This window comes from Cryobacterium sp. HLT2-28 (assembly GCF_004402495.1).
GTDB classification, from domain to species: Bacteria; Actinomycetota; Actinomycetes; order Actinomycetales; family Microbacteriaceae; genus Cryobacterium; species Cryobacterium mannosilyticum.
In genome coordinates this window covers 56510-171852 of sequence record NZ_SOFH01000020.1, presented here as the reverse complement: position 1 = coordinate 171852, position 115343 = coordinate 56510, and the positions used below count along the sequence as shown (strand labels likewise).

The window sequence follows — 115343 nt, the reverse complement described above, 5'->3', positions numbered from 1 at the left end:
CGGCCCCGTGCGCCGGCACCACCCTGGTGGTCACCCTGGCGTCCTGCGGCACGGGAACAGCCGAGACGGGCATCCCCTCGGGAAGAACGAAACTGACGGTGTGGGCGTCGTCGGCCGTGGTCTCCTGGAGCACCGGGGCGGTCATCGCGATGCGGGTGGCGGACTGGTTGTTGCCGCTGATGTAACGGAAGAGGGGACCGAAAGCGGCGTTGCCCGCACCGGAGAAACCGCCGGTGACCTCCACTTGCACAAGCACGTAGTCGGGATAGTGGCGGAGTTCGAAGTCGTCGTATTCCCGCAGGACTTGATAGGGCTGTTGGTCGGTCATGGCCGCCAGTGTAGGCCGCGCGACCGACAACGGGGTGGGTGTGGCATCCGCCGGTGTCCGCGGCCGGACTAGGCGCGCAGCGGCCACAGATGGTGCACGTTGTCGACCGGGATCGCGGCCAGTTCGGCCGCGAGTTCTATGGTCCGGTCCGTGTGCCGCGCAGCGGCCTCCGCCTTCCGCCGCTGGTCGACCTTGCGGGCGACCTCGGTGAGGTCCCACAGGTTCTCCCCGGTGACGGACACCCCTTTCGCCCCCGACCGGCGGGTGCGGCCCCGCACGAGGATATGGCGGGTCTGGAAGACCGGGCCGCCGATCCGTTCCTGCGCGTCGTGGAAGAACACGACGTTGGACACCGGCCCGGTGCCGTCGTCGAGGCTGACGAACACCACCCGCCGGCCGCCCCGCATCGGCGGGGTGTTCGTGGCGCGCCGCACCCCGGCGATGAGCACCTCGGTGCCGCCGGGCAGGTCGGCGAGCTCGGAAGCCGGGGTGACTCCCAGCTCGGCGAAGAGCGGGTAGAACCGCGTCATCTGGTGGCCGGACACTGCGAGATGGAGGTCCCGCAACTCCAGGTCGGTCTGGCTGCGCCCGCGCAGCTCCAGGGAGGTCACCGCATCGAAGCGGGCGCCCTCGAAACCCTGCACCGGCAACTCGACCTCGAACGCCAGCTGGTCGTCGTTGATGGTGACCGCGGTGCCGCGGAGGGACTGCACATGGGCGAGGAGTTCGTGCCGGCGGGCGCGGTCGTAGCCGATGAAGCTGTCCAGCGCCCCGACCCGGGCGAGCGCCTCGAAGGTCTTTCGTCGCGGCCGCACCCGATCGCGGAAATCCTGCAGGGAGGAGAACGGCTGGTGGCGCACGATTCGGGCCCGTTCGGCCGCAGTGCCGCCGGCGAGCTCGGGCAGCGCCAGACGGATGCCGCGGCGCTCGTCGCCGAGCTCCTCGACCCGGTAGTCGAGCGTGCTCCGCTGCACATCGAGGCCGAGCACCGGCACGCCGAGCAGCCGGGCCTCGGCCACGATGAGGTCCTTGGGCCACATGCCGGGAGCGTGGGTGAGCAGTCCGGCCAGGAACACGGCGGGATGGTGGGTCTTCAGCCAGGCCGACTGGTAGGTCGGAAGCGCGAACGCGGCGCCGTGCGCCTTGGCGAACCCGAAGCTGCCGAATCCGGCCAGCACCGTCCAGACCTGGTCGATGACTGCGGGCGGGAACCCGCGTTCCAGGGCCATCTCCCGCACGTACTCCTCGATCCGGGGGAGCTGCTCGGGTTTGCCCAGGTGGCGGCGGAAGACATCCGCCCGGCCGAGGCCGCAGCCGGTGAGCTCGTCGAAGAGTCGCATCACCTGCTCGTGGAAGATGACGACCCCCTTCGTCTCCCGAAGGATCGGTTCCAGTCGCGGGTGGAGGTAATCGGGCATGACCTCGCCGTGCCTGGCCTGGAGGTATTTCAGCGGCATGTTGTTCTGCATCGGGCCGGGCCGGAACAGGGAGATCTCGACCGTCAGGTCGTTGAAGACCTCGGGCTGCAGTTTGCCGACCAGTTCCATCTGGCCGGGCGATTCGATCTGGAAGATGCCGAGCGTCCGGGTCGAACGGATCAATTCGAAGGTGGCCGGATCGTCGAGCGGGATCCGATCCAGGTCGATGCTCTCGCCGGAGAGCCGGTGGTGTTCCTCCACGGCGTGTGCCATGGCCGACTGCATCCGCACGCCGAGGATATCCAGCTTGATCAGGCCCATCGGGTCCATGTCGTGTTTGTCGAACTGGGACATCGGCAACCCCATTCCGGACGCCTGCACCGGGGTGCGGTCGAGCAGGGTCGCGTCGGAGAGGATCACCCCGCAGGGGTGCACGGAAATGTGCCGGGGGAGACGGTCCAGCTTGGCGGTCAGGTCGACCAGCTGGTCGAGTTGCTGGGACTCGCGCACCTCAGCGGCGAGCGGCTCGAGCTCGGGTTTCTCTTCCAATGCGCGCCGGAAGTCCCTGGCGTTGAAGCGCCACATCTGTTTCGCGATGGACGCGACCTGCTCGTGGTTCATCCCGAGGGCAAGGCCCGCGTCGCGCACGGCGCCGCGGCCGCGATAGGCGTTCGTCATCGACATCAGCGAGACCCGGTCGCCGCCGAAGGTGTCGAACAGCTTGCGGTAGATGTCGTGTCGGCGCGCCGATTCGACGTCGATGTCGATGTCGGGCAGGGTCTGTCGTTCGGGGGAGAGAAAGCGTTCCCAGAGCAGGCCGTTGGAGAGCGGCTCCACCGACGACGTTCGGAGCGCATAGTTGAGCACCGAGCCGACCCCTGACCCGCGCGCCTGGATGCGGATGCCCATCTCCCTGATGATGTCCGCCACCCGGGCCACCGTGAGGAAGTAGCCGGCGAAGCCGAGGTGCTCGACCGTCTTCATCTCGTGCGCGAGCCGGGCGTGCGCGTCCTCCGCCGAGGCGGCTCCCCGGCGCGCCCCGGCCTCCGGCCTCGGGTAGAGATCGTCGATGCCGGCCCGTGCCCGTTTCCAGAGTTCAGCGACCGGGTCGCCGCTGACCCCGATGATCCTCGCCTCCGGCATCCGCGGCCGGCCGAGACCGATGTCGGCCTCCGGGTCGAGGGCGCACCGGTCGGCAAGCCGCTCGGTGTCGCGGAAGAGAAGCTCGAGGGCGCCGTCGTCGTGCAGCCCCGCGTCGACCACCATCCGTGCGACCTGCCGCATCGCCCGCGCCGGTTTCAGCCACGCCTGTCCGTTCGTCTGAGGCTGCTCCAATTCGGCAAGCGGGGTGAGGGTTCGCGCGGCGTCGGCGAGATCGGCGGTGACAGCCTCCTCGGGGGTGCCGTAGCGCACAGCGTTGGTGAGCACGGCCGGCACCCCCGCATGCTCGGCGAGGGCGAGCATCCGGGTGGCCGGCGTCACGCTGCCCGGGGTGCCCGGCTCCGACAGGTGGCAGACGACCTCGAGTGAGACGGAGCCGGCCGGCATGGCGCGCAACCACGCGGTGAGGCGGGCGCGGGCATCCTCGTTGTCACGGTGGCCGGTGGCGGTGCCCACGTCGGAGGCCGGGCCGAGCAGTACAGTGAGCGAGCGGAGGCCGGCCAGCCCGGCGAGTTCGGACCGGGCGATGCTGGGCAGCGATCCGAACCCCTGCGAGACCGTGCGGTGCGCGGCGGACACGGCGCGGCAGAGCGCCGCGTACCCGCGGCCGTTCGTGTTGCCGTGCGCGAGCACGACCACCCGCCCGAGGGAGAGATGGTCGTCGTCGTGCACCGCGAGGTCGGCGCCGAGTCCGGGCCGCACGCCGGCGTCCACGCAGGCACGCACGTGTTTGACCGCGCCGTACAGGCCGTCACGGTCGGTCACCGCGAGGAAGGTGCCGTCTTGTGCCTTCGTCTGCTCGGCCAGCGCCTCCGGCATCGTGACCCCGTAGTGGGTGGAGTACGCGCTGGCGACGTGCAGGTGCGGGAAGCTCATCCCCAGTCGAGGGCGAGCACCCACGATCCGTCGACATCGCGTCGCAGATCGTAGCGGTGCTGTTCCTCGTCCCCGCGTGACGCGTCCACCCGCCACAGCTCGGTATCGATGCGCAGGGGCACGCCGTCGTTCTCCCACCAGCGGGTTCGGGTGAAAACCGCTTGCGGCTGGCCGATGATGGTGTGCTCGAACCGGTTCCAGATGAACGCTTGCGGGTCGCCGTCGGCCGACAACTCGACGTCGACCTGGGTGTCGATGATCTGCGGCATGCGGGCCCTCCCTCGGTTCGAACACGTGTTCGATTCTTGGAGTGTACGTCACACCACGGACAGACGCCAACGGGAACCGTCAACCGCGCGTTGAGGGTTCCCGTCTGGGCCGGTTTCCCCTCGGGTCAGATCCGGGCGAGGAGCTCCGTCTTCTTCAGCTCGAACTCTGCCGCGGAGACGACCCCGGCATCGCGGAGCCGGCCCAGCTGGAGGAGATGCCCCACGGCGCCGGCCTCGATCGCGGCGGTGCCGGTCGGGCGCGGAACGGGTAGGACGCTCACGAGTGGCTGTGGTTCGAGCGGCGCGACGGATGCCGCGGGGGTCACGGCGTGACCGGCCGCCTGGGAGATTCGGTCGATCCAGGCCAGGGCGATCGCCGAGACGATGAAGACCATGTGGATGACGACCTGCCAGAGCACGCCGTCCCAGGTGTAGACGTCGCCGGTGATGCTCTCCTGGCCCTCGGTGGACGTGGAGCCGCGGGCGGCGAGGTCGCCGACCTCGATGAAGGTCTTCAGCAGGTGGATGGAGGAGATCCCGACGATGGCCATGGCGAGCTTGACCTTGAGCACGTTGGCGTTGACGTGGGAGAGCCACTCGGGCTGGTCGGGGTGACCGTCGATGCGGATCTTGGAGACGAAGGTCTCGTAGCCGCCGATGATGACCATGATCAGGAGGTTCGCGATCATGACCACGTCGATGAGCCCGAGCACGCCGAGCATGATCTTGGCTTCCTCGATGACGATGCCGTCGGGCCCCGGGTGGGTGAACCCGTGCAGGACCTCCTCGCCGAGGTGGCCGAGTTCGACCATGAAGACGACGACGTAGATCACCTGCGCGACGATGAGGCCGATGTAAAGGGGGGCCTGGAGCCAGCGGCTGAAGAAGATCATCAGCCCGACGCTCCTGACCCACTGGGATTGTTCGCGGAAAGGAGGCTGGCCGGAGGTTTCAGTCACCGGTCGATTTTACGGAAGCGGGGATGGGAACCTCCTGAACGGGGCCGAAATGCCGCGGCGGGACATGGCCGCGGGAGGGTAGCGTGGTGCTGATGTCAGGGAAGCCGGCGCGGGCGAAGGCGACCGAGGGCGCGTCAGTGTCCCCGGTCGATGACCGGTCGGTTGCCGCCCGGCTGTTCGCGATCCTGGATGCCTTCACCTCCCCGCCCGCGACGGCGCTCAGCCTCACCGCGATCGCCCGGCGTTCGGGCATCCCTCTCTCGACCGCGCACCGGCTCGTCGCAGAATGGGTGACCTGGGGTGGGCTCGCCCGCCAGGAAGACGGCCGTTATTCGCTCGGTATGCGGCTCTGGGAGGTGGGCGTGCAGACGCCGACGGCGCGAAACCTCCGCACGATCGCCCTGCCCTACCTCGAAGACCTGTACGAGACAACCCGCGAGCATGTGCACCTGGCGATCCTCGACGGCCGCGACGCGCTCTACCTGGAAAAACTGTCCGGGCACCGGGCGGTGCGGGTGATCTCCCGCGTGGGCGGACGGCTCCCGCTGCACGCCACGGGGGTCGGTCTCGTTCTCCTCGCCCACGCGCCGACCATGGTCATCCAGGACTACCTCGCCGAACCGCTGCAGCGGTTCCTGCCGCAGACGATGACGGCGCCGGAGGAGCTGCGGCGCAGGTTGGCGGGCATCCGCAGCCAGGGGATCGTGCGGATGTCGGAGGAGATGACGGCGGGATCGAGCTCGCTGGCGGCGCCGATCCGGGACCGCACCGGCCAGGTCGTCGCGGCCGTGTCGATTGTGACGCACACCTCGCCGGGGCAGGGCCCCGAACACGAGCAGGCGGTGCGGGTGGCCGCGCAGGGTGTGAGCCGCGCGCTCGGCTACCGCCGCGCATCCTGATCGGTCTTGTCGAAATCGCCGCACCTGGTCTCCCCAGGCTCGACCACCACCGGTGATTGAGCCTGTCGAAATCACCCCACCTGGTCTCGACGAGCTCGACAACCGTCGGTGATTGAGCTTGTCGAAATCACCGTCAGCCTATCCTCCACAATGCGGGGTTGATCAGGTTATCCACACCCTGGTGTGGGGCCGCTTGGGGGTCGGTGAATGTCGGTGGCTGGTCGTAGTGTGCTCATATGGCCACCCCGGTGAGCACCTCCCAACAGCAGCTCGGACTGCTCTTTGACGCGGTCGCGGCAGCCGACAAGGCGATCGCCCGGTGCTTTGCCGTGCGGGCCGAGGCGGTCGACCGGGCCCGCCGGTTCAGCGCCGCGCAGGCCGGGTCGATTCCGCTCAGCCTGCAGTCCCGGTGGAGTCGCGAGGAGATCGCGCAGCGGGAGCTCTCCAGCGAACTCGCCGCCACGCTGCGGATCCCGGAACGCACGGCGGAGACCCTCCTTGCCGAGAGCCAGGCGTTGGCCGAGCACCTCCCCGCCACCCGGGCCGCGTTGGCGGAGGGGCGGATCAGTTACCGGCATGCGCAGACGATCGTCCAGCAGTCCTGGTCGATCCCGGTCGAGGGTGTGGCCGCGTTCGAACAAGCCCTGCTGCCCTCGGCGGAGCATCTGACGGTGGCCAAGCTCAAGCACAAGGCCCGGCTGCTGCGGGAACGGTTGCATCCGGAGACGATCACGGCGCGGCGGGCGAGGTCGTTCACGGACCGCACCAGCGGGGTTGACCCCCGAGTACGACGGGATGGCCACCCTGTATCTGACGACAGGGGCCGAGCTGGTGCAGGCGATCTTCCACCGGGCCACCGACCTCGCCGCCAGCCTCCAAGGGCCGGACGAGACGCGCACGCTCACCCAGGTGCGCACGGGATGTGCTCAGTGACCTGTTGATCCACGGGGTCACCCCGACCGGCGTCGGCACCGGCGTCAAGGCGACCGTGCAGGTGACCGTGCCGGTGCTGACACTCCTCGGCCACAGTGAGGAACCCGGGTATTTGGAAGGGTATGGGCCGATCGATCCCGCGACGGCGCGGGATCTAGCGTCGCGGGCGCCGAGCTTCACCCGGTTGCTCACCCACCCCGAGACCGGGGTGATCCTCTCCGTCGGGAGGGACCGGTACAAAACGCCCAAGGCGATGCGCCGCTTCCTGCGCCTCCGCGATGAGACCTGCCGTTTTCCGGGCTGCAACAGACCCGCGAGAGGTGCGGAGCTTGATCACTCGCATGATTGGGGGTTGCTCGGCGAGACCGCGCACGACAACCTCGCCCACCTCTGCAGACCCAACCACGCGCTGAAAACTCAGACCCGGTGGACCGTCGCCCAGCACCCGGGCGGCATCCTCACCTGGACCTCCCCGACCGGGCGGGAGTTCATCACCGAACCCGCCACGATACTGCCGACCGTCCTCCCCACCGGGCCACCGAAAGCCGGCCCGCCGCCAGTCGGACCACCGACAGCCGCAGCCCCAGACCTCCCCGACGACCCGCCATTCTGACTCATCGTCTTCTGCTCGATGCGGAATGCGTCCGCCGAAGCGCGCCGGGTACCCGGGACCAGCGGGCCGCGCCCATAATGAGGCATGCCCGCCGAACGGTCCCCGCGCCGCACCCCGTGGTTCCCGGCGGTCTCGGTGCGAGTGCGCATCCTCGCCTCGATCCTGCTGGTCGCAGCGGCCGGCATGGTCGCCGCCGGCACGACCGCCTATTTCGTGCAGCGCGACAGCACTCTCGACAGCATTGACGCCGCTTTGGTCGGAGCGGTCAACGACGCTCGCTTCATCGCCACGGACTCGAAGGGCACGACCCTGAACGCCGTGCTCGAGGCCGTGGTCCAGCAGATCCGGCCGGGCACGAATGAAGCCACCCTGGCCATCGTCAACGGCGCCGCAGCCCTCGCACCCGGCGGGGACGTCGACTTCCGCCTGGAGGAGAACCGGGGGTTCGTCGCCCGCGTCGTCGGTGAGACCGCCACCGGGAAGGTCGTGCTCGGCAACGTCCGCACGGACGGTCGCGCGGTGCGCTACGTCGCCGCACCCGTCAGCGTCGCCGGCGACCCTGCCGCCGGCGTCTTCGTCGCAGCGTTCGACCTCGACGCCGCGCTGAGGCCGGTGACGGACGCTCTCCTCACCTCGCTCAGGGTCACCCTCGCCGCCCTCGTCGTGCTGGGCCTGGTCGGCTGGCTGGTCTCCGGCCGGCTGCTGAGGCCCATCCGGGCGCTGCGGGAGGCGGCAGCCCGGATCACCGCCTCGGATGTGAGCGAGCGCATCCCCGTGGTCGGCCGGGACGACGTCTCCGAGCTCACCCGCACCGTCAACGACATGCTCGATCGTCTCGACGGCGCCCTGACCGGCCAGCGACGGCTGCTCGATGACGTCGGCCACGAGCTCAAGACCCCGATCACGATCGTTCGCGGACACCTCGAACTGATGGACGAGGACGACCCGGCCGATGTGGCGGCGACCCGCGCCCTCGCCATCGACGAGCTCGACCGGATGAACGGGCTCGTGCGCGACATCTCGGCCCTCGCGGAGGTTCAGCGCCCGCTCGGCGTCACCCGCGCGCCGGTCGACATCGCGGTGCTCACCGAGCTCGTGCGCACGAAGGCGGCCGCGCTGTCCGGCCACCGCTGGGTGACGACCGAGACCGCGGACCTCGTGGTGCCGGTCGACGCCGGCAAACTCACCCAGGCTCTCCTGCAACTCGCCGCGAACGCCGTCAGCCACGGCAGCGCGGACGGGACGATCGAGATCGGGAGCGCCACCGGTCTGGACTCGACCGGCAACCCGAGACTGCGATTCTGGGTGCGAGACGAGGGGCCCGGGATCAGCGCCGACGCGCAGGAGCACATCTTCGAGCGGTTCCGGCGAGGGGCGACCGGGCGAGGCTCGACCGGATCGGGCCTCGGACTCGCGATCGTGCGGGCCATCGCCGAAGCCCACGGCGGAACGGTCTCGGTCGCCTCCGCACCGGGACGCGGGGCCACCTTCACGATCGACCTGCCGCTCCCTCCGGGCGACGGGGCACCAGAATCAAGCCGGGCCGAACCAGGCCGGGCCGAACCAGGCCGGGCCGAACCGATGGAGACAACGCTGTGAGCCGAATCCTGATCGCTGAAGACGAACTGCGCATCGCGTCCTTCGTGGAGAAGGGGCTGGCCGCGGCCGGCTTCACCACCGTGACGGTGGGAACAGGCACCGACGCCCTCGACTTCGCGCTGACCGGCGGTTTCGACCTGCTCGTGCTCGACATCGGGCTGCCGGGCCTCGACGGCTACGAGGTGCTCCGCCGGTTGCGGGAACAGAAGTCGGTGCTGCCCGTGATCGTGCTCACGGCGAGGGACTCGGCCGAAGACACCCTGGCGAGCCTGCAGGGCGGGGCGAATGACTACATGGCGAAACCGTTCCGGTTCGACGAGCTGCTCGCGCGCATCCGGCTTCGCATGACGGATGCCGCGCCCGCGACGCAGCCTGACCTCGCGGTCGGGGGCCTTCGGCTCGATCTGCGCACGCGGCGGGCGCAGGTCGGGGGCCGCCAGGTCGACCTCTCGGCCCGGGAGTTCGCGCTGGCGGAGGAGTTCCTGCGCAACCCCGACCAGGTGCTCAGCCGGGAGCAGCTCCTCAGCCGGGTCTGGGGCTACGATTTCGACCCCGGCTCGAACATCGTCGACGTCTATGTCGGGTACCTGCGGGCGAAGTTCGGCGCCGAGCGGATCGAAACGGTCAGAGGAATGGGCTACCGGCTGCGCTGAGCCGGTAGCCCTTTCCCTGCTGCGGGGGAGTGCTCGCTAGTCGTCGCTGCCGTGGCCTGAAGAGCCGTGGTCGTCGCTGCCGGAGTCGTCGCTGCCATGTCCGGAGTCGCCCTGGTCGTCGTTCACGTCGTGGGTCGCCGGCACGGCAGGGGTGGCCGGAGTGGCCGCGTGGTCTTCGCCGTCTTCGTGGTGTGCGGGGGTTGCCGGGACGGCGGGGGTGGCGGCGTGTTCGGCGCCCTCGTGCTCGGCGTCTTCGCCGGCCTCGTGCGTCGCCGCGTCATCGTCGCCGACCTCGGGCGTGGCTGTGCTGTCATCGCTCGGGGCGTCGGTGTCTGTGCCGTCGGTGTCTGTGCCGTCGGTGTCGTTGTCGTCCGCGTCATCGTGGGTGGCCGGATCGTCGACCGAGTTGTCGTCGACCGTCACGCTCGACGTGGGCGTCGTGGTGGGGTCGACGCCGTGACCGGGGTCGGCCTGGGCGGCGACGATGCCGATCGACATCAGGCCGGCGAGACCGAGGGAGGCAAGGGCGATGGAGCGCTTCTTGGTCATCTTCAACATGAACGGGCCTTTCGTTGGCGCCGGGTGGGCCGGCGGCTGGAACTGGAGGAATCTTGATACGCCTTGTACTCTCGGGTGCCGGGATAAGGCGTGCACGAGAGATCGGTGAGAGGTCTCTTAGGTTTGCGAGGGAGTCAGTCCTTGCCGCCGGACGTGCCGTCGCCGGAGCTGCCATTGCCGGAGCTGCCGCTGGAACCGCTCGTGCCGTCGCTGCCGCCGTCGTGACCCGCGTCGTCCTTCGAGGCGTCGCTGCCGCCGTGGTCGTCCACAACGACCGGGGCCGGGGCGGGAATGAGCTCAGGCTCCGGTTCTGCCCCGGGCGAGGACGAACCCGAGCCGGAGGAACCCGAGCCGGACGACGAACCCGAGTCCTCACCCGGCGTGCCCGGCAGCTCGGCCGGACCGGACGTTGCTGCGGGTGACGGCGACCCCACTGGTGTGCCGGCGGCCGGCCCCGTGCCGAGTTCCACGGTCACCGCCGGCACCTCGAGGACCCGGCCGGGCTGGTCCGCCAGGGCGAGGGCGCTGACCATCGAGGCCGCGGCAGCCGCCGCGACCAGGATTCCCAGCCCGCCGCCGACCGCGAACAGCGCGCGGCGGCGCCGGGCGGGACGGATGCCGGGTGTCGGTGTCTTCTCGCTCATTGTGTCCTCCACGGGTCGTGTCCTCCACGGGTCGGCACGCACCTCGGCCAGTCGTGGCCGGGGTCGGTGTCTGAGCGCGAGCCTGGGCTGATCCTATGAGAAGCCGGCAAGGAGCGCATGAGAAAGTTCTTATCCGGCGCCGCTGGAGCCGGCGGGGAATGCGGCCGGAGCAGGCCGGCCCGGGCATTGCCTTCCACTGAGTGAAAACATCTGCTACCGAAGGTCGGTCGACGCCGCATGATGAGGCCATCACCTGTCATCGTCGCTAGGAGAAACCCGTGTCCCCAGAAAACACCCGTGTCGCCATTATCGGTGCCGGCCCTGCAGGGCTTCTCCTCAGCTGGGCGCTGCGCGATGCCGGAATCGACTCGATCGTGGTCGAGAACCGCTCGCAGGAGTACGTGCTGGCCCGCATCCGTGCCGGTGTGCTGGAGCAGAGCGCGGTGGAGACCCTCACCCGGCTCGGCCTCGGCGATCGCCTCGCCGCCGAAGGGCTCGAGCACGACGGCATCTACCTGCAATTCGCGGGGGAGCGCCACAACATCGACTTCAACACGCTGATCGGCCGCACCGTCACGGTCTACGGGCAGCAGGAGGTCGTGAAAGACCTGATCAAAGCCCACACCGACGCCGGCTCGACGATCTACTACGAGGCGGCGGATGTCGCGGTGCACGACGTCGAGTCGACATCGCCCCGGGTGACGTTCCGCCACGACGGCGAGGCCCACGAGATCACGGCCGACTTCATCGTCGGCGCCGACGGGTTCCACGGCGTGTGCCGCGCTTCCATCCCCCCGAAGGCGATCACCCTGTACGACCGCAGCTACCCGTTCGCCTGGCTGGGCATCCTCGCCGACGTGCCACCCTCGACCGATGAGCTGATCTACGCGCTGCACGAGGACGGCTTCGCCATGCACTCGATGCGTTCACCGCAGGTCTCCCGCCTCTACCTGCAGGTGGACACTGCGGACTCGATCGACCAGTGGCCGGACGAGCGCATCTGGGAGGAGCTGCAGACCCGGCTCGGCGTTCCCGGCTGGACCCTGCACGAGGGCGCCGTCACCGACAAGTCGATCACCCCGATGCGCAGCTTCGTCGCGTCCCGGCTCTCCTACGGCAACCTGTTCCTGACCGGGGACGCCGGCCACATCGTGCCGCCGACCGGCGCGAAGGGACTGAACTCGGCCATCGCCGACGTCGTGCTGCTCGGCGCCGCACTGGTCGGCCACTACGCCGGCGACGACGCACCGCTGGCCGGCTACGGGGAGGCGGCCCTCCGCCGCCAGTGGAAGGTGCAGCAGTTCTCGCAGTCGATGACCGAGATGCTGCACCGCAACCCGGGTGACCTGCAGTCGGCCGCGTTCGACTACCGCAGCCAACTCGGCCGACTGGACTACCTCACCGGGTCGCTGCTCGCCCAGCGCGAACTCGCCGAGCAGTACACCGGCCTTCCGTTCTGACCGCCCGCCCAGCCGACTCCCGAGAGGATTCACCGTCATGACAGATGAGACAGCCCCGGCCCCGGCCGTGCACCCCCTGGCCGATCGGGCGCCGACGCAGGCCTCCCAGGCCGAGATCTCCGACGAGATCCGGGCGATCGAGGCGGAGGCGCGCGCCCGGGTGACAGACGGCGGTCAGCCGGAACTCCACCCGCGCCGCAACTACCCGCCCTACCGCAGTTCCATCCTGCGCCACCCCACCCACGCCCTCGTGCGGGTCGACCCGGAGGAGGTCGAACGCGTCTCGCCGGCCTTCGGGCACACCGACGTCAACCCCCTCGAGAGCGACCTCACCATCCAGCACAACGCGGAACCGCTCGGCGAGCGGATCACCGTCTCCGGCCGGGTGCTCGACGGCGAGGGCCGCCCGGTGCGCCACCAGCTGGTCGAGATCTGGCAGGCCAATGCCGGCGGGCGTTACGTGCACAAGCGCGACCAGCACCCGGCCCCGCTCGACCCGAACTTCACCGGCGTCGGCCGCGTGATCACGGGGGACAACGGCGAATACTCGTTCACCACGATCAAGCCCGGCCCCTACCCGTGGCGCAACCACCTCAACGCCTGGCGGCCGGCGCACATCCACTTCTCCCTCTTCGGCACTGCGTTCACCCAGCGGCTGGTCACCCAGATGTATTTCCCGGGCGACCCGCTCTTCGCACTCGACCCGATCTACCAGTCGATCACCGACCCTGCCGCCCGCGCGCGCCTGGTCGGCAGCTACGAGCACGAGCTGAGCGTGCCGGAATGGTCGCTCGGCTACCGCTGGGATATCGTTTTGACCGGCCCCAAATCCACCTGGATGGAGAGCGAAGAAGCCCATGACTGATAAGTCCGTGACTGAGCAGCCGGCACCGGGATACGTCCAGACGCCGGCCCAGACGGTCGGACCGTTCTACGGTTTCGCGCTGCCCTACGAGCGTGGTCCCGAACTCGTGCCCGGCCACCACCCGCATGCGATCCGGCTGCACGGCACCGTGACGGACGGCGCGGGCGAGCCGGTCCCCGACGCGATCCTCGAGATCTGGCAGGCCGACGAGAACGGCGTGCTCAGCCGCGAGCGGGGTGCGCTCGACCACGACGGCTTCACCTTCACCGGATTCGGCCGGGCGGCCGTCAACCTCGCCGGGCACTACACCTTCACCACGGTGAAACCGGGCCCGGTCGGTGACGCCGCCCCGTACATCGTCGTGACGGTGTTCGCCCGCGGCCTGATCCACCACCTCTTCACCCGTGCCTACTTCCCCGAGGATGCCGCGGCGCACGCCGGCGACACCGTGCTCGGCGCTGTGCCGGCCGAGCGCAGGCAGACCCTGGTCGCCGTCGCCGACGGCACACCGGGCGGCGCCGCCTCCTACCGGTTCGACGTGCACCTGCAGGGCGACGCGGAGACCGTCTTCCTGGACTTCGATGCCTGATCCGTCCGGGCCGGACCGGTTCGTCGATGTGGGACTGCTCGACCCGCTCGGCCACGGCAGCCGTGCGGCCGAGCTGACCGGCGATTCCGCCTGGCTGCAGGCGATGGTCGACACCGAACTCGCGCTCACCCGGGCCCTGGTGGCCGCCGGTCTGGCCCCTGAGTGGATGGGCGCCGTCTGCGACGACCTCGCCGACGCCGGCCGGCTCGACCTCGCCGCGATCGCCGCCGAGGGCCAGGGCGGCGGCAACCCCGTCATCCCGCTCGTGAAGCACCTCGCCGCCGCCGCCGAGACCCTGCGCACCGGCGCCTCCGACCACCTCCACGTCGGTGCGACCAGCCAGGACATCCTCGACACCGCCGCGATGCTGGTGGCCCACCGGGTGACCGGAGAGATCAGCGCCCGGCTCGGCGACTACGCGGCCACCCTCGCCGGCCTGGCCGGCGCCCACCGCGGCACGGCCATGGCCGGCCGCACCCTCGGCCAGCAGGCCTCGCCGACCAGCTTCGGCTTCGTCGTCGCCGGCTGGCTCGACATGGCCCTGACTGCGATCGAGACCATCGACCGGCTGCGCGCCCGGCTGCCCGTGCAGCTCGGCGGCGCCGTCGGCAACCTCGCCGTGCTGCACCAGATCGCGACCCTTCGCGGCACCGGGGGGGATCCGGCGCACACCGTGGACCTGGTCCTGCGGCGGTTCGCGTCGGGGCTCGGCCTGGCGGCGCCGTCCATCGCCTGGCACACCAACCGGCTCCCGGTCGTCGACCTTGCCGCCGGGCTCGCCGCCGCGACCGGGGCCGTGGGCGCCTTCGCGCTCGACGTGACGGTGCTCGCCCGCACCGAGATCGCCGAGGTCGGCGAGCACCTCGGCCAGGGCCAGGGTGGATCCTCCGCCATGCCGCACAAGCGCAACCCGGTCACCGCCGTGCTGATCACGGCCGCGGCCCGGCAGGCTCCCGGCCTCGTGGCGACGCTGTTCGGCAGCCTGCTCGCCGAGGACCAGCGCCCCAGTGGCGCCTGGCACGCCGAATGGCCGGCGCTGCGCGGGCTCGAACGGCTCACCCTTTCCGCGGTGGCCGGCGCCGCCGCACTCGCGGGCCGCCTCGACGTCGACCCCGAACGGATGCTCGCCAACCTCGAGATCACCGACGGGCTCGTGTGCAGCGAACGGGTCACCACGCTCCTGGCCGAGGCGCTCGGGAAGACGGCGGCCTTCGCCCTCGTGCAGCGGGCCTCGGCGGAGGCCTTCCGTACGAACCGTCCGCTGCGGGTGGTGCTGTCCGGCCTGCTCTCCACCGACGGCCACGACGAGCAGCTCCGGGCCGGCGTCTGGGCGGCCTTCGACCTCGACCCGGGCCAGGACGGCCCCGGCATCGACCGGGTGCTCGACCGATTCCGGCTGGCCGCCGACGCAGTGAATTCCGACGGGCTCGGCACGGCCGCTGCGCCCAGCTCCATCGATGCCGTGAGGACACCCGCACCATGACCCAGCCCCGCATCCGTTGCACGCTCGAACCGGTCAGCGGCGATCCCGGTGCCGCCCTGGTCGTGCTCGGCCCCTCGCTGGGCACCACGACCGCGCTCTGGGACGAGGTGGCCGCGCGGCTCGCCCAGGGTTTCCGGGTGCTCCGCTTCGACCTGCCCGGCCACGGCTTCAGTCCGGCCGCCCGCGACCCGTTCACCATCACCGAACTGGCGGATGCCGTGGTCGCCCTGGTCGACTCGGTCGGCGGGGGAGCATTCCACTACGCCGGCATCTCCCTCGGCGGCACGGTCGGGCTCGAACTCGCGCTGCGCCACCCCGACCGGCTGCTCAGCCTCGCCGTGATCTGCTCCGGCGCCCGGATCGGCACCGCCGACGGCTGGCGGGAACGCGCCGCGCAGATCCGGGCGAGCGGCACCCCCTCCGTCATCGCGGGCAGCGCCGACCGTTGGTTCGCCCCCGGCTTCCTCGACCGCGACCCCGCCGCCGGCTCCGCGGCCCTCGAGAGGCTGCTCGACGTCGACGACGAGTCCTACGCGCTCGCCTGCGAAGCGCTCGCCGGGTTCGACGTCACCGACCGGGTGGCCGGCATCCACGTGCCCACCTTGTGCGTCGCCGGCGAACTCGACCAGGTCACCCCGCTCGCACTGCTCGCCGACCTGGCCGCGCGCATCCCCGGCGCCCGCCTCGCCACGGTCGACGGCGCCGCCCACCTTCCCTCGCTCGAGCGGCCGGTCGAGGTGGCAGCCCTCCTCGCGGCCCACCTCGCCGATCGCGAACCGGCCGAGGCGCCCGCCCGCACCACCGCCGACGTCCACCGGGCCGGGATGACCGTGCGCACGGCGGTGCTCGGCGAGGCCTACGTCGACGCCGCGACGGCGAAGATCACCCCGGAAACCGCTGATTTCCAGGATTTCATCACCCGCTACGCCTGGGGCGAGGTCTGGACCAGACCGGGGCTCGACCGGCGCACCCGCAGCTTCCTCACCATCGCCTGCCTGGTCACCGGCGGCCACGAGCAGGAACTCGCCCTGCACGTGCGGGCCGCCCTGACCAACGGGCTCAGCCGGGCCGAGATCGGCGAGGCGATCCTGCACACCGCGATCTACGCCGGGGTGCCGGCCGCGAACTCCGCGCTGGCCGTGGCCAGGGACGTCTTCGAGTTGCTGGACGCCGAGCCTGCCGCCGACCCGGATGCCGCCTCCCGGGCACCGACCGACCAACCCTGAACGACCGAACCGACAGTCGAAGGACGATTCCATGGACAAGAGCTATTCCTCCGCCGCGGCCGCCGTCGCGGACATCCCCGACGGGGCGTCCCTCGCCGTCGGCGGCTTCGGGCTGGTCGGCGTGCCGATCGTGCTGATCCGGGCGCTGCTCGCCCAGGGCACCGCCGACCTCCGGGTCGTCTCGAACAACTGCGGGGTCGACGGCTGGGGTCTCGGCGAGTTACTGCGGGAGGGACGGATCAGCCGGGTCATCGCCTCCTACATCGGCGAGAACAAGGACTTCGCCCGCCGCTACCTCGGAGGCGAGCTGGAGGTCGAACTGACCCCGCAGGGCACCCTGGCCGAACGCCTCCGGGCCGGCGGCAGCGGCATCCCCGCCTTCTACACAGCCAGCGGCGTCGGCACCATGGTCGCCGAGGGCGGGCTGCCCTGGCGCTACGGTCCCGGCGGCGAGGTCACCGTGAAGTCCCCGCCCAAGGAAACCCGGGTCTTCTCCTCGCTCGGCAGTCCGAAGGAATATGTGCTCGAGGAGGCCATCGTCACCGACTACGCGCTCGTGCGCGCCGCCCGCGGCGACCGGCACGGAAACCTCGTCTTCGAGAAGTCGGCCCGCAACTTCAACCCGGTCGCCGGGATGGCCGGCCGGATCACCATCGCCGAGGTCGACGAGCTGGTCGAACCCGGGGAGCTGGACCCCGACGCGATCCACCTCGCCGGGATCTACGTCGACCGCATCATCGAACTGAGCCCGGACGAGGCCAGGGACCTGCCGATCGAGAAGACGACCACCCGGCCGCGGCCGGCTGCCGCGGCATCCGCTGCCCCGGCACCCGCCGGCACCGACCGGAACGAGAACTGAGATGCCGTTGACCCGGAACGAGATGGCCGCCCGCGCCGCGCAGGAACTCACCCCCGACAGCTACGTGAACCTCGGGATCGGGCTGCCGACGCTGATCCCCAACTTCCTGCCCGACGGGGTGCACGTCATCCTGCACTCGGAGAACGGGGTGCTCGGCGTCGGCCCGTACCCGTGGGAGGGCGAGGAAGACCCCAAGCTGATCAACGCCGGCAAGGAGACCATCACGGTCAACCCCGGCGCGAGCTACTTCGACTCCGCCCAGAGTTTCGGCATGATCCGCGGCGGCCTGATCGACGTGGCCGTGCTCGGCGCGATGCAGGTCTCCGCGGCCGGCGACATCGCCAACTGGGCTGTGCCGGGCAAGATGATCAAGGGGATGGGCGGCGCGATGGACCTCGTGCACGGCGCCGACACCGTGATCGTGGTGATGGAGCACACCGCGAAGAACGGCGACTTCAAGATCGTCACCGAATGCTCCCTGCCGCTGACCGGCCGGGAGGTCGTCACCCGCATCATCACCGACCTCGCCGTGATCGACGTGACCCCGGAGGGTCTCGTGCTGAGCGAGATCGCCCCCGGCCTCACCGTCGCCGAGGTGCAGGCCGCCACCGAGGTGCCGCTTCTCGTGCCGGCCGAACCGAAGGTCATCCGCACGATCCTCTCCGAAGGGACAGCCTCATGAGGGACGTCGTGATCTGCGAGCCGCTGCGCACGCCGATCGGCCGGTTCGGCGGGGTGTTCGCGGCCGTCGCCCCGGCCGACCTCGCCGCGACCGTCATCGCGGCGCTGCTCGCCCGCACCGGCATCGACGGTTCAGTCGTCGACGACGTCATCCTCGGCCAGGGCTACCCGACCGCCGAGGCTGCCTCGGTCGCCCGGGTCGCCGCCCTCAACGCCGGACTACCCGTCACCGTCGGCGGGGTGCAGGTCGACCGCCGCTGCGGTTCCGGCCTGCAGGCCATCCTCGACGCGGCCATGCAGGTGCAGACCGGGATCAGCGACCTCGTCATCGCCGGCGGGGTCGAATCGATGAGCCAGGCCCCGTTCTATACCGTCGACTCCCGCTTCGGAGTCGGCGGCGGCCCGGGGATCCTGCTGCGGGACGCGCTCAGCCGCGGCCGCGAGACGGCCGGCGGCCGCAACCACCCGGTGCCCGGCGGCATGATCGAAACCGCCGAGAACCTGCGCCGCGAGTATTCCATCGGTCGCGCCGAACAGGACGAGCTCGCCCTCAGGTCGCAGCAGCGGGCATCCGCCGCCGTGGCCGACGGCCGCTTCACCGACGAGATCGTGCCGGTCACCGTCCCAGGCCGCAAGGGCCCGACCGTCGTCACCGCCGACGAGACGCCCCGCGCCGACGCCAGCCTCGCCGCCCTGACCGCACTGCGCCCGATCCTGCAGAAAACGGATGCCGACGCCACCGTGACCGCGGGCAATGCCAGCGGCCAGAACGACGCGGCTGCCGCCTGCATCGTGACCACCCCCGAGCGGGCGGCCCAGCTCGGCCTCGTGCCGCTGGTGCGCCTCGTGACCTGGGCCCGGGCCGGCGTCGAACCGTCCCGGATGGGCATCGGCCCCGTGCCGGCGACCCGGAAGGCGCTCCAGCGCGCCGGCCTGACCCTCGCCGAGATGGACCTGATCGAACTCAACGAGGCCTTCGCCGCGCAGGTGCTCGCCGTCAGCCGGGAGTGGGCCTTCACCGACGCCGACTGGGACCGCACCAACGTGAACGGCTCCGGCATCTCGCTCGGCCACCCCGTCGGCGCGACCGGTGCCCGCATCCTCGCCACCGCCGCCCGGCACCTGCACCGCACCGGCGGCCGCTACCTGCTCGAGACCATGTGCATCGGCGGCGGCCAGGGCCTCGCCGCGATCTTCGAACGGGTGTAGCGGCGCGACCGTCCTCCGCCCGCCCGGGCGTACTCTGGTCCTGTGGATTCAGGACAATCGATCGAACCGGCCCCCGCGGCAGTGCGGATCAACGAGGTCACGGGTGAGCCGCTCGACCTCCCGGCGCATGTGGCCGCCGTGTCGACCGGCTCGTGCGGAGCCGTGGTCACCTTCATCGGCCAGGTGCGCGACCATGACCCCGACGCGGCCGGCCAGGTCACCGGGCTCGACTACAGCGCGCACCCGGATGCCGGGCGCATCCTGGCCGGGATCGCCGACCGGTTCCGCACCGAATTCCCCCAGGTGAACCTCGCGGTCAGTCACCGGATCGGCCACCTCGACGTCGGCGACCTCGCCCTGGTCGCCGCCGCAGCGAGCGCCCACCGCGGCGTGGCCTTCGAGGCCTGCGAACGCCTGGTCGAGGCCGTCAAGGCCGAGGTTCCGATCTGGAAGAAGCAGTACGAGGTCGACGGTTCGCACGCCTGGGTCGGACTGGCCTGAGCGGGCTGCCGGCGCATCCACTTATTAAAAGTACGTGTATCCTCTAAAATAGAGTCGTGGCAATGCCACGCCGATAAGGAGGACCATCATGACCGCCGAACCGATCACCCTGAGCGACCTGCGCCCTGGACACCCGGAAGCCGCCGCCGCACCGGGGCATGACTGCCAGTGCGGCCACGATGACGCCGAGACGATCGTGCTCGACGGCCGCACGATTCCGCACGCGGTGCGCCACGCGGCCATCTTCGGTGCGCTCGAGGCGATCCAGGTCGGTTTCGCGCTCGACCTGATTGCCCCGCACGACCCGCTGCCGCTGATCGCGCAGCTGGAGACGGCCCGCCCGGGTGCTTTCGCCGTGTCCTATGTCGAACGCGGGCCGGAGGCCTGGCAGGTGCGTTTCACCCGCGTCGCCTAGCCGACATCTCTCGACCCGACACCACAGTGACACGCTCCACCCTCGCATCGACGGATGCCGCACGCCCCGCACGCCGGGCAGGCGCGGTCGCTCCGCGGCGCACCATCGGCCGGCTGGCCCTGCTGCTGGCCGGCGGGATCGCCCTGCTGGCCGGGCTCGACGGCGCCCTGCTGCTGCTCGGCCTGTCCGCGCCGATCATGAGCGCGCGCCTGGCCGATGTGCACGGCCCGCTGATGGTCTTCGGCTTCGTCGGAACGGTCGTGGTGCTCGAGCGGGCCGTCGCCGTGCGGAAGAGATGGGCCTTCCTGGCCCCGGTCCTGCTCGGCGTCGGCGGGCTGGCCCTGCTCTCGCCGCTGCCGCTTCCGGTCGGCCAACTCTGCTTCGTCGCCGGCTCGGTCGCGCTGCTGCCGATCTACGGGGTGATCTGGCGCCGGGCGCCGTCCACCTCCACCGCGGTTCAGGCCCTCGGCGCGATGCTCGGCCTGATGGCCGCCGTGCTCTGGCTGGCCGGGGTGGCCGTTCCGCACCTGGTCCCGGCGATGACGCTCTACCTCGTGCTCACCATCGCGGGGGAGCGGCTCGAACTGGCCCGGATCTCGCCCTCGGTCGATGAACGCGCCGAGACCCGGCTGCTCGGGCTGTCCCTCGCGCTGGTGGCCGGCGCCGTGATCGCCCTGTTCTGGCACCCGATCGGTTACCCGCTGCTCGGGATCGGAACGCTGGGCCTCGTCGCCTGGCTGCTCCGGCACGACGTGGCGACCCGGCTCATCCGTTCGCGCGGACTGCCCCGGTACATGGCCGCCTGTCTGCTGGCCGGTTATGGCTGGCTGGTCGTCGCCGGTGGCTGCTGGCTCATTCTTGGCCCGACCTTCTCGGGACCGGCCTACGACGCCGTGCTGCATGCGGTGTTCCTCGGTTTCGTGATGTCGATGATCATGGCGCACGCCCCGACGATCCTGCCCGCGGTGCTGCGCCGGCCGCTTCCCTATCGCGCGGTGATGTACGCCCCGGCGGCGTTGCTGCACGCGTCACTCCTGGTCCGCATCATCGGCGATGCCCGCGGCCTGCCCGGGCTGGTGGAGTGGGGCGGCGTGTTCAACATCGTTGCCGTGCTCTCCTTCGTGCTCGTCGCCGTGGTGTCGGTGCTGCGGGGAGCATCCCGATGAGCCGCAGGCTGTGGCACATTCTCACCGGCGTCCTCGTTCCGGCCTGGCTTTTCCTCACCCTCGTCGCCGTGCTCATCCACCGTTTCCTTCCCGTGGCTCCCTGGCTGATGGTGCATCTGCTGCTGCTCGGTGCCGTCAGCAGCGCCATCCTGATCTGGAGCCAGCACTTCGCCGACACCCTGCTCCGGCGCCAGGCCATCGGCGGGCGCACCTCACTCGGCGCCAGGCTCGCGGCGCACACCATCGGGGCGATCCTGGTGATCACGGGCATCGTCGGCGAATGGTGGCCGGTGGTGCTGGCCGGCGGCATCCTGGTCGGCGGCAACGCACTCGCCCACGCGGCGATCCTGCTGGCCCAGTCGCGGGGGGCACTGCCGGCCCGGTTCGCACCGCTCGTGCACTACTACATGGCCGCCGGCGTCGCGCTGGCGCTCGGGGTGACGGCGGGAGTGCTGATGGCCCGTACCGACATCGACGGCGAACCCTTCGAACGGCTCTTCATCGCGCACATCGGCCTGAACCTGCTCGGCTGGGTCGGACTGACCGTGGTCGGCACGGTCGCCCTGCTCTGGCCGACCGTGCTGCACGCCCGGGTGCAGACCACTCGCGCGGCGGCTCGCGGAACCCTGACCCTGTTCATCGCCGGGCTCACCCTGCTCGTGGCCGGTTGCCTGGCCGACCTGCGCCTGGTCACCGCGCTCGGCGTCGCCGTCTACCTCGTCGGCCTCGGCCTGGTCCTGATCGAGGTCGTGCGCCTCGGGCGCGCTTCCCCGGCGGTGACCTTCGCCGGTTGGAGCCTCGGCGCAGCCCTGGCCTGGTTCGCCCTGTGCGTGCTCGGTTTCGGCCTCTTCGTCGCGATCGCACCCGACTGGGTCGGCGCGGCGGACCGGCTCGAGCAACTCGTCCCCGTCTTCGCGGTCGGCTTCGCCGCCCAGATCCTGCTCGGTGCCCTCAGTTATCTGCTGCCCGTCGTGCTCGGCGGTGGGCCGCGAGTCGCGAAGGCCACCGCCCGCGAACTCGACCGAGGCGGGCTGTTCCGAGTCATCGTGGTCAACCTTGGCCTCGTCGTCTATCTGCTCCCGGTTGCCAGCCTGGTCAAGGTCGCCCTCTCCCTCCTCGTGGTCGGCACCCTCGCCTCCTTCCTCGTGCTGATGACCCGTGCCATGAAAGTGAACCGGCGACTGCGGGCGGATGCCGTCCCTCCTGTCCCCGGCCGGCCTGCCCCGGCCGCGACACCACCCCCGCGACGCACCGGGGCTGTCCTCGCCGCGACCGCTGCCCTGCTCCTCGCGGTCACGGGCGGGGTGGCCCTCGACCCGGCGGCTGTCGGCCTCGCCGGTGCAGCGGCATCCGTGCCGGCGACCGGGCACACGACAACCGTCGACGTGGTGATGAAGAACACCCGGTTCACCCCGGACTCCGTCACGGTCCCCGTCGGTGACACCCTGGTGGTCAACCTGAGCAACGAGGACGACATGGTGCACAACCTCGTCCTCGAAAATGGGGTCGTGTCTGGCTCGGTAGCCCCTGGAGCCGCCACGACCGTCGATGTCGGCGTCGTCGGCGCGGACATCGCCGGCTGGTGTTCGATCGCCGGGCACAAGCTCCTCGGGATGGTGCTGGACATCGTGGCGGTCGGCGCCCCCGCAGCGGACTCGGCAGACGCGGCGGCATCGACGGGCCAGGGGGCGTTGGGCCACTCCGCGCCCAGCGCACCGTCGGCGGCCGGGGACCTTGACCTGATGAAGGCGCCTGCTGCCTCGTTCGCCGCCCGGGACGCAGCCCTGTCGCCGGCGCCCGCCGGCACGGTGCACACCCTCACTCTGACGGTGAAGAACGTGGAGACCGAGGTCTCGCCGGGGGTTCGCCAGACGCTGTGGACCTACAACGGCACAGCTCCGGGGCCGACCCTGCACGGCCGGGTCGGGGACGTGTTCGACATCACGTTCGTCAACGACGGCACGATGGGCCACTCGATCGATTTCCACGCCGGCGCGCTCGCTCCTGATCGGCCGATGCGCAGCATCCAGCCGGGGGAGAGCCTGGCCTACCGGTTCACCGCCACCCGCTCGGGCATCTGGCTCTACCACTGCTCCACCATGCCCATGTCGGTGCACATCGCCAACGGCATGTTCGGTGCCGTGATCATCGACCCGCCCGGCCTTTCCGCGGTCGACGCGGAATACGTGCTGGTGCAGTCGGAGTTCTACCTCGGCGCGCAGGGCAGGGAGGCCGACGCTGACCGGGTGGTGACCCAGAACCCCGACCTCGTGGTCTTCAACGGCTACGCCAACCAGTACGCGTCCCGGCCCCTCACGGCCAGGGTCGGCGAGAAAGTGCGCGTCTGGGTGCTCGACGCCGGTCCCAATGTTGGAAGCTCGTTCCACGTCGTGGGCGGACAGTTCGACACCGTTTTCGCCGAGGGCGACTATCTCCTGCGCGACGGCGGCAGCACCGGCACGGGCGGTTCCCAAGTGCTCGACCTCGGCGTCGCGCAGGGCGGATTCGTCGAGCTCACCTTCCCGGAGGCCGGCCACTACCCCTTCGTCAGCCACATCATGTCCGACGCCGAGAGAGGCGCGCGCGGCGTCTTCTCCGTGCTGCCGTGACCTTGCCCTGAATTTACTGAGAGAACCACAGATACGGCGTGTCGCACCCGCGCATAAAACTTTCGGACCGCAGACACTGGCGAGTGATTTTCAATTCGGAAAATTGCGCGGACCGGGAGTTTAGATTCCGGTATAAATGTTCCGGGCGGCCGCGTTCGGTATTAGAAATTACAATCATACTTTCTAAATCGTGGTAGCTTTCAACCACCCCGTGTGACCCATCCGGGGGAGGAAACCCGGCCGCGCCGTATAGGCAGCCATGGTGCCCTTGAACCACGCAACAGGGAAAGGGGCCCACCGTGGTCCGATTGAAATCCAGTGCACAGAACCTGCGTTCGGAGTTGATGGTTTCCAAGGGGTGGTTGCAGGGCGTCGCCCTGGTGATGATCTTCGGCTTCGCCGTGATGGGGTTCCTGGCGGCGATGACCTATACCGATTCGATGCCCCAGCCGAAGCAGGTCGTCGACGAGCAGGGCGCGGTCGTCTTCAGCGGCGCCGAGATCACTGCGGGCCAGCAGACCTTCGTGGCACGCGGCCTGCAGGAATACGGTTCCATCGTCGGGCACGGTGGCTATCTCGGGCCCGATTACACGGCCGATTACCTTCGCCGCTCCGCAACCTTCGTGCTGGACGCCCTTACCGAATCCGGCATCCAGGACCCTCATGGCGCGCTCGTCGAGATGATGCGCACCAACCGCTACGACCCGGCGACGGGAAACCTGGTCTTCACCGACCTGCAGGTCAAGGCATTCGACGCGGTGCAGCAGCACTACGCGGACTTCTTCGGCACGCCGACCACGAAGAACGGCCTGCTGCCGAGTGTGATCACCGACCCTGCGGACATCCACAACCTGACCGCGTTCATCGCGTGGACCTCCTGGGGTGCCTCCGCCGACCGACCGGGGCACGACTACTCCTACACCAACAACTGGCCGGCCGAGCCCCTCGTCGACAACGGCCCGACGGCCGACATCATCGTCTGGAGCGGGCTGTCCCTGATTTCCCTGATGGTCGCCCTCGGCGCCCTCTTCGCCCTCTACGGGCGCTGGAGCAAGAGAATGGGCTGGCAGCACGGCGAGGAAACCCCGCCGCTCTCATTCCGCCAGCCGGGGACGGTCAAGGTGACGCCGGCCCAGTCTGCGACCGCCTGGTTCTTCCTCGTGGTCGCGCTGATGTTCCTCGCGCAGGCGTTCCTCGGCGCCGCCGTTGAGCACTACCGGGTCGACCTGGAGGGCTTCTTCGGGCTGGACCTGGCCCAGCTGCTGCCGATCAACCTCGCCCGCACCTGGCACGTCCAGCTCTCGCTGCTCTGGACCGCCGCCTCGTTCCTCGCCGCCGGTATCTTCCTGGCCCCGTACATCTCGGGCCACGAACCGAAGCGGCAGCACTGGCTCGCCTACGCGCTGCTCGGCGCCCTGGCTCTCGTCGTTGCCGGGTCGCTGACCGGCGAGGCCCTGAGCATCTTCGGATTCCAGGCCGGAAAGGACTCGCCGTTCTGGGGCATGCAGTGGGAGTACATCGACCTGCCGAAGTTCTGGCAGGGTCTGCTCACCGTGGGACTCTTTCTCTGGATCGCGATCATCTACCGGGGCATCCGCGCCCGGCTGAAGAGCGAACACCGCTTCAACTTGCCGTGGTTGTTCTTCTACTCCGGTCTCGCCATCCCGGCCTTCTACGCCGTCGGCATGCTCGCCGGCACCGAGGTCACCCTGAGCGTCGCCGAGTTCTGGCGCTTCTGGGTCGTGCACCTCTGGGTGGAGGACTTCCTCGAACTGTTCACCACCGTGATGGTGGCCTACATCTTCGTCATGCTCGGGGTGGTGCACCGCAAGATCGCGATGCAGATCATCCTGCTCGACGTGATCTTGTATTCCGCCGGCGGAATCCTCGGCACCATGCACCACCTGTACTTCTCCGGCACGCCCGTCGAGCACATGGCGCTCGGCGCGTTCTTCTCCGCCCTGGAGGTCATCCCGCTGACCTTCCTGACGGTCGAGGCCTGGAGCTTCCTCCAGTTGGGGGCCAGGCAGCAATCGCGCAGCTCCGCCCCGTTCCCGCACCGGTGGTCGGTCATGTTCCTGGTGGCCGTCGGCTTCTGGAACTTCCTCGGCGCCGGCGTGTTCGGCTTCCTGATCAACCTGCCGATCGTCTCCTACTACGAGATCGGCACGGCGCTCACGGCGAACCACGCCCACGCCTCCATGATGGGCGTCTACGGAATGATGGGGGTCGGCCTGTCGCTGTTCGCCTTGCGCTATCTGATTCCCGCCGACCGGTGGCCGGACAGGCTGGCGAAGATCTCGTTCTGGTCGCTCAACATCGGGCTCGCCTGGATGACCTTCGCCACCCTGCTGCCGCTCGGCGTGCTGCAACTGTGGCACTCCGTCAGCGACGGCTATTTCGAGGCCCGCAGCATGAACTTCATCACGGGCACGGGCAACACCGTACTCGAATGGCTGCGGATGCCCGGAGACCTGGTCTTCATCTTCGGCGGCGTGGTCCCGTTCGTCTGGATCGCGTGGCTCGGTGTGCGCTACCGGATCAAGGGAACGACCCAGGACGTGCCGATGGAGGCATTGTTCGTCGAGGCGCAGCCGGTACCCGCATTCGGCGCCGACGACCCGGCGCCGGATACCGGCTACGGGACGGGCTACCGGCCGCGCGCCACGGACGAGGGCGACGGGACCGGCAGGATCGGAGGCGCATGATGGGCCCGATCGATCCTGAAGTCTGGTTCGCGCTGGCCTACGGCGGGTTCCTGCTGCTCATCGCCCACGTGCTGGACATCCTCGCCCGGCGCACGGCGACCAGCACGAGCAACGCGCGCTCCGGCGGGTTCAGCTACCACGAAGACCACGACGCGTGGACGTGTTCGGAGGACCAGTGGCTGTGGCCGATCTCCTTCGACCCCGACAACCGGGTGACCCGCTACCGCGCGTCGCCCACGGTCTGCAACCCGTGCCCGGTGAAGCACAACTGCACCACCGGCCACTCCGGCCGGGAGGTCGTGCGCAACATCGACTCCTGGCCCAGTTCGGAAGCGGAGCGTTTCCACCGCGGCATCGCCTGCGCCGTGGTGGTGCTCGGGTTCGTGTGGCCGCTAGCCGTCATGCTCCAGGGCCGAAGCATCCTGGAGCTCGCGGTGCTCGGATCGGCATCGGCGGCAATCGCCGCGGGAAGCTGGCCGCTCTGGTCTCACCTGCGCCGCGCCCCCGCGCGCTTCCCCGACCATCTCAAGTCCGAGGGCCTCGACGAGAGCGTCGCGGCCCGCGCGGTCACGGCGGCGGCCGAGCTCGCCCGGCAGGGCGGCTACGGCAGCATCCGAAAGACCGGACCCCGGCCGGTGCAGATCGAACCCTATGCGAGCTCCCGGCCGGCGCCGGAAGTCGATTCCGCCCCAGGCCCGACGAAAGGAAACACCGTGCGCGCCTCATTCTCGGCCCGATGGGCCGAACTCGAGAAGGAAGCCGACCCGGGCGGCACGTCACCCGGCGACGGCTGGACCCGACGGGTCAACCCATGACGGCCTGGCTGATCGTGCTGATCCTCCTCGTGGTTCTCGTGGCCGTCTGGCTGCTCGCATCCGTCAAGATCCTGCAGGAGTATGAACGCGGAGTCAGCTTCCGCCTGGGCCGCCTGCGGCCCGTGCTGGAACCCGGCCTGCAGATGATCTTCCCCGGAATCGACAAGATCGTGCGGGTCGACCTCCGGATCGTCACGCTGACGATCCCGCCACAGGATGTCATAACCAAGGACAACGTGCCGGCCAGGGTCAATGCGGTGGTGCTGTTCCAGGTCACCGATCCGGTCCGGTCGGTGATGGCGGTCGAGAACCACGCCGTCGCCACCTCGCAGATGTCGCAGACCACTCTGCGCTCCGTGGTCGGCCGTGCAGACCTGGACACGCTCCTGGCGCACCGGGCCGACCTGAACGAGGACCTCGCCCGCAGCATCAACGCCCAGACCGAACCCTGGGGGGTTCAGGTCAAGGTCGTCGAGATCAAGGACGTCGAGATCCCCCAGGCCATGCAGCGGGCCATGGCGCGTGAGGCCGAGGCCGAGCGCGAACGCCGGGCCAAGATCATCAACGCGCACGGGGAGCTCCAGGCGTCGGAGGAGCTCGGCCAGGCCGCGGAGATCCTCAGCCGCAACCCGGCCTCGCTCCAGCTCCGCTACCTGCAGACCCTGCTCGAACTCGGCGCCGACCACAACTCCACCGTGGTCTTCCCGCTGCCGATGGACATCATCGGCCCGTTCTTGAACAAGGTCCCGCAATGGCTCGACCAACAGGGTGCCTCCAGGCAAGGGCCCGGCGCCGACCAGAACGCCACCGACCAGAACGCCACCGGCCAGAAAACGGATGTGAAGACCCATGACTGACACCTCGGCCCGGAACGGCCCGCGCAGGGAAAGCGCGCCCGCTGCGTCTGCAGACCGCACCCGGTGCATCCGCTGGATGCTCATCGGAGCCTTCGTGGGCATCTTCGGCCCCATCGCCGGCTTCCTGGGTGGCACCATCGTCGACGCCGACCAACTCATCGGCGGCCTCGAACCGCTGTTCGTCTGGCTCTTCCTCGGCATGATGGTCGGGGGAGTGGGCGTCTGCGTCGGCATCATCGGCGCCCTGCGCTGGGTGAAGGGCAACTACCACCTCGAGTGAGTCGTCCTGCCCGTCGAATTCGACGGAGATTTTCGCATTCTGTTGCTGCATGGCCCGGTTTCGGGCTGGAAACGGGAAAATGTCCGTCGAATTTGACTAAGGGGAGGGGGAAACCGCCCGGTCCTGGACCGTCGCGGGGACGAGGCCGGCAACGGGCTGGTAGCCGCAGCTGGGGTCCTCGGCGAGGGGATCCCCGGTGACCGCGTAGGCGTGCGACCGGGAGCCGCCGCAGACGGTGCGGAATTCGCAGTGACCGCACCGGCCGCCGAATAGATCGGGAGAACGCAGCTCCTGGAGTAGCTGCGCCTCCCGATAGATCTCCGGGAAGGGTCGCTCGTGCACGGAGCCCACCGAGACGGGCAGGAACCCGCTCGGATAGACGAGCCCGACATGGTCCACGAAGGCGAACCCACGACCGGAGTTCACGTCGATCGGGGGCCGGGGCATCCGTCGCCGGGGCTCATCGCCGGTGAGCAGACACGCCGTGGCCTCCCGCAGGTCGGCGCGCAGCGGACCGACCGGGAACGCCGAGTCGAGGTCGACGACGCCGGCACGCTGCAGGGCGATGCGCCGGTAGTGCGGCGCCTCAGTCGTCTTGATCGCGACCAGCTCGGAGACGTCGTGCAACCAGTGCAGCACTTCCTCCTCCTCGCCCGCGGTCAGGGCGTTGAGAAGCTTGCCGCGGCCCGTGGGCACCAGGAAGAACACGCTCCACAGGGTGGTGCCCAGCTCGAGCACTGTCTTCAGGATGCCCGGCAACTCATGCACGGTGTCGCGGGTCACGGTCGTGTTGATCTGCAGTCGGTAGCCCACCTCTCGCACCATCCTGGCCGCGACCATGGTGTCGTCGAAAACGCCGGTGACGCCCCGGAACGCATCGTGGGTGGCAGCGGATGCGCCGTCGAGCGAGAGCGAGACCGCCTTGGCGCCGGCGTCGTGGAGTTCGACCAGCACCTCCCGGGTGAGGCGCGGAGTGACGGAGGGGGAGAGGGCCATGCTCAGGCCGAGGGACGCGCCGTGGGCGACCAGTTCGGGCAGGTCGGGCCGTTCGAACGGGTCGCCGCCGGTCAGCACGACCAGCGGCCGCGGCGTGCCGAACGAGGCTAGGTCCTCGAGCAGTCTGTAGCCCTGTTCGGTGCTCAGCTCGAACGGGTTACGGCTGCGGATGGCGTCTGCCCGGCAATGCGTGCAGACGAGCTGGCAGGCACGGGTGACCTCCCAGATGACGATGAAGGGTCGTTCGCCGGCGTCGTGGTGCATGAGTCGGATCGGGCGTTTTGCTGGTGACACGGTCACGGATGTCCTCTGCTCTGGGCCGGCCACAACGGCCGACGGTGCTGCGTGCGGAGGAGAATGGGTGGTTTCGAGCAACGTCGGGGTCTCCTGACAGGTCTGTGCCCGGGGCGGTTTACGGCCCTTATTTGTTTTTACCATAGTTATAGGGAAAACTAATTCCATGCCCACCGACGTCATCGATCCCCGCAGTCATGCCGTGCTGTCCGGGATCAGCCGGGTCGCCGTGCTCGAGGTGCTGAGGGCGAGCAGCGAGCCGCTCACCGCTGATGCCATCGCCGCCCGGGTGGGGCTGCATCCGAACACGGTGCGTTCCCACCTCGACCGGCTGACCGAGGCCGGGTTCGCCACGGGAGCCGCGGAGGCGCTGGGCAAGCCTGGCCGGCCGCGACTTCTTTTCCGCGCCGCACCATCGCCGGAAGACGCCCCCGAGGACTCCTATCGTGTGCTGGCGGGCATCCTCGCCGAGGGCATGGCCGCCGGTGCGACGGGTGCTCAGGTGACGGGTGATCGGTCGGCCGCACTGAGCGGTGCCGACGCGGCCGCGCTCGCCGGCAGTCGCTGGGGACGTCGGCTCGCCACCGCCCGCAACGAGGCCGACACGACGGCCCCCGCCGACGCGGCCGCCCCGTCCGGCGGTCGGGCCGACGCGCTCGCACGCGTGGTCGCGATCCTGGACGAGGTCGGCTTCTCGCCTGTGCTCGGCGGGCCGGACCACGGCGCGCCCACCGGGACGGCATCACTCGCAGACGACGCCCCCGTCGTCATCGAATTGCACCGCTGTCCGTTCATCGACGTGGCGCGCAGCCAGGCCGACATCGTCTGTTCGGTGCACCGCGGCCTGATCCAGGGCGCACTCGAGCGCCTCGACGCGCCGTTCGGCCGGGTCACCCTCGAACCGTTCGCCCGCCCCGGCATTTGCCTGGCCCGCCTCGAGCCCGAACCGCCGGACGCTTCCCTTTCGGCCGGCCACGTTGAATGATTGACCAATGACGTTTCGCCCGCCGTCGAGCTACCGCACGCTCGCCTCGTTCAGCAGGATCCAGCTGCTGCACTTCCTCCAGCAGCGCGGCACGATGACCGTCGGTGACCTCGCCGAGGCAACCGGGCTGCACCACAACACCACCCGGGAACACCTGCAACGCCTGATCGGCGATGGTTTCGTCACCAGCGAGCCGGAAATCACCGAGACGAAGGGCCGCCCGCGGATGCTCTACAGCGCCGCCGGCGGCGCCGACCACCAGGCGGGCTGCATCCGTGAGGCGAAGGCCGACGCCGCCGAACGCCGCGGCGACCTGGTGCGGCGGATGCTGCCCCTCCAGGCCATCCTGCACTCGCCGTTGCAGCGGCAGCTCGACGCCCTCGACGACCACCTCGACCAGACCGGGTTCGACGCGACCCTCGACCCCGACGGCGATCACGTGCACCTGCACGACTGCCCGTACAGCGAGATGGTCAAGGCGCACCCGGAGGTGTGCCGGGTGCACTTCGGCCTGATCAAGGGCCTGCTCGAACAGGCGGAGGGTCCGCTCGCTGCCGAGGCGCTGCATCCGCTGGTCGAAGCGAACCTGTGCACACTCGACCTGCATCGCGCCGAGCCGGGTCCGGGCACCGAACCCGAACGTGAACCCGAGCGTGCACCCGAACGGGAAGCCGCGAACATTTATCACGGTGTTTTCGGCTTGTAGCCCCCGATCGCGTCCGTGAGACTCGGATGCGAGGTTGTCGCTGACTGCGGCGACGCCCGGCACAGCAAGGGGTACGTCGTGAAACCAGCTCAGACCTCCGCCTTCTCGAAGCCCGCCCGCGGCAAGCCGGCCGGCAAACCCGGCACCGACGGGCCCCTCACCGACACGATCCTGAACCTCGGCCGGTTCCTCCGCCGGGGTGAGACCTCGCCCGACCTGCGCTCCCTGTTCCTGGAGGGCGGCCGCGACGCCGACAGCTTCTACCGAGACCGCTGGACCCACGACAAGGAGGTACGGTCCACCCACGGGGTGAACTGCACCGGCTCCTGCTCCTGGAAGGTGTACGTCAAAGACGGCATCATCACCTGGGAGACCCAGCAGACCGACTACCCGAGTGTCGGCCCTGACTCTCCGGAGTACGAGCCGAGGGGATGCCCGCGCGGCGCGGCCTTCAGCTGGTACACGTATTCCCCGACCCGGGTGAAGTACCCCTATGTGCGCGGTGTGCTGCTCGACCTCTACCGGGCCGCCAAGGCGAAGACCGGCGACCCCGTGCTCGCCTGGGCCGAGGTAACCGGCAATCCGGAGAGCGCCCGCGCCTACAAGAGCGCCCGTGGCAAGGGCGGCCTGGTCCGGGCGAGCTGGGACGAGGCGGCCGAGATCGTCGCCGCAGCCCACGTGCACACCATCAAGGCCTACGGCCCCGACCGGATCGCCGGCTTCTCGCCCATCCCGGCCATGTCGATCGTGTCGCAGGGGGTGGGCAACCGGTTCATCTCGATGCTCGGCGGCACCATGCTCTCCTTCTACGACTGGTACGCCGACCTGCCTGTCGCCAGTCCGCAGGTGTTCGGCGACCAGACCGACGTTCCGGAGTCCGCCGACTGGTGGAACTCGTCCTACCTGATCATGTGGGGCTCCAATGTGCCGGTCACCCGAACCCCCGACGCGCACTTCATGGTCGAGGCCCGCTATCGCGGCCAGAAGGTCATCACCGTCTCGCCCGACTACGCCGACAATTCCAAGTTCGCCGACGAGTGGCTCGCGGTGCACCCCGGAACCGACGGCGCACTCGCCCTGGCAATGGGCCACGTCGTGCTCACCGAGTTTCTCGTCGACCGGCGCACCCCCCGCTTCGTGGACTACATGAAGCGCTACAGCGACTCCGCCTACCTGATCAGTCTCACCCGGCGTGGCGACGCGTACGTGCCCGGCAAGTTCATGACCGCGGATGCCCTGCCCGCCACCGCATCGACCGTAGCCAGCGCCGCGTTCAAACCCGTGTTGCTCGACCAGGATGGCCGGGTGGTCGTGCCGAACGGGTCGATCGGACACCGCTTCTCCGAAACCGACGTCGGCAAGTGGAACCTCGACCTGGAGGGCGTGGACCCGCTCCTGTCCATCGCCGACGCGCCGGACTATGACCAGGCCTCCGTCGCCATCGACCTGCCCCGGTTCGATCTGGCGCCGGGCACCGACGAGGTCGGTGAGCAGCACGCAGGAGGAGCGGGCGTCATCCGTCGCGGCGTCCCCGTGCGGATGGTGGCCGGCCAGCTGGTCACCACCGTGTTCGACCTGCTCCTGGCCCAGTACGGCGTCGGCCGGCCCGGCCTGCCCGGGGAATGGCCGACCGGTTACGACGACGCCTCCTCGCCGGGCACCCCGGCCTGGCAGGAGGGCATCACCTCGGTGCCGATGCAGGCCGCCGAACGGATCGGCCGGGAATTCGCCCAGAACGCCGAAGACTCCGGCGGGCGTTCGATGATCCTGATGGGCGCGGGCACCAACCACTGGTTCCACTCCGACACCATCTACCGGGCCTTCCTCGCCCTCACCACGATGACCGGCTGCCAGGGTGTGAACGGCGGCGGCTGGGCCCATTACGTCGGCCAGGAGAAAGTGCGCCCGCTCACCGGCTACGGGCAGTACGCGTTCGGCCTGGACTGGGTGCGGCCGCCCCGCCAGATGATCGGCACCGGCTTCTTCTACCTGGCCACCGACCAGTGGCGCTACGACGGTCTCTCCGCCGACACCCTCGCCAGCCCGCTCGGCGCGGGAACCTTCGCCGGTCGTACGACGGCGGACTGCCTGGTCGAATCGACCAAGCGCGGCTGGATGCCCGGCTACCCCACCTTCAACCGCAACTCGCTCGACCTCGTCGACGAGGCGGAGACGGCCGGGGTCGACCCCGCCCAATACGTGGTCGAGTCGCTCGGCGACGGCAGCCTGGCGTACTCGGTCGAAGACCCGGACGCCCCGGAGAACTTCCCGCGGGTGCTCGTCGTGTGGCGGGCCAACGTGATCGGCTCCTCCGGTAAGGGCAACGAATACTTCCTCAAGCACCTGCTCGGCACGGACAGTGCGGTGCGGGCGCCGGAGTCCCCGCCCGAGAAGCGGCCGAAGACGATGAAATGGCACGAGACCGCGCCCGAGGGCAAACTCGACCTGATGGTCACCAGCGACTTCCGGATGACGTCGACCACCATCTTCAGCGATGTCGTGCTGCCGCCGGCCACCTGGTACGAGAAGAACGACCTCTCGACGACGGACATGCATCCGTTCATCCACTCCTTCAACCCGGCAATCACGCCGCCGTGGCAGGCGAAGACCGACTTCGACATCTTCCACATCCTCGCGCAGAAGATCTCCGAGTACTCGGTCGAGCACCTCGGTGTGCGGAAGGACATCGTGGCGGTGCCACTGCTGCACGACACCCCCGACGCGATGGCCACCCCGCACGGCGCCGTCGAATACGACCAGCCGCTCATCCCCGGCATCACGATGCCGAAGCTCGTCGTGGTGGAACGGGACTACCCGGCCTTCTTCGACCGGCTCGGCGCGCTCGGCCCGCTGACCGAGAAGCTCGGCATGGTCACCAAGGGCGTCAAGTTCAACCCCGACGTGGAGGTGGAGTACCTGGGCCGGAAGAACGGCCTCGTCGAGGGCGGCCCGACCGCGGGGCGGCCCCAGCTGAAGACCGCGATCCAGGCCTGCGAGATGGTGCTCGCCCTCTCCGGCACGACCAACGGCCGGCTCGGCACCCAGGGCTTCCGCCGGCTGGAGGAGCGCACCGGGATGAAGCTGGCGCACCTGGCCAGTGACAACGAGGGCCGCCGCTTCTCCTACCCGGATGTTCAGGGCGCGCCGGTCCCGGTGCTCACCTCCCCGGAGTGGTCGGGCAGCGAGCACGGCGGGCGCCGCTACAGCGCGTTCACGATCAACGTGGAACACCTCAAGCCCTGGCACACCCTCACCGGGCGGCAACACTTCTACCTCGACCACGACTGGATGATCGAATTGGGCGAGCAGCTGCCGATCTTCCGGCCGCCGCTGGACATGCACCGCCTGTTCGACGACTCGATCGTCGGCTCGACCGCCGCCACCGGCGCCGCCGGCTCGAAGGGCCGCGCCGAGGTCGCCGTGCGCTACCTCACCCCGCACTCGAAGTGGTCGATCCATTCCGAGTACCAGGACAACCTGATGATGCTCTCGCTCTCCCGCGGCGGCCCCACCATCTGGATGTCCCCGCTCGACGCCGACAAGATCGGCGTGCGCGACAACGAGTGGATCGAGTCCTACAACCGCAACGGCGTCGTCGTCGCCCGGGCGATCGTCTCGCACCGGATGCCGGAGGGCACCGTGTACATGTACCACGCCAAGGACCGCACGATCAACGTGCCGATCGCCGAGACGAGCGGGATGCGCGGCGGCACGAACAACTCGCTCACCCGGATCCTGCTCAAGCCGAGCCACCTGATCGGCGGCTACGCCCAGCTGTCCTTCGCCTTCAACTACCTCGGCCCGACCGGGAACCAACGCGACGAGGTCACCGTGATCCGTCGACGCAGCCAGGAGGTTGAGTACTAAATGCGCGTAATGGCTCAAATGTCGATGATCATGAATCTCGACAAGTGCATCGGCTGCCACACCTGCTCGGTGACCTGCAAGCAGGTCTGGACCAACCGCACCGGCGTCGAATACGTCTGGTTCAACAACGTGGAGACCAAGCCGGGCGTCGGCTACCCGCGTCGCTACGAGGACCAGGAGAAGTGGAAGGGCGGCTGGATTCGCAACAAGCGCGGCCGGCTGAAGCTGCGCTCCGGCGGCCGGTTGAAGCGCCTGGCCACCATCTTCAACAACCCGGACCTGCCCGTGATCGACGACTACTACGAGCCGTGGACCTACGACTACGACATGCTCACCAAGGCGCCGCTCAGCACCCAGAGCCCCGTGGCGCGCCCCAAGTCGCTGCTCACCGGCAAGAACATGGACATCAAGTGGTCGGGCAACTGGGACGACAACCTGGGTGGCTCGCAGGAGACCGCGGCCGATGACCCCATCCTCGCCACCATGAGCGAGCACGTGAAGATGGAGTTCGAGAACACCTTCATGTTCTACCTGCCGCGCATCTGCGAGCACTGCCTGAACCCCGCCTGCGTCGCGGCATGCCCCTCCGGCGCCATGTACAAGCGCGAGGAAGACGGCATCGTGCTCGTCGACGAGGACGGCTGCCGCGGCTGGCGGATGTGCGTCTCCGCCTGCCCGTACAAGAAGGTCTACTTCAACCACAAGACCGGCAAGGCCGAGAAGTGCACGCTCTGCTACCCGCTGATCGAGCAGGGCAAACCCACCATCTGCTCTGAGACCTGCGTCGGCCGACTGCGCTACCTCGGCCTGATGCTCTACGACGCCGACGCGGTCCTCGCGGCGGCCAGCATCGAGAACGATCAGGATCTGCTCGAGGCTCAGCGCGGAGTGTTCCTCGATCCGTTCGACCCGGAGGTCATCGCCGCGGCGAAGGCTGAGGGGATGGAGGACGACTGGATCCTCGCAGCCCAGAACAGCCCCATCTACAAGCTCATCTCCGAGTACAAGGTGGCCCTGCCGCTGCATCCGGAATACCGCACGATGCCGATGGTCTGGTACATCCCGCCGCTGTCGCCGGTCGTCGACGTGATCTCCACCACGAACAACGACGGCGAGGACGCCCGCACCCTCTTCGCCGCGATCGACAAGCTCCGCATCCCGGTCGAATACCTCGCGGGGCTGTTCTCGGCCGGCGATGTGGTGCCAGTGGAGTCGTCGCTTCGAAAGCTCGCCGCGATGCGCTCCTACATGCGCGACATCAACCTCGGCCGCGACCGCGACGAGTCGATTCCGGCGGCCGTCGGCATGACCGGCACCGAAATCGAGGCGATGTACCGGCTGCTCGCCATCGCGAAGTACGAGGACCGCTACGTCATCCCGAAGGCGCACGTCGAAACGGCCAGGGATCTCGAGGAACTCGCCTGCTCGCTCGACACCGAAGGCGGCCCCGGCATGGGTGGCCCCACCGCCGCCACGGCAGCGGGACCGTACGGGAAGACCCCGGGGATGCCCCTGAACGGAACAGTCGACAACTACAACGAGATGGTCGGCAAGGGCGGCGAACGCACGAAGCCGACCACTCCCGGCCGGGTGAACCTGCTCAACTGGACCGGTGGCGGCGTGCCGGAGGGCATGTTCCCGCCGATCGTTCCGCCCGCCGGGGCCACCGGGAGCCCCGCATGAGGCTCCCGAAGCTCCCGAAGCGCACGGTGGCTGCGATCGGACTGTCCGCGGAGGACGGCCGGATGGCGCACATGGCGGCATCCATTCTGCTCGACTACCCGACCGTGTCGCGCCGCGCGCGGTTCGCGACCGTCGCCGACTCGGTGAGGCTGCTGCCCGACCCGATCCGGCACGCCTTCGAGGCGTTCCTGGTTGCGACGGATGCGATGGGCCAGCAGGAACTGGAAATCCACTACACGGCCACCTTCGACCTCAAGCGCAAGTGCTGCCCGTACCTCAGCTACTACGCCGCCGGTGACACCCGGCGCCGGGGGATGGCCCTCGTTCGGTTCATCGAGGCCTACCGCGCGGCCGGCTGGGAGGTCGCGGCGGACGAACTGCCCGACTACCTGCCGATGGTGCTGGAGTTCTCCGCGCGCAGCGAGTCGCCGATCGCCCAGGAGCTGCTCGCCGCGCACCGGGACGGCATCGAGGTGCTCCGCTCGGCGCTCGAGGCGGTCGGGAGCCCGTACGCCCACGTGGTGGAGGCGGTGTCCCTGTCGCTCCCGACGATCGACGAGGAAACGCGCCAGCGCTACCTCACCCTCGTCAACGAGGGGCCGCCGACCGAGACGGTCGGCATGACCTTCCTCGGCAATCTCAAACCGTTCTCGCCGTCCGGCGCCTCCAGTGAGGAACTCAGGGTATGAATCCGATCGACTTCCTGCTCTGGGTGGCGTTCCCGTATGCGGCCATGGCGGTCTTCGTCGTCGGCCACATCTTCCGCTACCGGCACGACCAGTTCGGCTGGACCTCCCGGTCGAGCCAGACCTACGAGAACCGGCTGCTCCGCTGGGGATCGCCGATGTTCCACTACGGCATCCTGATGGTGCTCGGCGGACACGTCGTCGGCCTGCTCGTGCCGAAGGAGTGGCTGGAGTTCTTCGGCGTCACCGAGCAGATCTACCACCTCGGCGCCACCTGGCTCGGCAGTGTGGCGGCGGCGCTGACCCTGGCCGGCCTGGCCATCCTGATCTACCGCCGCCGGCTGAACTCGCGAGTGCTGCTGGCCACCACGGTGATGGACAAGATCATGTACCTGCTGCTCGGGGCCACGCTGCTGTTCGGCACGACCGCGACCGTGCTCTACCAGGTGCTGGGCGCCGGCTACGACTACCGGGGCACGATCTCGCCGTGGGTGCGCGGGCTGCTCTCGGCGCAGCCGGATCCCTCGCTGATGAGCGACGTGCCGTTCTTCTTCCAGTTGCACGTGCTGAGCGCGACCCTGCTGTTCATGCTGTGGCCGTTCACCCGGCTGGTGCACGTGTTCTCCGCGCCGCTGGCGTACTTCGTGCGGCCGTACATCGTCTACCGCTCCCGCGACCAGCACCGGGGATCGGGCTCCCGCAGGCCGCGCCGCGGCTGGGAGAAGAGCGAGCTGCCGGGGACCGGGCGGGAGCGCCAGGGCACCCGCCGGTGACGGTCCGCTCGCCGGTGCGGGGCGGGCCAGCAGCCTCCCGTTTCCCGGTCGTTCGCGGTTAGCAGAGCCTGTCCTTCGTGGACCATGGGGGCGAGGCTGCCTAGCATGAGTGTCGTGGGCGGCGCCGGACGGTGTCAGCCCGGACCTTCCAAGGAGTCTCAATGCTGGACACATTTTTCGGCCTGCCGACGCATCCGCTGATCGTGCACGCGACCGAGGTCGTCGTCCCCACCGCCGCCGTCGTGATCGTTCTCGCAGCGCTGTGGCCGCGATTCCGCCGGTGGGCCCGCTTTCTGCCGCTCGGCCTGGCGCTGGCGGCCGTTGTGCTCGTTCCGCTGTCCACCGAGTCGGGCCAGAGCCTCGAGGAGCGGGTCGCGGAAACACGGCTGGTGGAGACCCACGCCGATCTCGCCGAGGGTCTGCTGCCCTGGGTGATCGGCCTCGTCGTGGTCGCCGCGGTGCTGCTCTGGTGGACCTACCAGGAACGCAAGGAGAGCCGTTCGCCGCGCTGGATCGCCGTCGCCCTGATAGCGGCCGCGCTGGTCGCCTCCACGGGAACCACGATCCAGGCAATCCGAATCGGTCACAGCGGCGCCGCCGCCGTCTGGTCGGACAGCGTCGCACCCGGCTCCGGCGAGGGCTGACCTGCAGCCGGCTCCGTGCATAACTCCTGCAATTTGATCGGGCGGCGGACCACCGCACCCCTGAATTGCCGGGATGTCGGTGGACCTCGACCCGAATTGCAGGAGTTATGCGCGGGAGCGGCCTGGTTCTCGGCGGGCGGACGTCCTGAGTGAGAGGGATCTGTGGAGCTCGGGCCGAGGCGAAGGTCAGCCGGGGAACGGCGCCCCCGGGCGAGCGTAGTAGTGCCAGGCGAGCCAGGTGCAGAACACGCTGAACACGGTGACGGCGATGAAGAAGGCGGTGGGGCTGATCATGGTGAGCGAGATGCCCACGATGAAGGGACCGAAGGCCGCGATCGCGGAGGTCCAGGCGATGGCGCCGCCGGCCTGACGCTTGGGGAAGATCATCGGCATCTGCTTGAAGGTGCCGGCGTTCGCCAGGCCCGCGAAGAAGAAGATGGTGATCATTCCGGCGAGGAAGCCCCAGAACTGGTCGACGCTCGTCGGGTTCAGGAAGAAGGCCGTGACCGCCGTTCCGACGACCATGCCCGCCCCGCCGACGAAGGTGAAGATGGCGCCGCCCCATTTGTCGCAGAGCGGGCCGCTGGCGGCACGGACGAGGGCGCCGACGATCGGGCCGATGAACGCGAACGCGAGGGGGTTCGGGGCGTTCGGGAAGTCACCGTAGACGTTGAGGATGATCAGGCCCATCTGGGCGGCGAGCCCACTGTAGGCGCCGAAGCTCATCAGGTAGATGGCCGTCATGATCCAGGTGTGCTTGATCGTGAAGATGTCCATCTGTTCACGGAAATTGGCCGTGACGGGAACCCGACGCAGGAAGACCGCAGCCAGGACGACCGCGAGCAGCGCCCAGGGGATGAGCACCAGGCCGCCGTTGTGCAGCCAGACCAGGTCGCCGTCCGCGCTGCTCTGCGGAGTGAGTGCGGCGGTGCCGAGCAGTCCGAAGCCGACCACCCACGGCAGAATCAGCTGCATGAGTCCGATCCCGAAGTTTCCGAGACCGGCCTGCAGGCCGAGCGCGGTGCCGGTGAGGCGCTTGGGGAAGAAGTAGCTTGTGGACGCCATGAATCCAGAGAAGGTGCCACCGCCGATCCCGGCGGCGAACGCCAGGGCGAGCAGCACCCAGTAGGGCGTCGTGGTGTCGCGGGCGGCGAGGGTCCAGCCGAGCATGGGCAGCACGAGCAGCGCCGACGACATGGCCACGAGCGCGCGCGTGCCCATGATCGGCGGGAGGAACATGAACACCAGGCGCAGGAGCCCGCCAGCCAGTCCGGGGATGGCGACAAGCCAGTACAGCTGTCCCGGGGCGAGCGTGTAGCCGATGTCATTGAGGCGAGGTGCGATCGCGCTGACCAGGTACCAGGTGGCGAAGCTCAGGGTGAGGCTGAAGGTGGTGATCCAGAGGGTGCGCCAGGCGAGCCGGGAATCCCAGGTTTCTTCATGCTCCGGATCCCAGTTGGACAGGTCCGGGTTGAGCTTCGAGGCGACGAGTGCGGAAGAGGCGGCTGACATGTGCTTCCTTGGCCTGGGTGTGCGGTCGGGCGCCTGTGCGGCCCGCGTCCTACCACCCTGACCGTGCACGCGGCTCGTGACAACGAGGGAACACCGTGAAAAATCGGCACTTCGCGCTCGGCCCGATTGGCGGCCGCCGCCCGAGCGTCAGCCGCCGGCGAAGGGCGGAAGCACGTCGACGGTGTCGGTCGCAGAGAGGGTGACCGCGTCATCCGTCGCCCGGGTCCCGTTGACCAGGAGTGAGCAGAGTCCGAGGATGCGGGTGAACTCGGCCCCGAACTGCGTGCCGAGCAGGTTGCGCAGTTCGCCGATCGTGCCGGCGTCGATCGCGGCGCCGTCGCAGGCGGCGGCCTCGGCGGCGCCGGCGAAGAACCGCACGGTGGCCATCAGCGACCGTCCTGAGGGTGGTCTTCGCCCCAGGCCAGGGCCAGCCCGCTCGCCAGGGCGGCGGCGCGTTCGATGTCCGCGGCGGTGCCGCCGTTCCGGGCGGCGGCGAGCCCGACCAGGAAGGTGCTCAACGGTGCCGCCGGCCGGGCCACACCGTGGGCCACATCACGGGCCAGGTCGAGCAGCAGGCCGACGGGAATGTCGGCCGGGTCGAGGTCGAGGGCGGCGGCGAGAGCGGCCAGCCAGTCGTCGAGGGCTTCCGGCGGAAGCGGTGGCTGCGTGCTCATGGGATGAAACTCCTCGGTGGGTTGCTCCGCGACGGGTTCAGGAGCGCGGTGCTCTCCCGAACATCCTGCCACGTGTCCACGTCACGCCCGGCCTGACCTGGGTCACGGATGCCGCGCAGCGAGAACCCGGAGAGCAACTGTCGCACGCTCGCGCCCCGCGCTTCGCCGCCGAGCCGCCGCACGCTCTGCCGGAGCGCCTCGGCACGGTAGATCCCGGCGAGCCACTGTTCCCGGCCGTCCGCGTCGACGAGGTGGAACCCGTCGGGTTGCGGCGAACCGGGCGCCTTGTCGGCGACCGCCGCGACCAGCAGCCGAGCGGCATCCGTCGCCCAGGGCAGGTCGCAGGCGAGCACGAGCAGCCAGGGGCTGCCGGCCGGGCCCGGATTCCCCTCGGCGGCCCGGTCGGGCGTTGTCTGGTCGGGCGCGGCCTGGTCGGGCGTGGCCTGGTCGGGCGTGGCCTGGTTCAGCGCGGCCAGGTCGAGCGCGGCGAGCCCGGCGACGATGCCGGCGACCGGCCCGCCGAACGGCGGATCCTCAAGCGCCCAGATCAGTGGCACCGGCTGCGGGCCCGCAGCGTCGCGCGCGGCATCCGGCCCGACGACGACGACGCGGCGGGCGAGCGCGCGGGCGTCCAGCACCCGGGCGAGCAGGCTGCGGCCGGCCACCTCGACGGCCGGCTTGAACGTGCCGCCGAGCCGGCTGCCGCGGCCGCCGGCGAGCACGATCAAGTCGACGGCCGGCGCGGCGTTCTCTGACTGCGGGGCGGGGTTCGGCACGGTCAGCCGTCGCTGCGATGCCAGTCGCCCGACTTGCCGCCGGTCTTGGTGATCAGGCGCACGTTCTCGATCAGCACCGACTTGTCCAGGCCCTTGACCATGTCGACGACGGCCAGCGCGGCGATGGAGACCGCGGTCAGCGCTTCCATCTCCACGCCGGTGCGGTCGGCGGTGCGCACGGTGGCGATCACCCGCACTCCCTCGTCCTCGATCGCGAGGTCGACGGCGGCGCCGTGCACGCCGATGACGTGGGCGAGAGGGAGCAGGTCGGCGCATTTCTTGGCGCCCTGGATGCCGGCGATCCGGGCCACCGCGAGCACGTCACCCTTTGGGGTGCTGCCGTCGCGGAGCGCGGCGACGACCTTCGGGCCGCAGCGCACGAACCCGGCCGCGGTGGCGCTGCGCACGGTGGGCTGCTTGTCGGTGACGTCCACCATCCGGGCCTGGCCGGCCGAGTCGAGGTGGGTGAAGGGCTGCGGGGTCACGGGAGTTGTGGGCACAGCAACAGCATGACAGTCAGGAGGTCACCCTCGTCAATCCGGGTCACGTCCTCCGGAACGAGGGCGAGCCCGGTGGCCTGGCCGAGACCGGCCACCAGGTGGGAGCCGGAGCCCCCGGCCGCCGCGGGGCGCACCCGGGAGTCCGGGCCCGTGCGCTCGACGGTCACCGGCATGTACTGCGCGCGCCCCGGCGGCGAGTTCCAGCCGGTGGCGGCGGAGGCGGTGATCGTGGGCCGGTGCAATTCGGTGTGGCCGGCCAGCCGGCGCAGGGCCGGCCGCACGAACACCTCGAACGACACGTAGGCGCTGACCGGGTTGCCGGGGAGCGCGAAGATGACCGGTCCGGGGGCTCCGTCGTCGCCGGCCGGCCAGCGGCCGAATCCCTGCGGCTTGCCCGGCTGCATCCTGACCGGGCCGAACGTCATGCTGGGCAGCGGAGCGAGCACGGCCTTGACCACGTCGTAGGCTCCCACGCTGACCCCGCCGGAGAGCACGATGGCATCGACGGTGTCGGCGAGGGTGGCCAGCAGGTCGCGGAGGGTGTTCTCGTCGTCGGGCACCGCCCCGATCCGGATCGGCACAGCCCCGGCCTCGGCCACAGCGGCGGCGAGGAGGTAGGAGTTCGAGTCGGGGATCTGGCCGCGCCGGGGCAGATCGCCCGGGGTGACCAGCTCGCTGCCGGTCGAGATCACGGCGACCCGCGGGGCCGGATGCGCGAGCAGCGATGATCGCCCGGCGCTGGCGGCGGCGGCGATCCGGGTCGGCCAGAGCACCGAACCGGCGGTGAGCACGGTGTCGCCTGCCTGGGCGTCCTCACCGGTGCGACGGATGTGCGCAGCCGGCTCGGGCGCGCGCAGCACGGTGGCGAAGTAGAGACCGCCCCGGTCGGTGTCTTCGATCGGCACCACGGCGTCAGCGCCGTCGGGCAGCGGCGCGCCGGTCATGATCCGGGCGGCCTGGCCCGGTTCCAGGACCGGGTTCTCGCTCGTGCCGGCGGCGAGGTCGGCGATCACCTGCAGGGTGACCGGGTTGTCCTCTGAGGCGTCCAGCAGGTCGTCCCGGCGCACGGCGTACCCGTCCATGGCCGAATTGTCGAACGGGGGCGTTGCTGTCGCACTCCGGATGTCCTCGGCCAGCACCAGCCCGCGCGCCGCGTCGAGCGAGGCCAACTCCGGTGCCAGCGGGGTGGCCACCGCGAGAACGGCGGCCAGGTGCTCGGCCACGGTCTCGGCGTCGACCGGGGCGGCGCAGGCATCCGCCGCGTGGCGGTCATCGTGCCCGTGCGCCTTCCGGTGACCGTGCGCTTTACCGTTGCCGTGTATCGTCCCGTTGTCGGGCACCGGTCAGCTCCCGGCCGGGCGGTCGTCGGCCGCGGCCCACTTGCTGCCCTCGCCGGGCGCGTCGCCGGCGGCCACCGCGGCGTCCCAGGCGACGATCCCGCCGGCGAGCAGGGACAGCCCGGTGAAACCGGCCCGGTGCAGGGCGAGCGCCGCGGCCTCGGCGCGCGAGCCCTGGTGGCAGTGCAGCACGAGCGGCACGTCCGTCGGCAGGGTCGTGCGGCCTTCCGCGGTGAGGAGACGCCCCAGGGGCAGCAGCACGGCGCCGGGCACCGCGCTCTCGGCGTGCTCGTCGGGTTCCCGCACGTCGACGACGAGGAACGGGGCGCCGCCCGCGTCCCGCCCGGCCAGGCGGGCGGCGAGCTCGGTCGCGGTGAGCAGCAGCCAGTCCGGGACCGGCTCCGGGGTGGCCGGGGCCGGCCGGGGGTCGGCTGCTGCGACGCCGGTGCCGATCAGTGGAACCTCGCTGAAACGCCCTGAGAGGGCGTCGATCACCAGGATGCGCCCGATCAGAGGGGTGCCGATCCCGGCGATGAGTTTGATCGCCTCGGTGGCCATCAGCGAGCCGACCTGGCCGCAGAGGGCGCCGAGCACTCCGGCCTCGGCGCAGTTGGGCACCTCGCCGTCGGCGGGAGGGTTGGGGAACAGGTCGCGCAGGTGCACCCCGACCAGGCCGCTGCCCTTCGGGGGTGTGGCCCAGAACACCGACAACTGGGCGTCGAAGCGCAGCACGGACGCCCAGACCAGCGGCAGTCCGAGCGCGGCGCAGACGTCGTTGACCAGGAACCGGGTCGGGAAGTTGTCGGTGCCGTCGATGACCACGTCGTAGCCGCCGATGATCGCCTCCGCGTTGTCCGCGGTGAGCCGTTCGGCGTGCTGCACCACGGTCGCCTCCGGCGCGATCGCCGCGATCGACTCCGCCGCGCTGACCACCTTCGGCCGGCCGATGTCCTGCGTCCCGTGCACGATCTGCCGCTGCAGGTTGCTGGGCTCCACGTCGTCGCTGTCGACGATGCCGATGGTGCCGACCCCCGCGGCGGCCAGGTAGACCAGGGCGGGGGAGCCGAGACCCCCGGCGCCGAGCACGAGCACCCTCGCGTTGGCGAGGCGGCGCTGGCCGAGCTCGTTCAACTGGGGGAGACGGCGTTGCCGGGCGGTGCGAGCGGATTCGGCGGCGCTGAGCTGCGCGACGGGCTCGACGAGAGGGGAAAGGGCCATGCCCCAACGCTAGGCGCAGATACGGGGGATGAGATCCGGATTCGGGAATCACCTTGAATTCTCAGGCTCTTTGTAGTCGAGTGGAAGGGCACCAACTAGAGAGTCCATGCAGTCTCGCGTGGCCGAAGAGGCCGCGTTTCGAGGTAAATCGACAAGGAACTAGGAAGGTACTTTCATGACGGGGAACAGAGCAGTTGCCTACAAGAGCCCGGGTCACGTCGAGGTCATCGACATCGACTATCCGGGCTTCGAACTGAAGGACGGGCCGGGCGTGAACCCGGCGAACGTCGGCAGGAAGGTTCCGCACGGCGTCATCCTCCGCACGGTCACCACCAACATCTGCGGCTCGGACCAGCACATGGTGCGCGGCCGCACGACCGCACCGATGGACCTCGTCCTCGGGCACGAGATCACCGGTGAGGTGGTCGAGGCCGGGCCCGACGTCGAGTTCATCAAGGTCGGGGACATCGTCTCGGTGCCGTTCAACATCTCCTGCGGGCGATGTCGGAACTGCAAGGAGCGCAAGACCGGGATCTGCCTCAACGTCAACCCCGACCGCCCGGGCAGCGCCTACGGCTACGTCGACATGGGCGGCTGGGTCGGCGGACAGGCCGAGTACGTGCTCGTGCCGTACGCGGACTGGAACCTGCTGAAGTTCCCGGACCGCGACCAGGCGCTGGAGAAGATCATGGACCTGACCATGCTCTCCGACATCTTCCCCACCGGCTACCACGGAGCGGTGAGTGCGGGCGTCGGAACGGGGTCGACGGTCTATGTCGCCGGGGCAGGGCCGGTCGGCCTCGCTGCCGCGGCATCCGCCCACCTGCTGGGTGCCGCCGTCGTCATCGTCGGTGACCTCAACGAGGAGCGGCTGGCCCAGGCCCGCAGCTTCGGCTGCGAGACGATTGACCTTCGCAAGGGTGAGCCGCAGGATCAGATCGAGCAGATTCTCGGGGTTCCCGAGGTTGACGCCGGCGTGGATGCGGTCGGTTTCGAGGCGCGCGGCCACGGCCAGAGCGCGGGCGAGGAACGGCCGGCGACGGTGCTGAACTCGCTGATGACGGTCACGGCCGCCGGTGGTGCCATGGGCATCCCCGGGCTGTACGTCACCGGTGACCCGGGCGGGGTCGACGACGCGGCGAAGATCGGCGCCCTGTCGCTCCGGCTGGGACTCGGCTGGGCCAAGTCGCTGTCGTTCACCACGGGGCAGTGCCCGGTGATGAAGTACAACCGGCAGCTGATGATGGCGATCCTGCACGACAAGGTGCAGATCGCGAAGGCGGTCAACGCCCGGGCGATCACGCTCGAGGATGCCCCGCGCGGGTATGCCGAATTCGACGCCGGCGCGGCCACGAAGTATGTCCTCAACCCGAACGGCTACGTGAAGTAGGCGGCGCCGTCTGGCGTGGGTCGAGCCTGCCAGGACAGGCAGGTTCGACCCACGCCCTTTCCTGGCTGCCGCGGCCTATCCTTCCCAGCCGCCGCGATTAGTGTGGAGACATGACCGGCGCCGAACTCCAGGACCCCGTCCCCAGGTTCTATCGCTCCCTGGCGGACCTCCCCGAGGTGACCACCCCGCCCACCGGCCTGGTCACCGACACGATGAACCGGCCGCTGCACGACCTGCGCATCTCCGTCACCGACCGCTGCAACTTCCGTTGCGTCTACTGCATGCCGAAGGAGGTCTTCGGCAAGGACTTCGCCTTCATGGAACGCGACGAGCTGCTCTCCTTCGAGGAGATGACCCGGCTGGCCAGGATCAGTGTCGCCCACGGAGTGGAGAAGATCCGCCTCACCGGCGGTGAGCCGCTGCTCCGCAAGGGCCTCGAGGAACTCGTCGCCATGCTCGCCGCCCTCCGCACCCCCGACGGCCGGCCCATCGACATCGCGCTGACCACGAACGGATCGGCGCTCGCCGTGAAGGCGCAGGCGCTGAAGGATGCCGGGCTCACCCGGGTCACCGTGTCGCTCGATTCGCTCGACGACGCCACCTTCCGAGCGATGAACGACGTGAACTTCCCGGTCGCGAAGATCCTGCACGGGATCGACGTCGCCCACGAGGCCGGGCTCGGCCCGATCAAGATCAACATGGTGGTCAAGCGCGGCCAGAACGAGCACGACATCGTGGCCATGGCCCGGCACTTCCAGGGCACGCCGTACATCCTCCGGTTCATCGAGTTCATGGACGTGGGCTCGAGCAACGGCTGGGAGATGGGCGCCGTGGTGCCCTCCCGCGAGGTGATCGACCTGATCAACGCCGAGCTGCCCCTGGACGAGGTGGCCCCGAACTACGACGGCGAGACCTCGAGGCGCTGGCGGTACCGCGACGGGAGCGGCGAGATCGGCGTCATCTCCAGCGTCACCCAGTCGTTCTGCCAGTCCTGTTCCCGGGCGAGGGTCTCCACCGACGGCAAGCTGTTCACCTGCCTGTTCGCGACCGAGGGGCACGACCTGCGCGCCCTGATGCGCGGCGGCTGCACCGACGAACAGCTCGCCACCGTGATGGCGCAGATCTGGCGGGAACGCACCGACCGGTACTCGCAGCTGCGCAGCGCGAAGACGATTCAGCTTCGGGCCGCCGGCAAGAAGAAGATCGAGATGTCCTACATCGGTGGCTAGGAATCGACCGGCGGCACGACGAAGAAGGGGCAACGACTGATGAGCAGGATCACCGCAAGACGCAAGGTCGTCCGCCTGACCGTCGGGCACCCGCCCACCACCCGCGAAGACGTGCTCGCCGTCGAGGAGCCGCTGGAGATCCGGGTGAACGGCCGTTCCCTGGCCGTGACCATGCGCACCCCGGGCAACGACTACGACCTGGCGGCCGGCTTCCTCGTCTCGGAGGGTGTCATCACCCGGGGCGAGCACTTCGTCACCGCCCGGTACTGCGCCGGCGCCACCGACGAGGGCCTCAACACCTACAACGTGCTCGACGTCTCCCTCGCGCCCGGGGTCAGGCCCCCCGACCCGAGCCTGGAACGGACGTTCCTCACCACCAGCTCCTGCGGCCTCTGCGGCAAGGCGAGCATCGATGCCGTGCGCACCAAATCCTCCTTCCCGGTAATGGATGACCCGGTGCGGGTCGACGCGGAACTGCTCGCCTCGTTCCCCGACCGGTTGCGCACCCGGCAGGCCGTGTTCGAGAAGACCGGCGGACTCCACGCCGCCGCGCTGTTCGACGGCGTCACCGGAGAGATGCTCGTGCTGCGCGAAGACGTCGGCCGGCACAACGCGGTGGACAAGGTGATCGGCTGGGCGTTGAAGGAGAACCTGCTCCCGTTGACCGGCACGGTGCTGATGGTGTCGAGCCGGGCCAGCTTCGAACTGGCCCAGAAGGCGATGATGGCCGGCATCCCGGTGCTTGCCGCAGTCTCGGCGCCGTCGTCGCTGGCGGCCGAGTTCGCGGCCGAGGTGGGCATGACGCTCATCGGATTCCTCCGCGGCAACTCGATGGTGATCTACGCCGGGGCCGAGCGGATCGTCGAGGGCGCCCGGGCCGAGGCTCAGCGCACGACGGTGTAACGTTCCTGGACCATGCCGCCGCCGATCGGCGCGACTCCCAGGGTCTCGAGCTGGACATCCGCCGGAAGCGCTCCGAACAACGAAATGCCCTCGCCCAGCAGCACGGGCACCCGAGTGATCACGAGGTCGTCGATGAGGCCCGCCGCGAGGCAGGACTGGATGACCCGGCCGCCGTCGATGTATACGCGGTCGGCACCCGCGGCGGTGAGGGCGGCGATCGCCTCGGGGAGGTTGCGCACCACCGTGACCCGGTCGTCGAGCGCGTCGAGGGTGCTGCTGAGCACGATCACCTTCATCCGGGTGTACGGCCATGGATCGAATGCCGCCACTGTTTCATAGGTTCCGCGGCCCATCAGCAGGTGGTCGATCGTGGCCGTGAACTCGGTGTAGCCGCCGTCGCCGGTGGGTCCCGGCCGGTCGGTGAGCCAGTCGAGGCTTCCGTCCGGCCGGGCGATGTAGCCGTCGACGCTCGTCGCGATGAAGACGTGGCCGGTCCAGGGGCGTTGCTCGGTCATCGGCGACACCTCAGCTCAGCTGCGGCACGCCGGCCGGCTCGTGCGCGATGAACCGCACGGCCATCGCCTTGTAGCCGGGGGTGTTCGACTCCCGGGCCACGAGCTCCCGGTGCATCAGGGCGTTCGCCTCGGGGAAGTAGGCCGCCGCGCAGCCTCGCGGGGTCGGGTAGACCACCAGGCGGAACTCGTTCGCCCGGCGTTCCTCGCCCCGGAATGTGCTGATCACGTCGACCAGGTCGCGGTCCGTGAACCCCAGCTCGGTGAGGTCGTCCTCGTGGATCAGGATGACCCGGCGGCCGCCCGAGATGCCGCGGTAGCGGTCGTCCAGGCCGTAGAAGGTGGTGTTGTACTGGTCGTGGCTGCGGATGGTCTGCAGGATCAGGTGCCCGGGCGGCGGGGTCAGGTACTCGAGCGGGCTGACCGTGAACCGGGCCCGGCCGATGTCGGTGGCGAAGCTGCGGGTGTCGCGCGGAGGATTGGGCAGCACGAAACCGTTCTTCGTCTTGAGCCGCCTGTTGAAATCGGAGAAGCCCGGGATCACCCGGGAGATGCGGTCACGGATGACGTCGTAGTCCTCGGCCATGGCCTTCCAATCGATCACGTGGTCATCGCCGAGGGTGGCGCTGGCCATCCGGGCCACGATGACCGGCTCGGCGAGCAGGTGCTCGGAGACCGGGTCGAGGCGCCCCTGCGTGGTGCGCACCACCGACATCGAGTCTTCGACCGAGAGCACCTGGCGGCCGCCGGGATGCTTGTCATCGGTGTCCGTGCGGCCGAGCGTCGGCAGGATCAGCGAGGTCTTGCCGTGCATGATGTGCGACCGGTTGGGCTTGGTCGACACGTGCACGGTCAGGCCGACCCGCTGCATCGCGGCCTCGAGGGCCTCGGTGTCGGAGCAGGCAAGGGCGAAATTGCCGCCCATGGAGACGAACACGTCGATGTCGTCGTTCTCGAAGGCCTCGACCGTGTCGACGGAGTCAAGACCGTGCGCCCGCGGGGACTGGATGCCGAACTCAGCATCCAGCGCGGCCAGCATCGACTCCTTCGGCTTCTCCCAGATGCCCATCGTGCGGTCGCCCTGCACATTGGAGTGTCCGCGCACCGGGCAGGCGCCCGCGCCGGGCTTGCCGAAGTTGCCCTGCAGCAGGAGCAGGTTGATGATCTCCTTGAGCGTGTTCACCGAGTGGGGCTGCTGGGTGAGGCCGAGCGCCCAGCAGATGATGGTGGCCTTCGAGTCGACCAGGAGGCGGGCGACCGTGGCGATCTGCAGCCGGGACAGCCCCGTCGCCTTCTCGGTCTCGTCCCAGTCGATCACCTTGCGGGCTGCCCGGTACTCGTCCAGGCCCGCGGTGTTGGCTTCGACGAACGCGTGATCGACGACGGAGCCGGGCACGCGCTCCTCCTCCTCGAGCAGCAGGTGGCCGAGCGCCTGGAACAGGGCCAGGTCGCCGCCGACCTTGATCTGCAGGTATTCGTCGGCGAGGGCGGTGCCGTCGCCGATCAGGCCCGACACCGACTGGGGGTCCTTGAAGTTGAACAGCCCCGCCTCCGGCAGCGGGTTGACGGCGACGATCCTGCCGCCGTTGTCCTTGCATTCCTTGAGGGCGGACAGCATCCGTGGGTGGTTGGTGCCGGGGTTCTGGCCGACGACGAGGATCAGCTGGGCGTTATGGATGTCGTCCAGGGAGACGGTGCCCTTTCCGATGCCGATCGTGGGGTTCAATGCCGAACCCGACGATTCGTGGCACATATTGGAGCAGTCCGGCAGGTTGTTCGTGCCGATCGAGCGGGCGAACAACTGGTAGAGGAACGCCGATTCGTTGGCGGTGCGACCGGAGGTGTAGAACACGGTGCGGTCCGGCGTCGTCGCCCGGATCTCTTCGCCGATCAGCTCGAACGCGTCGTTCCAGGTGATCTGCGAGTAGTGCGTGTCACCGGGACGGATGACCACCGGATGCGTGATCCGGCCCTGATTGCCGAGCCAGTACTCGGTCTTCGTGGCCAGTTCCGCGATCGAATGCTCGGCCCAGAAAGCGGGCGTCACGGTGCGCACGGTGCTCTCCTCGGCGACGGCCTTGGCGCCGTTCTCGCAGAACTCCGCCGTCTTGCGGTGGCCCTGCGACTCCGGCCACGCACAGCCGGGGCAGTCCGTGCCGTCGCGCTGGTTCAACCGCAGCAGCGCGCGGGCGGTGCGGGTGACGCCGGCCTGGGCAATCCCGCGCTCGAGCGCGACCGCCACAGCCTCGAGCCCGGCCGCGGACTTCTTCGGCTTCTTGACGCGCAGGTTGCTCTCGTTGATGTCTTCGATCGGTGCACGACGTGTCATGCATCCATCCTGCCCCCTGTGACCGCCAAGTAAACCCGTCGGCGGAGTCTCGGCTGATTCCCAGCCGATATCTGATTGCTGGTCAGGCCAATAGCGTTGAATCGACCGGGAGCGGATTCCCCACCGGCAATCCGAGGAGTTTCCCGTTCCGAAGTATCATCGGCAGCACCAGACCGCATCCGACGCCAGCCCGCCCCGACGACAGACCGCCCCGACGACAGGGAGAACACCCCGTGGGAACCCATACGACCCTGGACACCATGCGCCAGACGCGTTCGATCCTGGACGGCATCCGGGCCGCCGACGACCTGACCGTCGCCGCGAGCAGGGACGGCGGCGTGCGGGCCGTTCGCCTGCTCGCCCAGGCCGCGGTCGACCCGGGCGACCAGCTCACCGCGATCGCGGCGATGCACTCGCTCGCCCAGGTCTTCGACGAGTCGGCGGACGATGTGCTGGTCACCCTGCTGGGCCATGACACCCTGTTCATCCGCGAGCACACGGCCTGGGCCTTCGGTGCCCGCCTGCCCCGCCTCGACGCCATCTCCGGGCTCGTGGCCATGGTCGTCGCCGGCGGATTCCCCGGGATGATCGCCCAGCGCACCCTGGAACAGTGGGCGTCGTCGGTGCCGGAGCACGTCGGGCTCGCCCTCGAGGGTGCCCTGGTCGGCGTCGTCGAACCCGGGGCACGGTCCCGTCTGGTCGAGACGATCGGCCTCGTCACCGGCCGCATCCCGGAGCGCCTGCTGCGCCGCGTCGCCGTCGACCCGGCCGAGCCGACCGAGGTGCGTGTCGCCGCGATCGCCGCCCTCGGCGACCTCGGCCCGAACGACGCCAACACCGCGATCGTCACCGAGCTTGCCCGGGGCGACGACGTGCTGGCCGAGGTGGCCAGGCTCGCCCTGGTCGACCTGACCGTGCCGAACTATCCGCGCGCGCCGTGGAGCCAGGGGGCCACCATCGCCCAGCTTTTCCTGCACGCCGACATCGACCGTGACCTCAGCCAGGTCGGCGCCGGCGACAACGGCGGCATCGCGACCCTGCTCGTGCGCCTCGGCGACGCCCTCGTCGCCGGCCCGACGCCGGGGGAGCACGCCTTCCTGTCCGGCGGCGAGGATGCTCCGAGGGAGCAGCGGGTCGAACGGGTGCTCACACTCTCCCGGGGCGGTTTCGCCGACGCCCTGGACTGCCTCTCCGAGGTCAGCTCGACCCTGGCCGGGCACGCCTTCGCGACCGTCCCGTTCCTTGGCGAACCGGTCGCCTCGGTCGATGCCTGGCCGCGCCGGATCGCCACCCAGCGCGGCATCCGGCGCATCCTCCGCGCAGCGGGAACGGTCGATGCGATCCACCTGAGGATGGCCGATGTCGGCACTCTCGCCGCTTCCACGGTCGCCCGCGAACTGGACATCCCCATCGTGTTCACGGTGGCACCCGACCCGCACAGCGTCATCCACTCGCTGGATGCGACCGGCACCCTGACCCGCGCGAACTTCGGCACCGTGGACGAGGCCGAGCACTTCTGGTTCCGGGTGCGGCTGGTGCAGCGGCTGGCAGCGGATGCCGCGCACACCGTGCTCTTCCCCCGGCCCGACCTGCGGCGCGACATGCGCGAGCTCGTCGGAATCGACATCCGGCAGCACCCGGAACGCCACTCGGTGATCGCGGAGGGAATCGACCTGGCCGTGATCGAGCGTTCCCTCGCGGACGCGACGGCGTCCCTCGACGGGTCCGCCGCCGTTGACCCGGATCGGCTGAACGCGGCCGGCGCGGTGGCGTTCGTCGAGCTCGACGACCTGCTGGCGGCCCTCCCGCCCGAGCGACGCGGGCTGCCGCTCGCCGTCACGGTGGGCCGGCTGCACCGGGTCAAGGGCATGGCCGCGCTCGTCGAGGCCTGGTCGGCGGACCCGGCACTGTCCGCGGCCTGCAACCTGCTCATCGTCGGCGGGGACCTTCGCACGCCGTCGGCCGACGAGCGCGCACAACTGGACCGGATGGCCGCGGCCGTTCCGCTCGACGGGGCCATCGAACGTGGACTGCTGCTCGCCGGGCACCGCAATAACGACACCGTGGCCCGCTGGCTCGCGGCCGCGCGCACCGGCCGGCCCGGCCTGGCCGGCCCGAACGGCGTCTATGTCTGCGCCAGCGTGAAGGAGGAGTTCGGGATCGCCCTGCTCGAAGCACTGGCCACCGGCCTCCCCGTGGTCGCGCCGCACTCGGGGGGGCCGGCCACCTACGTGGAGGAGGGAGTGACAGGCTTCCTCGTGGACACCGGCAACCCGACCGCGCTGGCCGGCGGGATCGCCGCTGCCCTCACGGTCGCCGCCGGCCCGTCCGGACCGGAGTTCGCCGACCGTGCCCGCGAGATGGTGGCACGAGGTTTCACGATCCAGGCCATGGCGTCCACCCTGGCCGCCGTCTACCGGGAGGTCGCCGTCACCGACGGGCCGAACGCCTGGGCGATGAGCCTCTCCTGATGAGGAACCACACGTGATGAGGAACCAGACCTGATGAGGAACCTGACATGACCCTGCTGATCATCAGCCCCGACTACGCCTCCCACCTCTTCCCCCTGGCCACTCTCGGCACCGCCTGGCAGCAGGCCGGTGAACGCGTCGTCGTGGCCAGCGGACCGGCCACGGCCGACATCGTGCGGGCGTTCGGTTTCGAACGGGTCAACCTGCAACTGGGCCGGGGCTCCAACCCGGGCACGATCCGGGCCGAGCAGCAGCCGAGCGGCGAAGACGACGCCCTCCGCGGGTTCTTCGCCGCGACCCGCCGCGGCATGGTGGAGACGCTCCTGTTCCAGGCCGAGGCGCGCAGCAACGACCTGCTCTGGAACCCGGTCGAGGTTGCCCGGGAGGTGCAGCGGATCGTCGCCGAGGTGCAGCCCGACCAGGTGATCGTCGACCACCTCGCGTTCAGTGCGAGGCTCGCGCTGCAGAGTGCGGGCATCCGTCACGCCGACGTCGTGCTCGGGCACCCGTCCGCGCTGCCGGTCGGCGACGAGGTCTACGGCTACCCGCCGGAATGGCCGGTGGCGTTCCGGCCCGGCCCGGCCGCGCTGGAGGCCCTGCACCTGGCCTGCGACGAGGTGAGTGCCGCGTTCACGGCCCAGTGGAACGCGGCCCTGTTCAGCCTGGACCCGGCGGCGATGCCCAGCCGCGACGCCTTCATGGAGGCGGGCGATGTGCTCCTGCTCAACTACCCGGCCGAACTGCACGACCCGGCGCGAACCGCCCTGCTGCCCCCGCACGCCTTCCTCGGCTCCGCGGTGCGCGAGGAGGCCGCCGACGACGAGGCCGACCGGTGGCTGGCCGCCGCCGACCGGCCGGTCGTCTACGTGAGCTTCGGCAGCTTCCTCTCGGTGCGCGGCGACGTGCTCGCCCGGGTGGCGGAGGCGCTGCGCGGGCTCGACGTGCGGGTTGCCATCGCCACCGGCGCGACAGACCCGGCCGAACTCGGGCCGATCCCCGGTTCCTGGCTGGTGCGCGGGTTCCTGCCCCAGGTCACCCTGCTCCGCCACGCGGCACTCACCGTCACCCACGGAGGCAACAACAGCGTCACCGAGGCGATGACCGCCGGGGTTCCGCTGCTGGTGCTTCCGTTCTCGACCGACCAGTTCACCGGTGCAGCCGCCCTGGAGAGGGCCGGTTTCGGGCTGTCCCTCGACCCGAACGCTGTGACGGCCGACGAGTTGCGAGTGGCGGCCGAGGCCCTGCTCGCGCTCGACGGCGCGGCCAGGCTGCGCCTGGACCGGCTGCGGGCCTCCCTCGCCGACGGCGAGGGCCCGCGCCGCGCCCGTGCGGCGCTGCTGGCCGTTCCCGTGGTCGGTTAGGCGCTTCGGTGCCGCGCCCCGGTCCGACGTCGCTCGGCTCAGACGTCGCTCGGCTCAGACGTCGATGGCGTAGACCAGGGACTCCTGCACCATGCCGAACCATTCGTAGACGTCCCGCAGGAACGGGGCGTCCTCGTCCTCTCGCTGCGGCCGGCCGTCCGGCCCGATGTCGAGACGCTCGGCCAGCGTCAACCGCAGGTCGGTGAGGGTGCGCAGCCAGGACTGCACGTCGGGCGGGTCAAGCACGATCGTCAGCGGGGCGTCGTCCGGCAAGTCGTGGAGCAGCGCCTCGTCCGGTTCGTCGGAGATCGGGTCGAGCGGCTCCTCGCCCAGGGTCGCCAGGACCACCTTCGCATTGAGCACCTTGCGGTCGAGGAGATCGCCGGCGGTGAACCGGCGGAACTCCGCCGCGGCCTCAGGGTCGTCCAGGTAGGCATCCGGCAGCAGCCGTTTCAGGGCCGGGTCGGCGGCCGTGCCTGGCGCGTGGGCATCGGCGGCCTCCAAAAGTTCCACCAGCTGGCTGGTGGCGAGTCGGAGCAGCCCCACCTCGACCAATTCGAAGTGCGCGGACACGCGACCTTCCGCGGACGGCTCGAATTGCATCACGAGTCGGCCCTGGCCAGCGTCGCCCACAGGCCGTAGCCGTGCATGGCCTCGACGTGGCGTTCCATGGCCTCACGGTTGCCGGTGGCGACCACGGCCCGGCCGGTGTTGTGCACCTGCAGCATGAGGCGCTCCGCCTCCTCGGCGGTGACGCCGAAGTAGCTGCGGAAGACGTAGGCGACGTAGGACATCAGGTTCACCGGGTCGTCCCAGACGATCGTGATCCACGGACGATCCAGTGACACCGTCTCCTGCAGATCGGGGCGTTCGACAGTCTTCGGCACCCCTCAAGGCTCCCACGACGGGCACCGGAATTCCACCGGGTCCGACGCGGTCGTCCTCCGCAGGGTCCTTGCCCGGTCAGGGCGCGTGGTGCGGGCGGCCGGCCGCGTGCCCGAGCGCGGTGACGACGAGGGTGATCGCCGCCGACAGGGCGACCCCCCAGCCGATGTGCGTCATCAGCAGCAGCGCGCCGACCGCGGCGCCGGCGCCGATCAGCACGATCGCGGCGAGCCGGCGGAACCAGGGCTGGCCCTTGCCGCCGCCGAGCCGGGAGTCGGCGGCGAAGCCCGTGATGGTCGACGTGACGACCACCGTGGTCACGTCCTTCACCCCGATGTGGCGGGCGATCGACGCCTGCAGGCCCATCACCGCGGCGAGGAAGCCGGTTATCACGAGGTCGAAGGGTGCCGGCGGGCGGCCACCGCCGAGGAACAGGGCGATCGAGAGGGCGGCCATCACCAGTCCCTGCAGGCCGAAGAGCACACTGGCGTGCGTCGTCCAGCCGATCGCGACCGGGCGCAGCACCCGCCCGCCGACGGCGGCGCCGAGCATGAACGTGAACAGCGCCAGCAGCGGGCCGGCGACCGGCAGGTTGTTCGCCCCGGCCAGAGCCATGCCGAGGATCACGACGTTGCCGGTCATGTTGCCGGTGAACACCCGGTCCAGGCCGAGGTAGCCCACGGCATCCGCCACGCCGGTGGAGAAGGTGAGTGCGAGCATGAGCCCCAGGTGCAGGTTCGCGGGGTGGCGGCGGAGTGTCTCGAGCACGGGATCCTTCGGGTACGGTGACGGCCGGGTGGGCGGTGGCGGGCGCGGAAACCCCATGATTCCATGGATGCCGCGCGGGAGTCACCGATCGGGCGGATGCCCGGGCGTCCCGCCGGTCTCCCGTTCGACGCCGGCGTTGATGTCCACGTCGATGTTCACGTCGATGTCGGCGCCGGTCTCCAGGTCGCCGCATTCCACCGGCACGGCCTGGTGCGCGAGCAGGTAGGGCCTGGCTCCGGTGTCCCCGCTGACCGAGGCGATCAGGCCGGCCCAATGCGCGCGCCCGATCACGACCGGATGCCCCGGTCTCCCCTCGAAACAGGCCCGCCTCAGGGTGTCGGGACCGAGCGCTGCCGGACCGAGCGCTGCCGGGCCGATCAGCCGCCGGACGGTGGCCTCGCCCAGCCCGGGCACGTCGACCGGGACGACCGCCACGGCGAGCGGACCGGGGCCGAGCGCCGCCGCCGCCCGCAGCCCCGCCCTGAGTGACGCGGAGAGCCCGTCGGCCCAGTCCTCGGCCCGGGTGACCACCAGCTCGCCCGGATGGTGGTCGCCGAGCAGCGCCTCCGCTGCGTCGGCGCCGGCCCCGAGCACGACGATCACCGGGTGGCAGCCGGCGGCGGCCAGGGTATGCACGGCCCTGACCAGCCAGGACGTGCCCTCAGGGGTCGTGGCGAGCGCCTTTGGGCGACCGTAGCGGGAGCCGGCGCCGGCCGCGAGCACGAGACCGGCAACCGGGGGAGCGAGGGGCATCATGCCTGCCATCGTAGGGCGGCCTGCCCGTCGCCTGCCCGGACCGCGTCCGGACCGCGTCCGGACGACCGTGGCAGACTGGGGTCATGCCTGAGCGCACGCTGATCCTGTTGCGGCACGCCAAGTCCGACTGGTCGGGTGACGAGGCCGACGTCGACCGCCCCCTGAACGGTCGGGGCCGCCACCAGGCGCCGCGCGCCGGGAAGTGGCTGGCCCGCAGCATCCCGGGCATCGACCTCGCCGTCGTCTCGTCGGCGAACCGGGCGCGCAGCACCTGGGAACTGGCCTCGGCGGAACTCGACGCCGTGCCGCCGACCCTGGTGGACGACCGCGCGTATGCCGCCTCGGCCGGGCAACTGCTCGGCGTGCTGCGCGAGCTCCCCGACGACGCCGGCACCGTCGTGCTGGTCGGCCACAACCCGGGGATCGAGAACCTCGCCGCGCTGCTGACCGGGGAATCCGTTCCGATGCCGACCTCGGCCATCGCGGTGATCGGCCTGGCCGGGCCGTGGTCGGACGCCGGTCGTACCCCGGCGGTGCTGCGCGCCTCGGGCAGACCCCCGGCGGACTAGAGTCGGCACCAGCGTGGGCGGTGGCCGGCGCAGTCGAAGGGGGAACACATGCTGAACAACCTCACCGGTTGGCACGTCCTGATCATCCTCGCGGTCCTGGTCGCCCTGGCGGTCGTCGTCCTGCTGATCGTTCTCGTGGCCCTGCGTCTTGGCCGAGGATCGTCGCGGGCGGGGCAGCCCGCCCCCGGCACTGATCCGGTCGCCGCACTGCAGGCGCTGGCCGGGCTCCGGGACGAGGGCCTGCTCTCCGAGACCGAGTACGAGGCGAAACGGCAGGAACTGCTCGGCAGGATCTGAGTTTCAGGATCTGAGTTCCAGGAGCGGGGCCTCAGGTGCTGAGCCTCACACCCTGAGCCTCAGGCCCGTTCGGGCCGCCCGGTCACGCGCGCGGACACCGGCGACCGGTGCTCGGGTTCCGGTGCCTGGACCCGGCGGCCGCGCACGAAGACGCCCGTGATCGCCGGCTGGCGCAACGCCAGCAGCAGGGCGAACAGGGTCTGGTCGGTGGCCATCTCCGCATCGTCGGCGCGGATGCCCCGCTCGAGCACGCTCGCGAGCGGCTCCCAGCGGTCCGGTTCGATCAGCAAGAAGTCCGCGTCCTTGCCGACGTCGAAGTTTCCGAATCGCGCCTCCATGTCGAGGGCGCGGGCTCCGGCCAGGGTGCCGGTGAAGAGCAGGGCGGCCGGGTCGATCGACAGCCCGGCGTCGCCCGGCTCGGACAGGTGCACCTTGAAGCAGTCGTTGAGCACCCGGGAGACCAGCCACTCGTCGCCCGCGCCGATGTCCGATCCGATCGCCACGTTCACCCCGAACCCGGTGGTGCGCAGCCAGGGCATGGTGCCCGAGCCGAGGAACTGTTGCGAGGTCGGGCAGTGCGCGACGGAGGTGCCGGTTTCGGCCAGCCGGGCGAGTTCGGCATCCTCGCAGTGCACGGCGTGGGCCAGGATGCTCCGGCGACCGAGCAGGCTCGACCCGCCGCGCACCGAACCGGGCAGGAACTGGCCGTCGTAGGTGTCGAGGTAGGTGTCGACGCGGTAGATCGCCTTCACCGCGTCGATCTCACCGGTGCCCGGCCGGTTATTCTCGTTCAGGTGGCTGTGGAAGTACACGCCCCGGCCGCGCACGTCATCGTAGAGCTCGCCGAGCCCGGCGAGCGTGGTCGGCGTGACGGACAGGCTGAACCGGGGAACGACCGCCACCTGCAGCAGCGCCGTTGCCGGGTCGCCGGTGTCGACCGCGTGCCAGCGGTCGATCTCGGCCGTGACCAGGTCGAGGGCCTCGGTCTCTCCGGTGAGCAGCGCCCGCGACGACTCGGAGCCGATGGTCTGGATGCCGCGCCCGCTGACCAGGCGCAGGCCGGCCCGCTCCGACTCGGCGAACAGGGCGTCCTGCGCGGGCGGGAACGCCGACCCGAAGACCAGGGCGCTCGTGGTGCCCGCCGCGATCCGCCGGCGGGTGAAGTCCCGCGCGATCCGGGCGCCGAACTCGGGGTCTTTCAGTTTGGATTCGGCCGGGAAGACGCAATTGTCGAGCCACTCCAGCAACTGCCCGCCGCCGTAGGCATCCGTGGAATAGGTCTGCGGGAAGTGCAGGTGGGTGTCGACGAAGCCGGGCAGGATGAAGCCGCCCCGGTTGTCGGTCACCGGCAGGTCGGCGAACTCCGCGGGGAGAGCGGCGAAGTCGCCGACCCAGTCGATCTGGCCCTCCCCGCCGGTGACGAGGGCGCCGTCGGGCAGGGAGACGAGATGGCGCCTCGCCTCCGACACGGTGGGCGAGCCGGCAATGTGGAAGACGTGACCGCGATAGACCTGCGCGGCTCCACGAATCGAAGTCATGCCTCCTGTCTAGCATTCCCGGCTTGGAGTGAGCCGGTCCCGGCGACCGCTGATCACGCTGTGCGGCGGGCTGTCGCAATTGGCGTCGAGCGCGCCACTTCCGCCGCTGCGCTCCAGGCGCGCCTGCAGCGCAGCGGCGCATTTGGCGCGGTCGGTCTCCGTCGGATGGCCGCTGCTCACGGCGAGGGTGCAAACGTTTGCAGACTCCCGTCGAGCCGGAAAGCGTCGTTTTGGCTCTCCGATGAGGGACAAAACGGGGTGATCCGGCCCAAGCAGACCAAATCCCGAGGAAATGCCTGTAAACGCTTGCATGATCGGCGCGGCGCGGAGTAGCGTCTGATCCGTTGTCCATTGCGCTGCAACGGGCCGAACGGGGAGAGTCAATGCTGACCGAACGCACCGCCGCACGCCGCATCCTGGCCACGATCGGATCAGGGGCGATCATCGTCTCCGGCCTCGTCTTCGCCCCGATCGCCGCCGCGGCAGCCACACCGACCGTCGCCCTCGTCGGCAGCCTCCAGAACGAGCTCGGCTGCACCGCCGACTGGGCGCCGGACTGCAATGCCACCGACCTCGCCCCGACCGGGGTCGACGGGGTGTGGGCGGCCGAGTTCACCCTCCCCGCCGGCAGTTATGACTACAAGGTGGCGCTGAACGACAGCTGGGATGTCGCGTACGGGCTCGATGGCGGGGCCGACAACATCCCGTTGACCATCGCCGGCGACAGCACCCTGCGGTTCACCTTCGATCTCGCCAAGAAGCGGGTCGGGCTTGAGGCGCTCAGCCTCGCCGGACCGTACTCCGCGGCGGATGCCCCGCTCGCGACCGCCCCCATCCGCGAACCCGGCAGCAACGAACAGTTCTACTTCGTGATGACCGACCGGTTCAGAGACGGCGACCCGACCAACAACACGGCCGGCCTCGGCGCCGACCCGCAGGTCTCCGGCTTCGACCCGACCAACAAGGGCTTCTACAACGGCGGCGACCTCGCCGGCCTCCGCTCCTCCCTCGACTACATTCAGGGGCTCGGCACGAGCGCCCTCTGGCTCACGCCCTCGTTCATGAACAACCCGGTTCAGGGCGTCGGAGTGAACGCCTCGGCCGGCTACCACGGCTACTGGATCACCGACTTCACGAAGATCGACCCGCACCTCGGCACGAACGCCGAACTCGAGGCGCTGATCGCCGACTCGCACGCCCGCGGCATCAAGGTCTACTTCGACATCATCACCAACCACACCGCCGACCTGATCGACAACGCGGAGAAGAGGTACAGCTACATCGACAAGGCCACCTCGCCGTATACGACCGCGGCCGGCGTCGCCTTCGACCCCGCCGACTATGCCGGAAAGCCCGACTTCCCGGTGCTCGACACGACCTCGTTCCCGTACACGCCGACGCTCAGCGCCGAGAACGCGAACCGCAAGGTGCCGGCCTGGCTGAACGACCCCACGCTCTACCACAACCGCGGCGACTCGACCTTTGAGGGGGAGAGCGCCCTCGACGGCGACTTCTCCGGCCTCGACGACCTGATGACCGAGAACCCGACCGTCGTGAACGGCTTCATCGACGTCTACAAGACCTGGGTCGACCTCGGCATCGACGGTTTCCGCATCGACACCGTCAAGCATGTGAACCTCGAGTTCTGGCAGACCTGGTCCACCGCGGTGCGCGACTATGCCCGGGCCAACGGCAAGCCCGACTTCTTCATGTTCGGCGAGGTCTATGACGCGGATGCCGCCAAGACCTCTCCCTATGTGCGGAAGACCGACCTCAGCTCTGTGCTCGACTTCGGCTTCCAGGCTCAGGCCACGAGCTTCGCGGCCGGCAACTCGGCCAAGGGTCTCAGCCAACTGTTCGCCAGCGACGACCGGTACACCACCCCCGACTCCAACGCCTACGCCCTGCCGACCTTCCTCGGCAACCACGACATGGGCCGGATCGGCTCCTTCCTGAAGAACACAGACTCACCGGTGCAGCGGGACAAGCTCGCCCACGACCTGATGTACCTCACCCGCGGCCAGCCCGTCGTCTACTACGGCGACGAGCAGGGCTTCGCCGGCACCGGCGGCGACAAGGACGCCCGCCAGTCCCTGTTCGCCAGCCAGGTCGCCGACTACCAGAACCAGCCGCTGATCACGGGGGAGACGGCCGGGTCGGTCGACCGGTTCGGCACGGACGTCCCGCTCTGCACCCATATCAGCGCCCTCTCCGCGCTGCGCAAGAACAACCCGGCCCTGGCCACCGGCGCCCAGATCGAGCGCTACACCGACAGCGGAGCCGGCGTCTACGCCTTCAGCCGGGTCGACCGCACCGCGAAGATCGAGCACCTCGTCGCCGTCAACAACTCGGCTGCCGCCAAGACCGTCACCGTGCCGACCCTCACGGGCAACGCGGCCTTCTCCGTGCTCTACGGAGCCGGAACGCCGGGCACCGCCTCGGCAACGGGTGACCTCTCGGTCACCGTTCCCGCGCTCGGCTCGGTCGTGCTCGTCGCCGACCGCCCGGTCACCGCGCCTTCCGCGGCCACCGCGATCACGGTCGCCGCCCCGAAGGCCGGCGCCGGCGTATCCGGAGTCTCACCCGTGGCCGCCGCGGTCGACGAGGGCACCTGGGCCGAGACCGGCTTCGCCTGGCGCGTCGTCGGCTCCCCGGACTGGAGCGCCCTCGGCACCGCGGAGGACACCACCCCCCGGGTCTTCCACGACACCGCAGGGCTGGCCAAGGGCACCCTGGTCGAATACCGCGCGGTGACCACGGATGCCGCCGGCCAGCGCGCCGCCGCCTCCACCTACGCCTCGGTGGGCAACACCGTCTCCCTTGCCGACACCGCGCCGCCGACGCCCGCCATCGACCTGGTCACGGTCGCTGGCAGCCTCGACTCGGAGATCGGCTGTGCGGGCGACTGGCAGCCCGGCTGCGAGGCCGCGAAGCTCACCAAGCGCGCCGACGGCGTCTACGCCGGCACCTTCGACCTGCCGGCCGGCGCCTACGAGTACAAGATCGCGATCAACGGCTCCTGGGACATCAACTACGGGGCAGGCGGGGTGCCGAACGGCGCGAACGTCGCCTTCACCGCACCCGGCGGACCGGTGACGTTCTACTTCGACCCGCGCAACAACTTCTTCCAGAACACCGCGCAGGGCCCGATCGTCGTCGCCGCCGGCTCCTTCCAGGAGGAGGCCGGGTGCCCCGGAGACTGGAAACCCGACTGCCTCGCCACCTGGCTGCAGGACGTGGACGGTGACGGCATCCTCAGCTGGAGCACCAGCACCCTGCCCACCGGCAGCTACGAGGGCAAGGTGGCGCACAATCTCGGCTGGGACGAGAACTACGGCGCGAACGGCGTGCCGAACGGCGCCAACATCGGCTTCAGCGTGACCGAAGGCAAGCAGACCACCTTCAACTACAACCTGGCCAGCCACGTGCTCACCATCGAAGCCACCGACCCGCCGCTCGCCGGCACCGGCCAGCAGCGCGCCCACTGGCTGAGCGAGAAGACGCTGGCCTGGCCGCGCGACCTGCTGCCGGTGAACACTGATCCGGCCGACCTCGTCTACGCCCTGCACTCCTCGCCGGACGCGACCCTTGCCCTCGTCGACGGCGCCGTGACCGGCGGCGACGCCGTGAAACTCGCCTACGACAAGGACGGGCTGACCGACGCCCAGAAGAAGGCGTTCCCCGCACTGGCGAACTCCGTCGTGCTGCGCCCGGTCGGCACCGACCGTGCCGCAATCGAGTCGCTGCTCACCACCCAGCTGCAGGTCAGCCAGGCCGGCGCCGGCGACGTGCTGAGCGCGCTCACCGGGGTTCAACTGCCCGGCGTGCTCGATGACCTCTACGCGGATGTCGCCACCGCCCGGCCGCTCGGCGTCACCTGGTCGAAGAAACGGCCGACCGTCTCGGTCTGGGCGCCGACCGCGCAGAAGGTGGACCTGCTCGCCTGGACCGCCGGGGACGCCGCCGAACCCGAACGGGTCGCGCTGAAACGCCAGACCGACGGAACCTGGACGGCGACGGGCCAGAAGAGCTGGGCCGACGCATCCTTCGCGTTCGAAGTCACCGTGTTCGCACCGACCACCGGCAAGATCGAGGTGAACCAGGTCACCGACCCCTACTCGGTGGCCCTGACCACCAACTCGACCCGGTCGGTGTTCGTCGACCTGTCGAACCGGGACTTCCGGCCGAAGAAGTGGGAGCGGGCCGAGTCGCCCGAGATCGAGAACGTCGTGGACCGTTCGATCTACGAACTGCACGTGCGTGACTTCTCGATCTCCGACCAGAGCGTGCCAGCGGCGCTCCGCGGAACCTACGGCGCGTTCGGCGTGGACAGCGCCGGCACAAAGCACCTGAAGGAGCTGGCGGATGCCGGACTCAACACCGTGCACCTCCTGCCCACCTTCGACATCGCCACAATCGAGGAGGACCGCAGCACGCAGGCCGTTCCGGCCTGTGACCTCGCCTCCTTCGGGCCGGCTTCGCCCGAGCAGCAGGCGTGCGTGCAGGCGGTGGCCGACACCGACGGCTTCAACTGGGGCTACGACCCGCTGCACTTCCAGGCGCCGGAGGGCTCCTATGCGGTCAACCCGCGCGGCGGAGCCCGGGTGGCGGAGTTCCGCAGCATGGTCGGCGCCCTGCACGACGACGGCCTCCAGGTCGTGCTCGACGAGGTCTACAACCACACCGCGGCGAGCGGCCAGACGGCCAAGTCCGTGCTCGACAAGGTCGTGCCCGGCTACTACCACCGGTTGAACCCGCTGGGCGCGGTCGAGACCTCGACCTGCTGCCAGAACGTGGCCACCGAGCACCGGCTGGCCGAACGGCTGATGGTCGACTCGGTCGTGCTCTGGGCCAGGGAGTACCGGGTCGACGGCTTCCGATTCGACCTGATGGGTCACCACTCGAAGGAGAACCTGCTGAACGTGCGGAAGGCGCTGAACACGCTGACCGAGAAGAAGGACGGAGTGGACGGCAAGGCCATCTACCTCTACGGCGAGGGCTGGGACTTCGGTGAGGTGGCGAAGAACGCGCTGTTCGAGCAGGCGAAACAGGGCCAGCTCGGCGGCACCGGCATCGGCACCTTCAACGACCGGCTGCGCGACGCCGTGCACGGCGGCAGTCCCGTCGACGGCGGCACGGTGCAGCAGCAGGGCTTCGGCACCGGGCTCGGCACCGATCCGAACGGCGCGGCGATCAACGGCACCCCGGAGCAGGCCCTGGCCAAGCTGGCCACGGCCAGCGACCTGGTGCGGCTGGGGCTCGCGGGGAACCTCCGTGACTTCAGTTTCGTCACCGGCGACGGCACGGTGAAGCGCGGCGACCAGCTCGACTACAACGGGTCCCCGGCCGGCTACGCCGACCAGCCGGCCGAGGTGATCAACTATGTCGACGCTCACGACAACGAGACGCTCTTCGACCTGCTCGCCCTCAAGATGCCGGCCGACTCCGCGATGACCGACCGGGTGCGGATGAACACCCTCTCCCTGGCCACCGCGACCCTCTCCCAGGCACCGTCGCTCTGGCACGCGGGCACCGATCTGCTGCGCTCCAAGTCCCTCGACCGGGACAGCTACAACTCGGGTGACTGGTTCAACCGGATCGACTGGACCGGCCAGACGAACAACTTCGGGGTGGGCCTGCCGTCGGCGGCCGCGAACAAGGACAAATGGGACATCCAGCGGCCGCTGCTCGAGGACCCGGCGCTCGTGCCGACCCCGGCCGACATCGCGGCCGCGTCGAGCCAGGCGCAGGATCTGCTTCGGCTCAAGCAGTCGACCGAGCTGTTCCGGCTCGGCGAGGCGAAGCTGATCAAGCAGAAACTGACCTTCCCGGCGGGAGGTCCGACCGAGATCCCCGGTGTCATCGTGATGCGCCTCGACGACACCGTCGGCGCCGACGTCGACCGCAAGATCGACGGTGTGCTCACGGTGTTCAACGCGAGCCCCGAACCGCAGACGATCGTGCTGACGGAGCTGGCCGGCAAGAGCTACCAGCTCAGCCGCACCCAGGCGACGGGCACGGATGCCGTAGTCAAGACCACGACCTGGGACACGGCCACCGGCACGGTCACCGCTCCCGCCCGCACCGTGGCCGTGCTCGTCGACGACCAGAAGCGGGGCCGGTAACCCCCGGGGTCAGGCGCCGGGGTGCATCAGGCGCCAGATCCGGTCGCGCGACATCGGCAGCTCGTAGGGGCGGATGCCGATGGCGTCGCGCACCGCATTGGCCAGGGCCGGGGCGACCGGGTTGTAGGGCGACTCGCTCATCGACTTCGCGCCGAGCGGGCCGAGCGCATCCGTCGTCTCGGCGAAGTACACCTCGGTCACCGGCAGGTCGGCCAGCAGCGGGATGTGGTAGTTGCGCAGCACGCTCGTGGTGACCCGGCCGGCCCCGTCGAGGATGACCTCCTCGAACAGCGACGAGCCGATCGCCTGGGCGACGCCGCCCTCGATCTGGCCGCGGCACTGGTCGGGGTTCATCACGACCCCGGCGTCCGCGGCCTGGATCGACTGGAGGATGAGCACCTCCCCGGTGAGGGTTGACACCGCCACCCGGAACGCCTGCACGTTGAACGCGACCGAGCGCCTCGCGCCATCCTCGTCGGCCTCGGCGCTCACGGGGGCCGGCCCGTATGTCCCGGCGCTGAGCTTCTCCGCCAGACGCGTCGCCGCACGCAGCACGGCCTTGCCGGCGACGACGACCCCGGCCGAGCCGTACGCGCCCGTGTCGTAACCGGATGCGTCGGTGTCGGAGTGCAGGATGTCGATCAGGCCGGGGTCGATGTTCAGCGCCGTCGCCGCGAGCTGGGCGTGCACGGTGGTCGTGCCGTTGCCGAACTCGGCCGTGCCGACCCGCACCGTGTACCGGCCGGTCGGCTCCAGGGTCACCGAGGCGTGCGCGAAGTGCCCGCGCGGCGGCATGGTGGCGATCATCGCGGTCGCCATTCCCTCGCCCACCTGCCACTGCGGGCCGTCGGGCGCCGCCACACCGTTGCCTCGCTCGAGCGCGGCCTGGGCCAGGTCGAGGCACTGGTCGAGGCCGTAGCTGCCGAAGATCAGGTCGTCGCCCTCCACCTGGGTGACCACCAGCGGGTCGGCTGGGCCGACGCAGTTGAGCCGCCGCAGGTCGAACGGGTTCATCCCCAGGTCGCGGGCGAGGTCGTCGACGGCGGACTCGATCCCGAAGATCACCTGGCCGAGACCGTAGCCGCGGAACGCGCCGGAGGGGAGGTTGTTCGTGTACACGCTCTGGGCATCCACCCGCTTGTTCGGCACCGCGTAGAGGCTCACCGACTCCGAGGTGCCGTGGAACATCACCCCGGGGCCGTGGTTGCCATAGGCGCCGGTGTCGGAGAGCACGCCGACCTTGAGCGCGGTGAGCCGGCCCTCGTCGGTCGCGCCGAGGGTGACCTTCACCCGCATCGGGTGGCGCAGCGGCGCCGCGGTCAGCTCGTCGGTGCGGCTGAACTCGTACTGCACCGGCCGCCCGGTCTTCAGCACGGCGAGGGTGACGACGTCCTCGGTGAGGATCTCCTGCTTGCCGCCGAAGCCACCGCCGACCCGGGCGGTGAACACGCGCACGCCGGCCGGGTCCAGGTCGAACAGCCGGCAGATCTCCCGGTGCACCAGGAAGGGCACCTGGGAGCTCGTGCGGAGCACCAGCCGGTCGTCCTCGAGCCAGCCGATCGTGGCATGGGTCTCCAGCTGGGTGTGCGCCACCCGCTGCGTCTGCCAGTCTCCGGTGACGAGCCGGGTGGCCTCGACCAGGCCGGCCTCGAGATCGCCGTACTCGCCGTGCAGCTCGGCGACGAGGTTGCGCCCCGGGTCGGCCAGGCGGCTTTCGACGGCGTCCTTGTCGCCGTGCACGAGGGCGGCCCCCGGGAGGAGGGCCTCGGCCGGGTCGAAGACCGCGGGCAGCAGCTCGTAGTCGACGGAGATCAGCCGGCAGGCGGCCTCGGCGATCGCCACGGTGTCGGCGACGACGGCCGCGACCCGCTGGCCGCGGAACCGCAGCACCCGGTCGAAGACGAGGGTGTCGTCCGGGTCGTCGAGCCGGTCCTCGTGCCGGCCGGTGGAGTAGAGGGTGGCGGGGGAGTCGGCGTGGCTGAGCACGGCGTGCACGCCCGGCAGGGCGGCGGCCGCCCGGGTGTCGATCGAGCGGATGCGCGCGTGGGCATGCGGGCTCCGCAGCACACTCAGGTGAGTCAGGCCGGGCACGGCGACGTCGAGCGTGTACGGTTCCTGCCCGCTCACGATCCGTTCACTCGCCGGGGCGCGCAGCGAGGTGCCGACCTTGCCGGTGCGGATCACCCGGCCCAGAGTCGAGGCGGGGGCGTCGGCGGGAGTCTCGGCGGGAGTTTCGGCGGGAGTTTCGACGGGGGCGCACGCCGACCCGTCCGAGGGTGTGTGCGTGCCGCGGATGGCGTCCGCGATCGAGCGATATCCGGTGCAGCGGCACAGGTTGCCCTTGAGCAGGCGCGGCAGGTCGTCGTGGTCGTGCTCGGTCAGGGTGGAGGCGGTCACGACCATGCCGGGGGTGCAGAAGCCGCACTGGAAGCCGCCGGCGTCGACGAATCGCTGCTGCACCGGTGCGAGGTTGCCGGGCAGGCCCAGTCCGGCCGCCGTCGTGACCTGCGTGTCCTCGGCGCGGAAGGCCGGGAAGACACAGGAGTGCACGGGGGTGCCGTCGACCAGCACCGAGCAGGCGCCGCAGTCGCCCGTGTCGCAGCCCTTCTTCACCTCGAAGTGCTCCTGCTCGCGCAGGAAGGAGCGCAGGCACTGCCCGGGGGCGGCCTGGGCGTCGACCGGCGACCCGTTCACGGCGAGCCTCATGCCCGCACCCCCTCGCGCGCGTCCTCCCAGGAGTAGCCCGGGTTGCCCTGCCCGTGAGTGAGTTCGGCCCGGATCTCCTCGCCCAGCACGCCGCTCACGGCGCGGCGCCAGTCGGCGGCGCCGTGGGCATCCGTGAACCAGGCGTCGATCGCGGCGATGTCGCGCGCGAGCGCGCTCGCCGAGGGGGCGGAGTCGTAGCGGAGCTGCACCGGGTGCACGGTGCCGGCGGTGACGGTGAGCGCGAAGCCGCCGTCGGCGTCGGAGCGGCCGATCAGCAGGGTGCCGGAGCGGCCGAGCGGGGAGAGGGCGATCCGGCGGAAGGCCGTGCGGGAGCGCAGCGTCGACGCCGGGAGGAAGACCGAGCGCAGCACATCGCCGGGGTCCAGCCGGTTGGCCTGGTTGCCCGTCACGAAGTCCACGGCGGGCAGGCGCTCGTCGCTGCCGTCCGCGCGCCAGAGGAGGACCTCGCCGTCGAGGGCCGCGGCCAGCGCCGTCATCGGCCCGGCCGGCAGCGACGCGCACAGGTTGCCGCCGACCGTGGCGACGTTCCAGATCTTGAACGAGCCGTAGAGTGCGGCGGCGCACTGGAAGAAGAGCGGATGCGCGGCCAGCCCGATCGCTTCCGGCAGCCGGGACAGCTGGGCGATGGTGCAGGTGGCGGCGATGTCGAGGCCCCCATCGGTGACCGTGAGCGGCTCCCAGCCGAGGCTCTGCAGGTCGACCAGCCCGGTCAGGTGGGTCTGCGGCTCGCCGAACAGGTCGGTGCCGCCGGCCAGCGGCGCCACCGTCGGCCCGAGGGCGGCCAGGTCGTCGCGGCTGCGGGCAGAGGTGAGAGTCAGAACGGTGTTCAGATCCATCGCTTATCCCCAATGAACTAAGTTGCTAGGTTTCCAAGATAAAACTTAGCTGAGTAGCACGGGGTCGACGACCCGGCGCGCATCCTCACGGCCTCTTCACACCAATGCCCTCGGAGCAGGCGGTGTGCAGGCACGATAGCGCGAAAGTCAGGCGAAGGGGTCCGCGCCAGGGTGGTCGACGTCTGGCTGGTCGATGGCGGAGTGGTCGACGCCGTGCAGCTGGTCCAGGATGTGATCGAGCACGTCGTCGAGGAGGGTGAGACCATCGCGCACCCCACCGCTCGAGCCGGGCAGGTTGACGATCAGGGTGCGGCCGCGGGCGATGCCGGCCCGGCCGCGGGAGAGCACGGCCAGGGGCGTCGAGACGGCGCCCCGGCGGCGCAGCTCCTCCATCAGGCCGGGCAGCTCCCGGTCGAGCAGCGGCCCGGTCTGTTCGGGGGTGTGGTCGTGCGGGCTGACGCCGGTGCCGCCCGTGGTGATCACCAGGTCGTAGCCGGCGTCGACCGCGGCCCGCAGTGCCACCCCGACCGGGTCGCCGTCGGGCACCACGTGGCGGCCGAGCACGGTCCAGCCGCGGTCGATCAGCCAGGCGTCGATGACGGGGCCGGTCCGGTCCGGGTAGATGCCCGCCGCCGCGCGCGTGGACGCCACGATGACCTGGGCGGTGCGCTCCGGGTGCGGGACGCGGATCGGGGCTGTCGCGGGTGCTTTCACGCCTCCATCCTGCCCCACCGACCGGCGCGACCGGCCCGAACGCCCCGAACGGGCCTCGGCCGGGCAAGCAAAACCGCAAATACGGTAATAGGATGCGTTCCATGTCGCAGATACGGATCAAAGACGCCGCGGGGTACCTCGGGGTAAGCGATGACACCGTGCGCCGGTGGATCGACAACGGCACCCTGGCCGCGTCCACGGACGATTCGGGGCGGATGGTCGTCGACGGTCTCGACCTGGCCACCCTGGCCAGGGAGAACGCACTGGCGCCGGCCGACCCGGCCGACACCGCCAGTTCGGCCCGCAACCGTTTCATCGGCCTGGTGACCAGCGTGCTCAGCGATCCGGTCATGTCCCAGGTCGAACTGCAGTGCGGCCCGCACCGGGTCGTCTCGCTGATGAGCACGGAGGCCGTGCGAGAGTTGGGCCTCGTTCCCGGTTCCGTCGCCGTCGCCGTGGTCAAGGCGACCACTGTCATCGTCGAGACGCCGAGGGGTCACCAGTGAAGCCGGGTCGCCGGCCGGCTGCCGCGGTCGTGCTGGTCCTGGCCACCGGTCTCACCGCGGGCTGTGCGGGTCAGGCCGGCTCGGGTCCGCCGTCCGCTGCAGGCGCGCCATCCGCTTTCTCCGGAACGCTCACTGTGTTCGCCGCGGCGTCCCTGACCGGCACGTTCACCGCGCTGGCCGACCGGTTCGAGGTCGCCCACCCCGGGGTCACGGTGACCCTCAACTTCGCCGGCTCGGCCGATCTCGTCACCCAGATCACCGAGGGTGCCCCGGCCGACGTCTTCGCGGCCGCAGACACGAAGAACATGGCCCGGCTGGCGGACGCCGGCCTCGTGACCGGGAAGCCGGCCGTCTTCGCGACCAACACGCTCGAGATCGCGGTCCCGCCCGGCAACCCCGCGCAGATCGGGTCGTTCGCCGACCTGGCCCGCCCCGGAGTCGCCGTGGTGACCTGCGCGCCCCAGGTGCCGTGCGGCGCCGCGGCCGCGAAGATCGAGGAGGCGACGGGCGTCAGCCTCACCCCGGTCAGCGAGGAGAACGCCGTCACCGACGTGCTCGGCAAGGTTTCCTCCCGGGAAGCGGATGCCGGGCTCGTCTACGTCACCGATGTCGCCGCGGCAGGCGACTCCGTGCAGGGGATCCCGTTCCCCGAGTCCGATCGGGCCGTGAACAGTTACCCGATCGGGGTGGTGGCCGGCAGTGCGCAGGCGGCGCTCGGGGCATCCTTCGCCCGATTCGTCACCGGCGCGGCCGGTCGGAAGATTCTCGCGGCGGCCGGTTTTGGCGCTCCCTGAGCTGACGGGTCGGCCGGCCTGGGGGTCTGGACCGACCGGACCGGCCGGATCGGTCGGACCGGTCACGCTCGGCGTGCCGCGCTGGATCCTTGCCATCGCCGCGCTCGGCGCGCTCTTCATCGTGCTGCCGATCGCAGGCATGACGGGCCGGGTGGACTGGGCCCACTTCGGCAGCCTGGTCACTTCGCCGTCCGCGGTCACCGCGCTGCTGCTGAGCCTCCGCACCGCGGCAGCGAGCACCGTGCTCTGCCTGGTCCTCGGGGTGCCGATGGCCCTGGTGCTGGCCCGGAGCCGGTTCCCCGGGCAGCGGCTGGTGCGCGCCGCCGTGCTGCTGCCGCTCGTGCTGCCGCCCGTCGTGGGCGGCATCGCCCTGCTGTCGACCTTCGGCCGCCGGGGTCTGCTCGGCCAGAGCTTCGAGGTTCTCGGCCTGCAGATCGCCTTCTCGACCACCGCCGTCGTGCTCGCCCAGACCTTCGTCGCCCTGCCATTCCTCGTGCTCAGCGTCGAGTCCACCCTCCGGGCCTCCGGCGCACGCTACGAGGCCGTCGCGGCGACCCTCGGCGCCACCCCCAGCGTCGTGTTCTGGCGGGTGACGCTTCCGCTCGTGCTGCCCGGCCTGGTCTCCGGTGCCGTGCTCGCCTTCGCCCGCGCCCTCGGTGAGTTCGGGGCGACCCTCACCTTCGCCGGCAGCCTAGAGGGAGTCACCCGCACCCTGCCGCTGGAGATCTACCTGCAGCGGGAGACCGACCCGGATGCCGCGGTGGCGCTGGCGCTCGTGCTCGTTGCCGTGGCCGTGGTGGTCATGGTCGCGACGCACCGGCCGCGGGTGCTCTCGTGACGTTCGGGCCGGCGAGCGTGGCCGTCCCGGTCCCGGTCCTGGTCGCGGCGCACCGGCCGCGGGTGCTCTCGTGACGTTCGAACTGGCGGCCGTGGTCGCCCGGCGTGGCCTCGACGTCTCGTTCGCTGTGGCGCCGGGGGAGACCGTGGCCCTGCTCGGCTCCAACGGGGCCGGCAAGTCCAGCGTGGTCGAGATCAGCGCCGGGTTGCTCCGGCCCGATGCCGGCCGGGCCAGCCTGGACGGCCGGGTCCTGTTCGACCTGGGCCCTGGCCGACCGGGCGTCTGGCTGCCGCCGCACGCCCGCGGCACGGCGCTGCTCGCCCAGGAACCGCTGCTCTTCCCGCACCTCTCGGTGCGGGACAACGTGGCGTTCGGCCCGCGCAGCGCGGGGGAGTCCCGGGCCAGGTCCCGGGAGGTCGCCGACGAGTGGCTGGCCGCGGCCGAGGTCGCCGACCTCGCCGACCGGCGGCCGACCGCGCTCTCCGGTGGGCAGGCGCAGCGGGTGGCCGTGGCCAGGGCCCTCGCGGCGGATCCACGGCTGCTGCTGCTCGACGAGCCGATGACCGCGCTCGATGTGGCTGCGGTACCCGCGCAGCGCCGGCTCCTGCACCGGGTGCTGGCCGGCCGGTCGGTCATCCTGGTCACCCACGACCCGTTGGACGCCCTGGCCCTCGCCAGCCGGGTGATCGTGCTCGACCGGGGCCGGATCGTGGAGGAGGGCCTGACCCGCGCGGTGTTCGCGCAGCCGCAGACCGAGTTCACCCGCGCCCTGACCTTCGGTCTCGACCTCTCGGTCGGCCCCGCCGGCCCGGCCGCGGCCACCTGACCTCTGCCTCCCGCCCCTGCCTCCCGCCCCTGCCTCCCGCCCCTGCTTCCCGCCTCCTGCCTCCCGCCCCTGCTCCTGCTCCTGCTCCTGCTCCTGCCTCCCGCCTCCCTGTGCCGAATTCAGGAAAAACGGATGCCGGCGGTCGGGATTCCGCGTGATTGCGGGGGCCGGCCCGCGGCATCCGGTCAGTTCTCCTGAATAGGCCACGGTGCGGTCGCGGGCCGTCACGCGGTGCGCAATCCGCGGGCAAAGGAATACGCTTAAACAATGACCGTTCCCACAACCTCGTCCACCCGTGCGACCGCTCGCCCGTTGACGGACGAGGAGGTGGCCCGGATCCGCAACGACTTCCCCATCCTGGAAACCCGGGTCAACGGGCATCCGTTGAACTATCTGGACTCGGGGGCCACCTCGCAGAACCCGGTCAGCGTGATGGAGGCGGAGCAGGAGTTCTACGAGCAACGGAACGCCGCAGTGCATCGCGGGGCGCACACCCTCGCCTTCGGCGCCACCGAGACGTTCGAGGCCGCCCGCGCCACGGTCGCCGCCTTTATCGGCGCCCAGACCGACGAGGTCGTCTGGACCTCGAATGCCACCGAGGCGGTCAACCTGGTGGCCTATTCCCTCTCCAACGCGTCGCTCGGCCTCGGCGGCGAGGCGGCGAAGCGGTTCCGGCTCGGCGCGGGCGACGAGATCGTGGTGACCGAGATGGAGCACCACGCCAACCTGATCCCGTGGCAGCAGCTCGCGCTGCGCACCGGCGCGACCCTGCGGTTCATCCCGGTTCAGGATGACGGCACTCTCGACCTGGCCGCCGCGGCCGCCGTGATCGGCTCCCGCACCCGCCTGCTCGCCGTCACCCACGCGTCAAACGTCGTCGGCACGATCAATCCCGTCGCCGAGCTCGTCGCCCTGGCCCGAGCGGTCGGCGCGCTGGTGCTGCTCGACGCCTGCCAGTCGGTGCCGCACCTGCCCGTCGACGTCGCCGCCCTCGACGTGGACTTCGCCGTCTTCTCCGGCCACAAGATGCTCGGCCCGACCGGCATCGGAGTGCTCTACGGCAAGGCCGGCCTGCTCGCCGACCTGCCGCCGTTCCTCACCGGCGGCTCGATGATCACGACCGTCGACATGCACACAGCCGAGTTCCTCGCCCCGCCGCAGCGGTTCGAGGCCGGCACCCAGCGCATCTCCCAGGCGATCGCCCTCGCCGCCGCCGTGGAGTACCTGACCGAGACGGGCATGGAGCGCATCGCGGCCCGGGAGGCGGAGCTCGGCCAGCGCCTCGTCGCGGGGCTCAGCGACATCCCCGGCGTGCGCGTGCTGGGGCCGGGCCTCGGCGTGGAACGGATCGGCCTGGCCAGCTTCGACCTGGCCGGCGTGCACGCGCACGACGTGGGCCAGTACCTCGACGAGGCCGGAATCGCGGTGCGGGTCGGGCACCACTGCGCCCAGCCGCTGCACCGACGCCTCGGCGTGACCGCGTCCACGCGCGCGAGCACCTACCTTTACACGACCACCGACGAGGTGGACCAGTTCCTGGCAACCCTGCGCGAGGTTGCGCCGTTCTTCGGAGTCCGTTCATGACCAGCACCGCGATGCAGCAGCTCTACCAGCAGATCATCCTCGACCACGCGAAGGCCAGGCACGGCGCCCCGGCCGAGGGCTTGCCGCCGATCCCGGCCGAGCCTGCGTCGGTCGAGCTTAGGTCCGCCGCACCGGGGCCCGACGGGCTGCGGGTGGGCGAGTCGCACCAGGTGAACACCACCTGCGGCGACGAGGTCACCGTGCGGGTCGGCGTGCGCGGCCTCGGTGAAGAGGCCGTCATCGAAGAGTTCGCCTGGAGCGGCGACGGATGCTCCATCTCGATGGCGTCGGCATCCGTGCTTCACGACACCGTGCGTGGCGTGACCGTCGCCGAGGCCAGGGCAATGCTCGACCTCTACCGGGAGATGCTGCGCTCCCGGGGCACGATCGAACCCGACGAGGAGATCCTCGGTGACGCGGCCGCCTTCTCCGGCGTCTCCCGCTACCCGGCCAGGGTCAAGTGCGCGATGCTCGCCTGGGTAGCCTTCGAGGCCGCCCTGCTCCCCGCCGCCGAATAGCATCGCCTGCCCTGTGGTCGAGCCTGTCGGGACCCGAGAATATATCTTCGAATAAGTTATCCACAAGTAGTGACAAACGCTCACATTTGTGTTCGTGTTTTGGTATCTTCGTGGCATGGACTCACCGGCAGAGCAACTCAGACAGGCAGCGGATGCCGTCGCCCGCCTGGGCTGCTCCAGCGCCGACCTGGAAGCCCTTCCTGACGCGGTCGTGTTGACCGGTCAGCGGGAGATCGCAAAGGCCCGCCGCCTGCTCGAGGTGTACGCCGCGTGGATGGCCGCGACCATCGCCGATCGCTCCCGCCCGGAGCTGGGCCATTCCGGCCTGGCCGCGCAGCAGGGGTTCCTCTCCCCGGAGGCGATGATCCAGAAGGTCACTGGCGCCAGCAAGAACGAAGCGTTCAAGCTCGTCGCCGTCGGCACGATGCTCGCCCGGGCGGAGGCCGCGGACCGGCAGGCCGCAGACGGCCTCGAGGCGCCCGGGTCGCCCGGTGCTGAAGGGGCCGCCGCTGGCGGGCCTGGCGCTGGCGGGACCGGCGCTGACGGGGCTGGCGCTGACGGGACTGGTGTCGATGGTGGTGCGGGCGGCGACTCGGGCGGTCTCGACGGCGGTCCTGACAGTTCCGGGGCCGGACCCGTGAGCGTCCCCCCCGATCCGGGCAGCCCGGGGTCATGGCAGGCGCCGATCGCTCGCGCCGTGACCGCCGGGACCCTCTCCGTCGACGCCGCCGAGTCGATTCGCAAGGGCTTGGGCGATATCGACACCGCCGTCACCGCCGACACACTCGCCACCGCCCTCAGCCGGCTCCTCGCCGAAGCGGGTCAGTTGAACGCGGACCAATGCTTCACCCGCGCCCGAAGGATGCGCGACGACCTCGACCAGGCCGGCATCGCCGCCCGCGAGAAACAGGCCCACGACGACCGGTTCCTCAAGGTCTACCGGCTCGCCAACGGGATGGTCCGCCTGCACGGGCTCTTCGCCCCCGAAGATGGCGAGTTCGTGCTCTCCACCTACGACTCGATCACCAGCCCCAGGCGCGGCGGGGTGCGCTTCGTCGACCCAAAGCGCAAAGCCTGGGCCAAGGCCATCCAGGACGACCCCCGCAGCACCGCGCAGATCGCCGCGGACTCGTTCGTGCAACTGCTCAAGATCGCCGGCGAAGTCGACCCCGGCCAGATGCTCGGCGGCCGCCGCCCCGCCGTGCGCATCATCGTCACCCAGAAAGACCTCACCAACGCCACCCACACCAACACCGGTGCCGGCACCAGCACCGGGAGCGGGAGTGCAACCCCGGCACCGGCCGGCACGTCCCCCTCAATACCAGTAACACCGTCAGAACCCGGCGCCACCGGAGCACCTGAAGCGCTGGGAGCGCCGGGCAGGTCACTCCTCCGGCCTATTCCAGCGGTCAGACCTGACACAGCCGCTCCCTCCAGCCAGCCCGGCCAACCCAGCCAATCCAGCGAGCCTGATCTATCCGGCCGACCCAGCGAGCCCGATCTATCCGGCCAATCGAGCGCACCCGGCGAACCCGGCCATGCCAGCCAAACCGGCCAAACCGGCCAAACCGGCCAAACCGGCCATGCCAGCCAAGCCGACCAAATCGGGCCATCCGGCCAACCTGACCGGCCGGGCACGGCCGTGGTCCTCGCGACCGGGCACGGGTCCATCGAGGGCAGTCCCGCTCCGATCTCCCTCGCCACCGTCGAACGACAACTCTGCGACACCGGCTACGTGGGAATCCTCTTCGACAAAACGGGCCAACCCATCGACGTCGGCAGGGAACAACGTCTCTTCACTCCGGCTCAGCGCACCGCCCTGGGCGCCCGCGACGGCGGCTGCGTCTGGCCCGAGTGCGACCGGCCACCAGCCTGGACCGAAGCCCACCACCTCAAGGAGTGGCTCCTCGAACACGGCTACACCGACCTCGCCGACGGAGTCTGCCTCTGCCACCCCCACCACCTGCTCCTCCACAACACGGGCTGGGTCATCCTCCGGGGCGGGGACCAGTACTGGCTGAAGCCGCCGGTCTCGGTCGACCCGAAACAGATGCTCATCCCCCTCCCCAGCAAGACCCACCGCCAACTCGACCGGGGCACGCCAACCCGGAACCGGGACACCGACTGACCGGCAGGTTCACCGGGCCCCGACCGGCAGAGCCACCGGTAGGTGAGATCGCCGAAGCATGGCACCGGACCACCTCGGGCTCGACAACCGCGGGTTCTCCGGGGCTCGGGGGCTCGACTTCGCGAGTTCAGGGGTCTCGACGGGCGCGACTTCGCGAGTTCTGGGGTCTCGACGGACTCGACCACCGGTGAGTGGGCCCGCAGGAGTCATGCCTCCAGGTCTCGACGAGCTCGATCATCGGGGTTTCGGGATCTCGACGAGCTCGATCATCGCGGGATCGCGGGATCGCGGGATCTCGGGGTCTCGGTGTCGCGGGGTTTCGAGGGGCTCGACCACCGCTAGTTCCGGGGTTTCGAGGGGCTCGACCACTGTGGGGTCTCGCGGTCTCGGCGGGCTTGACCTCCGGGGCCTGGCCTAATCCGCGATGGACGAGGCGGAGACCGCAACTCGGTCCCGGAGGGCGCTCTGACGGGCGAGGCGAGGGAGGAGCGCGGCGCCCTCGAGGGCGCTGGCCATCGGCGAGCGAATGTCGATGGCCGGCCAGAGGGCGCGGAGGCCCTGCTCGAACGGCAGATTGATCTCGGGTGCCCGCAGCACCCCGCCGAGGCCGCAGACGACCGGGGACTCGCCGGATCCCTCGCCGACGCGGCGCAACCCGGCCGCGACCGAGAGCACGAGTTCGGCGGCCGCGGCGACGCAGATGGCGGCGGCGACGGCATCCGTCGGGGCCAGCGCGGTGACATGCCGGGAGTACGCCGCGATACGGCTCACACGGCCCGGATCGCCCTGCAGTTCGAGGTAGGCCGTCTCCAGGTCGGGGAAGTCCTCTCGCACCGCGTCGGTCAGCGCCGAGCGCGGACCGCGCCCATCGTAGTCGCGCATGACCGCGTCGAGGGCGGCGCGGCCGATCCAGTAGCCACTGCCGGCGTCACCGATCAGGTTGCCCCAGCCGTCGATCCTGGTGACCGCGAACTCGCCGACGGCGAGGGTGACCACGCCGGTGCCGACCGCGATCACAGCGCCCAGGCCGTCGCCGAGCGCGCCGAGGTACGAGGTGACAGAGTCGTGGGCGAGGCACACCTCGCGCACGCCGAGGGCGCCGGTCGCCGCGCGCAGCCCGTCGGCGTCGGCGGGAGAGTAGGTGAAGCCGGAGATCCCGGCGCTGACGGTGTGGATGGACGCGCCGGATGCACCGGCCACCCGGGTGACCACGTCGACCAGCTGCGGGATCAGGTCGGTGTCGGTGCGGATCCCCGCGAACTCGAAGGTCTCCTCGGCAGCGCCTTCGCCGCGAAGCAGCGCCCGGATGCCGGTCTGGCCGGCATCGATCGACAGGAAACGGGGTCGGTCACTCATGAGAGGTCAGTCCTTGCAGGGCACGGTAGTGCTGGGTCAGGAACGCCCCGGCCGGTTTGCCGTAGACGCAATAGTCGTCATTCCGGGATGCCTCGCCGGCCGGGTAGAGCCGGGCCGGCCAGTCCCAGAGCATGAAACCGAGCATCCACTCCCGCTCGCCGGCGGCGAACATGTCCTCGTAGTATCCCAGTTGATCCGCCCCGCTCGGGGAGCCGGGCAGCGCCCAGTCGTTCGGCCTGGCGGCGGAGCCGGTGCGGCTCGGGCAGCCGGCCTCCATGAAGAAGAACGGTTTGCCGGCTCGGGCGACAACCGATTCGATCCGGTCGAGTTCGGCCGGGAACGAGCCCAGCGGGTAGTAGCCGCTCGAGCTGATCACGTCGACCGCGTCCCACCAGTCGATGTGATCCTCCTGGTACTTGTCACAGTTGTAGGTGACCAGCCCCGAGTAGACCGTGCGCACGGAGGCGATCAGGATGCGCCAGCGGGCACCCTGGCCGTCGGCGCGCACCATCTCGCAGCCGATGCAGAGCATCTCGCAGCCCTCGGCCTCGGCCATCCGGGCCGCGTGCAGGATAAACGCCGTGTACGACTCGAACCAGTCGGCCCAGCCGGGCTCGCCGGGAACCTCCCAGTCGAAGAAGCCGATGTAGGCGCGCCAGGTACCGTCGGCGCAGTTGACCACGGGCTTCAGGCAGACCTTGAGCCCGAGGGCCTTCGCCTCGCGGATCGCCCAGCGCACCTCCTGGTCGGTGACGGTGGGTTCCCGGTCGAACGGGATATCGGTCGACTGCGCGTTCTCCTGCACGGCCGCGTAGGCCAGGGCGGTCCAGTTGACGCCGTGCTCGCTCATCCGGGCCATCGAGCTCCGGGCCTCGGCGGTGGCCCAGTCCCCGCGCACCCCGGTCCAGCCCCAGGTCATCCCGCAGACCGGGCCGTCGAGCGCCTCGGCGGCGGCGGTCACGGCCCGACCAGCTGGTTTCCGCTGCGCAACACCGTCGGCGCCGACAGGGCCGCCAGATCGAGTTCCGCGGCGGAGGTGACGGTGAAGACCGCGCTCTCGCCCGGCAGCAGCGTCACGAGCATGTCGTCCACGGTGCCGGCCGGGTCGACCTTGTCGACGAGCAGGGCCAGGTCGCGGGTGAGGGTGTGCGCGGTGACGGTGAGCCGGTAGCCGCCCTCGACCCGGTCGAGCCGGGTGTCGAGCGCGGGGGCGCTGAGGTGGGAGTCCCTCGGCTCGGCGAAGAACCAGAGGCCGCGCACGCCGGCAAGGCCCGCGCGCAGGAGCTCCGACGCGGCATCCGTCGGCCGGGCCACGGATGCCGGCAGCGGCACGGTCACGGTGGACCGCGCCGGCAGGGTGACCTGCTCGCTGTGCTCGGCGAGCACGGTTCCCGTGTCGGTGAGCCGTGCGACGATCAGCGGACCGGCCCAGGGCTCGGCCGAGTCGTTGACGACGACCACGGCGAGCCCGCCGTCTCGCGGCTGGACGGTGACGAGCCGGTCGGCGTAGGCGTGCCGGAGCGCGTAGAGCAGCGGCTTCGGCCGTCCGTAACCGTCGACGGCCGCCCAGGAGGTGACCGGCCAGCAATCGTTGAGCTGCCAGACGATGCTGCCCATGCAGTGCGGCTGCAGCGACCGGAAATGCTCGACCGCGGCGCTGATGGCGTTCGCCTGGTTCAGCGACATCGCCCAGTGCCAGGCGTCGATCTCGTCCGGCAGCGGGTAGTGCGCGAGCAGGCCGTCGGTGAGCTTGACGTTGCCCTCCATCGCCTTCTGGTGCACGAGCATGCCGGGCGACTCCGGGGTCAGTGGGGAGTCGCTGATCGAGCCGGTCATGGTCGACCAGGTCGGCGGGCCCTGCCAGCCGAACTCGGCCACGAACCGCGGCGTGTACTCGCGGTAGCCGGGGTAGTCGCGCTCGTTCCAGAGATCCCAGATGTGCATGGTGCCGTGGCGCTGGTCGTTGGGCGTGTGCCCGCCGTCGTCCGGCGCGGGGCCCGGGGAGAACGGGCTGCCCGGCGTGTAGCCGATGTGCGGGGCGAGCTCGGCGACGATCCGAGGGAACACCTCGTAGTAGTAGCCGGCACCCCAGGTCTTGCCATCGAGGCGCTTCTTCCAGTTCCACTCCTCGTGGCCCCAGAGGTTCTCGTTGTTGCCGTTGAAGACGACCAGCGACGGATGTGCGGCCAGCCGGGCGACGTTGTCGCGGGCCTCGGCCTCGATCTCGTCGCCGAGCGGCGCCTCCTCGGCGTAGGCGGCGCAGGCCAGCAAGAAGTCCTGCCAGGTGAGCATGCCGCGCTCGTCGCAGAGCTCGTAGAAGTCGTCCGCCTCGAAGATGCCGCCGCCCCAGACCCGGATCAGGTTGATGTTGGCGAATTCGGCCTGTTCGATCCGGTGCCGGTAGCGGGCCCGGTCGACCCGGTGTGGGAAGGCGTCGTCGGGGATCCAGTTGGCGCCGCGCACGAAGACGGGCAGGCCGTTGACCACGATTGAGAACGGGGTGCCCGCGTCGTCGGGCGCGGTGTCGAATTCGACCGTGCGGAAGCCGACCCGCCTGGTCGCGGTGTCGAGTTCGGTGGCGGCGCTGCTGAGGGTGACGTCCACGTCGTAGAGCGGTTGCTCGCCGTAGCCGCGGGGCCACCAAAGGGCGACCTCCGGCAGCTTCAGGCGCACGACCGCGGTCGTCTCCCCGGTCGCGAGCTCGACGGTCGCCGTCACTCCGGCCACGGATGCCGCGACGACCAGCGTCTCGTCGCCGGCCCGGGCAACCTCGACGTGCACGTCGACGCTTCCGGTGGTCTCGCCGTGGCCCCCGCCGGTGGTCGAGCTTGTCGAGACCCCGCCCTCGCTGGTGGTCGAGCCGCTCCCGGTGGTCGAGCCGTTCCCGGTGGTCGAGCCGTTGCCGGTGGTCGAGCCGTTCCCGGTGGTCGAGCCTGTCGAGACCCCGCCCGTCGACACCCGCCCGACAGTCGCGATCGGGCGCACGCTCTCGATCCGTGCCACCGACCAGCTCTCCAGCGTCACGGGGCGCCAGATCCCGCTGGTGCTCGTGTCGATGCCCCAGTCCCAGCCGAAGCTGCAGGCCGTCTTGCGGATCGCGTTGTAGGGGTGGTGGTTCACGTGCGGGCGGTATCCGAGGTCGAGACTGGCGGCATCCGCTGCCCGCACGGGGGAGCGGAACGTGACGGTGAGCTCGTTCAGCCCTGCCCGCAGCCGGGGCCGCAGGTCGAACCGGTAACGGCGGTGCATGTTGCGGGTCTCGCCGATCGGGTGCCCGTTCACCTCGATCGACGCGATCGTGTCGAGGCCGGCGAAGACCAGCTCGGTCTGCGTGCCGCCGCCCGGCTGCCAGGCGAAGGTCTTGGTGTACCGCCAGTCGGTCAGGCCGATCCAGGCGAGCCGGTGCTCGTTGTCGTCGAGGTAAGGGTCGGGGATCAGCCCGGCGGCCAGCAGGTCGGTGTGCACCGAGCCGGGCACGGTGGCCGGGATCACGGCCTGGCGCACCTCGCGGGGCACCGGGCCGTCCAGGGCAGCGACGGTCCAATCGGCGCCGAGCGAGCGGCGGATCGGGTGGGCGACTGTCGGAGCGATCAGCGCACGGTCGGGAGACACGGCACGGCTGGCGGACCCGGCCCGGTCGGCGGGCATGGTCTGGTCGATGTGGATCGTCATTACTTGGTAGCTCCCGAGGTCACGCCGTTGTAGATGAATCGTTGCAGGAAAAGGAAGATGATGAGCGTCGGCAGGATCACGATCATGATGCCTGCCGCGATGACCTCCCACTGGGCGCCGTAGGGGCCCTGGAAGCGGAAGAGCGAGGTGCTGATCACGGCCAGGTCCTGGCCGGGCATGTAGAGGTAGGGGATGTAGAACTCGTTGTAGATCGCGATCCCCTTGATGATCACGACGGTGGCGATGGCCGGGCCGAGCAGCGGCAGGATGATCCGCCAGTAGATGCCGAGACGGCTGGCGCCGTCGAGCATGGCGGCCTCGTCGAGCGACCGGGGGATCGACTGCATGAACTGGATGAAGATGTAGATCGAGAGGATGTCGGTGCCCATGAACAGGATGATCGCCGCGCCGTGGGTGTTCACGAGGTGGAACCAGTTGACGACCTGGTAGGTGGCCACCTGGGTGGTCACTGCGGGCACGAGGGTCGCGATCAGGAAGAGCGCGAAGACGAGCTTCTTGAACCGGAACTCGAACCGGTCGAGCACGTAGGCGGCCATGGTACCGATCAGGATGGTGCCGGTCACCGAGACGACGGCGATGAAGGTCGTGTTGAGGAAGCCGGTGAGCATCCGTCCCTTGACGAACGCGGTGACGAAGTTGCCGAAGTTGAGCCAGTTCTCCGGCGGCACGAGCGGGCCGGAGGTGGCGTATTCGGTGTTGGTCTTGAGCGAGGCGAAGACGATCACCACGATCGGCACGAGGGCGACCAGCGAACCGAGCACGAGGGAGGCGTACTTCCCGGTGGTCCAGAGGGAACGGATCATGAGGACAGGGTCACTTTCTCGTCGGGGACGACCTTGCGCTGGATCCAGGTGACGAGCAGCACGATGATGAGCAGGATCACGGCCATCGCCGAGGCGAGCCCGACCTTGCGGAACACGAACGCCGTCTGGATCGTCTGGATCACGAAGGTGGTGCTGCCGTTGGCCCCGCCGGTGATGATGAACGGCAGCTCGAAGGCCGACAGGCTTCCGGCGATGGCGAGGATGAAGGACAGGCTGATGATGCGCTGGATACCGGGGGCGATGATGTAGCGGAACTGGTGCCACTTGTTGGCGCCGTCGAGGTCGGCCGCCTCGTAGAGTTCACCGGGGATCGACTGGATCGCGCCGAGGAAGAGCACGAAGTTCAGGCCGATGTAGCGCCAGATGGCGACGCCGGCCAGGGAGAAGTTGACGGCATCCGGGTTGCCGAGCCACTGGATGGACAGACCGCCCATGCCGAGGAAGCCGAGGACCGCGTCGAGGGTTCCTCCGGGCCGGAAGAAGAACAGGAAGATGAACGCGATGGCCACGGCGTTGATCAGATACGGGAAGAACAGGATGCCCTTGAACAGGCTCCGGAACCGGGTCTTGAAGCTGAGGATGGTGGCGAAGTAGAGCGCCAGGGCCATCTGCAGGAACGACGCGGCGAAGTAGTAGAGGCTGACCGCGAACACCTGCCAGTACTGCGGCTGGGTGAAGATGCGCAGGAAGTTGTCGAAGCCGACGACCTTCTTGGTCTGGTCCAGGCCGTCCCAGGAGGTGAAGCTGTACCAGATCATGTTGCCGACCGGAATGTAGGTGAAGGTCAGCAGCAGCGCCAGTGGGATGGCCAGGAACAGCCAGGGCATGACGATGGCCGTGTGGGTCCTGCCGCCCCGCACCTCGGTGCGGACGAAGCGGCTGGTGATGGTGCGGAGAGTATCCCCGGGCGTCCGGCGAGCCAGTTGTTGCGACATCCGGTGTCCTTTCTTCGGGGATACTCCCCACGATGGTGCTGGGTGGAAACGGTTGTGCTGGGTGGAAACGGCCCTGCAGGGTGCTGCTTAGCCGACGGACTTGACCGCGTCGGCCCACTTCTTGTTCAGCTCGGCGAAGTACGAGGCCTTGTCGCCCCGGGCTGCGCCGCGGGCGATATCGACGAGCTTCGCCCGGTAGATGTTGCCGGTGAGGTCGATCTCGGAGGCGCTGACGATGTCGTTCTCGAGGGTCTCCTTGCCGGCCGGGGCCGGGGTCAGCTCGAGGTACTCGACGCCGGCCGTGGTGAAGTCGGCGAGGATCGCCGGCACCTCACCGTCGACGAGCGGGGAGAGCCCGCCCTGAGCGGCCGCGTAGCCGGACTTCTGGGCGAACCAGTCGATCCAGGCGCGGGCGGTCGCCTTGTTCTCGGACTTGACGCTGATGCCGTTCTTGTAGTCGCCGGCAACGGTCGAGTGGAACTTGCCGTCGACCTGGTACGGGAAGGGCAGGTAGCCGATGTCTTCCTTGTCGCCGCCGGCGGTCACCGCGGCATCCTGCATCTGGGTGATCGACCAGGAGCCGAGCACCATCGAGGCGACCTTGCCGCTGCCGAGGGAGCCCTTCGAGGTCTCCCAGTCGGTCGTGGTGGGGTCTGCCTCGCTGAGGCCGTCCTTGACGATGTCGAAGAGCAGTCCGTCGGCGATCTCGTGGTACTGGCCCGTGGCCCAGGGGGCGTCGGAGGCGATCAGCTTGTTGGACTCGTCGGCGTCGCCGGTGATGGCGCGGTTGCCGTCCCACTGGCTCAGCGGCCAGCCGTCCTTGTAGTTGGTGTAGTACGGGACGGCGTCGGTCTTGTCCTTGATCAGGCTGAGGTCGGCGAGGAACTCGTCCGGTGTTTTCGGGAGGTCGGTGATCCCGGCCGCCTTCCAGACCTTCTTGTTGTAGACGATGCCCTGGGCGTTTCCGGTCTGGGCGACGCCGTAGGCCTTGCCGTCGTAGGCGGCCTCGTTGACGAACCGGTAGGTTTCGCTGAGCTTCTTCACGCTGTCGAGGGGCTCGAAGAACTGGGGGAGTTGCGCCTTCGTGACGGTGTTCGGGATGAGGAGCACATCGCCGTAGCTGCCGCTCGACATGCGGGTGGCGACGTCGGTCTCGTACTTGGCGATCGCCTCGAACTTGACCTTCGTGCCCGGGTACGCCTTCTCGAACTGGGCGGCGTAGTCCTTGAACGTCGTGTCGACGATGTCGGTGCGGTTGGTCAGCACGGTGATCTCACCGGTGACCTTGCCGGTGCCGGTCGAACCCGACGCGCCGGACGAGCATCCGGCGAGCAATGCGGTGGCCGCGAGAACGGCCACTCCTGCGATGAGCTTCTTTGCCATCTGTTTTTCTCCTGTTCGGTGTCACCCTTGACCCGCTGAGGCACGACCGCGACTTCGCGAATCGTGAATCTCCGGTGCTGCTGTCGGGCCTACGTTAGGCGACTTAAGAAAGCTATGTCAAGCACAAATGTCAGCGCTGTCTTGACGTGTCCACTCCATCTTTGCCGCCCGAAATCCCAGTCATTCATTGGAGTCGATGGGTGTGTATCTCCCCGAATGTCGGAAGAATGTCTACCGAAATGTCCTACGTTGACATAGGGTGTGTCCGTGCCCAGGAATCCCGAGTGACCACCCAGTCCCGCGCCACCCTGGCCGATGTGGCCCGGCTGGCGGGCGTGAGTTCCAAGACCGTGTCCCGGGTGTTCGCCGGGGCAGGCAATGTGAGCGCGGAGACCAGGGAGCGGGTGCTCGGCTCGGCCAAGCGGCTGCGCTTCCGGCCGAACAACCTCGCTCGGAGCCTCCGCCGGGGCGCGGTCTCGAACACCGTCGCCTTCGTGATCGGCGACCTCACCAACCCGTTCTACTTCCACGTGGCCGCCGGGATCGAGCGGGAGCTCGCCGCGAGCGGGCTCACCATGGTGCTGGCGACCACCGACGACACCCCCGAGAGCGAGGAGGTCGTCGTCGACGCGCTGCTCGCCCAGCGGGTGCGCGCGTTGCTGCTCATCCCGGTCGCCGACGACCAGTCCTACCTCGACGGCGAACGGCAGCTGGGCACGCCCGTGATCAGCGTCGACCGTCCGGCACGGAACCTGCTCGCCGACTCCGTGGTGCTGGCGAACCGCCAGGGCATGGCGGATGCCGTGCGGTCGTTGACGGCGCTCGGTCACCGCAAGATCGGCTTCGTCAGCAACCCGTCCGCGATGTACACGCTGCGCGAGCGTCTCGCCGGCTACCGGGAGGCGCTTCGCGAGGTGGGGGTCACGGACACGGCGCGGTGGGAACGGGTCGACGACGACCCGGCCATCTCGGCCGAGCAGGCCGTGCGCGACCTCCTCGACCGGGCGGACCCGCCGACGGCGATCGTCGCCGGCAACAACCGGGCGAGCGCGGGGGCGGTGCGCGTGCTCCGCGACCGGGAACCGGCGGTGGCCTTCATCGGTTTCGACGACTTCGAGCTGGCGGATGCCCTCGGCATCTCCGTCGTCGGCTACGACACCATGGAGCTCGGCCGCACGGCCGCCCGGCTCGCGCTCGAGCGCCTCGCCGACCCCTCCGATTTCACCAAGCAGCTCGAGATCCCCACCCGGGTGATCCACCGCGGGTCAGGCGAGATCCCGCCTCCGCTCACCTGATTTCGGCAGGCTCACTCACCGCACCGGTGGTCGAGCCGGTCGAATTCGACGGTAATTCTGCCCGAATCGGCTCAAAATCGGCCCGGGAGGCGCCAAAACGCGAAAATCTCCGTCGAATTTGACGGCAAGCTGTGGGCGACGGCGGTCTGAGCGACCGGTGGTCGAGCCCGTCGAGACACCTCGCGTGAGGTGATTTCGCGATTTCGGCCAGGTCACTCACCGTGCCAGCACGCGCCCCAGCCACGCCGCCTGGCGCATCCAGTGGTGCCCGCCGCCGCCCTCGTGCTGATTGAACGGGTACACCTCGATCTCCGCGTCGCCGCCGTAGCGGTTGAACGCGGCGAACACCGTCGACGGCGGGCAGACCGGGTCGAGCAGCCCCACCGAGAACAGGGCGGGCGCCGTCGCCCGGGCGGCGAAGTTCACCCCGTCGAGATAGGACAGGGTGCGGAAGGTCCGCTCCGCGGCGTCCCGGTGCACCGAGAGGTAGCGCACGATCTCCTGGTACGGGTCCTCCTCGGTCATCCCGACGGCCCGCTCGAAGTGGCAGAGGAACGGCACCTCCGGCAGCACGCCGACGAGCCCGTCGGCGAGCCCGGCCGCGGCGAGGGCGATGCCGCCGCCCTGGCTGCCGCCGCACACCGCGACGCGAGCCGGGTCGACCCGGTCCAGGGTGCGGATCGCGTCGATGGCGCGCACGGCATCCGTGTACACCCGCCGGTAGTAGTGGTCCTCCGGCCGCTCGATGCCGCGGGTCATGAACCCGGGCACGGATGGCCCGGTGCCGTTCGGGTCGGGGGTGTCGCCGCCGGAACCCCAGACGCTGCCCTGGCCACGGGTGTCCATGCACAGGTAGGCGTAGCCGGCGGTGACCCAGGCCAGGCGCTCGTGGGGGAGGCCGCGGCCGCCACCGTAGCCGTTGTACTCGACGATCGCGGGCAGAGGCCCGCTGGTGCCGGCCGGGAGCAGGTACCAGGCGTGCACCGGCTGGCCGCCGAAGCCGGGGAACACCAGGTCGTAGACCTCGACCTGGGTCAGCGATGACTCCTGCCGGGTCAGCCGGGGTTCGGTGGGGAAGCGGCGAGACTCGGCGAGCGTGCTGCGCCAGAAATCGTCGAAGTCGGCCGGTTCGGCGACCTGGGGGCGGTACTCCCGGAGTTCCGGGAGGCTGAGGTCGAAACGGGGCATGGCGGGGCCTTTCGGTTGGAGCCGGGATTCCGGGAGAGCGGGGAAAATCAGGTGGTCTGGCGGGAAACGATGCGGGCGTACCGGTTGCCGAGTGCCATCAGCTCGTCGTGGCTGCCGAGCTCGACGATCCGGCCCTTCTCGATGTAGGCGATCCGGTCGGCCTCCCGGATGGTCGAGAGCCGGTGCGCGGCGATCAGGGTGGTGCGGTCGCGGAACAGGGTGGCGAGGGCATCCTTCACCATGCCCTCCGAGTCGGCGTCGAGCGCGCTGGTGGGCTCGTCGAGGATGAGGATGCGCGGGTCGCGCACCAGGGCCCGGGCGATCGCGAGGCGTTGCCGCTGCCCGCCGGAGAGGCCGGAGCCGCGGGTGCCGACGATGGCGTCGAGGCCGGCTCCGCCCGGGGAGTCGGCGGGGCCGAGGATGTCGAGCGCGTTCGCTCCGCGCAGGGCGGTGAGGATTCTCTCGTCGTCGACCCCGGTGAGGCCGTAGGCCACGTTGTCACGGATCGTGCCCTCGAACAGCACGGACTCCTGCGGAACGATCGAGACGTGGCTGCGCACGCTGCGCATGTCCAGGGTGTTCATATCGTGGCCATCGAGCAGCACCCGTCCCGTGGTCGGGCGCACGAAGCCGAGCACGAGGTTGAGCAGGGTGGACTTGCCGGAGCCGGAGGGCCCGACCAGGGCGATGGTCTCTCCGGCCCGGATGGAGAGGGTGATCTCGGTCAGGGCAGGGCGCCCGCCGAGGTAGCGGAAGGTGACCCCGTCGAGCTCGATCGCGCCGGAGACCGAGGCGACCAGCTCGCGGCCGTCGTTGACCTCGACGTCGGGCTCCTCCATGATCTCCGCGATCGAGCGCATCGACTCGAGTCCGCGGGAGACCACCGGCGTGACATTGAGCAGGTTGACGATTCCCCCGGTCAGCACCGTGAAATAGGTGCTGAGCAGCACCACCTGGCCCGGGCTGATCGGGATCAGCTGGGTGATCGAGGCAGCGGATGCCCCGACCAGGCAGGCCACGCCGAGCACCTGGTAGGAGACCCAGGAAAACGCGCCGAACCGGCCGTTGAGGGTGTCCAGTTCCTGCCCGGCGACACTGACGCTGCGGGCCTGCCCGGCGACCCGCTTCGAGGCCACCAGCTCGAGCCCGTGGCCGCGGGTGATCGGGATGAGCGCGGCCATCTCGCCGACGCCGGCCGAGAACCGTTCCACCTCCAGCCGGAAGTTCTCGTTGCGCGCGCCCGCCCGGGTGCGGATGTACCGCACGAGCAGCGCGGCAACCGGCACGGTGACCGCGAAGACGCCCACGAACGCGGGCACCGCGATCGCCGTGATCACGATCGCGCCGGTGAGGGTGAACACGGTGGAGAGCACGGTCGGGAACGCCTGCTGCATCATCAGCTCGAGGTTCTCGACGTCGCGCACCACCTTGGTCTGCACGATCGAGGCGCTCTGCCGGTTGTGGAACCCGATCGACAGGCGCTGCAGGCGCTCGGTGAGGGCGTTGCGCACGTCGACGGCCATCGACCGGGTGGCCCGGCTGGAGCCGCGCACGTAGAGCATGTGGAACGGGTAGTTCAGCGTGAGCAGCACGGTCGCCAGCCCGGCCAGCAGCCACAGGCTGGGCAGAGGGCCGCGCGCGACGACGATGTCGATGATCGCCGCGGTCAACGGCGGGAGCACCCATGCCGGGCTGTCCTTGACCAGGAAGGCGAGGGTGGAGAGTGAGAGCCGGCCGCGGTAGGGCCGGAGCACGCGGAGGAACGACCGGAACGGCTCGGTCTTGACGACACCCTGCTCGATCGCGTTCGTTCGGGACGGGTCACCCATGGCACACCTCTTCGACGGCCGCGCGGGACGCGGCGATAACGATTCGGCCGTCGGCCTCAAGCGGGCGGCGGTCGAATGCGTTGACGGGGTGCGTCCTCTGCCCTGGCGTGTTCGGCACGCCGGGGCTGTCGCGGTGCGAGGTCGCTGACACCGGTGAGGGTGTCAGCGACCAGCCTAGCGGCAGCGGCGTGCGCCGGTCAGCGCCTGCGGTAATAGTCCCGCCAGATCAGCCGATGCACCGGGATCCAGCGCGGGATGTCCCGGAGGCCGGGGATGAACGGCACCAGCGTCAGCAGCACGCTGAGCACGAGCATCAGCAGCACCACCAGCAGGTCGGCGTTCGGCGCGGAAGCGAACGGCTCCACCTGGTACCAGAACGAGAACAGCCACAGCCAGGACTGGCCCGGCGTGTTCCCGGTCTCGTTCATCATGCCCCACTGGTCGCCGGTGAGGTGCTGGGCGGTGGCCAGGTCGCCGAAGTACGCCCCGTCGCCGAGGAACAGCGTGCCGCGGGTGTAGTCGAAGTTGTAGAACTTGTCCTTCGCCGTGAGCACGCCGTCGAGCGCGCCCTGCTTCGCCATGGTGAGCAGCGAATCGGTGAGCACCGGCACTGGTCCGTAGTCGCCGGCCGCCACGTTTGCGGGGTCGTTGTCGGTGGCCTTGGTGAGGGCATCCGAGTAGGTGGTGGTCCAGGTGGTGCGCTGGGCGTCGCTCGCGGTGACCCAGTCGGCCAGTTCGGGCGGCGGCGAGTTGAGCGTGGTGAGCGGGTCGATCACGAGGTCGTTGGCCGTGTCGATCGGGAGCTGCACCCCGGAGAAGCTCTGCAGGTCGAGCGGGCCGAGGGTCTGGGTCGCATCCGCGGTGTTGTTGTAGGGCGGCCCGTAACCGGCGGTCTCGCTGGTGCCGCCGAGTTCGGCGGTGGCGGTGGCGACGAAGTCGGCGGGGGCGGCGATCGCCCAGGACTTCAGGGTGACGCTCGGCTCGTCGGGCGAGCCGAAGACCGCGGACAGGCCCAGGGTGATGATGCCCATCACGACGAGGGCCACCGTGAGTTCCTTGAACAGGTCGTATTCGCGCACGGTGCCGCGCCAGGGGCGGCGAGCCAGGCCGTCCTTGTCGGCGCGGGAGGCGCGCAGATTCGTGGTGCTCATCGCCCGGCCTCCCCGGCGTCGCCCTGCGCACCGGGCTGGAGCTGCGCGTCGGTGTCAGCGGCCTCGAGCGGCGGAACCACGCCGTGCATCCGCACCAGCACGACGTGCAGGGCGACGACGGCGCCGACGGCCAGCGGCAGCAGGATGATGTGGAACATGAAGATCTGGCCGAGGTTGGCCACGTTGAACCAGGCGCCGATGCCGGCGGCGTTCAGCGCGTCCTTGCCCTCGAACGCGATCCACTGCGAGTCGAAGTTGGTCTGCAGCAGGTAGCCGGTGAATGCCGTCACGATCGAGACCAGGAACGCGCCCATCCCGGTGATCCAGGTCAGTGTGCGCCCGCCGCGCCAGGCGGCCATCCAGTACTTGCCCCAGAGATGCACGACCATGGTCATGAAGAAGAGCTCGACGCTCCACAGGTGCACGCTGTTCACGAAGTGGCCGAGGTCCGACAGGTGGTACCAGGCCGGGCCGTTCAGGCCGAGGATGACGCCGGAGGCGAGGATGAAGACCAGGGAGACGATCGCGCCCATGCCGAACACGTAGATCCAGGATGCGACGTAGCCGGGCTGGTCCTCGGGGAGGAGCTTGTCGGCGGGGAGGCGCCGCAGCAGAGCGACCCTCGCCCTACCGGTCCAGGTGTGGTAGACGGCATCCTCGGGGTTCGAGCCGGTGCTGACTGGTGTCGGGGCCGACTCGCGGGGCGGGTTCTCGCGGAGGCTCATTTGCGCTTCCGGCCACTCGGGAACGGCAGGAAGAGGGCCAGGACGAAGAGCAGGATCATCACCAGGATGACGATCAGGTTGCCCAGCTGGATCTGGAAGGCACCCCACCCGAGGTAGATCCCCGGACTGTCGAGACTGGCGAATATGCTGACGAAATCGTGCATGATCGGCTCCATTACCTGGAGGACCTGCCCCGGCGAAATCGGTCACCGGCACGTGGCCCTATACCCGCAACGGTATTCCCGAAGAGAGCGTCGGCCAGCATAGTTGACCCGGAAAAACTCTGAGACTATGCACAGGTAGGCGGCTCAGGTCATCCGTTCAGGACATCCGCCCCGAACCTGCGCTCAGGCGGACCGGGCACCCAGCTCGGCGCGGAGCGGCCAGTCCTGGCCGTCGAGGATGATCTGGGCGCAACGGCCAGTGATCGAGTTGACCACGATCGGAGCCATCAGGTTCACGGTCGTGCCGCTCTCACCCGGGTTGGTCACAACGAGCACGAGGGCGTCGGCCGGGTCGGACAGCTCGAGCGAGCCGGCCTGGTCGTCGCTGATCACGGGGGAGTAGTCGGGAAGGTAGACCGAGGCATCCAGCACGAACAGGCGGGTGCGCTGGTCGGTGGCGGACTGCAGCGTGAAGAGGCCGGCCGCGCCCGGGATCTCGATCAGCGCGAACTCGGTCAGCGGCGCGAGTCCGGGAGGCGGGGAGACGAAGGTGAGGGTGGCGTTCATCGGGGCTGTTCTCGCTCGGTTCGTAGTCATCGGAGGAAGTCCATCAGGGTCGGCTGGAGCACCTTGGCGGTCACGGCGAGGGCCGATTGGTAGGTGACTTCCTGGAGCTTGAGGTCGAGGATCGCCTGACCGAGGTCGACGTCTTCGATCGAGGCGCGCTGCGCCTCGAGGGCGCCCTTCTGCTTCACGAGGGTGTCACCGGCCTTCTGGATCTGGCCCTGGCGCACGCCGACGTCGGCCTGGGCGGTGAGCACGGTCTTCATCCGGGCGTCCACGTCGGCGAGAAAATGACCGACGTTGGACGGCAGTGTGGGCGGCGTGGTGGCCGTGCCCGGCGTGCCGCGCAGGGCGGCGCTGATGTTGTCGATGAGCGTGAACACCGAGGTCACGTTCGTCGCGTTCACGTCGAAGACCTCGCTGCCGTCGACGTCGACCTTGATGGTCGTGTCCGCGTCGATCCTGCGGTCGACACTGCCCGTGGTCGACCCGGTGAAGGTGTAGTCCGGCTTGAAGGCGACGCCGGCATCCGAGTTGCCGGCGAACACGGTGCGGCCGAGGTAGCTCGAGTTGGCCTGGCTGAGCAGGTCCTGTTTGAGGCCGTCGAGGCGCACGGCGATCGCTTCCCTCGCGGCCTGCGAGAGGGAGCCGTCGTTGGCCCCCTGCACAGTGAGGTCGCGCACCTGGTTCAGGAGGTCAGTGCTGTTCGAGAGGGCGGTGTCGGCGGTGGTCAGCCAACTGTTGCCGTTCTCGGCGTTGCGGCTGTACTGGGCGACGGCACGCTGGTCGGCGCGCACGGCCAGGGAATCGGCGGCCTTGGCCGGGTCGTCCGAGGGTCGTTCGATGGCCTTGAGCGAGGATGCCCGCTCCTGCAGCTGGGCCATCCGGGCGAGGTTGGTCTGCAGATTGCTCTGCGCCGAGCGCATCTGGGTCTGGGTGGTGACGCGGGAGATCATGGCTTACCTTCCCACCAGTCCGGTGCGGTTGATCAGGGTGTCGAGCATCTCGTCCACGGCGGTCATCACCCGGGCGGCGCCCTGGTAGGCGTGCTGGAACATGAGCAGGTTGACGTTCTCCTCGTCGAGGTCGACCGAGGCGTTCGAGAGTTGCGCGCCGACGGCGGCATTCGAGGTGATGTCGGCGAGCGAGGCGTGCTGCAGCTCGGTGCGGGTCTTGACGGCGAAGCCGGTGACGAAGTTCGACCAGTCTGCCGAGGGGGAGATGATGGCGGCGCCACCGGCAGTGACGGCCTTGCCGGCACCCAGCTGGGCGATCTTGTCGGCGGTGGATCCGTCGAGGGCGCCGTTGGCGGCGATGCCGGTGGACAGCTCGGCCGCGGTGGTCGGGATCACGCTCAGGCTGAGTGCCGCGGGAATCCCGGCGGCGAGCAGGAAGAAGTTTTGGTTTGGCTTGGTGGAGTTGTCGCCGGTGCTGTAGATGGCATTGACCTTGTCGGCAAGATCCGTGGCGAACGAGTTGTACGACTCGGCGGCTTCGGCCAGGGCGCCTCCGGTTCCCTTTCCTGCGCCCGACGTCACGGCGGGGGCGAGCAGGGAGATTGCACCGGCCAGTTCGCCGCCGTCGACTGCGACCGGTCCGGCGGCCGGTTTACCGGCCCATTCGACGTGCACGGCGGGGCCGCCCTCGGCCAGCGTGCGGGCTCCGACGGCCACGAGTTTCTGGGCCGAGTCGCCCGTGACCAGGGCGTTGCCGCCGACGAGCACGTCGACGGTGCCGTCGCCCCGGTCGACGAGCGTGCCGCCGGTGAGGGCGGCCAGGGTGGTGGTGAGCAGGTTGCGCTTGTCGAGGAGTTCGTTGGCGCCGCCTCCGGCGGTCTGCGCGTTGCGGATCTGCACGTTGAGCGCGGCGACTTGCTCGGCCGCGTTGTTGATTTCGCTGACCATGCCGTCGACACTGCCGCGGGTGGTCGACCACTGGTTGGCCACCGCCTGGAAGCCCTGGTGAATCTGGGTGGTGAGCACCGCGGCCTGGCCGAGCAGCACACCGGCGGGGGCGGCGTCGCCGGCGGAGTTGGACACGTCGTGCCAACCCGCCCAGAATTCGTCGAGCTGGGCGGAGAGGCCGTTCTTGCCAGGCTCGTTCATCGACCCTTCAACCGCGGTCAGCGCGTTGGAACGCACGGCGGAGTATCCGGCGCCGGCCGCGGAGGAGCGTACCTGGGCATCCAGCTGGGCGCTGCCGAGGCGGGCGACGCCGTCGACGTTGACGCCCTGGCCGGCCTGAACTCCGGCGCTCATCAGGCCGACGCGGCTGATCGCGTCGACCGACGACGTCGTGATGCGCTGGCGGGTGTAGCCCAGGGTGTTGGCGTTGGCGATGTTCTGGCCGACGACCTCGAGGCCCTTTCGAGCGGCGATCAGTCCGGTGTAGGCGGTGTTCAGTCCGCCGAAGGTGCTCACAGGATCTGGTCGAACAGTCGGGAGGCGGCGGAGCGCACGTCGGAGGTGCCGCGGGAGTCGTAGGTGTTCGGGTTCTGGTTCACGTTGGCCAGAGTCTCCTGGCTGGAGCGGGCGGCGGCCCGGAGCAGCTGCTCGTTGGCGTCGCGCAGTTCCTTGATCTGGGTGGTCAGCTCGCCGAGGGCTTTCAAGTGCGAGGCCATGATCTCGGTCCAGGGGCCGACGGGGGCGTGGGCGACGAGCTCGCGCAGCGTGGCGTCTTCTTCCGTTCCCCACTCGCTGGCCACTGCGGCGACCTCGACCGAACGGGCCAGGCCGGCCTCGCGCACGTGGCCGAGAACCTGTTCCACCTCGCGGGTGCCCTGCTGGAGCCAGCGGGTCTTGCCATTGGTGAGGAGAAGCTGTTCCTCGTCGAGCTTGAAGATCAGCAGTTCGAGGAGTTCCCGTTCGCGCCACAGCAACGCTGACAATTTATTGGCGCCCACGTGTCCTCCACCTGCCTCTCGATTCCATGCCGGGTGACACGCGTCAACGCGTGGACTCCGGCTTCTAAGAGGCACTATCGGCACGGTGGCAGCCACGGTTAGTGGTGAATGGGAAACAGACTGTCAGGTCGGCCCCGCACCTGTCCACCGAAAGGAGGACAAAATCCGCGGACCAGCGCGGCGGATGTGCCCCGTTGCGGGGTGATTCGCCCCGTACTGGGGGTCTGTTTCCCCATAGTGGGGGCAGCCGTTCCGCTTCCGCTGCACGCCCCACAATTACGTTTTAACAGGCGGAAGAGAAAACCTCCCGCTGGGGCCCGAAACCCCGCACTTCGTTCGACAACGTCCTCGTGCTTACCCGGCAAAACGCGCTCGACCTGGCTCGCCAGACTCGATCCGCACCCCGTCCGTTTGAGCTACCTGGAAGGTCCGTCGTGAATCGGGCAGAACGCAACCAATTGGTCATCGAGAACCTTCCGCTCGTGGGCTACCTCGTCTCCGAAGTCTGGGCCAAGGCACGCCACCTCTCCCGCGACGACCTGGCCTCGGCGGGAGCCCTCGCCCTCATCACCTCAGCGGATGCGTTCAACGCCGAACTCGGCGTTCCCTTCGGTGCCTTCGCCCGTCGTCGCATCATCGGCGCCTTCGCCGACGAGATGCGCTCCAACGACTGGGCCACCCGGATGGCCCGCCGCCGCATCAAGGAAACCCGCGCCGTGCAGGAGACGCTGGCCGCCGCCCTCGGCCGCGCAGCCTCCGTCGACGAGGTCGCCGCAGCCCTCGGCGTCGACCGCGAGACCGCCGCCGCCGGCCTGGCCGACTCCGAGCGCACTCTCTCCACCCTCGACGACGCCACGGCCGATTTCCTGGTCTCCGGCACCGAACTGCCCGAGGAATCTCTCCTCTCCGCCGAACGCCTGGCCTTCCTGCGCGCGGCCATCGACGCCCTGCCGGAGAAGATGCGGGAGATCATCCAGCAGGTGTACCTCGACGACCGCTCCGTCAAGGAGATCGCCGCCGAACTGGGGATCACCCACTCGGCCGTGTCCCAGCAGCGCGCGGAGGCCATCCGTTTGCTCCGTGACGGCATGGGCACCCACTACGCCGACGACGCCGAGGCCGAGTACGTGCCGGAGTCCCGCATCGCGCCGGCCCGCCGCAGCGCCTATCTTGCCCGCCTCGCCGACCAGTCGATGTTCGGCCTGGCCACCACGGCCGGCGCACTCTACGCGGCCGAGTCCGCGTAGCCCGAAAATTTTTCCGCTGAACGGCTAACGCGATCCCGCCCGGGGCCGATAGCTCAAGGTGTCAACCCATGGATGGGTCGGCGCACCACCACCCACATCACGGAGGAACTCATCATGGGTATGCAGATCAACACCAACCTCGCGGCCAACAACACGTACCGCAACCTGGCCGCAACGCAGAACGACATGTCCAAGTCCCTGGAAAAGCTGTCCAGCGGCCTCCGCATCAACCGCGCAGCGGATGACGCAGCAGGCCTGGCCATCTCCGAAGGCCTCAAGTCGCAGGTCGGTGGCCTCACGGTCGCCAGCCGCAACGCCCAGGACGGCATCTCGGTCATCCAGACCGCAGAAGGTTCCCTGAACGAGGTGCAGTCGATCCTGCAGCGCGTTCGTGACCTCGCCGTTCAGGCCGGTAACGACTCGAACAACGTCGATTCACGTAAGGCGATCACGACGGAGGTCACCGCGCTGAGCGCAGAACTGACCCGCATCTCGGCCGGCACCAACTTCAACGGTACCCAGCTGCTCGATGGCTCCAAGCCGTCACTGAGCTTCCAGGTCGGCGCGAACGGCGACGCAAGCAGCCAGATCAAGGTCAACCTAGCCGGCGCCAATGTCGCGTCCATCGCTTCCGGCGTTTCGACCGGAAACAAGGGAACGTCGTTCGCAATGACCGGAGCCAATGCGGCAGCGGCCACCGGAGCGACAGCGTTCACCGTCACGGAGGGAAGCACCACCAGCCTTGTTACCGTGACGCTTGGTGCTGCCTCGGCCACGAACACGGTCGACTCCATTGCCGCAGCGCTGAACGCCGACTCCGGATTCTCGGGCAAGCTCTACGCGTCGGTTGAACGTGACGCTGCTGGCGCTGCCACTGGTATCAACGTTCGCTCGCTGTCCGGCGGCGCCGTTGCTGGCACTGCGCCGGCGACTGCGGGACTCCAGACCGCTGGCACCGCTGGTACTGCTTCGGCTCTGGACTTCACGTCTGCAGCCGGGGCTCAGGCTGCAATCGGCCTGATCGACCTCCAGATCAAGAACGTGTCGACGGCTCGCGCCTCGCTCGGTGCGGACCAGAACCGCTTCGAGAGCGTCATCAAGAACCTGGCCGTCTCCAAGGAGAACCTCACCGCTGCCGGCTCGCGAATCCGCGACACCGACATGGCCGAGGAAATGGTCAAGTACACCCGTTCCAGCATCCTCTCGCAGGCCGGTACCGCCATGCTCGCGCAGGCCAACCAGTCCGCTCAGGGCGTGCTGTCGCTCCTCCGCTAACCCGGAGTAGATGAACCTTTCGGGAAACCGCACGGTGAACTATGGCTGGTGGTGATCGAGAGATGAACTGGACCTCATCCCTCGGTCACCACCAGCCATTCACGTTTGCACCAGCACCACTCGGCACAATCGCACACTCGTAAGGAGGGCACGGCATGAGCAACGCCATCGACGGACTCGTCTCGGGCCTGAACACCACCGATCTGATCAACTCCCTGATGAAGGTCGAGGCCGTTCCGCAGGGCCTGCTCAAGGCCAAGGTCACCACCTCCCAGAATCTCATCTCGGCGCTGCAGGGACTCAACTCCCAGATCTCGGCCCTGGGCGACCTCGCCACGAAGGCCGCGAAGCCCGCCGGGCTCGACCTCTACTCGTCCTCCAGCAGCTCACCGAGTGTCACAACCTCGGTGTCGGCCGGGGCCGGTGCAGGTCAGCTCGACGTCGTCGTCGGCGCTCTGGCCCGCAGCCAGGTCGGCGTATCGGCCGCGATGACCGCATGGCCGGCCACTCCGGCCGTGCTCACGATCGTCTTGGGCGCGGTCAGCACCGAGATCTCGGCGGCCTCCTCGTCGCTCGACGACATCGTCACGGCCGTCAATGCCTCCGGTTCCGGCGTCACGGCGACCAAGGTCGCCTCTGGAGTGGACGGTGGCGGCGTTCCGCAGTACCGGCTCCAGTTCAGCGGAAACGCCACTGGAGCAGCCAGCGCGTTCACCGTCTACCAGGGCACCAAGGCCGAGGTCACGGCCGCGACCGCTCCCAACCTGCTGGCCGCACCCGGTGCCGCGACCATCCGCACGGCCCAGGACGCCAGTGTCACCCTCTGGGCGGGCACTCCCGCCGCGCAGACCATCACCTCGTCCACCAACACCTTCTCGAATCTGCTGCCCGGCGTCGCGATCAGCGTGTCCGCGGTCTCGACCGACCCGGTCACCGTCAAGGTCGCGCGCGACGACGCGCAGATCGGCTCGATCGCCTCCGGGCTGGTCAGTTCGCTGAACGGGGTCTTCGCTCTCATCTCCACGAAGTCCGTGGTGACCAACAGCACCAACGCGGCGGGGGCTGCCGTGCTCTCGCCCGGAGTGTTCACCGGTGACAGCACGGTGCGCGACGCTAAGCAGAAACTGCTGACCGCGGCATCCGCCCCCATGAACGGTCACTCGCCGTCGGAGTACGGCATCAGCATCACCAAGACCGGCACCATGGAGTTCGACGCGGCCAAGTTCGCGACTGCCCTCGCCAAGGATCCGGCCACGGTGAAGACCGCCGTGACCGAGATCGCCACCCGCGTTGCCGCCGCAGCGAAGGCGGTGTCCGATAAGTACGACGGGCAGATCACCGCGAAGATCACCGGCCAGCAGTCCACGGTCAAAGACCTGGGCACCCGGATCGAGGCCTGGGACCGCAACCTGGCCACTCGCCGGGCGACCCTTCAAAGCACTTACACCGCACTGGAAACCCAGCTCAGCGCTATGAAGGCACAGTCGTCGTGGCTGTCTTCCCAGGTCGCCGGGCTCAGCAGTTCAACCTCGAACGGATGATGATGGCAGTGATGAGCATGATGGGCGGAACCCAGGCACGCCGGGCGCAGCTGAACCGCGAGGCCGTACTCTCAGCAACTCCGGTGCGCCTGCTGACGATGCTTTACGATCGCCTCCTGCTTGACCTGAACCGCGCGGAAGCCGCTCAGGTCGTCGAGAACTGGCAGGTCGCATCCGAGAACCTGATTCACGCGCAGGCGATCGTCTCCGAGCTGTCCACGTCGCTGAACGTTGCGGCGTGGGAAGGCGGGGAGGGCCTCTTCGCGATCTACACCTACGTGTCGAACTCGCTGATGAGTGCGAACATCCACCGTGACGTCGACCGCACCCGCGAGAGCATCGCGCTGCTCGAGCCGCTGCGCCAGACCTGGCACGAGGCCGCCGACCTGCTCCCGGCCCAGACCGTGTCCGCTCACCTCGGTGGGGAGCTCGGAATTGCCTAGGCAGTCGAGCAGCGCCGACGAGTGGCTCGAGGTGCTGAACCAGCTCGAGACGAGCCTCGGTTCCGGCGCCCGCGACGCGGTGCTCGTCGTGCCGGGGGAGAAACCCTACCCCGGCGTCCAGTGGCTCGCCCCCGAGCACCTCGGCCAGATGCCCGCCGAGTTCGAGGCGCGCGCCCGCCGCCTGCTCGCCGGCCAGCTGGAACTCATCCGCGAGATCGAGGATGCCCGGCGCTCGGCGAGCGTGCACCTCGCCGCCGTGCGCAACATCCTCTCCACCCAGCACACCGAGCACGCGGTCTACCTCGACGTAGCCGGCTGACCCGCCCGCGAGCCACCCCGCTGGTCACGCCCCTCGGCGGTCGTGCCTCTTGGCGGTCGTGCCTCTGGGCGGTTTACCTCGTCGAGACCAGGTCCGAGCCAGCCCGCGCCCGTTTCCGCAGCCCGCGCCCGCGGGGCGTTGGTTGCCAGGATGGTCGTGAGACATGGTGTGCAACCTGCCGTTTCCGTCGCGGCGACGGAGCCCGAACCTCCGGTGTCACGGCGGGCACATCCGCGCATCCTCACGACTGCCGGGCTGCCGGGCCTGGCCAGCTTGCAGAAAAGTGTTGCCGGTGTGGACAACTGTCGCCGGTGTGCGGGCAACACTTGTCCGCCACGGCAACAGTTGCCGTACGGAGGGGGCCGGTGCCGAGGCGCAGCATCCGCCAGCGGCCCCCAGAATGAGGCACACCGCCCAGTGAAACAGCGGGATCGGGGGATTGTGCACAATTTGTTCCTAAGAATCCCCTTACTTTGCTAACGCGGTGGTCGATAGCAAGGAACGAGCAGGGATAGCTCAACCTCAGGCCACGGATCGGCCGTCTTCATTTGACGACGAATCGGGAAACCGTGCTCGAATCCGTGACCGCCACCGCGCTCTCCAGTGCCCTGGACGGACTGGCCCTGCGCCAGCGCACCATCGCGAACAACATCGCCAACGTCAACACCCCCAACTACCACGCCAAGCGCGTCGCCTTCGAGGCAGCCCTGGCCAAGTCGGTCGAAGCGGGCGACGGTCGCACGAACGCGACCACGGCGAGCTCGCTCGAACCCACCCGCCTCGACGGCAACAACGTCAACCTCGACACCGAGACCCTCGCCAACACCGAGACGGTGCTGCGCTACCAGTTCGCAGCCCAGGCCATCAACGGGCCGTTCACCGCGATCCGCTCCGCGATGCGCACCAACTGATGGCCATCGACGCGATCGGCATCGCCGGCACCGGCCTCACCCTGCACCGCAAGTGGCTCGACGCGGTCGCCGACAACATCGCCAACGTCAACACGGTCACGCCCACCAGCGGCAAGGCATTCCAGGCCCGTTACATCGTCGCCCAGGAGGGCCAGGGCGTCACCGGCGCCTACGTCTCCGGCACGGCGCTCGGCTCCGAGACCGGCATCCTGACCAACGACCCCCGCAACCCGATGGCGGATGCCGATGGCAACGTCCGTCGCCCCGACATCGACCTCGGCGAGCAGATGGGTGAGCTGATCATGGCCCAGCGCGGCTACCAGGCCAACGCCGCCGTCGTCGACCGCGCCAAGACCAGCTACGAAGCAGCACTGCAGATCGGACGTGGCTGATGGCCATCGGCGCAATCCCCATGCTTCAGTCTGTGGCCGGCACCGGCTACCTGCCCAGCGTTCAGAACACTCAGAACACACAGGCCGCAGGCGGCGCGGGCTTCGGCTCCGCCCTCGCCGGCGCGGTCGACAACCTGCAGGCCCTGCAGTCCACCTCCAACACCCTCGCGGTGCAGGCGGTCACCGGAAACCTCAATGACATCCACTCCGCCACGATCGCGTCGACCCGGGCGCAGGTCACCCTCGAACTGGTCGCCGCCGTGCGCAACAAGGGTGTCGACGCGTTCAACGAGATCATGAGGATGCAGGCCTGATGCCCCGCCCCATTACGTCGGCCTTCCAGAACATCTCCCGCAACATCCGCGAATTCACCGTCGCCCAGCGCACGGTCGCTATTATCGGGGTCGCCGTGCTCGCGCTCGGCATCGCGGCGCTCACCATGTGGGTCACCAAACCGGCCTACACCCCGTTGTTCTCCGGCCTCAGCGGCTCCGACGCGAACACCATCGTCGACCAGCTGCGCACCGACAACGTTCCCTATGAGCTCAGCGACGGCGGCGCCACGATCATGGTGCCGCAGGAGAACGTCTACGACGAGCGCCTCAAGAGCGCGGCGGCCGGCCTGCCCTCCTCGACCACCGGCGGCTACTCACTGCTCGACAAGATGGGCGTCACCGCCTCCGAGTTCCAGCAGTCGGTCACCTACAAGCGGGCGCTCGAGGGTGAACTGGCCAACACCGTGCAGGCCATGAAGGGCGTCAAGACCGCCTCCGTGCGCCTCGCGATCCCCAAGGACACCGTGTTCGCCTCGGAGAAGACCGACCCCACCGCATCCGTCTTCGTCGAAACGCAGACCGGCGTCACCCTGAACTCCGACCAGGTGCAGGCCATCGTGCACCTGACCAGCGCCTCGATCGACGGAATGAAGCCCACCGACGTGGCCGTCATCGACGCCAAGGGTGTCGTGCTCTCCGCCGTCGGCGTCGGAGCCACCGGCTCCTCCGACCAGCAGGCCGGCGACTACGAACAGCGCGTGCGCGGCGCCGTGCAGGCCATGCTCGACAAGGTCGTCGGACCCGGCAACGCCACGGTCGTCGTCGCCGCCGACATGAGCACCCAGTCCGCCCAGCGGGTCGAAGAATCCTTCACCACCCCCACGGACGCCCCCGCGCTCAGCGAGGCCGTCAAGACCGAAACCTACTCCGGCTCCGGCGCCGGTGGAGCCGCCACCGGCGTGTTCGGGCCGGACAACATCGCCGTGCCCGCTGGCGCTGCGGGGAAGGACGGCACATTCACCTCCGCCGACACCACCAAGAACAACGCCGTCAACAAGGTCACCGAGACCCGCACCATTCCGGCCGGCCAGATCAACCGCCAGACCGTCTCCGTCGCCGTGAACGCCAACGCCGTCGGCAAGCTCAACGTCGCCGACGTCACCTCCCTGGTCTCCTCGGCCGCCGGAATCGACGCCAAGCGCGGCGACGCCGTCACCGTCGAGGTGGTCAGCTTCAACGCCGCCGGCGCCACGGATGCCGCCACCGCCCTCAAAGCGGCCGACGCCTCGGCCGCCGCCGATCGTTTCGCGGAGATCGTGCGCATCGGCATCATCACCGCCGGCATCGTCATCACCTTCGTGCTCGGCCTCATCCTCTATGCCCGTCGCTCGCGCCGGCAGAGCCGGGAAGCGATCGAACTCGACGAACTGATCGAGGCCCGCCCGGTGCTCGCCGCGGCGAACGTCCCGTTCGGGATCACCGCCCAGAACAGCCCGATCATGATCGACCCGACCCCGACGGTCGCCTACGGCGTCAGCGGCGCCACCGGCGAAGCCGACCGGATGCGGGTCGAGATCGACTCCCTCGCCCAGCGCGACCCCGCACGGACCGCCGAGTTCCTCCGCGGCCTGATGGATGACCGGCAGCCCGCATGATCGAGGTGAAGGTTCCCCTGACGGGAACGCAGAAGGTCGCCGTGGTCCTGATGAACATGGACCGCCAGCGCGCCTCCGAAGTGATGAAGCAGTTCACCGAGTCCGAGGCCGCGGACATCGCCGCCGAGATCGTGCAGCTGCGCCGGGTCGACCCCGAGGTCACCGAGACGACAGTGCTCGAGTTCCACGACATCACCACGAAGGGCGCCCGCAACCCGCGTGGCGGCCACGCGTTCGCGGTCGGCCTGCTCGAGGCATCCTTCGGCGCCGAGAAGGCCGCCGGCGTGATGACGAAGGTGGCGTCGTCGATGGCCGGCAAGGCCTTCGAGTTCCTCGACACCGCCGAGCCGCTCCAGGTGCTCACCCTGCTCGACGGCGAATTGCCGCAGACCATCGCCCTGGTGCTGGCTCACCTGCGCCCCGAACACGCCTCCGCAGTGCTCGCCGGCCTCGTCGGCTCCCTGCAGGCCGAAGTGGCCCAGTGCATCGCCACCATGGGCACCGCCACTCCGGAGGCGATCAAGGTGGTCACCGACACGCTCAAGGGCCGGGTCGGCGCCATCTCCTCGTCGAGGGACACCAGCGCGGTGGTCGGCGGCATCCAGCCCCTCGTCGACATCATCAACCGCGCCGACGTCGCCACCGAACGCGCCCTGCTCGAGGCCCTCGACGCGAGCGATCCGGTCCTGGCCGAAGAAGTCCGGTCCCGGATGCTGACCTTCGCCGACATCGTCAAGCTCGAGAGCCGCGACGTGCAGCAGGTTCTCCGCGGCATCGACGCCGCCGTGCTCGCCGTCGCGATGAAGGGTTCCACCGAGGGCGTCGTCGAGACCATCCGCACCAACCTGTCCGAGCGCAACCGCGAGATCCTCGACGACGAGGTCAAGGCCATGGCGCCCGTGCGGGTGTCGCAGGTCGAAGAGGCCCGCGCCACCATCGTGCGCGCCATCCGCGACCTGGCCGCGCAGGGCAGCATCACCGTGCAGCGAGCAGACGAGGATGACTATGTCGTCTAACAGCGGATTCTCCACCCTGTCGTTCCCCGCCCTCCGGGACGTCAACCGGGACATCACAGGCGACCGGGACGACGACCGATCTCGCGCCCGCGGCCACGCCGCCGGCTACGCGGCCGGGCTCCGAGCCGCCGCCGAAGAGATCGCCGCCAGGGCTGCCCGTCTCGAGGCCGAGCACGCCGCGGCCGTGAGCCACGGCCAGGCCCGGGTCGACCACGCCGTCGCCGTGCTCGGGGCCGCCGCCGCCGCCCTCGACGAGCGCACGGTCCCGGTGCTGCGCGACGCGGAGAACACCCTCGTCACCACCGCCCTCGACCTCGCCGAGGCGATCATCGGCCACGAACTGGACGACGCCGAGAACTCAGCCCGGTTCGCCCTGGGCCGCGCCCTCGACCACTCGACCGCCGCCCAGCCGCACTCGGTGCGGATGAACCCCGACGACCTGGCCGTGCTCGACCCGGCCACCCGCGCCCAGGCCGGCGTCGACTTCGCGGCGGACCCCACCCTTGCCCGCGGCGACGCGATCACCGAGTTCCCCGACGGGTTCCTCGACGCCCGCATCGGCACCGCCCTGGCCCGGGCGAAGGCCGTGCTTCTGGGCGGTGCCTCATGACCCTCACCTGGCAGCCGCACGCCGCCCGGCTCGGCTCGGCCCTGGCCGCGGCCCGGCCGCAGCGCGTCGGCGTCGTCTCCTCCATCGTCGGCCTCGGCCTCGAGGTGCGCGGCCTCAACTCCGCCATCGGCGACCTGGTCACCATCGGCGAGCACGGCGAGGTCGATGCGGAGGTCGTCGCAACGACCCGTGAGGGCATCCGCTGCATGCCGCTGGGCCGGATGACCGGCATCCGCGTCGGCGCCCCGGCCCGCTCGGACGGCGCCCCGAACTTCGTGCCGACCGGCACGGGTCTCTTCGGCCGCGTCATCGACGGCCTCGGCCGCCCGATCGACGGCAAGGGACCGCTCGTCGTCACCGGCCGGGTCTCCCTCGACCACGACAGCCCCTCCGCCATGGCGCGCTCCCGCATCGTCACGCCACTCCAGCTCGGCGTGCGCGTGCTCGACACCCTCACCACCGTCGGCAAGGGCCAGCGGATGGGCCTGTTCGCCGGCTCGGGCGTCGGCAAGTCGTCGCTGCTCTCCATGATCGCGCGCGGCACTGACGCCGAGGTGTCCGTCATCGCCCTGGTGGGGGAGCGTGGCCGAGAGGTGCGCGAGTTCCTCGAGGACGACCTCGGTCCGGAGGGCCTCGCCCGCTCGATCGTCGTGGTCTCCACGTCCGACGAACCGGCCATGATGCGCCTGCGCGCGGCCTTCGTCGCCACCCGCATCGCCGAGTCGTTCCGCGACCAGGGCGCCGACGTCATGCTGATGATGGACTCGCTCACCCGGGTGGCCATGGCCCAGCGCGAAATCGGCCTGTCGGTCGGCGAACCGCCGGCCACCCGGGGCTACCCGCCCTCCACGTTCTCCCTCCTCGCCCGGCTGCTCGAGCGTGCCGGCACCGACGAGACCGGCTCGATCACCGGCGTCTACACGGTGCTCGTCGACGGCGACGACCATAACGAGCCGATCGCGGATGCGGCCAGGTCCATCCTCGACGGCCACGTCGTGCTCGACCGCAAGCTCGCGGTGACCGGCCACTTCCCCTCCGTCGACGCCCTCGCCTCGATCTCCCGCGTTGCCTCCCGGGTCAACAGTCCGCAACAGAACGAGGTCGCCGGTTTCCTCCGCAAGGTGCTTGCGGCTCGTCGCAACGCCCAGGACCTGCTCGACGTGGGTGCCTACCGCACCGGAACGAACCCGCTGGTCGACGCAGCCGTGGCCCACGAGGGCGCGATCAACGCCTTCCTGCAGCAACGGATGGACGACCAGACCTCGGCCGCCCTCGCCTGGGACCAGCTCACCACCCTCACTCGACAGCTCGGAGGCCTCTGATGGCTCGCACCTTCGCCCTCGCCGGACTGCTTCGCCTCAGGCACCTCCAGCAGGACCAGGCCGCCGGCGACCTTGCCGCCGCCAACGCCGTAGCCAAGGCCAACAGCCTCCGCCGGGCGCAGGCGCGAGCCACCCTCGAGGTGCTGCCGAGCAGCGTCACCGGCGCCGAAACCCTCTACGCGGTCGCCGCGGCCCGCGCCTCCACCCGCAGCATGCTCGCCGAGATGGATGCCCTCGGCCGCAACCACGTGGCGGCCGTCGGTGAGGCCCAGGCCGCCTACGACGCCACCCGCGCGGAGTCGGTGAGCCTGGAGAAGCTCGAGGGCCGGCACGGCCAGGCGGTCGCCGCCGAAGACCTGCACGCCGAACAGACCGTCCTCGACGAGATCGCGTCCACGTCCTGGCACCGGGGTCGCAACGGACTGCTCCGATGACGATGGTCGCGATGCTGAGCCGGGTCAGCGACATCCGCGCCACGCTGGACCAGTTCTCCGCCGCGACCGCACCGGTCAAGTCGGCGGCGACGACCGCCGCGGGCAGCGCCGCCTCGAGCACGTTCGCCGACGCCCTGGCGTCCGCCTCCGGCGCTGCCGCGGCCGGCACGGCCACCGCCAATCCCGGCAGCGCGACCGGCGAGGGCGTCGTGAAGGCCGCCGAGAAGTACCTCGGCGTTCCCTATGTCTTCGGCGGCGAGGACCAGAGCGGCATGGACTGCTCCGGCCTCGTGCAGAAGGTCTACGCCGACATGGGCATCACCGTGCCGCGCCTCGTCTCCGGCCAGATGAAGATCGGCACCGAGGTTGCCTCCCTGGCCGAGGCCAAGCCGGGCGACCTCATCGTCACCGGCGGCGGCGATCACATCCTCATCTACGTCGGCAACCACAAGGTCATCCACGCACCCTACGAGGGCCGCACGGTCAGCAAGGTCGAGGCCTACATGGACGACTCGGAGATCACCACCATCCGACGCGTGATTCCGGATGCCCCGGCTGCCGCGGCAGGCTCGACCGACCTGGTCAACGCCGCCTTCGCCTCCCTGCTGAAGGGCGGTTCCCGATGACCTCGGCCCTGCTCCGATCGGCCGTCCCGGCCGCGTCGCCCACCCCGCCCCGCGGCCAGACCGGCACCCCGTCCGGTGCCGGGGCGAGCGGCGGCGCCGGCGCGTTCGCGTCGGTCATGCAGGGCACCCTCGACGCCCGCGGTGCGGCAGCGAGCCGTGGCACCCGCCACGAGCCGGCCACGGATGCCGCTCCAGACCGGTCCGCGGACCTCACGGCGAACCGCACTGCGCACCCTGCTTCGAACCGCGCACCGAACCCTGCTTCGAACCGCACTGCGAACCCTGCTTCGCCGGCCAAGCGCCCCCAACTGGACGCCGGCAAGCCGGACGCCGGCAAGCCGGACGCCGGCAAGCCGGACGCGATCACGTCGAGCCACCGCGGGGGAGCCGCCGACGCTGCAGCCCCCATGCCGTCCACGATGGTGCCCGCTTCCCTCGGCACCCCCGCTCCGGCCTTCGCGCCGGTGCCGGTCGCCACCGGTACGAACACAGCCTCTGACGAGGCCGGTTCCCCTGATTCCTCGGGCGACTCAGCTCTGGTCTTCCCGGCAATCGTCCCGGCGACGCCCACGGCCGCCACGGCCGCCGACCTTGTCCTGTCCGCCCAGTCACGCCCCGCAGACACCATGTCGGATGACACTGCTTCGGCCAACACCGGATCGGCCGACGCCCGATCGGACAACGCCGAGGGCGTCGGCGCTTCCGCTGCGACTCCCGTCGGCGATGCAGGCGCGAGCGCGGCTGTTGCCGCAACCACGACTACAGCCGCGGTCGCGTTCGCCGTCGCCGGAACCATTCCGGCCCTCCGTGCCGCACCAACGACGACCGCGGCAGCAACAGAATCGGCCGAAGCCGCCGGCGTCGACGCTGCCGCAGGTTCGACCGCAGCCCGCACCATCGACGCGACCGCGACCGCGACCGGTGTTGGAACGGCCGCGCCGGGAACGGAAGCGGGAACGATCAGCGGAACCGGGCCCCAGAACGGTTCACCGGCCGAGACCGGCACGGCCACCGGGGCCCCGGCGACCGGCGCCGTTGCCCTTGCCGGGCTCGTCCCGGCCACCGGAGCCGCAGCCGTGCGTGCGGCCGTGGCCGGCGCCAACGCCACCGCCCGCACCCGCACCGGCACCGAAGGCGCGGCCCCGGTCGACGAGGCAGCTGCCGCCCCCGCAACCGTCGCGGTTCCGGCCGGCGCCGTCGTCACCCCGGCTCCTCCAGTGGCGCCCGCCTCGGCCGCCGCCGCACCGGCGCCCCCAGCGCCCGCTCCGGCCGCGCCTCTGGCCGCGCAGGTCGCCCGCCCGCTGTTCAGCCTTGCCGGCGCCGCAAACGGCAACCACGTGCTCACGATCAGCGTCAGCCCCGACAACCTCGGACCCGTCACCGTGCGCGCCCACGTCAACGGCGACAACATCCGGGTTGAACTCTTCGCCCCGACCGACCTGGCCAGGGACGCCCTGCGCGCCATCCTGCCTGACCTGCGCCGGGACCTCTCGGGTGGCGGGCTGAACGCCCACCTCGACCTGTCCGCACACGACTCGCCCTCCGATCCGTCCGCGAACCGTCGGGACCGGCCGCAGCCAGAGGCCCGCACCGAGCGCGTCAGAGGCGCCGGCGACAGCATCCCGAACCAGTTCCGTGCCCCCGTCTTCGGTAGCACGCACACCATCGACATCCTGGCCTGAGAAGAAGAGAGACCAACGTGACCATCGACGCAGTTGCCGCCCCGGCAATGACCGGCATGTACACCAGCGCGCCCGTCCGGGCGCCGAAGCAGACCCTCGACTCCGAGGCGTTCATGTCGCTGCTGGTCACGCAATTGCGCAACCAGGATCCCAGTTCTCCCATGGACACCAACCAGATGATCGCCCAGACGACGCAGCTGGCCATGATGGAGAAGCTCTCCGCGCTGTCCACCACGGCGGACGAGAACTTCTCGCTGCAGATGCGGGTGGCCGCGGCGGCCCTGGTCGGCCAGAACGTGACCTACACGAAGGCCGACGGCACCAGCGCAACGGGCACGGCCTCGGCCGTCTCCTACGCCGGCCCGGTTCCGCAGGTCACCATCAACGGCACGAACGTGGCCCTGGATGCGATTTCCGGCGTGACCGCGCATCCGCCGGCGGTTCCCACGGTCACCGCCTGATCTCGGCCCGCACCGTCGGGCCCTCCCTAATCAACAGTTTTTCACCCATTTTTCAGACTCACTTCCTTTCAGAAAGGCAGCATCCCATGCTTCGCTCCCTGTATTCCGGCATCTCAGGTCTTCGCTCGCACCAGACCATGCTCGACGTCACCGGCAACAACATCGCCAACGTCAACACCACCGCGTTCAAGGCCTCGGCCGTCCAATTCCAGGACACCCTCTCGCAGCTGAGCCAGGGCGCGGGCGGCCCGCAGGCCACGGTCGGTGGCACCAACCCGGCCCAGGTGGGACTCGGCGTCAAGGTCGCCGGCATCTCCACCAACTTCGCCCAGGGTTCCTCGCAGGCCACCGGCAAGGCCACCGACATCATGATCTCGGGCGACGGATTCTTCGTCACCCAGCTCGGCGGCGAAACCCTCTACAGCCGCGCCGGCGCCTTCGACTTCGACGGGGAGGGCCGCCTGGTCACCCCGGCCGGCGCGATCGTGCAGGGCTGGACGGGGGTCAACGGCCAGATCAATGAGGGCGGGACCATCGGAAACATCACCCTTCCGCTGCAGTCGATCATTCCGGCGAAGCCCACTGATAAGGCCGTAATGGGCGGGAACCTGCCGTCTGATGCGCCTAACGGAACCACGCTGATGCGCGATGTCAAGGTGTATGACGCTCTCGGGGCATCCCGCACGTTGGCGCTGACCTTCAAGAGCACGGGCGCTGGAACGTGGGACGTATCTGCTGCAGACGGCACCACGACTGCCGCTGCGCCGCTCACGTTCGCAGGTGGAGTCGTCGTGAGCGGGGCGAAGCTGATGGTGGGCACGGTAGAGGTCAATATGGGAGATCTCAAGGGCTACGCCGGACTCCCGACTGCCACGTTCAACTCCCAGAACGGGTCTGAGGCGGGCACGCTCAAGTCCTTCACCCTCGGCAAGGACGGCACCCTGGTGGGGCTATTCAGCAACGGCGGCCAGGCATCCATCGGCCGGATCGCCCTCGCGACATTCTCGAACCCGGGCGGCCTCGAGAAGGCCGGTTCCTCCGAGTACCGCTCCACCTTCAACTCCGGTAACGCCGCTCTCGGTGCACCCGGCTCAGGCGGCCTCGGCTCGCTCAGCGGGGGAGCTCTTGAGATGTCGAACGTCGACCTCTCCCAGGAGTTCACCAACCTGATCGTCGCCCAGCGCGGCTTCCAGGCCAACGCCCGCATCATCACCACTTCCGACGAGGTGCTCCAGGAGCTCACCAACCTCAAGCGCTGATAGCGAGTGAATGGCGGGCCGGATCGGACCTCGTGAGAGGGCCCCGATCCGGCCCGCAGACTGCCACCCGGGTGCGTCCCGAGTGTCACCCGAGCGGGAATGATCGCCGAGCGGTGAGTTCTGCAGGGTTTTCAGGCGGCCTGAAAAGGTGCTTAAGTCACAGTTCGGCGAGGGCTGACCGCATCGGGCGGGCAGACGGTCCCGGCCGGCAACTAACGGCCGGGGCACGGCGACCGACAGTGGTTCACGACGGTTACTTGAATCGTCCGGAGACCATGGATGGGCCCGATGATTGTTGTGACGAGGCTGAACGACAGCCAGTTTGCGATCAACCCCGATTTGATCGAGCGGATCCACGCCAGCCCCGACACGACCCTGGTCATGGTCGACGGCGCGAAATTCATCGTCACGGAGGGCCTCGACGAGGTCATCGAGAAGATCGCCCGCTTCCGGGCGCATGTGATCTCCCTGGCCTATCTGACCTCAGATGCCGATTACAGCAGCGGCGTCAGACCGCTCGAAATCGTCAGCGGTCCGCACGCGATTGAAGACCCCACCGCGCCGGGTCCCGTGCAGCCCCAGCGCCCGCGGAGGCTCTGATGGATCCCGCAACCCTGATCGGTATCGCGCTCGCCTTCGGCTCGCTCTTCGCGATGATCACCATCGAGGGCGGCCACATCTCCTCGATCCTGCTGCCGGCCCCGATGGTGCTGGTTTTCGGCGCGACCATCGCCGTCGGCATCGCCGGCGGAACGATCCGCGATGCGATCTCGGCGTTCAAGGCCGTGCCCGGTGCCTTCGTCGGCAAGACCACCCCGCCGCAGCAGGTGATCGACCAGATCGTGGGTCTGGCCGAGAAGGCCCGCAGCGCCGGCCTGCTCGCCCTCGAACAGGAAGCCGACAACGTCGACGACCCGTTCCTGCGGGGCGCTCTGCAGAACATCGCCGACGGCACCGACGGTGACGAACTGCGCATCCTGCTCGAAGACGAGCTGGCCACCAGAACCAAGGCCAGCCGAAACGCCTCCAAATTCTTCACCAGCCTCGGCGGCTACGCGCCCACGGTCGGCATCATCGGCACCGTGATTTCGCTCACCCACGTGCTCGAGCAGCTCGACACGCCCTCGACCCTGGGCCCGCTGATCGCCGCCGCGTTCGTCGCCACCCTCTGGGGTCTGCTCTCCGCGAACTTCCTCTGGCTCCCCATCGGCAACCGGCTCAAGCGGCTCTCCGACATCGAGGTGGAGCGGATGACGCTGCTCCTCGAGGGCGCCCTCGCCGTGCAGGCCGGAAGCCAGCCTCGCCTCCTCGGCGAACGGCTGCGGGCCATGGTGCCGGCGGAATCCTCCAAGTCGGCGAAGTCGGGCAAGGCGGACAAGGCGGCCAAGTCCTTGCCCAAGGCGGCATGAGCGGTCACGGCCGGGGACGCGGCCGCAGCAAGGGACTCGAAGAGGAACACGTCGAGCACGTCGACGAGCGGTGGATGGCGTCCTACATGGACATGGTCACCGTGCTGATGTGCATGTTCATCGTGCTCTTCGCCATGTCGTCGGTCGACCAGTCCAAGTTCGTGCAGTTGAAGAACTCCCTCGCAACCGGGTTCGGCGCCACCGACGTCGGCAAGGTCGACACCGCCAAGGGCGTCGTCGTCAAAAAGGACAAGGTCAAGCAGGGCGAGGCGACCGGCTTCACCAACCTGGACCTCGCCGTCGCGGAGGTGAAGAACCTCAGCTCGGCGCAGAAGGCGATTCAGGATGCCGTGGACGCCAAGGGGATCGGCGGCATGGTCCAGTTCGTGATCGACTCGCGCGGCCTGACCGTCGGCCTGGTCGGTTCGGAGGCCTATTTCGCGCCCAACCTCGCCGAGCTCAGCCCACAGGCCATCCAGGTGCTCGACACAATCGCGCCGATTCTCGCCACCCAGCCCAACGAGGTGAAGATCGAGGGCCACGCCGACCGGCACGGCGTCACGGTCAACTACCCGACCGACTGGGAGCTGTCCTCAGCACGGGCGACCGCCGTGCTGCGCCGGCTGGTCGAGTTCGGGGCGATCGCCCAGGAGCGCATCTCGTCGGTCGGCTACGGTTCGGCCCGGTCTGTGGCGACCGGCTCAGACCTCGCCGCGATGGCCCAGAACCGCCGGGTCGACGTGGTGATGCTCTCCAGCCAGCCGGAGGCCGTCCGGGCGCTCATCCCCTCCGTGCTCGACGGCACCGCCGTGATCCCCGCCCCGGTGGCCTCTGCCGACCCCGCGACGGAGCCGGCGGCATCCGCCGAATCGACCACCAAGACCACGAAGACCACGAAGACGACCACGACGGAGAAGACGCCAGCCAAGACCGGACACTGACCACCCCAGCCGGCACGGACACACCGCGGCACAAGTTGGATGTCGCTACTCCTAACGCGGGCGATTCGTTGACCGATAGTGCTTGTCGTGACGGTCCAGGAACAAGCAGTGATTGGTGTGCCCGCTTCGGCGGCGCGCACGGTCGAGGTGTACGACTTTCGTCGCCCGACAACGCTCGCCCGCGAGCACTCGCGCGTGCTGGAGCTCGCCTTCGAAACCTTCGCCCGGCAGTGGGGCACCCAGCTCACCGCCAAGGTGCGGGTGCTGTCGCAGGTCACCTGCGAACACGTCATCATGCGCACCTACGACGAATACGCGTCGTCCCTGCCGGCGACCACGGCGATGGTGCTCTGCCCGGTGACCGGGTTCAGCGCCAAGGCCGTCATCCAGTTCCCCGCGGCGGCCGCGCTGTCCTGGGTGAGTCACATGCTCGGCGGCTCGGGCAGCACCTTCGCCCCCGAACGCGTCTTCACCCAGATCGAGCAGGCCCTCGTGCGCCGGCTGATGGACGACGCCCTCGAGGACCTGCGCTACTGCCTCGGCGCCCTGCTCGTCGCGCCGATCGTGGTCGGCGGCATCCAGTACAACTCGCAGTTCGCCCAAGCCGCGGCCACCGGCGACCTGATGATCGTCGCCACCTTCTCCATGCGGGTCGGCGAATCGACGGCCACCGCGACCCTCGCACTGCCGGCCGACACGCTCCTGCCCCAGCTCGGCGAGACCAACCCGACCAGCAACGCCTCGAACCCCGAGGACCTCCTGCACGCGCAGCTGGCCTGGGTGCCGGTTGACGTGTCCCTTCAGCTCACCCCGATCCGGGTGCTGCCCAGCGTCATCCTCGGCCTCGCCGTCGGAGACGTCCTCGCCATTCCCCATTCCAAGCACCGCCCGCTCGACGTCGTCGTCGACGGCCAGCCGCTCGCACGCGCCGCCGTTGGATCCAACGGCTCCCGCCTGGCCTGCATCGTCATCGACACCGAGGAGACCTTCGCATGACCCCCACCTCCACCGCCCTGCCCGCCGCCGCCGTCGACGCCCTGATCGGGCTGCTGCCGACCCCGACGTCACTGCAGGCCGTACCGTGCTCCGGCGCGGCCCTGGCCGGCCGGCTGGGCGCCGCGGTCGTCGCCTCCTTCGTCGGGGTGACCTCGGCGGACATCGCCATCGTGCTGGCCGAGCCGGCGTCGCTCGACGCCGCGGCCGGAGCGGAATCCGCCCTGGTCTCGAGCCAGGACGTGCTGCGCCCGGCGCTCGAGGGTGCCTCGGGCGTCTTCGGGGTCGGCGTGCTGGGGGAGACCAGGGTCGAAGACGCGACCGCCCTGTTCGCGGATGCCGAAACGGTCGTCTACGAGCTCAGCGGCGGCGGCGCCGTCACCGGCTGGTTCGCGATCCGGTTGCGCGACAACGGAACCATCGGCTCCACCGGCCGCGCGACCGGCTCGGTGGTCGGCAAACTCGGCCGCATCAACAGCGTCGAAATGGCCCTCACCGTCGAAATCGGGCGCACCCGGATGTCTGTGCGTGACGTGCTCGCCCTGGAACCCGGCGCGGTCATCGAGCTCGACCGCTCGGCCGGGGCCCCCGCGGACATCCTGCTGAACGGCCGGCTGATCGCGCACGGCGAGATC

At 69.7% G+C, this 115343-nt stretch carries 105 protein-coding genes (2 of these 105 running past the window's edge); 66 read left to right on the top strand and 39 right to left on the bottom strand.

Annotated features, from left to right (window positions below):
* The 4 genes from E3O48_RS10145 to E3O48_RS10130 all read right to left on the bottom strand — a co-directional run.
* A protein-coding gene (locus tag E3O48_RS10145) for a heme-binding protein (RefSeq protein WP_134538520.1) crosses the window boundary here: on the bottom strand, window positions 1-328 show its 5' portion. The gene continues 182 nt to the left of window position 1, outside the view; only the first 328 of its 510 coding nucleotides appear in the window; the start codon lies at window positions 326-328; its stop codon lies beyond the left edge, outside the window.
* A gap of 68 nt (window positions 329-396) precedes the next feature.
* Window positions 397-3783, bottom strand: coding sequence for a DNA polymerase III subunit alpha (locus E3O48_RS10140; RefSeq protein WP_134538518.1), 3387 nt, complete (start codon window positions 3781-3783; stop codon window positions 397-399).
* The gene (locus tag E3O48_RS10135; protein ID WP_134507234.1) at window positions 3780-4052 is read right to left on the bottom strand and encodes a hypothetical protein; all 273 of its coding nucleotides are present in this window, start codon (window positions 4050-4052) and stop codon (window positions 3780-3782) included. Before E3O48_RS10135 ends, E3O48_RS10140 begins: the two co-directional genes overlap by 4 nt.
* 125 nt (window positions 4053-4177) lie before the next feature.
* Window positions 4178-5011, bottom strand: coding sequence for a TIGR00645 family protein (locus E3O48_RS10130; RefSeq protein ID WP_241974548.1), 834 nt, complete (start codon window positions 5009-5011; stop codon window positions 4178-4180).
* A 92-nt stretch (window positions 5012-5103) separates the two neighbouring features.
* Here E3O48_RS10130 and E3O48_RS10125 point away from each other — a divergent pair, with 92 nt between their 5' ends.
* The 5 genes from E3O48_RS10125 (at window position 5104) to E3O48_RS10105 (ending at window position 9708) form a co-directional block, all read left to right on the top strand.
* Complete coding sequence (locus E3O48_RS10125; protein ID WP_134507232.1) at window positions 5104-5910, top strand: IclR family transcriptional regulator; 807 nt, start codon at window positions 5104-5106, stop codon at window positions 5908-5910.
* 236 nt (window positions 5911-6146) lie between these two features.
* A complete protein-coding gene (locus E3O48_RS10120; RefSeq protein ID WP_134538516.1) occupies window positions 6147-6851 on the top strand; it encodes a DUF222 domain-containing protein in 705 nt (234 codons plus the stop codon).
* The gene (locus tag E3O48_RS10115; protein ID WP_134538514.1) at window positions 6833-7456 is read left to right on the top strand and encodes an HNH endonuclease signature motif containing protein; all 624 of its coding nucleotides are present in this window, start codon (window positions 6833-6835) and stop codon (window positions 7454-7456) included. The genes E3O48_RS10120 and E3O48_RS10115 overlap by 19 nt, the downstream gene beginning before the upstream one ends.
* Window positions 7457-7540: 84 nt before the next feature.
* Window positions 7541-9055, top strand: coding sequence for a cell wall metabolism sensor histidine kinase WalK (locus E3O48_RS10110; protein WP_134538513.1), 1515 nt, complete (start codon window positions 7541-7543; stop codon window positions 9053-9055).
* On the top strand, window positions 9052-9708 hold the full coding sequence (locus E3O48_RS10105) for a response regulator transcription factor (RefSeq protein WP_134538511.1): 657 nt from the start codon (window positions 9052-9054) through the stop codon (window positions 9706-9708). The genes E3O48_RS10110 and E3O48_RS10105 overlap by 4 nt, the downstream gene beginning before the upstream one ends.
* A 36-nt stretch (window positions 9709-9744) precedes the next feature.
* Here E3O48_RS10105 and E3O48_RS10100 read toward each other — a convergent pair whose 3' ends face one another.
* A complete protein-coding gene (locus tag E3O48_RS10100) occupies window positions 9745-10266 on the bottom strand; it encodes a hypothetical protein (protein WP_134538509.1) in 522 nt (173 codons plus the stop codon).
* A gap of 134 nt (window positions 10267-10400) precedes the next feature.
* Window positions 10401-10910 (bottom strand): hypothetical protein, encoded by a 510-nt coding sequence (locus E3O48_RS10095; RefSeq protein WP_134538507.1) that lies wholly within the window; start codon window positions 10908-10910, stop codon window positions 10401-10403.
* A gap of 278 nt (window positions 10911-11188) precedes the next feature.
* On the opposite strand from E3O48_RS10095, the gene E3O48_RS10090 reads away from it, so the two are divergent.
* The 16 genes from E3O48_RS10090 to E3O48_RS10015 all read left to right on the top strand — a co-directional run bounded on the left by E3O48_RS10090 (window position 11189) and on the right by E3O48_RS10015 (window position 28633).
* Window positions 11189-12370 carry a 4-hydroxybenzoate 3-monooxygenase gene (locus E3O48_RS10090; RefSeq protein WP_134538505.1) on the top strand — a complete coding sequence of 394 codons (1182 nt, stop codon included), beginning with the start codon at window positions 11189-11191 and terminating at the stop codon, window positions 12368-12370.
* A 37-nt stretch (window positions 12371-12407) separates the two neighbouring features.
* Window positions 12408-13235, top strand: a complete 828-nt coding sequence (gene pcaH / locus E3O48_RS10085; RefSeq protein ID WP_134538503.1) for a protocatechuate 3,4-dioxygenase subunit beta — start codon at window positions 12408-12410, stop codon at window positions 13233-13235.
* Complete coding sequence (pcaG, locus tag E3O48_RS10080; protein ID WP_134538501.1) at window positions 13228-13824, top strand: protocatechuate 3,4-dioxygenase subunit alpha; 597 nt, start codon at window positions 13228-13230, stop codon at window positions 13822-13824. Before pcaH ends, pcaG begins: the two co-directional genes overlap by 8 nt.
* On the top strand, window positions 13817-15307 hold the full coding sequence (locus E3O48_RS10075; protein ID WP_134538499.1) for a lyase family protein: 1491 nt from the start codon (window positions 13817-13819) through the stop codon (window positions 15305-15307). The genes pcaG and E3O48_RS10075 overlap by 8 nt, the downstream gene beginning before the upstream one ends.
* Window positions 15304-16533: an alpha/beta fold hydrolase gene (locus E3O48_RS10070; RefSeq protein WP_134538497.1), complete on the top strand. Its 1230-nt coding sequence runs from the start codon at window positions 15304-15306 to the stop codon at window positions 16531-16533. The genes E3O48_RS10075 and E3O48_RS10070 overlap by 4 nt, the downstream gene beginning before the upstream one ends.
* A gap of 31 nt (window positions 16534-16564) precedes the next feature.
* Window positions 16565-17392 carry a CoA transferase subunit A gene (locus E3O48_RS10065; RefSeq protein ID WP_134538495.1) on the top strand — a complete coding sequence of 276 codons (828 nt, stop codon included), beginning with the start codon at window positions 16565-16567 and terminating at the stop codon, window positions 17390-17392.
* Window position 17393: 1 nt separating this feature from the next.
* Complete coding sequence (locus E3O48_RS10060) at window positions 17394-18074, top strand: CoA transferase subunit B (RefSeq protein ID WP_134538493.1); 681 nt, start codon at window positions 17394-17396, stop codon at window positions 18072-18074.
* Window positions 18071-19282, top strand: coding sequence for an acetyl-CoA C-acetyltransferase (locus E3O48_RS10055; RefSeq protein ID WP_134538491.1), 1212 nt, complete (start codon window positions 18071-18073; stop codon window positions 19280-19282). The genes E3O48_RS10060 and E3O48_RS10055 overlap by 4 nt, the downstream gene beginning before the upstream one ends.
* Before the next feature lie 42 nt (window positions 19283-19324).
* On the top strand, window positions 19325-19783 hold the full coding sequence (locus tag E3O48_RS10050; RefSeq protein ID WP_241974918.1) for a molybdenum cofactor biosynthesis protein MoaE: 459 nt from the start codon (window positions 19325-19327) through the stop codon (window positions 19781-19783).
* A gap of 88 nt (window positions 19784-19871) precedes the next feature.
* Window positions 19872-20198: a DUF2249 domain-containing protein gene (locus tag E3O48_RS10045; RefSeq protein WP_134510066.1), complete on the top strand. Its 327-nt coding sequence runs from the start codon at window positions 19872-19874 to the stop codon at window positions 20196-20198.
* A gap of 26 nt (window positions 20199-20224) precedes the next feature.
* Window positions 20225-21364 (top strand): hypothetical protein, encoded by a 1140-nt coding sequence (locus E3O48_RS10040; protein WP_241982491.1) that lies wholly within the window; start codon window positions 20225-20227, stop codon window positions 21362-21364.
* Window positions 21361-23973, top strand: coding sequence for a multicopper oxidase domain-containing protein (locus E3O48_RS10035; RefSeq protein WP_134538489.1), 2613 nt, complete (start codon window positions 21361-21363; stop codon window positions 23971-23973). Before E3O48_RS10040 ends, E3O48_RS10035 begins: the two co-directional genes overlap by 4 nt.
* A 299-nt stretch (window positions 23974-24272) precedes the next feature.
* Window positions 24273-26681 carry a nitric-oxide reductase large subunit gene (locus E3O48_RS10030; RefSeq protein WP_241982490.1) on the top strand — a complete coding sequence of 803 codons (2409 nt, stop codon included), beginning with the start codon at window positions 24273-24275 and terminating at the stop codon, window positions 26679-26681.
* The gene (locus tag E3O48_RS10025; RefSeq protein ID WP_174774786.1) at window positions 26678-27496 is read left to right on the top strand and encodes a hypothetical protein; all 819 of its coding nucleotides are present in this window, start codon (window positions 26678-26680) and stop codon (window positions 27494-27496) included. Before E3O48_RS10030 ends, E3O48_RS10025 begins: the two co-directional genes overlap by 4 nt.
* On the top strand, window positions 27493-28353 hold the full coding sequence (locus E3O48_RS10020; protein ID WP_134538488.1) for a slipin family protein: 861 nt from the start codon (window positions 27493-27495) through the stop codon (window positions 28351-28353). Before E3O48_RS10025 ends, E3O48_RS10020 begins: the two co-directional genes overlap by 4 nt.
* The gene (locus E3O48_RS10015; RefSeq protein ID WP_134538486.1) at window positions 28346-28633 is read left to right on the top strand and encodes a hypothetical protein; all 288 of its coding nucleotides are present in this window, start codon (window positions 28346-28348) and stop codon (window positions 28631-28633) included. The genes E3O48_RS10020 and E3O48_RS10015 overlap by 8 nt, the downstream gene beginning before the upstream one ends.
* Window positions 28634-28729: 96 nt before the next feature.
* Here E3O48_RS10015 and E3O48_RS10010 read toward each other — a convergent pair whose 3' ends face one another.
* Complete coding sequence (locus E3O48_RS10010; RefSeq protein ID WP_241982489.1) at window positions 28730-29929, bottom strand: TIGR04053 family radical SAM/SPASM domain-containing protein; 1200 nt, start codon at window positions 29927-29929, stop codon at window positions 28730-28732.
* Between the two features lie 160 nt (window positions 29930-30089).
* Here E3O48_RS10010 and E3O48_RS10005 point away from each other — a divergent pair, with 160 nt between their 5' ends.
* The 7 genes from E3O48_RS10005 (at window position 30090) to E3O48_RS09975 (ending at window position 39267) form a co-directional block, all read left to right on the top strand.
* Window positions 30090-30908 carry a metalloregulator ArsR/SmtB family transcription factor gene (locus E3O48_RS10005; RefSeq protein ID WP_134538484.1) on the top strand — a complete coding sequence of 273 codons (819 nt, stop codon included), beginning with the start codon at window positions 30090-30092 and terminating at the stop codon, window positions 30906-30908.
* Window positions 30909-30915: 7 nt separating this feature from the next.
* The gene (locus tag E3O48_RS10000) at window positions 30916-31614 is read left to right on the top strand and encodes a metalloregulator ArsR/SmtB family transcription factor (RefSeq protein ID WP_134538482.1); all 699 of its coding nucleotides are present in this window, start codon (window positions 30916-30918) and stop codon (window positions 31612-31614) included.
* A gap of 78 nt (window positions 31615-31692) precedes the next feature.
* Entirely contained in the window at window positions 31693-35481 is a 3789-nt protein-coding gene (locus E3O48_RS09995) for a nitrate reductase subunit alpha (protein WP_134538480.1), read from the top strand.
* Window positions 35482-37164 (top strand): nitrate reductase subunit beta, encoded by a 1683-nt coding sequence (gene narH / locus E3O48_RS09990; protein ID WP_134538478.1) that lies wholly within the window; start codon window positions 35482-35484, stop codon window positions 37162-37164.
* The gene (gene narJ, locus E3O48_RS09985; RefSeq protein ID WP_134538476.1) at window positions 37161-37853 is read left to right on the top strand and encodes a nitrate reductase molybdenum cofactor assembly chaperone; all 693 of its coding nucleotides are present in this window, start codon (window positions 37161-37163) and stop codon (window positions 37851-37853) included. Before narH ends, narJ begins: the two co-directional genes overlap by 4 nt.
* The gene (gene narI, locus E3O48_RS09980) at window positions 37850-38623 is read left to right on the top strand and encodes a respiratory nitrate reductase subunit gamma (RefSeq protein ID WP_134538474.1); all 774 of its coding nucleotides are present in this window, start codon (window positions 37850-37852) and stop codon (window positions 38621-38623) included. The genes narJ and narI overlap by 4 nt, the downstream gene beginning before the upstream one ends.
* 161 nt (window positions 38624-38784) lie before the next feature.
* Window positions 38785-39267 (top strand): DUF2231 domain-containing protein, encoded by a 483-nt coding sequence (locus E3O48_RS09975; protein ID WP_134538472.1) that lies wholly within the window; start codon window positions 38785-38787, stop codon window positions 39265-39267.
* Window positions 39268-39453: 186 nt separating this feature from the next.
* Here E3O48_RS09975 and E3O48_RS09970 read toward each other — a convergent pair whose 3' ends face one another.
* The 7 genes from E3O48_RS09970 to E3O48_RS09940 all read right to left on the bottom strand — a co-directional run bounded on the left by E3O48_RS09970 (window position 39454) and on the right by E3O48_RS09940 (window position 45284).
* Window positions 39454-40779, bottom strand: coding sequence for an MFS transporter (locus E3O48_RS09970; protein WP_134538470.1), 1326 nt, complete (start codon window positions 40777-40779; stop codon window positions 39454-39456).
* 147 nt (window positions 40780-40926) lie between these two features.
* Window positions 40927-41166, bottom strand: coding sequence for a MoaD/ThiS family protein (locus E3O48_RS09965; protein WP_134538469.1), 240 nt, complete (start codon window positions 41164-41166; stop codon window positions 40927-40929).
* Window positions 41166-41453 carry a DUF6457 domain-containing protein gene (locus E3O48_RS09960; RefSeq protein ID WP_134538467.1) on the bottom strand — a complete coding sequence of 96 codons (288 nt, stop codon included), beginning with the start codon at window positions 41451-41453 and terminating at the stop codon, window positions 41166-41168. Before E3O48_RS09960 ends, E3O48_RS09965 begins: the two co-directional genes overlap by 1 nt.
* The gene (locus tag E3O48_RS09955; protein ID WP_198413049.1) at window positions 41450-42229 is read right to left on the bottom strand and encodes a molybdenum cofactor guanylyltransferase; all 780 of its coding nucleotides are present in this window, start codon (window positions 42227-42229) and stop codon (window positions 41450-41452) included. Before E3O48_RS09955 ends, E3O48_RS09960 begins: the two co-directional genes overlap by 4 nt.
* Window positions 42230-42231: 2 nt before the next feature.
* Window positions 42232-42729, bottom strand: a complete 498-nt coding sequence (moaC, locus tag E3O48_RS09950; RefSeq protein WP_255453755.1) for a cyclic pyranopterin monophosphate synthase MoaC — start codon at window positions 42727-42729, stop codon at window positions 42232-42234.
* On the bottom strand, window positions 42711-44069 hold the full coding sequence (gene glp, locus E3O48_RS09945; RefSeq protein WP_241982488.1) for a gephyrin-like molybdotransferase Glp: 1359 nt from the start codon (window positions 44067-44069) through the stop codon (window positions 42711-42713). The genes moaC and glp overlap by 19 nt, the downstream gene beginning before the upstream one ends.
* 3 nt (window positions 44070-44072) lie before the next feature.
* Window positions 44073-45284: a ThiF family adenylyltransferase gene (locus E3O48_RS09940; protein ID WP_134538463.1), complete on the bottom strand. Its 1212-nt coding sequence runs from the start codon at window positions 45282-45284 to the stop codon at window positions 44073-44075.
* Window positions 45285-45459: 175 nt separating this feature from the next.
* Here E3O48_RS09940 and fdhA point away from each other — a divergent pair, with 175 nt between their 5' ends.
* The 3 genes from fdhA (at window position 45460) to fdhD (ending at window position 48806) form a co-directional block, all read left to right on the top strand.
* The gene (gene fdhA / locus E3O48_RS09935; protein ID WP_134538461.1) at window positions 45460-46674 is read left to right on the top strand and encodes a formaldehyde dehydrogenase, glutathione-independent; all 1215 of its coding nucleotides are present in this window, start codon (window positions 45460-45462) and stop codon (window positions 46672-46674) included.
* 212 nt (window positions 46675-46886) lie between these two features.
* On the top strand, window positions 46887-47903 hold the full coding sequence (moaA, locus tag E3O48_RS09930; RefSeq protein WP_370249709.1) for a GTP 3',8-cyclase MoaA: 1017 nt from the start codon (window positions 46887-46889) through the stop codon (window positions 47901-47903).
* A gap of 39 nt (window positions 47904-47942) precedes the next feature.
* Window positions 47943-48806, top strand: coding sequence for a formate dehydrogenase accessory sulfurtransferase FdhD (fdhD, locus tag E3O48_RS09925; protein ID WP_134538457.1), 864 nt, complete (start codon window positions 47943-47945; stop codon window positions 48804-48806).
* On the opposite strand, the gene E3O48_RS09920 is transcribed toward fdhD, so the two are convergent.
* Together E3O48_RS09920 and E3O48_RS09915 are read right to left on the bottom strand one after the other, a co-directional pair.
* A complete protein-coding gene (locus E3O48_RS09920) occupies window positions 48788-49321 on the bottom strand; it encodes a dihydrofolate reductase family protein (protein WP_134538455.1) in 534 nt (177 codons plus the stop codon). The two genes, fdhD and E3O48_RS09920, sit on opposite strands and share 19 nt — an antisense overlap.
* 10 nt (window positions 49322-49331) lie before the next feature.
* The gene (locus E3O48_RS09915) at window positions 49332-51647 is read right to left on the bottom strand and encodes an FdhF/YdeP family oxidoreductase (RefSeq protein ID WP_134538453.1); all 2316 of its coding nucleotides are present in this window, start codon (window positions 51645-51647) and stop codon (window positions 49332-49334) included.
* A gap of 233 nt (window positions 51648-51880) precedes the next feature.
* Between E3O48_RS09915 and E3O48_RS09910 the strand changes: the two genes are divergently transcribed.
* On the top strand, window positions 51881-54118 hold the full coding sequence (locus tag E3O48_RS09910; RefSeq protein ID WP_134538452.1) for a glycosyltransferase: 2238 nt from the start codon (window positions 51881-51883) through the stop codon (window positions 54116-54118).
* 47 nt (window positions 54119-54165) lie between these two features.
* The gene (locus tag E3O48_RS09905) at window positions 54166-55479 is read left to right on the top strand and encodes a glycosyltransferase (RefSeq protein ID WP_134538450.1); all 1314 of its coding nucleotides are present in this window, start codon (window positions 54166-54168) and stop codon (window positions 55477-55479) included.
* A 54-nt stretch (window positions 55480-55533) separates the two neighbouring features.
* On the opposite strand, the gene E3O48_RS09900 is transcribed toward E3O48_RS09905, so the two are convergent.
* From E3O48_RS09900 to E3O48_RS09885, 4 genes are all read right to left on the bottom strand, one after another.
* A complete protein-coding gene (locus tag E3O48_RS09900; protein WP_166788668.1) occupies window positions 55534-56052 on the bottom strand; it encodes a DUF2017 family protein in 519 nt (172 codons plus the stop codon).
* 29 nt (window positions 56053-56081) lie between these two features.
* Entirely contained in the window at window positions 56082-56366 is a 285-nt protein-coding gene (gene clpS, locus E3O48_RS09895) for an ATP-dependent Clp protease adapter ClpS (protein ID WP_241974927.1), read from the bottom strand.
* Window positions 56367-56442: 76 nt separating this feature from the next.
* The gene (locus tag E3O48_RS09890; protein ID WP_338145199.1) at window positions 56443-57132 is read right to left on the bottom strand and encodes a YoaK family protein; all 690 of its coding nucleotides are present in this window, start codon (window positions 57130-57132) and stop codon (window positions 56443-56445) included.
* Window positions 57133-57213: 81 nt separating this feature from the next.
* Window positions 57214-57888 carry an NTP transferase domain-containing protein gene (locus E3O48_RS09885; RefSeq protein WP_370249678.1) on the bottom strand — a complete coding sequence of 225 codons (675 nt, stop codon included), beginning with the start codon at window positions 57886-57888 and terminating at the stop codon, window positions 57214-57216.
* 83 nt (window positions 57889-57971) lie between these two features.
* Between E3O48_RS09885 and E3O48_RS09880 the strand changes: the two genes are divergently transcribed.
* On the top strand, window positions 57972-58457 hold the full coding sequence (locus tag E3O48_RS09880; protein ID WP_174774785.1) for a histidine phosphatase family protein: 486 nt from the start codon (window positions 57972-57974) through the stop codon (window positions 58455-58457).
* Window positions 58458-58505: 48 nt separating this feature from the next.
* A complete protein-coding gene (locus E3O48_RS09875) occupies window positions 58506-58754 on the top strand; it encodes an SHOCT domain-containing protein (RefSeq protein WP_134538444.1) in 249 nt (82 codons plus the stop codon).
* A gap of 59 nt (window positions 58755-58813) precedes the next feature.
* Here E3O48_RS09875 and E3O48_RS09870 read toward each other — a convergent pair whose 3' ends face one another.
* Window positions 58814-60292 carry an amidohydrolase family protein gene (locus E3O48_RS09870; protein WP_134538442.1) on the bottom strand — a complete coding sequence of 493 codons (1479 nt, stop codon included), beginning with the start codon at window positions 60290-60292 and terminating at the stop codon, window positions 58814-58816.
* 383 nt (window positions 60293-60675) lie between these two features.
* On the opposite strand from E3O48_RS09870, the gene pulA reads away from it, so the two are divergent.
* Complete coding sequence (gene pulA / locus E3O48_RS09865) at window positions 60676-66417, top strand: pullulanase-type alpha-1,6-glucosidase (protein WP_134538440.1); 5742 nt, start codon at window positions 60676-60678, stop codon at window positions 66415-66417.
* Window positions 66418-66426: 9 nt separating this feature from the next.
* Here pulA and E3O48_RS09860 read toward each other — a convergent pair whose 3' ends face one another.
* The 3 genes from E3O48_RS09860 to E3O48_RS09850 all read right to left on the bottom strand — a co-directional run bounded on the left by E3O48_RS09860 (window position 66427) and on the right by E3O48_RS09850 (window position 70694).
* Window positions 66427-69123, bottom strand: a complete 2697-nt coding sequence (locus tag E3O48_RS09860; RefSeq protein ID WP_134538438.1) for a molybdopterin cofactor-binding domain-containing protein — start codon at window positions 69121-69123, stop codon at window positions 66427-66429.
* Entirely contained in the window at window positions 69120-69980 is an 861-nt protein-coding gene (locus tag E3O48_RS09855; protein WP_134538436.1) for an FAD binding domain-containing protein, read from the bottom strand. Before E3O48_RS09855 ends, E3O48_RS09860 begins: the two co-directional genes overlap by 4 nt.
* A 147-nt stretch (window positions 69981-70127) precedes the next feature.
* Window positions 70128-70694, bottom strand: coding sequence for a molybdenum cofactor biosynthesis protein B (locus E3O48_RS09850; protein ID WP_198413048.1), 567 nt, complete (start codon window positions 70692-70694; stop codon window positions 70128-70130).
* A gap of 101 nt (window positions 70695-70795) precedes the next feature.
* Here E3O48_RS09850 and E3O48_RS09845 point away from each other — a divergent pair, with 101 nt between their 5' ends.
* The 7 genes from E3O48_RS09845 to E3O48_RS09815 all read left to right on the top strand — a co-directional run bounded on the left by E3O48_RS09845 (window position 70796) and on the right by E3O48_RS09815 (window position 77888).
* Window positions 70796-71200 (top strand): molybdopterin-binding protein, encoded by a 405-nt coding sequence (locus E3O48_RS09845; RefSeq protein WP_134510132.1) that lies wholly within the window; start codon window positions 70796-70798, stop codon window positions 71198-71200.
* Window positions 71197-71994, top strand: coding sequence for a molybdate ABC transporter substrate-binding protein (gene modA, locus E3O48_RS09840; RefSeq protein WP_134538434.1), 798 nt, complete (start codon window positions 71197-71199; stop codon window positions 71992-71994). The genes E3O48_RS09845 and modA overlap by 4 nt, the downstream gene beginning before the upstream one ends.
* A gap of 73 nt (window positions 71995-72067) precedes the next feature.
* Window positions 72068-72832, top strand: a complete 765-nt coding sequence (locus E3O48_RS09835; protein ID WP_241982487.1) for an ABC transporter permease — start codon at window positions 72068-72070, stop codon at window positions 72830-72832.
* Between the two features lie 70 nt (window positions 72833-72902).
* Window positions 72903-73658 carry a sulfate/molybdate ABC transporter ATP-binding protein gene (locus E3O48_RS09830; RefSeq protein ID WP_134538432.1) on the top strand — a complete coding sequence of 252 codons (756 nt, stop codon included), beginning with the start codon at window positions 72903-72905 and terminating at the stop codon, window positions 73656-73658.
* A gap of 267 nt (window positions 73659-73925) precedes the next feature.
* Window positions 73926-75242, top strand: coding sequence for an aminotransferase class V-fold PLP-dependent enzyme (locus tag E3O48_RS09825; RefSeq protein WP_134538430.1), 1317 nt, complete (start codon window positions 73926-73928; stop codon window positions 75240-75242).
* Window positions 75239-75760, top strand: a complete 522-nt coding sequence (gene sufU, locus E3O48_RS09820; protein WP_134538428.1) for a Fe-S cluster assembly sulfur transfer protein SufU — start codon at window positions 75239-75241, stop codon at window positions 75758-75760. The genes E3O48_RS09825 and sufU overlap by 4 nt, the downstream gene beginning before the upstream one ends.
* 115 nt (window positions 75761-75875) lie before the next feature.
* Window positions 75876-77888: a DUF222 domain-containing protein gene (locus E3O48_RS09815; RefSeq protein ID WP_134538426.1), complete on the top strand. Its 2013-nt coding sequence runs from the start codon at window positions 75876-75878 to the stop codon at window positions 77886-77888.
* A gap of 414 nt (window positions 77889-78302) precedes the next feature.
* On the opposite strand, the gene E3O48_RS09810 is transcribed toward E3O48_RS09815, so the two are convergent.
* From E3O48_RS09810 to E3O48_RS09785, 6 genes are all read right to left on the bottom strand, one after another.
* Window positions 78303-79244: an N-acetylglucosamine kinase gene (locus E3O48_RS09810; protein WP_134510144.1), complete on the bottom strand. Its 942-nt coding sequence runs from the start codon at window positions 79242-79244 to the stop codon at window positions 78303-78305.
* On the bottom strand, window positions 79237-80163 hold the full coding sequence (locus tag E3O48_RS09805) for a 1,4-beta-xylanase (RefSeq protein ID WP_134538561.1): 927 nt from the start codon (window positions 80161-80163) through the stop codon (window positions 79237-79239). Before E3O48_RS09805 ends, E3O48_RS09810 begins: the two co-directional genes overlap by 8 nt.
* Window positions 80164-80201: 38 nt before the next feature.
* Complete coding sequence (locus E3O48_RS09800; protein WP_241982486.1) at window positions 80202-82916, bottom strand: glycoside hydrolase family 2 protein; 2715 nt, start codon at window positions 82914-82916, stop codon at window positions 80202-80204.
* Window positions 82916-83740, bottom strand: coding sequence for a carbohydrate ABC transporter permease (locus E3O48_RS09795; protein WP_134510146.1), 825 nt, complete (start codon window positions 83738-83740; stop codon window positions 82916-82918). The genes E3O48_RS09800 and E3O48_RS09795 overlap by 1 nt, the downstream gene beginning before the upstream one ends.
* Window positions 83737-84696, bottom strand: a complete 960-nt coding sequence (locus tag E3O48_RS09790) for a carbohydrate ABC transporter permease (RefSeq protein WP_134538424.1) — start codon at window positions 84694-84696, stop codon at window positions 83737-83739. The genes E3O48_RS09795 and E3O48_RS09790 overlap by 4 nt, the downstream gene beginning before the upstream one ends.
* 87 nt (window positions 84697-84783) lie before the next feature.
* A complete protein-coding gene (locus E3O48_RS09785; RefSeq protein ID WP_134538422.1) occupies window positions 84784-86079 on the bottom strand; it encodes an ABC transporter substrate-binding protein in 1296 nt (431 codons plus the stop codon).
* 284 nt (window positions 86080-86363) lie between these two features.
* Here E3O48_RS09785 and E3O48_RS09780 point away from each other — a divergent pair, with 284 nt between their 5' ends.
* Window positions 86364-87374: a LacI family DNA-binding transcriptional regulator gene (locus tag E3O48_RS09780; protein ID WP_134538420.1), complete on the top strand. Its 1011-nt coding sequence runs from the start codon at window positions 86364-86366 to the stop codon at window positions 87372-87374.
* A 216-nt stretch (window positions 87375-87590) separates the two neighbouring features.
* On the opposite strand, the gene E3O48_RS09775 is transcribed toward E3O48_RS09780, so the two are convergent.
* The 9 genes from E3O48_RS09775 to E3O48_RS09740 form a co-directional block, all read right to left on the bottom strand.
* Window positions 87591-88562: an acetylxylan esterase gene (locus E3O48_RS09775; RefSeq protein ID WP_134538418.1), complete on the bottom strand. Its 972-nt coding sequence runs from the start codon at window positions 88560-88562 to the stop codon at window positions 87591-87593.
* 47 nt (window positions 88563-88609) lie between these two features.
* On the bottom strand, window positions 88610-90391 hold the full coding sequence (locus E3O48_RS09770; protein WP_134538416.1) for an ABC transporter ATP-binding protein: 1782 nt from the start codon (window positions 90389-90391) through the stop codon (window positions 88610-88612).
* Between the two features lie 197 nt (window positions 90392-90588).
* Entirely contained in the window at window positions 90589-91542 is a 954-nt protein-coding gene (locus E3O48_RS09765) for a hypothetical protein (RefSeq protein WP_241982485.1), read from the bottom strand.
* The gene (locus tag E3O48_RS09760; protein WP_134538414.1) at window positions 91539-92267 is read right to left on the bottom strand and encodes a cytochrome b N-terminal domain-containing protein; all 729 of its coding nucleotides are present in this window, start codon (window positions 92265-92267) and stop codon (window positions 91539-91541) included. Before E3O48_RS09760 ends, E3O48_RS09765 begins: the two co-directional genes overlap by 4 nt.
* On the bottom strand, window positions 92264-92431 hold the full coding sequence (locus E3O48_RS17635) for a solute carrier organic anion transporter (RefSeq protein WP_166788667.1): 168 nt from the start codon (window positions 92429-92431) through the stop codon (window positions 92264-92266). The genes E3O48_RS09760 and E3O48_RS17635 overlap by 4 nt, the downstream gene beginning before the upstream one ends.
* A gap of 183 nt (window positions 92432-92614) precedes the next feature.
* A complete protein-coding gene (locus E3O48_RS09755; RefSeq protein ID WP_241974935.1) occupies window positions 92615-93028 on the bottom strand; it encodes a flagellar assembly protein FliW in 414 nt (137 codons plus the stop codon).
* The gene (gene flgL / locus E3O48_RS09750) at window positions 93025-93951 is read right to left on the bottom strand and encodes a flagellar hook-associated protein FlgL (protein ID WP_134538412.1); all 927 of its coding nucleotides are present in this window, start codon (window positions 93949-93951) and stop codon (window positions 93025-93027) included. The genes E3O48_RS09755 and flgL overlap by 4 nt, the downstream gene beginning before the upstream one ends.
* A gap of 3 nt (window positions 93952-93954) precedes the next feature.
* A complete protein-coding gene (gene flgK, locus E3O48_RS09745; protein WP_134538410.1) occupies window positions 93955-95415 on the bottom strand; it encodes a flagellar hook-associated protein FlgK in 1461 nt (486 codons plus the stop codon).
* Entirely contained in the window at window positions 95412-95897 is a 486-nt protein-coding gene (locus E3O48_RS09740; RefSeq protein ID WP_134538408.1) for a flagellar protein FlgN, read from the bottom strand. Before E3O48_RS09740 ends, flgK begins: the two co-directional genes overlap by 4 nt.
* 434 nt (window positions 95898-96331) lie before the next feature.
* On the opposite strand from E3O48_RS09740, the gene E3O48_RS09735 reads away from it, so the two are divergent.
* The 22 genes from E3O48_RS09735 to fliN form a co-directional block, all read left to right on the top strand.
* Window positions 96332-97144, top strand: a complete 813-nt coding sequence (locus tag E3O48_RS09735) for a sigma-70 family RNA polymerase sigma factor (RefSeq protein WP_134538407.1) — start codon at window positions 96332-96334, stop codon at window positions 97142-97144.
* A 72-nt stretch (window positions 97145-97216) separates the two neighbouring features.
* On the top strand, window positions 97217-98419 hold the full coding sequence (locus tag E3O48_RS09730; protein ID WP_241982484.1) for a flagellin: 1203 nt from the start codon (window positions 97217-97219) through the stop codon (window positions 98417-98419).
* 155 nt (window positions 98420-98574) lie between these two features.
* Entirely contained in the window at window positions 98575-99960 is a 1386-nt protein-coding gene (gene fliD / locus E3O48_RS09725) for a flagellar filament capping protein FliD (RefSeq protein WP_134538405.1), read from the top strand.
* Entirely contained in the window at window positions 99957-100403 is a 447-nt protein-coding gene (fliS, locus tag E3O48_RS09720; RefSeq protein WP_370249662.1) for a flagellar export chaperone FliS, read from the top strand. The genes fliD and fliS overlap by 4 nt, the downstream gene beginning before the upstream one ends.
* Window positions 100396-100722 (top strand): hypothetical protein, encoded by a 327-nt coding sequence (locus E3O48_RS09715; protein ID WP_134538403.1) that lies wholly within the window; start codon window positions 100396-100398, stop codon window positions 100720-100722. The genes fliS and E3O48_RS09715 overlap by 8 nt, the downstream gene beginning before the upstream one ends.
* A 569-nt stretch (window positions 100723-101291) precedes the next feature.
* Window positions 101292-101633, top strand: coding sequence for a flagellar basal body rod protein FlgB (gene flgB / locus E3O48_RS09710; RefSeq protein WP_134538401.1), 342 nt, complete (start codon window positions 101292-101294; stop codon window positions 101631-101633).
* Window positions 101633-102025, top strand: coding sequence for a flagellar basal body rod protein FlgC (locus tag E3O48_RS09705; protein WP_134538399.1), 393 nt, complete (start codon window positions 101633-101635; stop codon window positions 102023-102025). The genes flgB and E3O48_RS09705 overlap by 1 nt, the downstream gene beginning before the upstream one ends.
* Window positions 102026-102045: 20 nt before the next feature.
* Entirely contained in the window at window positions 102046-102339 is a 294-nt protein-coding gene (gene fliE / locus E3O48_RS09700) for a flagellar hook-basal body complex protein FliE (protein ID WP_134538397.1), read from the top strand.
* Window positions 102339-103955 carry a flagellar basal-body MS-ring/collar protein FliF gene (gene fliF / locus E3O48_RS09695; RefSeq protein ID WP_134538395.1) on the top strand — a complete coding sequence of 539 codons (1617 nt, stop codon included), beginning with the start codon at window positions 102339-102341 and terminating at the stop codon, window positions 103953-103955. The genes fliE and fliF overlap by 1 nt, the downstream gene beginning before the upstream one ends.
* Window positions 103952-104971 (top strand): flagellar motor switch protein FliG, encoded by a 1020-nt coding sequence (gene fliG / locus E3O48_RS09690; protein WP_174774783.1) that lies wholly within the window; start codon window positions 103952-103954, stop codon window positions 104969-104971. The genes fliF and fliG overlap by 4 nt, the downstream gene beginning before the upstream one ends.
* On the top strand, window positions 104961-105581 hold the full coding sequence (locus tag E3O48_RS09685; RefSeq protein WP_166788666.1) for a FliH/SctL family protein: 621 nt from the start codon (window positions 104961-104963) through the stop codon (window positions 105579-105581). The genes fliG and E3O48_RS09685 overlap by 11 nt, the downstream gene beginning before the upstream one ends.
* Complete coding sequence (locus E3O48_RS09680; protein ID WP_134538391.1) at window positions 105578-106903, top strand: FliI/YscN family ATPase; 1326 nt, start codon at window positions 105578-105580, stop codon at window positions 106901-106903. Before E3O48_RS09685 ends, E3O48_RS09680 begins: the two co-directional genes overlap by 4 nt.
* Window positions 106903-107337 (top strand): hypothetical protein, encoded by a 435-nt coding sequence (locus tag E3O48_RS09675; protein WP_134538389.1) that lies wholly within the window; start codon window positions 106903-106905, stop codon window positions 107335-107337. Before E3O48_RS09680 ends, E3O48_RS09675 begins: the two co-directional genes overlap by 1 nt.
* Window positions 107334-107963: a C40 family peptidase gene (locus E3O48_RS09670; protein WP_134538387.1), complete on the top strand. Its 630-nt coding sequence runs from the start codon at window positions 107334-107336 to the stop codon at window positions 107961-107963. Before E3O48_RS09675 ends, E3O48_RS09670 begins: the two co-directional genes overlap by 4 nt.
* Window positions 107960-109645, top strand: coding sequence for a flagellar hook-length control protein FliK (locus tag E3O48_RS09665; protein WP_134538385.1), 1686 nt, complete (start codon window positions 107960-107962; stop codon window positions 109643-109645). The genes E3O48_RS09670 and E3O48_RS09665 overlap by 4 nt, the downstream gene beginning before the upstream one ends.
* A gap of 17 nt (window positions 109646-109662) precedes the next feature.
* A complete protein-coding gene (locus E3O48_RS09660) occupies window positions 109663-110106 on the top strand; it encodes a flagellar hook assembly protein FlgD (RefSeq protein ID WP_370249654.1) in 444 nt (147 codons plus the stop codon).
* Window positions 110107-110192: 86 nt separating this feature from the next.
* The gene (locus E3O48_RS09655; protein WP_134538383.1) at window positions 110193-111365 is read left to right on the top strand and encodes a flagellar hook protein FlgE; all 1173 of its coding nucleotides are present in this window, start codon (window positions 110193-110195) and stop codon (window positions 111363-111365) included.
* Between the two features lie 288 nt (window positions 111366-111653).
* Window positions 111654-111965: a flagellar FlbD family protein gene (locus E3O48_RS09650; RefSeq protein ID WP_134508622.1), complete on the top strand. Its 312-nt coding sequence runs from the start codon at window positions 111654-111656 to the stop codon at window positions 111963-111965.
* Window positions 111965-112774, top strand: coding sequence for a motility protein A (locus tag E3O48_RS09645; protein WP_134538381.1), 810 nt, complete (start codon window positions 111965-111967; stop codon window positions 112772-112774). Before E3O48_RS09650 ends, E3O48_RS09645 begins: the two co-directional genes overlap by 1 nt.
* Window positions 112771-113715, top strand: a complete 945-nt coding sequence (locus tag E3O48_RS09640) for a flagellar motor protein MotB (protein WP_134538379.1) — start codon at window positions 112771-112773, stop codon at window positions 113713-113715. Before E3O48_RS09645 ends, E3O48_RS09640 begins: the two co-directional genes overlap by 4 nt.
* 108 nt (window positions 113716-113823) lie before the next feature.
* Window positions 113824-114711 (top strand): flagellar motor switch protein FliM, encoded by an 888-nt coding sequence (locus E3O48_RS09635; RefSeq protein WP_134538377.1) that lies wholly within the window; start codon window positions 113824-113826, stop codon window positions 114709-114711.
* On the top strand, window positions 114708-115343 hold the 5' portion of the coding sequence (fliN, locus tag E3O48_RS09630) for a flagellar motor switch protein FliN (RefSeq protein WP_134508570.1). 69 nt of this gene lie beyond the right edge of the window; only the first 636 of its 705 coding nucleotides appear in the window; the start codon lies at window positions 114708-114710; its stop codon lies beyond the right edge, outside the window. Before E3O48_RS09635 ends, fliN begins: the two co-directional genes overlap by 4 nt.

Bases quoted from the DNA above. Each gene is read 5' to 3' on its own strand.
- fdhD (WP_134538457.1), top strand. From the start codon at position 47,943: ATGAGCAGGATCACCGCAAGACGCAAGGTCGTCCGCCTGACCGTCGGG.
- E3O48_RS09785 (WP_134538422.1), bottom strand. From the start codon at position 86,079: ATGGCAAAGAAGCTCATCGCAGGAGTGGCCGTTCTCGCGGCCACCGCA.
- pcaG (WP_134538501.1), top strand. From the start codon at position 13,228: ATGACTGATAAGTCCGTGACTGAGCAGCCGGCACCGGGATACGTCCAG.
- E3O48_RS10045 (WP_134510066.1), top strand. From the start codon at position 19,872: ATGACCGCCGAACCGATCACCCTGAGCGACCTGCGCCCTGGACACCCG.
- E3O48_RS09655 (WP_134538383.1), top strand. From the start codon at position 110,193: ATGCTTCGCTCCCTGTATTCCGGCATCTCAGGTCTTCGCTCGCACCAG.
- fliG (WP_174774783.1), top strand. From the start codon at position 103,952: ATGATCGAGGTGAAGGTTCCCCTGACGGGAACGCAGAAGGTCGCCGTG.
- E3O48_RS10095 (WP_134538507.1), bottom strand. From the start codon at position 10,910: ATGAGCGAGAAGACACCGACACCCGGCATCCGTCCCGCCCGGCGCCGC.
- E3O48_RS09920 (WP_134538455.1), bottom strand. From the start codon at position 49,321: ATGACCGAGCAACGCCCCTGGACCGGCCACGTCTTCATCGCGACGAGC.
- E3O48_RS09800 (WP_241982486.1), bottom strand. From the start codon at position 82,916: ATGACGATCCACATCGACCAGACCATGCCCGCCGACCGGGCCGGGTCC.
- fdhA (WP_134538461.1), top strand. From the start codon at position 45,460: ATGACGGGGAACAGAGCAGTTGCCTACAAGAGCCCGGGTCACGTCGAG.
- E3O48_RS10020 (WP_134538488.1), top strand. From the start codon at position 27,493: ATGACGGCCTGGCTGATCGTGCTGATCCTCCTCGTGGTTCTCGTGGCC.
- E3O48_RS10015 (WP_134538486.1), top strand. From the start codon at position 28,346: ATGACTGACACCTCGGCCCGGAACGGCCCGCGCAGGGAAAGCGCGCCC.
- E3O48_RS09860 (WP_134538438.1), bottom strand. From the start codon at position 69,123: ATGAGGCTCGCCGTGAACGGGTCGCCGGTCGACGCCCAGGCCGCCCCC.
- E3O48_RS10125 (WP_134507232.1), top strand. From the start codon at position 5,104: ATGTCAGGGAAGCCGGCGCGGGCGAAGGCGACCGAGGGCGCGTCAGTG.
- E3O48_RS09730 (WP_241982484.1), top strand. From the start codon at position 97,217: ATGGGTCGGCGCACCACCACCCACATCACGGAGGAACTCATCATGGGT.
- E3O48_RS09885 (WP_370249678.1), bottom strand. From the start codon at position 57,888: ATGATGCCCCTCGCTCCCCCGGTTGCCGGTCTCGTGCTCGCGGCCGGC.
- E3O48_RS09685 (WP_166788666.1), top strand. From the start codon at position 104,961: ATGTCGTCTAACAGCGGATTCTCCACCCTGTCGTTCCCCGCCCTCCGG.
- fliE (WP_134538397.1), top strand. From the start codon at position 102,046: ATGCTTCAGTCTGTGGCCGGCACCGGCTACCTGCCCAGCGTTCAGAAC.
- E3O48_RS09775 (WP_134538418.1), bottom strand. From the start codon at position 88,562: ATGCCCCGTTTCGACCTCAGCCTCCCGGAACTCCGGGAGTACCGCCCC.
- fliD (WP_134538405.1), top strand. From the start codon at position 98,575: ATGAGCAACGCCATCGACGGACTCGTCTCGGGCCTGAACACCACCGAT.
- E3O48_RS09810 (WP_134510144.1), bottom strand. From the start codon at position 79,244: ATGAGTGACCGACCCCGTTTCCTGTCGATCGATGCCGGCCAGACCGGC.
- E3O48_RS10120 (WP_134538516.1), top strand. From the start codon at position 6,147: ATGGCCACCCCGGTGAGCACCTCCCAACAGCAGCTCGGACTGCTCTTT.
- E3O48_RS10065 (WP_134538495.1), top strand. From the start codon at position 16,565: ATGGACAAGAGCTATTCCTCCGCCGCGGCCGCCGTCGCGGACATCCCC.
- narI (WP_134538474.1), top strand. From the start codon at position 37,850: ATGAATCCGATCGACTTCCTGCTCTGGGTGGCGTTCCCGTATGCGGCC.
- E3O48_RS10135 (WP_134507234.1), bottom strand. From the start codon at position 4,052: ATGCCGCAGATCATCGACACCCAGGTCGACGTCGAGTTGTCGGCCGAC.
- E3O48_RS09665 (WP_134538385.1), top strand. From the start codon at position 107,960: ATGACCTCGGCCCTGCTCCGATCGGCCGTCCCGGCCGCGTCGCCCACC.
- moaA (WP_370249709.1), top strand. From the start codon at position 46,887: ATGAACCGGCCGCTGCACGACCTGCGCATCTCCGTCACCGACCGCTGC.
- E3O48_RS10100 (WP_134538509.1), bottom strand. From the start codon at position 10,266: ATGTTGAAGATGACCAAGAAGCGCTCCATCGCCCTTGCCTCCCTCGGT.
- E3O48_RS10060 (WP_134538493.1), top strand. From the start codon at position 17,394: ATGCCGTTGACCCGGAACGAGATGGCCGCCCGCGCCGCGCAGGAACTC.
- E3O48_RS09705 (WP_134538399.1), top strand. From the start codon at position 101,633: ATGGCCATCGACGCGATCGGCATCGCCGGCACCGGCCTCACCCTGCAC.
- flgL (WP_134538412.1), bottom strand. From the start codon at position 93,951: ATGATCTCCCGCGTCACCACCCAGACCCAGATGCGCTCGGCGCAGAGC.
- E3O48_RS10140 (WP_134538518.1), bottom strand. From the start codon at position 3,783: ATGAGCTTCCCGCACCTGCACGTCGCCAGCGCGTACTCCACCCACTAC.
- E3O48_RS09965 (WP_134538469.1), bottom strand. From the start codon at position 41,166: ATGGCCACCGTGCGGTTCTTCGCCGGCGCCGCCGAGGCCGCCGCCTGC.
- E3O48_RS17635 (WP_166788667.1), bottom strand. From the start codon at position 92,431: ATGCACGATTTCGTCAGCATATTCGCCAGTCTCGACAGTCCGGGGATC.
- E3O48_RS10055 (WP_134538491.1), top strand. From the start codon at position 18,071: ATGAGGGACGTCGTGATCTGCGAGCCGCTGCGCACGCCGATCGGCCGG.
- E3O48_RS09870 (WP_134538442.1), bottom strand. From the start codon at position 60,292: ATGACTTCGATTCGTGGAGCCGCGCAGGTCTATCGCGGTCACGTCTTC.
- pcaH (WP_134538503.1), top strand. From the start codon at position 12,408: ATGACAGATGAGACAGCCCCGGCCCCGGCCGTGCACCCCCTGGCCGAT.
- E3O48_RS09680 (WP_134538391.1), top strand. From the start codon at position 105,578: ATGACCCTCACCTGGCAGCCGCACGCCGCCCGGCTCGGCTCGGCCCTG.
- E3O48_RS09875 (WP_134538444.1), top strand. From the start codon at position 58,506: ATGCTGAACAACCTCACCGGTTGGCACGTCCTGATCATCCTCGCGGTC.
- E3O48_RS09650 (WP_134508622.1), top strand. From the start codon at position 111,654: ATGATTGTTGTGACGAGGCTGAACGACAGCCAGTTTGCGATCAACCCC.
- E3O48_RS09670 (WP_134538387.1), top strand. From the start codon at position 107,334: ATGACGATGGTCGCGATGCTGAGCCGGGTCAGCGACATCCGCGCCACG.
- narH (WP_134538478.1), top strand. From the start codon at position 35,482: ATGCGCGTAATGGCTCAAATGTCGATGATCATGAATCTCGACAAGTGC.
- E3O48_RS10025 (WP_174774786.1), top strand. From the start codon at position 26,678: ATGATGGGCCCGATCGATCCTGAAGTCTGGTTCGCGCTGGCCTACGGC.
- E3O48_RS09855 (WP_134538436.1), bottom strand. From the start codon at position 69,980: ATGGATCTGAACACCGTTCTGACTCTCACCTCTGCCCGCAGCCGCGAC.
- E3O48_RS09975 (WP_134538472.1), top strand. From the start codon at position 38,785: ATGCTGGACACATTTTTCGGCCTGCCGACGCATCCGCTGATCGTGCAC.
- E3O48_RS09905 (WP_134538450.1), top strand. From the start codon at position 54,166: ATGACCCTGCTGATCATCAGCCCCGACTACGCCTCCCACCTCTTCCCC.
- narJ (WP_134538476.1), top strand. From the start codon at position 37,161: ATGAGGCTCCCGAAGCTCCCGAAGCGCACGGTGGCTGCGATCGGACTG.
- E3O48_RS09970 (WP_134538470.1), bottom strand. From the start codon at position 40,779: ATGTCAGCCGCCTCTTCCGCACTCGTCGCCTCGAAGCTCAACCCGGAC.
- E3O48_RS09825 (WP_134538430.1), top strand. From the start codon at position 73,926: ATGACCGTTCCCACAACCTCGTCCACCCGTGCGACCGCTCGCCCGTTG.
- E3O48_RS09790 (WP_134538424.1), bottom strand. From the start codon at position 84,696: ATGTCGCAACAACTGGCTCGCCGGACGCCCGGGGATACTCTCCGCACC.
- fliS (WP_370249662.1), top strand. From the start codon at position 99,957: ATGATGATGGCAGTGATGAGCATGATGGGCGGAACCCAGGCACGCCGG.
- E3O48_RS10000 (WP_134538482.1), top strand. From the start codon at position 30,916: ATGACGTTTCGCCCGCCGTCGAGCTACCGCACGCTCGCCTCGTTCAGC.
- E3O48_RS09640 (WP_134538379.1), top strand. From the start codon at position 112,771: ATGAGCGGTCACGGCCGGGGACGCGGCCGCAGCAAGGGACTCGAAGAG.
- E3O48_RS09940 (WP_134538463.1), bottom strand. From the start codon at position 45,284: ATGGCCCTTTCCCCTCTCGTCGAGCCCGTCGCGCAGCTCAGCGCCGCC.
- E3O48_RS09880 (WP_174774785.1), top strand. From the start codon at position 57,972: ATGCCTGAGCGCACGCTGATCCTGTTGCGGCACGCCAAGTCCGACTGG.
- sufU (WP_134538428.1), top strand. From the start codon at position 75,239: ATGACCAGCACCGCGATGCAGCAGCTCTACCAGCAGATCATCCTCGAC.
- E3O48_RS09755 (WP_241974935.1), bottom strand. From the start codon at position 93,028: ATGACTACGAACCGAGCGAGAACAGCCCCGATGAACGCCACCCTCACC.
- pulA (WP_134538440.1), top strand. From the start codon at position 60,676: ATGCTGACCGAACGCACCGCCGCACGCCGCATCCTGGCCACGATCGGA.
- E3O48_RS09960 (WP_134538467.1), bottom strand. From the start codon at position 41,453: ATGAGCACGCAGCCACCGCTTCCGCCGGAAGCCCTCGACGACTGGCTG.
- E3O48_RS10035 (WP_134538489.1), top strand. From the start codon at position 21,361: ATGAGCCGCAGGCTGTGGCACATTCTCACCGGCGTCCTCGTTCCGGCC.
- fliF (WP_134538395.1), top strand. From the start codon at position 102,339: ATGCCCCGCCCCATTACGTCGGCCTTCCAGAACATCTCCCGCAACATC.
- E3O48_RS09675 (WP_134538389.1), top strand. From the start codon at position 106,903: ATGGCTCGCACCTTCGCCCTCGCCGGACTGCTTCGCCTCAGGCACCTC.
- E3O48_RS10005 (WP_134538484.1), top strand. From the start codon at position 30,090: ATGCCCACCGACGTCATCGATCCCCGCAGTCATGCCGTGCTGTCCGGG.
- E3O48_RS10110 (WP_134538513.1), top strand. From the start codon at position 7,541: ATGCCCGCCGAACGGTCCCCGCGCCGCACCCCGTGGTTCCCGGCGGTC.
- E3O48_RS09770 (WP_134538416.1), bottom strand. From the start codon at position 90,391: ATGGGTGACCCGTCCCGAACGAACGCGATCGAGCAGGGTGTCGTCAAG.
- E3O48_RS10075 (WP_134538499.1), top strand. From the start codon at position 13,817: ATGCCTGATCCGTCCGGGCCGGACCGGTTCGTCGATGTGGGACTGCTC.
- E3O48_RS09915 (WP_134538453.1), bottom strand. From the start codon at position 51,647: ATGACACGTCGTGCACCGATCGAAGACATCAACGAGAGCAACCTGCGC.
- E3O48_RS09815 (WP_134538426.1), top strand. From the start codon at position 75,876: ATGGACTCACCGGCAGAGCAACTCAGACAGGCAGCGGATGCCGTCGCC.
- E3O48_RS09760 (WP_134538414.1), bottom strand. From the start codon at position 92,267: ATGAGCCTCCGCGAGAACCCGCCCCGCGAGTCGGCCCCGACACCAGTC.
- E3O48_RS09645 (WP_134538381.1), top strand. From the start codon at position 111,965: ATGGATCCCGCAACCCTGATCGGTATCGCGCTCGCCTTCGGCTCGCTC.
- E3O48_RS09845 (WP_134510132.1), top strand. From the start codon at position 70,796: ATGTCGCAGATACGGATCAAAGACGCCGCGGGGTACCTCGGGGTAAGC.
- E3O48_RS10070 (WP_134538497.1), top strand. From the start codon at position 15,304: ATGACCCAGCCCCGCATCCGTTGCACGCTCGAACCGGTCAGCGGCGAT.
- E3O48_RS09805 (WP_134538561.1), bottom strand. From the start codon at position 80,163: ATGACCTGGGGCTGGACCGGGGTGCGCGGGGACTGGGCCACCGCCGAG.
- E3O48_RS09795 (WP_134510146.1), bottom strand. From the start codon at position 83,740: ATGATCCGTTCCCTCTGGACCACCGGGAAGTACGCCTCCCTCGTGCTC.
- E3O48_RS09765 (WP_241982485.1), bottom strand. From the start codon at position 91,542: ATGAGCACCACGAATCTGCGCGCCTCCCGCGCCGACAAGGACGGCCTG.